This window comes from Aureimonas sp. Leaf427 (assembly GCF_001425485.1).
In the GTDB taxonomy this organism is placed as follows: domain Bacteria; phylum Pseudomonadota; class Alphaproteobacteria; order Rhizobiales; family Rhizobiaceae; genus Plantimonas.
Map to the genome: position 1 here is coordinate 223926 of NZ_LMQW01000012.1, position 111755 is coordinate 335680.

108 protein-coding genes and 2 pseudogenes (2 of these 110 cut by a window edge) are annotated in these 111755 nt (G+C 67.5%); 64 read left to right on the forward strand and 46 right to left on the reverse strand.

Features of this window, described 5'->3' with window-relative positions; translation table 11 throughout:
* A protein-coding gene (cobN, locus tag ASG62_RS09225) for a cobaltochelatase subunit CobN (protein ID WP_056688174.1) crosses the window boundary here: on the forward strand, positions 1–2963 show its 3' portion. Its footprint begins 955 nt before the window's first position; 2963 of the gene's 3918 nt are visible here — the last part of the coding sequence; the start codon falls outside the window, past its left edge; it ends in the stop codon at positions 2961–2963.
* 15 nt (positions 2964–2978) lie between these two features.
* Positions 2979–3617: a cob(I)yrinic acid a,c-diamide adenosyltransferase gene (gene cobO / locus ASG62_RS09230; protein ID WP_056688178.1), complete on the forward strand. Its 639-nt coding sequence runs from the start codon at positions 2979–2981 to the stop codon at positions 3615–3617.
* A 4-nt stretch (positions 3618–3621) separates the two neighbouring features.
* On the opposite strand, the gene ASG62_RS26345 is transcribed toward cobO, so the two are convergent.
* Positions 3622–4194: a hypothetical protein gene (locus tag ASG62_RS26345; RefSeq protein ID WP_156382034.1), complete on the reverse strand. Its 573-nt coding sequence runs from the start codon at positions 4192–4194 to the stop codon at positions 3622–3624.
* Between the two features lie 215 nt (positions 4195–4409).
* Here ASG62_RS26345 and ASG62_RS09240 point away from each other — a divergent pair, with 215 nt between their 5' ends.
* The 3 genes from ASG62_RS09240 to ASG62_RS09250 are packed head-to-tail and all read left to right on the forward strand — an operon-like array spanning position 4410 to position 8148.
* The gene (locus ASG62_RS09240; RefSeq protein ID WP_082536876.1) at positions 4410–4934 is read left to right on the forward strand and encodes a 2Fe-2S iron-sulfur cluster-binding protein; all 525 of its coding nucleotides are present in this window, start codon (positions 4410–4412) and stop codon (positions 4932–4934) included.
* Positions 4931–5914, forward strand: coding sequence for an FAD binding domain-containing protein (locus tag ASG62_RS09245; protein ID WP_056688184.1), 984 nt, complete (start codon positions 4931–4933; stop codon positions 5912–5914). Before ASG62_RS09240 ends, ASG62_RS09245 begins: the two co-directional genes overlap by 4 nt.
* Entirely contained in the window at positions 5911–8148 is a 2238-nt protein-coding gene (locus ASG62_RS09250; protein ID WP_156382035.1) for a xanthine dehydrogenase family protein molybdopterin-binding subunit, read from the forward strand. The genes ASG62_RS09245 and ASG62_RS09250 overlap by 4 nt, the downstream gene beginning before the upstream one ends.
* Before the next feature lie 206 nt (positions 8149–8354).
* Here the strand turns inward: ASG62_RS09250 and ASG62_RS09255 are convergent, their stop codons facing one another.
* From ASG62_RS09255 to ASG62_RS09265, 3 genes are all read right to left on the reverse strand, one after another.
* Positions 8355–9638, reverse strand: a complete 1284-nt coding sequence (locus tag ASG62_RS09255) for an NAD(P)/FAD-dependent oxidoreductase (protein WP_057180367.1) — start codon at positions 9636–9638, stop codon at positions 8355–8357.
* Between the two features lie 88 nt (positions 9639–9726).
* A complete protein-coding gene (locus tag ASG62_RS09260; RefSeq protein WP_056688190.1) occupies positions 9727–10506 on the reverse strand; it encodes a 3-hydroxybutyrate dehydrogenase in 780 nt (259 codons plus the stop codon).
* Between the two features lie 115 nt (positions 10507–10621).
* Positions 10622–12559, reverse strand: a complete 1938-nt coding sequence (locus tag ASG62_RS09265) for a HAMP domain-containing methyl-accepting chemotaxis protein (protein WP_056688193.1) — start codon at positions 12557–12559, stop codon at positions 10622–10624.
* Between the two features lie 360 nt (positions 12560–12919).
* Between ASG62_RS09265 and folD the strand changes: the two genes are divergently transcribed.
* The 3 genes from folD to ASG62_RS09280 all read left to right on the forward strand — a co-directional run bounded on the left by folD (position 12920) and on the right by ASG62_RS09280 (position 14604).
* Positions 12920–13819, forward strand: a complete 900-nt coding sequence (gene folD / locus ASG62_RS09270; protein ID WP_056688195.1) for a bifunctional methylenetetrahydrofolate dehydrogenase/methenyltetrahydrofolate cyclohydrolase FolD — start codon at positions 12920–12922, stop codon at positions 13817–13819.
* A 70-nt stretch (positions 13820–13889) separates the two neighbouring features.
* Positions 13890–14132, forward strand: a complete 243-nt coding sequence (locus ASG62_RS09275) for a type II toxin-antitoxin system Phd/YefM family antitoxin (RefSeq protein WP_056688198.1) — start codon at positions 13890–13892, stop codon at positions 14130–14132.
* Between the two features lie 10 nt (positions 14133–14142).
* A complete protein-coding gene (locus ASG62_RS09280; RefSeq protein ID WP_056688199.1) occupies positions 14143–14604 on the forward strand; it encodes a type II toxin-antitoxin system VapC family toxin in 462 nt (153 codons plus the stop codon).
* 85 nt (positions 14605–14689) lie between these two features.
* Here ASG62_RS09280 and grpE read toward each other — a convergent pair whose 3' ends face one another.
* Both grpE and hrcA read right to left on the reverse strand, forming a co-directional pair.
* Positions 14690–15364 carry a nucleotide exchange factor GrpE gene (gene grpE, locus ASG62_RS09285; protein WP_082536877.1) on the reverse strand — a complete coding sequence of 225 codons (675 nt, stop codon included), beginning with the start codon at positions 15362–15364 and terminating at the stop codon, positions 14690–14692.
* A gap of 209 nt (positions 15365–15573) precedes the next feature.
* The gene (gene hrcA, locus ASG62_RS09290; protein ID WP_056688200.1) at positions 15574–16674 is read right to left on the reverse strand and encodes a heat-inducible transcriptional repressor HrcA; all 1101 of its coding nucleotides are present in this window, start codon (positions 16672–16674) and stop codon (positions 15574–15576) included.
* A gap of 221 nt (positions 16675–16895) precedes the next feature.
* Between hrcA and rph the strand changes: the two genes are divergently transcribed.
* The 8 genes and pseudogenes from rph to ASG62_RS09330 form a co-directional block, all read left to right on the forward strand.
* A complete protein-coding gene (gene rph / locus ASG62_RS09295; RefSeq protein ID WP_056688203.1) occupies positions 16896–17618 on the forward strand; it encodes a ribonuclease PH in 723 nt (240 codons plus the stop codon).
* 103 nt (positions 17619–17721) lie between these two features.
* Positions 17722–18408, forward strand: coding sequence for a non-canonical purine NTP pyrophosphatase (locus ASG62_RS09300; protein ID WP_056689369.1), 687 nt, complete (start codon positions 17722–17724; stop codon positions 18406–18408).
* Positions 18398–19606, forward strand: a complete 1209-nt coding sequence (hemW, locus tag ASG62_RS09305; RefSeq protein WP_156382036.1) for a radical SAM family heme chaperone HemW — start codon at positions 18398–18400, stop codon at positions 19604–19606. The genes ASG62_RS09300 and hemW overlap by 11 nt, the downstream gene beginning before the upstream one ends.
* Before the next feature lie 8 nt (positions 19607–19614).
* Positions 19615–19959, forward strand: coding sequence for a YnfA family protein (locus ASG62_RS09310; protein ID WP_056689371.1), 345 nt, complete (start codon positions 19615–19617; stop codon positions 19957–19959).
* On the forward strand, positions 19956–20915 hold the full coding sequence (rsmI, locus tag ASG62_RS09315) for a 16S rRNA (cytidine(1402)-2'-O)-methyltransferase (protein ID WP_082536878.1): 960 nt from the start codon (positions 19956–19958) through the stop codon (positions 20913–20915). Before ASG62_RS09310 ends, rsmI begins: the two co-directional genes overlap by 4 nt.
* Positions 20912–21286 carry a YraN family protein gene (locus ASG62_RS09320; RefSeq protein WP_056688208.1) on the forward strand — a complete coding sequence of 125 codons (375 nt, stop codon included), beginning with the start codon at positions 20912–20914 and terminating at the stop codon, positions 21284–21286. Before rsmI ends, ASG62_RS09320 begins: the two co-directional genes overlap by 4 nt.
* Before the next feature lie 71 nt (positions 21287–21357).
* Complete coding sequence (gene gshB / locus ASG62_RS09325; protein ID WP_056688211.1) at positions 21358–22308, forward strand: glutathione synthase; 951 nt, start codon at positions 21358–21360, stop codon at positions 22306–22308.
* Positions 22309–22464: 156 nt separating this feature from the next.
* Positions 22465–23112 (forward strand): annotated as a pseudogene (locus tag ASG62_RS09330) (magnesium chelatase domain-containing protein); the annotation flags it as partial.
* 296 nt (positions 23113–23408) lie between these two features.
* Here ASG62_RS09330 and ASG62_RS09335 read toward each other — a convergent pair.
* Positions 23409–26756 (reverse strand): SIR2 family NAD-dependent protein deacylase, encoded by a 3348-nt coding sequence (locus ASG62_RS09335; protein WP_162245974.1) that lies wholly within the window; start codon positions 26754–26756, stop codon positions 23409–23411.
* Positions 26757–27138: 382 nt separating this feature from the next.
* On the opposite strand from ASG62_RS09335, the gene ASG62_RS09340 reads away from it, so the two are divergent.
* Positions 27139–28827: a recombinase family protein gene (locus tag ASG62_RS09340; RefSeq protein WP_156382037.1), complete on the forward strand. Its 1689-nt coding sequence runs from the start codon at positions 27139–27141 to the stop codon at positions 28825–28827.
* A gap of 98 nt (positions 28828–28925) precedes the next feature.
* On the opposite strand, the gene ASG62_RS09345 is transcribed toward ASG62_RS09340, so the two are convergent.
* Positions 28926–30329 carry a DNA cytosine methyltransferase gene (locus tag ASG62_RS09345; RefSeq protein WP_082536880.1) on the reverse strand — a complete coding sequence of 468 codons (1404 nt, stop codon included), beginning with the start codon at positions 30327–30329 and terminating at the stop codon, positions 28926–28928.
* A gap of 376 nt (positions 30330–30705) precedes the next feature.
* Between ASG62_RS09345 and ASG62_RS09350 the strand changes: the two genes are divergently transcribed.
* From ASG62_RS09350 to ASG62_RS09365, 4 genes are all read left to right on the forward strand, one after another.
* Positions 30706–31890, forward strand: a complete 1185-nt coding sequence (locus ASG62_RS09350) for a hypothetical protein (protein ID WP_156382038.1) — start codon at positions 30706–30708, stop codon at positions 31888–31890.
* Complete coding sequence (locus tag ASG62_RS09355; protein WP_056688224.1) at positions 31887–32285, forward strand: hypothetical protein; 399 nt, start codon at positions 31887–31889, stop codon at positions 32283–32285. Before ASG62_RS09350 ends, ASG62_RS09355 begins: the two co-directional genes overlap by 4 nt.
* A gap of 158 nt (positions 32286–32443) precedes the next feature.
* Positions 32444–33013: a recombinase family protein gene (locus ASG62_RS09360; RefSeq protein ID WP_056688227.1), complete on the forward strand. Its 570-nt coding sequence runs from the start codon at positions 32444–32446 to the stop codon at positions 33011–33013.
* A gap of 223 nt (positions 33014–33236) precedes the next feature.
* Positions 33237–35093, forward strand: coding sequence for an AAA family ATPase (locus ASG62_RS09365; protein WP_056688230.1), 1857 nt, complete (start codon positions 33237–33239; stop codon positions 35091–35093).
* A gap of 77 nt (positions 35094–35170) precedes the next feature.
* Here ASG62_RS09365 and ASG62_RS09370 read toward each other — a convergent pair whose 3' ends face one another.
* Positions 35171–36007 (reverse strand): hypothetical protein, encoded by an 837-nt coding sequence (locus tag ASG62_RS09370; protein ID WP_056688232.1) that lies wholly within the window; start codon positions 36005–36007, stop codon positions 35171–35173.
* Between the two features lie 629 nt (positions 36008–36636).
* Here ASG62_RS09370 and ASG62_RS09375 point away from each other — a divergent pair.
* From ASG62_RS09375 to ASG62_RS27825, 10 genes are all read left to right on the forward strand, one after another.
* Complete coding sequence (locus ASG62_RS09375; protein ID WP_056688236.1) at positions 36637–37965, forward strand: hypothetical protein; 1329 nt, start codon at positions 36637–36639, stop codon at positions 37963–37965.
* 434 nt (positions 37966–38399) lie between these two features.
* Positions 38400–38846, forward strand: a complete 447-nt coding sequence (locus tag ASG62_RS09380) for a hypothetical protein (protein WP_056688240.1) — start codon at positions 38400–38402, stop codon at positions 38844–38846.
* A 12-nt stretch (positions 38847–38858) separates the two neighbouring features.
* A complete protein-coding gene (locus ASG62_RS09385) occupies positions 38859–39167 on the forward strand; it encodes a hypothetical protein (protein ID WP_056688243.1) in 309 nt (102 codons plus the stop codon).
* Between the two features lie 31 nt (positions 39168–39198).
* Complete coding sequence (locus ASG62_RS09390; RefSeq protein WP_156382040.1) at positions 39199–39366, forward strand: hypothetical protein; 168 nt, start codon at positions 39199–39201, stop codon at positions 39364–39366.
* Between the two features lie 90 nt (positions 39367–39456).
* The gene (locus ASG62_RS09395; protein WP_056688249.1) at positions 39457–39858 is read left to right on the forward strand and encodes a hypothetical protein; all 402 of its coding nucleotides are present in this window, start codon (positions 39457–39459) and stop codon (positions 39856–39858) included.
* A 95-nt stretch (positions 39859–39953) separates the two neighbouring features.
* A complete protein-coding gene (locus ASG62_RS09400; RefSeq protein WP_056688252.1) occupies positions 39954–40382 on the forward strand; it encodes a hypothetical protein in 429 nt (142 codons plus the stop codon).
* A 90-nt stretch (positions 40383–40472) separates the two neighbouring features.
* Positions 40473–40727 (forward strand): hypothetical protein, encoded by a 255-nt coding sequence (locus ASG62_RS09405; RefSeq protein WP_056688255.1) that lies wholly within the window; start codon positions 40473–40475, stop codon positions 40725–40727.
* Positions 40728–40738: 11 nt separating this feature from the next.
* Positions 40739–41050, forward strand: a complete 312-nt coding sequence (locus ASG62_RS09410; protein WP_056688258.1) for a hypothetical protein — start codon at positions 40739–40741, stop codon at positions 41048–41050.
* A gap of 58 nt (positions 41051–41108) precedes the next feature.
* Complete coding sequence (locus ASG62_RS09415) at positions 41109–41363, forward strand: hypothetical protein (protein WP_056688261.1); 255 nt, start codon at positions 41109–41111, stop codon at positions 41361–41363.
* A 174-nt stretch (positions 41364–41537) separates the two neighbouring features.
* Positions 41538–41666, forward strand: coding sequence for a hypothetical protein (locus ASG62_RS27825; RefSeq protein WP_274532611.1), 129 nt, complete (start codon positions 41538–41540; stop codon positions 41664–41666).
* A 63-nt stretch (positions 41667–41729) separates the two neighbouring features.
* Here the strand turns inward: ASG62_RS27825 and ASG62_RS09420 are convergent, their stop codons facing one another.
* Both ASG62_RS09420 and ASG62_RS09425 read right to left on the reverse strand, forming a co-directional pair.
* Positions 41730–43859: a DotA/TraY family protein gene (locus ASG62_RS09420; protein WP_056688263.1), complete on the reverse strand. Its 2130-nt coding sequence runs from the start codon at positions 43857–43859 to the stop codon at positions 41730–41732.
* A gap of 6 nt (positions 43860–43865) precedes the next feature.
* A complete protein-coding gene (locus ASG62_RS09425) occupies positions 43866–44123 on the reverse strand; it encodes a hypothetical protein (RefSeq protein WP_056688266.1) in 258 nt (85 codons plus the stop codon).
* A gap of 305 nt (positions 44124–44428) precedes the next feature.
* On the opposite strand from ASG62_RS09425, the gene ASG62_RS09430 reads away from it, so the two are divergent.
* Genes ASG62_RS09430 through ASG62_RS09445 form a run of 4 tightly spaced genes read left to right on the forward strand, consistent with a single transcriptional unit; the run spans position 44429 to position 47607 of the window.
* The gene (locus tag ASG62_RS09430; RefSeq protein ID WP_056688270.1) at positions 44429–44692 is read left to right on the forward strand and encodes a hypothetical protein; all 264 of its coding nucleotides are present in this window, start codon (positions 44429–44431) and stop codon (positions 44690–44692) included.
* Positions 44689–46575: a MobA/MobL family protein gene (locus tag ASG62_RS09435; protein WP_056688274.1), complete on the forward strand. Its 1887-nt coding sequence runs from the start codon at positions 44689–44691 to the stop codon at positions 46573–46575. Before ASG62_RS09430 ends, ASG62_RS09435 begins: the two co-directional genes overlap by 4 nt.
* A gap of 10 nt (positions 46576–46585) precedes the next feature.
* On the forward strand, positions 46586–47140 hold the full coding sequence (locus tag ASG62_RS09440; protein WP_056688279.1) for a hypothetical protein: 555 nt from the start codon (positions 46586–46588) through the stop codon (positions 47138–47140).
* Positions 47137–47607, forward strand: a complete 471-nt coding sequence (locus ASG62_RS09445) for a hypothetical protein (RefSeq protein WP_056688282.1) — start codon at positions 47137–47139, stop codon at positions 47605–47607. Before ASG62_RS09440 ends, ASG62_RS09445 begins: the two co-directional genes overlap by 4 nt.
* 378 nt (positions 47608–47985) lie before the next feature.
* On the opposite strand, the gene ASG62_RS09450 is transcribed toward ASG62_RS09445, so the two are convergent.
* From ASG62_RS09450 to ASG62_RS09475, 6 genes are read right to left on the reverse strand one after another with little or no spacing between them, the layout of a single operon-like run.
* Positions 47986–49182 carry an MFS transporter gene (locus ASG62_RS09450; RefSeq protein ID WP_082536881.1) on the reverse strand — a complete coding sequence of 399 codons (1197 nt, stop codon included), beginning with the start codon at positions 49180–49182 and terminating at the stop codon, positions 47986–47988.
* Entirely contained in the window at positions 49155–50459 is a 1305-nt protein-coding gene (locus tag ASG62_RS09455) for an arsenic transporter (RefSeq protein WP_056688286.1), read from the reverse strand. Before ASG62_RS09455 ends, ASG62_RS09450 begins: the two co-directional genes overlap by 28 nt.
* 22 nt (positions 50460–50481) lie before the next feature.
* Positions 50482–51207: an arsenical resistance protein ArsH gene (arsH, locus tag ASG62_RS09460; RefSeq protein ID WP_056688289.1), complete on the reverse strand. Its 726-nt coding sequence runs from the start codon at positions 51205–51207 to the stop codon at positions 50482–50484.
* Positions 51204–51617, reverse strand: a complete 414-nt coding sequence (gene arsC / locus ASG62_RS09465; protein WP_056688292.1) for an arsenate reductase (glutaredoxin) — start codon at positions 51615–51617, stop codon at positions 51204–51206. The genes arsH and arsC overlap by 4 nt, the downstream gene beginning before the upstream one ends.
* Positions 51618–51624: 7 nt before the next feature.
* Positions 51625–52155: an arsenate reductase ArsC gene (locus ASG62_RS09470; RefSeq protein ID WP_056688294.1), complete on the reverse strand. Its 531-nt coding sequence runs from the start codon at positions 52153–52155 to the stop codon at positions 51625–51627.
* Positions 52152–52499, reverse strand: a complete 348-nt coding sequence (locus ASG62_RS09475) for an ArsR/SmtB family transcription factor (protein ID WP_056688297.1) — start codon at positions 52497–52499, stop codon at positions 52152–52154. The genes ASG62_RS09470 and ASG62_RS09475 overlap by 4 nt, the downstream gene beginning before the upstream one ends.
* Positions 52500–52588: 89 nt before the next feature.
* Here ASG62_RS09475 and ASG62_RS09480 point away from each other — a divergent pair.
* The 3 genes and pseudogenes from ASG62_RS09480 to ASG62_RS09490 form a co-directional block, all read left to right on the forward strand.
* Positions 52589–53491 (forward strand): annotated as a pseudogene (locus tag ASG62_RS09480) (YifB family Mg chelatase-like AAA ATPase); the annotation flags it as partial.
* Entirely contained in the window at positions 53488–54405 is a 918-nt protein-coding gene (locus ASG62_RS09485; protein WP_056688300.1) for an alpha/beta fold hydrolase, read from the forward strand. The pseudogene ASG62_RS09480 and the gene ASG62_RS09485, both read left to right, overlap by 4 nt.
* Positions 54402–55013 (forward strand): class I SAM-dependent methyltransferase, encoded by a 612-nt coding sequence (locus ASG62_RS09490; protein WP_056688303.1) that lies wholly within the window; start codon positions 54402–54404, stop codon positions 55011–55013. The genes ASG62_RS09485 and ASG62_RS09490 overlap by 4 nt, the downstream gene beginning before the upstream one ends.
* 109 nt (positions 55014–55122) lie before the next feature.
* Here the strand turns inward: ASG62_RS09490 and ASG62_RS09495 are convergent, their stop codons facing one another.
* The gene (locus tag ASG62_RS09495) at positions 55123–56268 is read right to left on the reverse strand and encodes a PQQ-dependent sugar dehydrogenase (RefSeq protein WP_056688308.1); all 1146 of its coding nucleotides are present in this window, start codon (positions 56266–56268) and stop codon (positions 55123–55125) included.
* Positions 56269–56471: 203 nt separating this feature from the next.
* Between ASG62_RS09495 and ASG62_RS09500 the strand changes: the two genes are divergently transcribed.
* The gene (locus ASG62_RS09500) at positions 56472–57221 is read left to right on the forward strand and encodes a sulfate transporter family protein (RefSeq protein WP_056688311.1); all 750 of its coding nucleotides are present in this window, start codon (positions 56472–56474) and stop codon (positions 57219–57221) included.
* On the opposite strand, the gene nth is transcribed toward ASG62_RS09500, so the two are convergent.
* On the reverse strand, positions 57218–58114 hold the full coding sequence (nth, locus tag ASG62_RS09505; protein WP_082536883.1) for an endonuclease III: 897 nt from the start codon (positions 58112–58114) through the stop codon (positions 57218–57220). The two genes, ASG62_RS09500 and nth, sit on opposite strands and share 4 nt — an antisense overlap.
* A 77-nt stretch (positions 58115–58191) precedes the next feature.
* On the opposite strand from nth, the gene ASG62_RS09510 reads away from it, so the two are divergent.
* The 7 genes from ASG62_RS09510 to ASG62_RS09540 all read left to right on the forward strand — a co-directional run bounded on the left by ASG62_RS09510 (position 58192) and on the right by ASG62_RS09540 (position 62632).
* Complete coding sequence (locus ASG62_RS09510) at positions 58192–58707, forward strand: DUF2244 domain-containing protein (protein ID WP_056689377.1); 516 nt, start codon at positions 58192–58194, stop codon at positions 58705–58707.
* A gap of 141 nt (positions 58708–58848) precedes the next feature.
* Positions 58849–59724, forward strand: a complete 876-nt coding sequence (locus tag ASG62_RS09515; RefSeq protein ID WP_056689379.1) for a bifunctional helix-turn-helix domain-containing protein/methylated-DNA--[protein]-cysteine S-methyltransferase — start codon at positions 58849–58851, stop codon at positions 59722–59724.
* Positions 59725–59737: 13 nt separating this feature from the next.
* Entirely contained in the window at positions 59738–60442 is a 705-nt protein-coding gene (locus ASG62_RS09520) for an endonuclease III domain-containing protein (RefSeq protein WP_244487431.1), read from the forward strand.
* A gap of 166 nt (positions 60443–60608) precedes the next feature.
* Complete coding sequence (locus ASG62_RS09525; RefSeq protein ID WP_056688314.1) at positions 60609–61079, forward strand: hypothetical protein; 471 nt, start codon at positions 60609–60611, stop codon at positions 61077–61079.
* A gap of 116 nt (positions 61080–61195) precedes the next feature.
* The gene (locus ASG62_RS09530; RefSeq protein ID WP_244487432.1) at positions 61196–61519 is read left to right on the forward strand and encodes a hypothetical protein; all 324 of its coding nucleotides are present in this window, start codon (positions 61196–61198) and stop codon (positions 61517–61519) included.
* On the forward strand, positions 61483–62100 hold the full coding sequence (locus ASG62_RS27175; protein WP_320409369.1) for a hypothetical protein: 618 nt from the start codon (positions 61483–61485) through the stop codon (positions 62098–62100). Before ASG62_RS09530 ends, ASG62_RS27175 begins: the two co-directional genes overlap by 37 nt.
* On the forward strand, positions 62087–62632 hold the full coding sequence (locus ASG62_RS09540; protein ID WP_156382041.1) for a hypothetical protein: 546 nt from the start codon (positions 62087–62089) through the stop codon (positions 62630–62632). Before ASG62_RS27175 ends, ASG62_RS09540 begins: the two co-directional genes overlap by 14 nt.
* A gap of 46 nt (positions 62633–62678) precedes the next feature.
* On the opposite strand, the gene ASG62_RS09545 is transcribed toward ASG62_RS09540, so the two are convergent.
* Together ASG62_RS09545 and ASG62_RS09550 are read right to left on the reverse strand one after the other, a co-directional pair.
* Positions 62679–62918: a response regulator transcription factor gene (locus ASG62_RS09545; protein WP_056688325.1), complete on the reverse strand. Its 240-nt coding sequence runs from the start codon at positions 62916–62918 to the stop codon at positions 62679–62681.
* 18 nt (positions 62919–62936) lie between these two features.
* Positions 62937–63131 carry a hypothetical protein gene (locus ASG62_RS09550; RefSeq protein ID WP_056688330.1) on the reverse strand — a complete coding sequence of 65 codons (195 nt, stop codon included), beginning with the start codon at positions 63129–63131 and terminating at the stop codon, positions 62937–62939.
* A 286-nt stretch (positions 63132–63417) separates the two neighbouring features.
* On the opposite strand from ASG62_RS09550, the gene ASG62_RS09555 reads away from it, so the two are divergent.
* On the forward strand, positions 63418–65730 hold the full coding sequence (locus ASG62_RS09555; RefSeq protein ID WP_056688334.1) for a Tex family protein: 2313 nt from the start codon (positions 63418–63420) through the stop codon (positions 65728–65730).
* Between the two features lie 44 nt (positions 65731–65774).
* On the opposite strand, the gene poxB is transcribed toward ASG62_RS09555, so the two are convergent.
* From poxB to ASG62_RS09575, 4 genes are all read right to left on the reverse strand, one after another.
* Complete coding sequence (gene poxB, locus ASG62_RS09560) at positions 65775–67499, reverse strand: ubiquinone-dependent pyruvate dehydrogenase (protein ID WP_056688337.1); 1725 nt, start codon at positions 67497–67499, stop codon at positions 65775–65777.
* Between the two features lie 179 nt (positions 67500–67678).
* A complete protein-coding gene (locus ASG62_RS09565; RefSeq protein WP_056688340.1) occupies positions 67679–68596 on the reverse strand; it encodes a cation diffusion facilitator family transporter in 918 nt (305 codons plus the stop codon).
* A gap of 5 nt (positions 68597–68601) precedes the next feature.
* A complete protein-coding gene (locus tag ASG62_RS09570; protein ID WP_056688343.1) occupies positions 68602–70791 on the reverse strand; it encodes an anthranilate synthase in 2190 nt (729 codons plus the stop codon).
* Positions 70792–71028: 237 nt separating this feature from the next.
* The gene (locus ASG62_RS09575; RefSeq protein WP_056688345.1) at positions 71029–71673 is read right to left on the reverse strand and encodes a glutathione S-transferase family protein; all 645 of its coding nucleotides are present in this window, start codon (positions 71671–71673) and stop codon (positions 71029–71031) included.
* 282 nt (positions 71674–71955) lie between these two features.
* Between ASG62_RS09575 and ASG62_RS09580 the strand changes: the two genes are divergently transcribed.
* The 3 genes from ASG62_RS09580 (at position 71956) to ASG62_RS09590 (ending at position 76956) form a co-directional block, all read left to right on the forward strand.
* The gene (locus ASG62_RS09580) at positions 71956–73524 is read left to right on the forward strand and encodes a glucan biosynthesis protein (protein WP_056689383.1); all 1569 of its coding nucleotides are present in this window, start codon (positions 71956–71958) and stop codon (positions 73522–73524) included.
* 232 nt (positions 73525–73756) lie between these two features.
* A complete protein-coding gene (locus ASG62_RS09585; protein WP_057180369.1) occupies positions 73757–74623 on the forward strand; it encodes an SDR family oxidoreductase in 867 nt (288 codons plus the stop codon).
* A 413-nt stretch (positions 74624–75036) separates the two neighbouring features.
* The gene (locus ASG62_RS09590) at positions 75037–76956 is read left to right on the forward strand and encodes a methyl-accepting chemotaxis protein (protein ID WP_056688352.1); all 1920 of its coding nucleotides are present in this window, start codon (positions 75037–75039) and stop codon (positions 76954–76956) included.
* 68 nt (positions 76957–77024) lie between these two features.
* Here ASG62_RS09590 and ASG62_RS09595 read toward each other — a convergent pair whose 3' ends face one another.
* Positions 77025–78716, reverse strand: coding sequence for a formate--tetrahydrofolate ligase (locus ASG62_RS09595; RefSeq protein WP_056688355.1), 1692 nt, complete (start codon positions 78714–78716; stop codon positions 77025–77027).
* Positions 78717–79202: 486 nt separating this feature from the next.
* On the reverse strand, positions 79203–79904 hold the full coding sequence (locus ASG62_RS09600) for a winged helix-turn-helix transcriptional regulator (RefSeq protein WP_056688360.1): 702 nt from the start codon (positions 79902–79904) through the stop codon (positions 79203–79205).
* An 89-nt stretch (positions 79905–79993) separates the two neighbouring features.
* Between ASG62_RS09600 and ASG62_RS09605 the strand changes: the two genes are divergently transcribed.
* Both ASG62_RS09605 and ASG62_RS09610 read left to right on the forward strand, forming a co-directional pair.
* Positions 79994–80425: a VOC family protein gene (locus tag ASG62_RS09605; protein WP_056688361.1), complete on the forward strand. Its 432-nt coding sequence runs from the start codon at positions 79994–79996 to the stop codon at positions 80423–80425.
* Between the two features lie 48 nt (positions 80426–80473).
* On the forward strand, positions 80474–80821 hold the full coding sequence (locus ASG62_RS09610) for a DUF1428 domain-containing protein (protein ID WP_056688364.1): 348 nt from the start codon (positions 80474–80476) through the stop codon (positions 80819–80821).
* Between the two features lie 332 nt (positions 80822–81153).
* On the opposite strand, the gene putA is transcribed toward ASG62_RS09610, so the two are convergent.
* Positions 81154–84261, reverse strand: coding sequence for a bifunctional proline dehydrogenase/L-glutamate gamma-semialdehyde dehydrogenase PutA (putA, locus tag ASG62_RS09615; protein ID WP_056688366.1), 3108 nt, complete (start codon positions 84259–84261; stop codon positions 81154–81156).
* A gap of 130 nt (positions 84262–84391) precedes the next feature.
* Between putA and ASG62_RS09620 the strand changes: the two genes are divergently transcribed.
* From ASG62_RS09620 to ASG62_RS09645, 6 genes are all read left to right on the forward strand, one after another.
* Positions 84392–84853 (forward strand): Lrp/AsnC ligand binding domain-containing protein, encoded by a 462-nt coding sequence (locus ASG62_RS09620; RefSeq protein WP_056688370.1) that lies wholly within the window; start codon positions 84392–84394, stop codon positions 84851–84853.
* Between the two features lie 147 nt (positions 84854–85000).
* On the forward strand, positions 85001–85942 hold the full coding sequence (locus ASG62_RS09625; protein WP_056688372.1) for a choline ABC transporter substrate-binding protein: 942 nt from the start codon (positions 85001–85003) through the stop codon (positions 85940–85942).
* A 110-nt stretch (positions 85943–86052) separates the two neighbouring features.
* On the forward strand, positions 86053–86895 hold the full coding sequence (gene choW / locus ASG62_RS09630) for a choline ABC transporter permease subunit (RefSeq protein WP_056688375.1): 843 nt from the start codon (positions 86053–86055) through the stop codon (positions 86893–86895).
* Positions 86892–87977: a choline ABC transporter ATP-binding protein gene (gene choV, locus ASG62_RS09635; RefSeq protein WP_056688377.1), complete on the forward strand. Its 1086-nt coding sequence runs from the start codon at positions 86892–86894 to the stop codon at positions 87975–87977. The genes choW and choV overlap by 4 nt, the downstream gene beginning before the upstream one ends.
* A 31-nt stretch (positions 87978–88008) precedes the next feature.
* Positions 88009–88641 carry an FMN-binding negative transcriptional regulator gene (locus ASG62_RS09640; RefSeq protein ID WP_056688381.1) on the forward strand — a complete coding sequence of 211 codons (633 nt, stop codon included), beginning with the start codon at positions 88009–88011 and terminating at the stop codon, positions 88639–88641.
* 125 nt (positions 88642–88766) lie between these two features.
* Positions 88767–89633 carry an AraC family transcriptional regulator gene (locus ASG62_RS09645; protein ID WP_056688384.1) on the forward strand — a complete coding sequence of 289 codons (867 nt, stop codon included), beginning with the start codon at positions 88767–88769 and terminating at the stop codon, positions 89631–89633.
* Here ASG62_RS09645 and ASG62_RS09650 read toward each other — a convergent pair.
* The 12 genes from ASG62_RS09650 to ASG62_RS09705 form a co-directional block, all read right to left on the reverse strand.
* Positions 89612–90460, reverse strand: a complete 849-nt coding sequence (locus tag ASG62_RS09650; protein ID WP_056688386.1) for a dipeptide ABC transporter ATP-binding protein — start codon at positions 90458–90460, stop codon at positions 89612–89614. The two genes, ASG62_RS09645 and ASG62_RS09650, sit on opposite strands and share 22 nt — an antisense overlap.
* Positions 90457–91305, reverse strand: a complete 849-nt coding sequence (locus ASG62_RS09655; protein WP_056688389.1) for an ABC transporter ATP-binding protein — start codon at positions 91303–91305, stop codon at positions 90457–90459. Before ASG62_RS09655 ends, ASG62_RS09650 begins: the two co-directional genes overlap by 4 nt.
* Before the next feature lie 3 nt (positions 91306–91308).
* Positions 91309–91908, reverse strand: a complete 600-nt coding sequence (locus ASG62_RS09660) for a hypothetical protein (protein WP_056688392.1) — start codon at positions 91906–91908, stop codon at positions 91309–91311.
* A 4-nt stretch (positions 91909–91912) separates the two neighbouring features.
* Positions 91913–92854, reverse strand: coding sequence for an ABC transporter permease subunit (locus ASG62_RS09665; RefSeq protein ID WP_056688395.1), 942 nt, complete (start codon positions 92852–92854; stop codon positions 91913–91915).
* On the reverse strand, positions 92851–93858 hold the full coding sequence (locus ASG62_RS09670) for an ABC transporter permease subunit (RefSeq protein WP_056688398.1): 1008 nt from the start codon (positions 93856–93858) through the stop codon (positions 92851–92853). Before ASG62_RS09670 ends, ASG62_RS09665 begins: the two co-directional genes overlap by 4 nt.
* Positions 93859–93949: 91 nt before the next feature.
* Positions 93950–95545: an ABC transporter substrate-binding protein gene (locus ASG62_RS09675; protein WP_056688401.1), complete on the reverse strand. Its 1596-nt coding sequence runs from the start codon at positions 95543–95545 to the stop codon at positions 93950–93952.
* 162 nt (positions 95546–95707) lie between these two features.
* Entirely contained in the window at positions 95708–96904 is a 1197-nt protein-coding gene (gene apbC / locus ASG62_RS09680; RefSeq protein ID WP_056688403.1) for an iron-sulfur cluster carrier protein ApbC, read from the reverse strand.
* Positions 96905–96999: 95 nt separating this feature from the next.
* A complete protein-coding gene (locus tag ASG62_RS09685) occupies positions 97000–97359 on the reverse strand; it encodes a hypothetical protein (RefSeq protein ID WP_056688406.1) in 360 nt (119 codons plus the stop codon).
* 78 nt (positions 97360–97437) lie between these two features.
* Positions 97438–97719, reverse strand: a complete 282-nt coding sequence (locus ASG62_RS09690; RefSeq protein ID WP_056688408.1) for a hypothetical protein — start codon at positions 97717–97719, stop codon at positions 97438–97440.
* Positions 97720–97885: 166 nt separating this feature from the next.
* Entirely contained in the window at positions 97886–98176 is a 291-nt protein-coding gene (locus ASG62_RS09695; RefSeq protein WP_056688411.1) for a hypothetical protein, read from the reverse strand.
* A gap of 187 nt (positions 98177–98363) precedes the next feature.
* Positions 98364–99335: a sensor histidine kinase gene (locus ASG62_RS09700; RefSeq protein ID WP_056688414.1), complete on the reverse strand. Its 972-nt coding sequence runs from the start codon at positions 99333–99335 to the stop codon at positions 98364–98366.
* A 326-nt stretch (positions 99336–99661) separates the two neighbouring features.
* On the reverse strand, positions 99662–100456 hold the full coding sequence (locus ASG62_RS09705) for a response regulator (protein ID WP_056688417.1): 795 nt from the start codon (positions 100454–100456) through the stop codon (positions 99662–99664).
* A gap of 357 nt (positions 100457–100813) precedes the next feature.
* Here ASG62_RS09705 and ASG62_RS09710 point away from each other — a divergent pair, with 357 nt between their 5' ends.
* The 6 genes from ASG62_RS09710 to ASG62_RS09735 all read left to right on the forward strand — a co-directional run bounded on the left by ASG62_RS09710 (position 100814) and on the right by ASG62_RS09735 (position 103298).
* The gene (locus ASG62_RS09710; protein WP_082536928.1) at positions 100814–100996 is read left to right on the forward strand and encodes a NepR family anti-sigma factor; all 183 of its coding nucleotides are present in this window, start codon (positions 100814–100816) and stop codon (positions 100994–100996) included.
* Positions 100997–101012: 16 nt separating this feature from the next.
* Entirely contained in the window at positions 101013–101564 is a 552-nt protein-coding gene (locus ASG62_RS09715) for a sigma-70 family RNA polymerase sigma factor (RefSeq protein ID WP_413814196.1), read from the forward strand.
* 169 nt (positions 101565–101733) lie between these two features.
* Entirely contained in the window at positions 101734–102081 is a 348-nt protein-coding gene (locus ASG62_RS09720) for a DUF883 family protein (protein ID WP_056688425.1), read from the forward strand.
* 19 nt (positions 102082–102100) lie between these two features.
* Complete coding sequence (locus ASG62_RS09725) at positions 102101–102520, forward strand: hypothetical protein (RefSeq protein ID WP_156382043.1); 420 nt, start codon at positions 102101–102103, stop codon at positions 102518–102520.
* Between the two features lie 151 nt (positions 102521–102671).
* Complete coding sequence (locus tag ASG62_RS09730; RefSeq protein ID WP_056688431.1) at positions 102672–102923, forward strand: hypothetical protein; 252 nt, start codon at positions 102672–102674, stop codon at positions 102921–102923.
* Between the two features lie 45 nt (positions 102924–102968).
* Entirely contained in the window at positions 102969–103298 is a 330-nt protein-coding gene (locus ASG62_RS09735; protein ID WP_056688434.1) for a hypothetical protein, read from the forward strand.
* Positions 103299–103389: 91 nt separating this feature from the next.
* On the opposite strand, the gene ASG62_RS09740 is transcribed toward ASG62_RS09735, so the two are convergent.
* The 6 genes from ASG62_RS09740 to pheT all read right to left on the reverse strand — a co-directional run.
* Positions 103390–104010 (reverse strand): 2,3-bisphosphoglycerate-dependent phosphoglycerate mutase, encoded by a 621-nt coding sequence (locus ASG62_RS09740; protein ID WP_056688436.1) that lies wholly within the window; start codon positions 104008–104010, stop codon positions 103390–103392.
* 192 nt (positions 104011–104202) lie between these two features.
* Positions 104203–105000 (reverse strand): 4-hydroxy-tetrahydrodipicolinate reductase, encoded by a 798-nt coding sequence (gene dapB, locus ASG62_RS09745; RefSeq protein WP_056688439.1) that lies wholly within the window; start codon positions 104998–105000, stop codon positions 104203–104205.
* Positions 105001–105035: 35 nt separating this feature from the next.
* Positions 105036–106841, reverse strand: a complete 1806-nt coding sequence (locus tag ASG62_RS09750; protein WP_056688442.1) for an ABC transporter ATP-binding protein — start codon at positions 106839–106841, stop codon at positions 105036–105038.
* A 126-nt stretch (positions 106842–106967) separates the two neighbouring features.
* Positions 106968–107993, reverse strand: a complete 1026-nt coding sequence (locus ASG62_RS09755) for a glucokinase (RefSeq protein ID WP_056688445.1) — start codon at positions 107991–107993, stop codon at positions 106968–106970.
* 105 nt (positions 107994–108098) lie between these two features.
* Positions 108099–109166, reverse strand: coding sequence for a penicillin-insensitive murein endopeptidase (gene mepA / locus ASG62_RS09760; RefSeq protein ID WP_056688448.1), 1068 nt, complete (start codon positions 109164–109166; stop codon positions 108099–108101).
* Positions 109167–109441: 275 nt separating this feature from the next.
* A protein-coding gene (pheT, locus tag ASG62_RS09765) for a phenylalanine--tRNA ligase subunit beta (RefSeq protein ID WP_056688451.1) crosses the window boundary here: on the reverse strand, positions 109442–111755 show its 3' portion. 110 nt of this gene lie beyond the right edge of the window; the window shows 2314 of its 2424 coding nt (coding positions 111–2424); the start codon falls outside the window, past its right edge; its stop codon occupies positions 109442–109444.

Genomic DNA, 111755 nt, shown 5'->3' on the forward strand with positions numbered 1-111755 from the left:
ATCTCGCCATGAGCGTCGCGCTGCCCGAAGTGGACGGGCGCGTGATGACGCGGGCGGTCGCCTTCAAGGCGGCGGCCGAATGGGACGAGGCGACGGAATGCGAGATCGTCGAGCATCGCGCGGTTCCGGACCGGCTCGCCTTCGTCGCCCGCCTCGCGCGCAACTGGGCGCGGCTGCGGCAGACGCCGGCAAACCAACGCCGCGTCGCGATCCTCCTCGCCAATTATCCGAACCGGGACGGGCGCATCGCCAACGGGGTCGGATTGGACACGCCGGCCGGCACGATCGAAGTGCTCCGGGCGATGACGGCGGCGGGCTACGAGACCGGCGCGATCCCGGCCGACGGCAACGCCCTCGTCGCGCATCTCCTGCAAGGCCCGACCAATGCCGGCTGGCGCGACCGCAAGGTGCGTGAATGGATGGCGCCGGACGCCTATGCGACGGCCTTCGCCGCGCTGCCGGAGAGCGTCCGGCTCGCGGTGACGGAGCGCTGGGGCGCGCCGGAGGCCGATCCGTTCTTCGAGCCGGCGCGCGGCTTCGCGCTGCCGCTCGCGCGGTTCGGCCATGTCATGGTCGGCATCCAGCCGGCGCGCGGCTACAACATCGATCCCAAGGAGACATACCACTCCCCCGACCTCGTGCCGCCGCATCATTACATCGCGACCTACGCCTTCCTGCGCGAGGTCTTCGGCCTCCATGCGATCGTGCACATGGGCAAGCACGGCAATCTCGAATGGCTGCCGGGCAAGGCGCTGGCGCTCAGCCAGGACTGCCTGCCGGAGGCGGTGCTGGGGCCGCTGCCCCATCTCTACCCGTTCATCGTCAACGATCCCGGCGAGGGCACGCAGGCCAAGCGACGCGCCTCCGCCGTCATCGTCGACCACCTGACCCCGCCCCTCACCCGCGCGGAAAGCTACGGCCCCTTGCGCGATCTCGAACGGCTGGTGGACGAGGTCTATGCGGCCGAGGGCGATGTCCGGCGCACCGCGCTTCTGAGGCGACAGATCTTCGATCTCCTCGGCGAAGCGGGAATTGGGGCGGATGCCGGCATCGCCAGAGGGGACACCGGAGACGAGGCGCTGGAGCGGCTCGACGCCTGGCTCTGCGATCTGAAGGAGATGCAGATCCGGGACGGGCTGCATGTCTTCGGCGTCTCGCCGGACGGGCGGCTGCTGACCGATCTCACGGTGGCGCTGGCGCGGCTGCCGCGCGGATACGAGGCGGGGGACGCCTCGCTGCACCGGGCGATCGCGGGGGATCTGGGGCTGGGCGACGCCCCCGCCCGCGACGCGGGCGTCCCCTCATCCGGCCCTTCGGGCCACCTTCTCCCCGCAGGGGAGAAGAAGGAGCCCCGTCCTGCAACGGTCGATGGGACGCGCCATTCTTCTCCCCTGCGGGGAGAAGGTGCCCGGAGGGCGGATGAGGGGCTCTTGCCGCCCCCCTTCGACCCCCTCGACTGCGATCTTTCCGCTCCCTGGGCCGGCCCCCGTCCCCAGCTTCTCCACAGCCTGTCCACCGATGCCTGGCGCACGACCGGCGACACGGTGGAGCGGATCGAACTCCTGGCGGCCGGCCTCGTCTCCGGCGACATCCGGCCGGATATCCACATGCCGTCCACAGCCCGCGTGCTGGAGGCGATCTCCTCCGGGCTCAAGCCGTCCGTGATCGCCTGCGGACCCGCCGAGATCGCAGGGCTTCTGGCCGGGCTCGACGGACGCTTCGTCGCGCCCGGCCCGTCCGGCGCGCCGTCGCGCGGGCGGCCGGACGTGCTGCCGACCGGGCGCAACTTCTTCTCGGTGGACACGAGAGCCGTTCCGACGCCGGCCGCCTGGACGCTGGGCGCGGCCTCGGCCGAGCTTCTCGTCACGCGCCATCTGCAGGACCATGGCGAGTGGCCGGCCGCCATCGGCCTCACCTGCTGGGGCACGGCGAACATGCGAACGGGCGGCGACGATCTGGCGCAAGCGCTGGCGCTGATCGGCGCCAAGCCGGTCTGGGACCTCGCCTCCGGCCGCGTCACCGGCTACGCGATCCGCACGCTCGCCGAACTCGGCCGCCCGCGCGTCGACGTGACCTTGCGCATTTCCGGCTTCTTCCGCGACGCCTTTCCCGACCAGATCGCGCTCTTCGACCGCGCCGCGCGCGCGGTCGGCGCGCTCGACGAGCCGGCGGAGGAGAACCCGATCGCGGCGCGGATGACGGCGGAGAAGACCGCGCTCGAAAGCTCCGGCCTCTCCCCCGCCGAGGCGGACCGGCGAGCCGGCTTTCGCGTCTTCGGCTCCAAGCCCGGCGCCTACGGGGCCGGCCTCCAGGCGCTGATCGACGAGGGCGGCTGGCGCGACGCGGGCGATCTGGCCGAGGGCTATCTCGTCTGGGGCTCCTATGCCTACGGGTTCGAGACGGAGGGCGACGGCGCGCGGGCCGAGTTCGAGGCGCGGCTGTCGCGGCTGGACGCGGTCGTGCAGAACCAGGACAATCGCGAGCACGATCTTCTCGATTCCGACGACTACTACCAGTTCGAGGGCGGCATGACGGCCGCCGCCGAGCATCTCTCCGGCGCGCGGCCCGCGATCTATCACAACGACCATTCGCGGCCCGAGCGGCCCGTGGTGCGCACGCTGGAGGAGGAGATCGCCCGCGTCGTGCGCGCCCGCGTGGTCAATCCCAAATGGATCGCGGGCGTCATGCGCCACGGCTACAAGGGCGCCTTCGAGATGGCGGCGACGGTGGACTATCTCGTCGCCTTCGCCGCGACGACCGGGGCGGTCGCCGATCATCATTTCGATGCGGTGCTTGTCGCCTATCTCCTCGACGAGACCTCGCGCGACTTTCTCATCGCCAACAATGAGCCGGCTTATCGCGAGATGAGCGCCAAGCTTCTGGACGCGATCGACCGCGGCCTCTGGTCGCCCCGGTCGAACTCGGCAAGAATGATGCTCGCCGCCGCAGCCGGCGCACACTGAACAGGACGAACCGACATGGCCGAGATTTCCCCTGCGATCGCCAACCTCACCGAGGAGGAGCTCGACGCGCGCCATGCCGAGAAGATGAAGAAAAAGAAGGCCGCGCGCGACAAGATCCTGGCGACCAAGACCGAGGAGAAGGGCCTCGTCATCGTCCACACCGGCAAGGGCAAGGGCAAGTCCACCGCCGCCTTCGGCCTCGTCTTCCGGGCGCTCGGCAACGGCATGAAGGTCGGCATCGTGCAGTTCGTGAAGGGCAAGTGGGAGACCGGCGAGCGCCAGGCGCTGGAGCGCTTTCCCGGCGAGGTGACGATCACCGCCATGGGCGACGGCTTCACCTGGGAGACGCAGGACCGCCGCCGCGACATCGAGGCGGCGAAGGCGGCCTGGGCGCGGGCGACCGAGCTGATCATGGACGAGGAGCACCAGCTCGTCCTTCTCGACGAGCTGAACATCGTCCTTCGCTACGACTATCTCGACCTCGCCGAGGTGCTGGCGGTGCTGGCGAAGAAGCCGCCCATGAAGCACGTCGTCATCACCGGGCGGAACGCCAAGGAGGAGCTGATCGAGTTTGCCGATCTCGTGACCGAGATGGAGGCGATCAAGCATCCCTTCCGCTCCGGCATCAAGGCGCAGCGCGGCATCGAATTCTAAGACCTTACCAGACGAGCGCTACGACATAGTAATGGCCGAACAGATGATCCGCATCATCCGGGATCGTCGTGTCCGCCGGATATCCGAATGCCGCAGTATAAGACTTTTGGGCGCGCGCCGACCATGCTGCCGAACGTAGCGCGTTGGGCTTGGCAAGCTCGTCACTCGAATCATAGACGATATAGAATAGGATCTGCCCAAACATCGGGGATGCGTCTCTCCAAAAGAACCACATCATCTGAGGTTTTTTGTCGGCATGAGATGCTGAAATCTCTTCTTCGTAGGTTGTTTTGCGAGTAAAGAAATAGATATATCGAGATATGTCAGCTGATCCAACGTGCGGATAAACGGCCTGCATGTAAAAAAACATCGGCAGGACTGCATATGAGAAGAATTTCTTCCATCTGAGATTGAATAAGAACCAGGCACATGCACCCAGCCCCACGATTGGCGACAAGGAATAAACCAGAAACAAGAAAAAACTGGCTGTCGATATCGGTGGGTAGAGATCCCACGAAAAATCCGCTGACAACGAAAAAATAAGAGGAGCGACGAAAATGAAGGCTGTGGGCCACACAACCCAGCCATCTTTCGTCGAAGGCAAAGACCCGTTTCCAGATGCGGAGCTAGAGACGCACTCTCTCTTTTCGAAAGGATAAGTCATCTTCCAACCACAGCTCAATGACACAGGAATACTAGCTTCCATCTAGCCCGTTGTCGATGTCGCAGCCCCTGCACCCATATCCGGTTTCATGCGTTTGTAGTTTGGAATCATGATAATCGGAGTATCGGATGCAACTGACGGTCAATGGAACGGAGCATGAGGTGGACCTCGACGTCCGCACCTCGCTGCTCGACGCGCTGCGCGAACATCTCGCGCTCACCGGCACCAAGAAGGGCTGTGACCACGGCCAGTGCGGCGCCTGCACGGTGCTCGTCAACGGCCGCCGCATCAATTCCTGCCTGACCCTCGCCGTGATGCACGAGGGCGACGAGATTACGACGGTCGAGGGCCTCGGCGCGCCCGGCGATCTCCACCCGATGCAGGAAAGCTTTCTCAAGCACGACGGCTATCAGTGCGGCTATTGCACGCCCGGCCAGATCGTCTCGGCCGTCGGCATGCTGGGCGAGGTCGAGAAGGGCTGGCCGAGCCATGTCACGTCCGATCTCGGCGGCGGCGCTTCGCTCTCCAACGAGGAGATCTCCGAGCGCATGAGCGGCAATCTCTGCCGCTGCTCGGCCTATCCGAACATCGTTGATGCCATTCGCGAGGTCGGCGCCCAGCCGGTCGCCGAGCAGCGTAAGGACGCCGCATGATCCCCTTCACTTACGTCCGCGCGACCGATTCCGCCGGTGCCGCGGCCGCCGCGACCGCGTCGAGCGCCCGCTTCATCGCGGGCGGCACGAACCTTCTCGACCTCATGAAGCTGCAGATCGAGACGCCGACGAAGCTCGTCGACATCACGCATCTGCCGCTGCGCGACATCGCGGCCGAGGGTGACGGCCTGAAGATCGGCGCGCTCGTGCCGAACTCCGATCTCGCCGCCGACGAGCGCATCCGGCAGGACTATCCGCTGCTCTCCCGCGCGCTTCTGGCGGGCGCCTCGGGGCAGCTCCGGAACAAGGCGACGACCGGCGGCAATCTCCTTCAGCGCACGCGCTGCAGCTATTTCTACGAGACGAACGCGGCCTGCAACAAGCGCGAGCCGGGCTCGGGCTGCGACGCGATCGGCGGCTTCAACCGCATTCATGCCATTCTGGGAGCCAGCGAACATTGCATCGCGACGCATCCCTCCGACATGGCGGTGGCCCTGCGCGCCCTCGATGCCAAGGTGGAGACGCTGACCGCCGAGGGCGAGACGCGCCTCCTGCCGCTCGAGGCCTTCTATCGCCTGCCCGGCACGACGCCCGAGATCGAGACCAACCTCCAGGCGGGCGAGCTGATCACCGCCGTGGTCCTGCCCGCCCCGCTCGGCGGCCGGCAGGTCTACCGCAAGGTCCGCGACCGCGCGTCCTATGCCTTCGCGCTGATCTCCGTCGCCGCCAATGTCGGCATCGAGGCCGGCGTCATGCGCAACGTGCGTCTCGCCTTCGGCGGGCTTGCGCACATGCCCTGGCGCGACGCCTCGGTCGAGGCGCTTCTCGAGGGACAGGCGCCCTCCGACGACCTCTTCGCCAAGGCCGCCGACCGGTTGCTCGCCGATGCCGTCGGCCAGGGCGAAAACGATTTCAAGATCGAGCTGGTGCGCCGGACGCTGCCGGCCGTTCTCTCCGAAGCCACGGGAGCTGCCGCATGAGCGGAACCACCAAGGTCATGCAGAACAACAAGCGCCTCGGCGAAACGCGGCTCGACCGCGGCTCGCTCGCCGTGCTCGGCAAGGGCGTCGACCGGTTCGAAGGCCCGCTCAAGGTCTCGGGCCGCGCGACCTATGCCTACGAGAACCTTCGCGGGCAGGACGTCGCCTATGGCTATATCGTCACCGCCGGCACGGGCTCGGGCACGATCAAGCGCATCGACACGCTGAAGGCGATGAGCCTTGCCGGCGTCCTTCACGTGGTCGTCGACGACACCGCGCCCCGCGCCTCCGCCGATCCGAACGACAACAAGCCCGCCTCCATCAAGGGCGCCGTCACGCATTTCGGCCAGCCCGTCTGCATGGTCGTCGCGACGAGCTTCGAGATCGCCCGCGAGGCGGCCTCGCTGGTCGAGATCGAGATCGAGCCCTCCGAAGGCAAGTACGATCTTACGGAAGAGAAGGACGAGGCCTACGATCCCGGCGACGGGACGATGCCCTCCACGGTCGAGAAAGGCTCGTTCGACAAGGCCTTCGCCTCTGCCGAAACGCAGCTCGACGTAACCTACACGACGCCGAGCCAGAGCCATTCGGCCATGGAGCCTCATGCCGCCGTCGCGGTCTGGGAGGGTAATGACCTCACGCTTTACGGCTGCTACCAGCTCGTCTCGACCAACGTGCCGCAGCTCGCCAAGGCGCTCGGCATCTCGGCAAGCCACGTCCATCTGGTGAACCCGTTCATCGGTGGCGGCTTCGGCGGCAAGCTCGGCATCGGGCCGGAATCGGTCTTCGCCGCCATGGCCGCGCGCGAGATCGGGCGACCCGTCAAGGTCGCGCTGACACGCCAGCAGGTCTACCAGGGCACCTCCCGGCGCTCCGACACGATCCAGCGCGTGCGCATCGGCGCGACGAAGGACGGCCGGATCACCGCCATCGCCCATGACACCATCACCGGCAACACGCGCGGCGACGACTTCTTCGAGCCCGCCGGCATTTCGACGCAGTTCCTCTATGCCGGCGACAACCGGCAGATCACCCATCGCAAGGCGGATGTGAACATCCTCCTCTCCTCCTCCATGCGCGCGCCCGGCGAGGCCGTCGGCATGCTGGCGACGGAAAACGCGATGGACGAAATGGCCGAGAAGCTCGGCCTCGACCCGATCGAGTTCCGCAAGCGCAACGAGCCGGAGGTGGACCCGCAGGAGGGCCTGCCCTTCTCCTCGCGCATGCTGATCGAGTGCATGGACGAGGGCGCGGAGCGCTTCGGCTGGGAGAAGCGCCCGAAGGCGCCGATGTCGCGCCGCGAGGGCGAATGGCTGATCGGCTACGGCATGGCCGCCGCCAGCCGCAAGAATCTCCTCCAGCCCTCGGAGGCCCGCGTGACGCTCCAGGCGGACGGGCACGCGCTGGTCGAAACCGACATGACCGATATCGGCACCGGCACCTACACGATCCTCCAGCAGATCACGGCGGAGATGCTGGGCCTGCCGCTCGGCCATGTCGCGGTCAAGCTCGGCGATTCCAAGCTGCCGCAGGGTCCGGGCTCCGGCGGTTCCTGGGGTGCCAACTCCTCCGGCTCCTCGGTCTACGCCGCCTGCGAGGGCATTGCGGGCGTCATCGCCAAGAAGCTCGGCGTCGAGGCCGGCGATCTCACCTTGAAGGACGGGATGGCGACGGCCGGCAACAAGCGGACGCCGATCGCCGAGGTTCTGGGCGGCGAGCCGATCGAAGTGACCGGCACGTTCAAGCCGGGCAAGGCCTTCCAGGAAACGCATCAGGCGAGCTACGGCGCGCATTTCTGCGAGGTCGCGGTGAATGCCGTGACGGGCGAGGCGCGCGTCCGCCGCCTGATGACGGTGGCCGCCGCCGGCCGCATCCTCAACGAGAAGACGGCGACTTCGCAGTGCTACGGCGGGCAGATCTTCGGCATCGGCAGCGCGCTGACCGAGGAGCTGATCATCGACCCGCGCACGGGCCTGATGGTGAACCACGATCTCGCCGAATACCACGTGCCGGTGAATGCGGACGTGCCGCAGCTCGAGGTCGTGCTTCTCCCCGAGCGCGACACGGCGGCGGGGCTTCTCGCCGGCAAGGGCATCGGCGAACTCGCCATCTGCGGCGTCGGCGCGGCGGTCACGAACGCCATCTACAACGCGACCGGCGTCCGCGTGCGCGACTATCCGATGACGCTGGACAAGGTTCTGGCCGGCTGGGCGCAGACGAAGCGGGCGGCGTAGGCGGAGAGGCAGAATTCGGCAGGCCRGAGGGAGGCACCCCCCTCTGGCCTGCCGGCCATCTCCCCCGCAAGGGGAGAGATCAGTCTCGTCAGGGGCATTTCAGAATGAACAACCGTCCTTGAAGCTGCCGATCTCCACCCTTGCGGGGGAGATGGCCGGCAGGCCAGAGGGGGGTGTCTCGCGTCAACGCAAGGCCACCCCTCACCTTATCCATGCAGCTTCAGCGCCGGCCCCTTGGTCGGCGAAATCACGTCGGCCAGAATGGCGACCGAGCCCCGCAGCGGTCCCAGCACCGCCCATTGGTGCCGGCGCTGGAGCGCGTGGTAGGCGGCCTTGGCGAACTGGCCGTCGATGAAGAAGTCGTCGCGCCGGCCGAGGCCGACGAGGCCGACCGTTCCGGCATTGCCGAGCGAGACGAGCTTTCCCTTGTCCTTGAAGCGGAACGGACGGATCGGCGAGCCGTCGATCGCCTTCGGCAGGGCATCGGCGAGATAGGCGGCCTCCTGGCTCGCGACCTGCGCCGTCGGCGGCAGCGGGCGCTCGGTGCCTTCCAGCACGAGGCTCGCGGCATCGCCGAGCGCGAAGATCCGATCGTCGACCGTCGTGCGCAGGCAGGCGTCGACCTTCAGGCGGCCCCGGTTGTCCAGCTCGAAATCGGCCAGTTTCGACAGGACGGGCAGGCCGATCGAGCCCGCGGCCCAGACCGTGATGTCGGCGGGCCAGTGGCCGCTGTCGCTGCGCACGACGTCGCGCTCGACGGCGGTGATCTTCGCGCCCGTCACGACGGCGACGTCGAGCGCGGCCAGACGCTTCAGGATGCCCTTGCGCAGATCCTCGTCGGAGCCCGGCATGATCTCGGGCGCGGCTTCGAGGATGGTGAGGTCGAGCAGTCTGTCCTGCACCTCGCCCTCGCGGTCGAAGAAGGCGCGCTCGGAGAGGCGCAGATGCGCGGCCAGCTCCGTGCCGGTCGCGCCGGAGCCGACGATCACGATGCGGGCAGGCTCTCCCGTCTCCCGCGCATGGATCATCAGCGAGACGAAGCGCTCGCGAAAGGCGTCCGCATCGACCTTGGCATCGAGCCGGATGGCGTTTTCCGCGACGCCCTTCGTGCCGAAATCGGCGGTGAGACCGCCGAGCGCGACGACGCAGGTGTCGTAGGGAACATTGCGGGCATCGGCGAAGTCCTCGCCGTTCGGTCCGGGCATGGCGGCCAGACGCACGGTCCGCCCGGCGCGGTCGATCGTCTCGACGCTGCCCTGCTCGAAGCGGAAGCCGCGCATCTTGGCCAGCATGTAGAAGCTGATCTCGGAGAGGGTCGAGTTCACCGTGCCCGCCGCGAACTCGTGCAGGCGGGGCTTCCAGAGATGCGAGCCGACGCGATCGACGAGCGTCACGGCGATCCCGCCGCGCGAGGCCAGAGCCGAGGCAAGCTCCAGCCCGCCCGAACCGCCACCGAGAATCACGATCCGATGCCGGGTCGCCTGCGTCATGCACCGTCTCCTATCGTCTGCTTCGAACATGGGGGGCCGACCGGGCTGCGCGGATCGCTTCGCCGGCCGGAAAGGGGTTGGTTTCGTGTCAGCCCATGTGCCAGCCGTGGCTGACGGTGATCGACTGGCCGGTCAGAGCGTTGGAGCGGAAACCGGCCAGGAAGATCGCGAGGTCGGCGACGTCCTCGGTCGTCGTGAACTCGCCATCGACGGTCGAGCCGAGCATGACGCGCTTCACGACCTCCTCCTCGGAAATGCCGAGCGTCCTCGCCTGTTCGGGAATCTGCTTCTCGACGAGGGGCGTCTTCACGAAGCCGGGGCAGATGACGTTGGAGCGCACGCCATGCTTGGCGCCTTCCTTGGCCATGACGCGGGAAAAGCCGAGAATGCCATGCTTGGCGGCCACATAGGCGCTCTTCAGCGGCGAGGCTTCGTGGCTATGGGCCGACCCCATATAGATCAGCGAGCCCGAGCCCTTGGGATACATGTGCTTGATGCAGGCCTTGGTCAGGAGGAAGGCACCGCCGACATGGATGTCCAGCATCCGGCGGAAATCGGCATAGGGAAAATCCTCGACCGCGTGGACGATCTGAATGCCGGCATTCGACATCATGACGTCGATGCCGCCGAAGACCTTGGCCGCTTCGTCGACGCCTCTCGCGACCGCAGCCTCGTCGGTGACGTCCATCTCGATCGCCAGCGCCCGGCCGCCGGCCGCTTCGATCCGTCCGGCCGTCTCGTCGGCGCCGGCCTTGACGATATCGCAGATCGCGACGCTCGCGCCCTCCCGCGCGAAGGCGAGGGCGATATCCCGGCCGATGCCCGAGCCGGCGCCCGTGACGACGGCCACCTTGTCCTTCAGCTGCATGCGTCTCTCCCCGTCCTCTGCCAGCGCACCCGCGACTTGGCCTGGAGATTGACCAAAAAGGAAGGGCCGGCAAGAGCGCCGGCCCCGATCGCAGCGATCCTCGCGCCTCGAACGATCAGAACTCCTCCCACTCGTCCGCGACGGGCTTGGCGGCCGCGCCGCCGCGCCCCGTGGAGCGCATCTGCGGAACGGCAGCCGGCCGGGCGGCCCGGGGCTGGGCGGCACGAGGCTGGGCGGCCGGGCGCGCGATGGTGCGGGCCGCAGCCGGCATCGCCGTCGTGGTGCGGAAGGCCTCGGTCAGACGGGCGAGTTCCTCGGTGTCGACGGAGAGGTTCTGCGCGGCGGCGGTGGTCTCCTCCACCATGGCCGCGTTCTGCTGCGTGACCTTGTCCATCTGGTCGGCGGCCGCGGAGACCTCCTTCAGGCTGACGGCCTGATCCTTGGCGCTGCCGGCGATCTCGGCGACGACGCGATTCATCTCGGAGACGCCGGCGAGAATGCCCTCCAGCGACCGGCCCGTGGCGGAGACGAGGGCGACACCCTCCTCGACCTGGCTGGAGGAAGCCGAGATCAGCGACTTGATCTCCTTGGCGGCTTCCGCCGAGCGCTGGGCGAGACCGCGCACCTCCTGCGCGACCACCGCGAAGCCTCGGCCCGCCTCACCCGCGCGCGCCGCCTCGACGCCCGCGTTCAAGGCCAGAAGATTGGTCTGGAAGGCGATCTCGTCGATCACGCCGATGATGCGGCCGATCTGCGCGGAAGATTCCTCGATCGCACTCATGGCAGCCACCGCCCGGCCGACGATCTCGCCGCCCTTTTCCGCGTTCTTCTGCGCGTCGGCTGCCGTGCCCTGCGCCTCCGCCGCGTTGGCGGCGGTTTCCTGGATGCCGCGCGTCACCTGCGCCAGAGCGGCCACCGTCTCTTCCAGGCTCGCAGCCTGCTGCTCGGTGCGCTGGGAAAGATCGCTGGAGGCGGTGGAAATCTCGCTGAGACCGACCCGGATCGAGCCGATGGAACCCACGACGGCGCCGATGGCCGATTCCAGCGAGGACAGGCTGTCGTTGAACTTCACCCGGATCGGCTCGAATTCGGGCGCCACGGACTGCGTCATGCGCACCGTCAGATCGCCCCGCGAGAGCGCATCGAAGCCGATCTCGACCGCATGAACGAAGGCTTTCAGGTCCTGCGACCGCGCGCCGTCGATGGCGGACTGGCGCTCGCGAAGCTCGGCCTGGGCGCTCGTCGCCTTGCCGGCCTCCACTTCCAGGCTGCGGTTGCGCAGCGCGGCGTCCTTGAAGACCTCGACCGCGCGGGCCATGGCGCCGATCTCGTCGCCCCGCGTCTGCCCGTCGATCTCGATATCGAGGCGTCCGCCGGCCAGTTCCGCCATGCGCTCGCCGAGCCGACCGAGCGGCCGGGTGATGCCGCGGCTGGCGATCAGGGACGAGATCGCGACGCCGAAGACGGTGCCGAGAACCGTGCCGATCAGGGACAGCACGATGGTGGACATCGTGTTGTCCGAGAGGCTCTGGGCCGTCTCGGCATTCTGCTTCAGCAGCCGGTCGCGCAATGGCCGATAGGTGTTCGTCAGATCGGTGGAGATCCGGTCCAATTCCGGCAGGATCGCCTCGGCTTCGGCATTGCGGTCCTGCAGGCCGAGATCGGCCGCCTTGCGGCTCAGCGTCGTGAAGTCCTCGCTCAGCGTGCGAAGCTTGCCGATGACGGAGGCCTCGTCCGGAAAGGCCGTCACGATCTGCGTCAGAAGGGTCGGAAGCCGCGGAAGTGCTTCTTCCAGGTTCTTCTTGGCGATTTCCGCCCGCTCGGACGTTCCGTCGTAAACGACGATCTTATAGTTGGAATAGGAGGCGAGATTGATGTTGGAGGCCACGCGCACGAGAGCGACAAGGGCGGCATCCTGCGACGTCACGAGGCCGTTATAGGTCGCATCGATCCGTTTCATCTGAAAGGCGGCATAGGCCGTGAGAAGCAAGCCGATCAGGCTCATCAAAAGAACGCAAGACAGTATCTTGGTCGAAATCTTCATGTTGTTCATCGGTCTCGGCGCCTTTCAAGCTTCGCGTCCCATCTCCCCAGATGCGCTCCCTCGCAGCGCAATCCTATGATCGAAGTTTTTTAAATTCAGATTAACACTATAGCGTTCGACATAATCGTATATTTTACTTATGTTACTTGGATCGGACAATTTCTTGCCGTGCTGGAAGGAGCCGGCGCCCTTCGGCTCGCGTGGCTCTCCTGCAGCGGAATCGCTTCCGAATGCCGTCAGGCTGGGTTAGAGCCATCGCGGGCGCCGGGCCAAGTGCGGGCGGCATCCGGCCGGGCGCTCGATCGTCCGTGGAACGTCCGGTCCACGGCAAAGCTTCTCTCCCGCCGGACTTGGAACGAGGTCTGACCCATGAGCTTGCGGATCGACGGCAAGGCCGCTGCGGCGGCGATCATCCAGACGGTGAAGGCCGAGAGCGCCAAGCTTCTGGCCGAGAGCGGCACCCGCCCGGGGCTTGCCGTCGTGATCGTCGGCGAAGATCCGGCCAGCCAGGTCTATGTCGCGTCCAAGGCGAAGATGGCGGAGGAATGCGGGTTCAAGTCGGTGAAGCACGTTCTGCCCGCGACCGCCGCCGAGGACGAGGTTCTCGACCTCGTGCGCGATCTCAACGCCGATCCCTCGATCCACGGCATTCTCGTCCAGCTGCCGCTGCCGGCCTCGATCGATTCCACCCGCATCGTCCAATCGATCGCGGCGGACAAGGACGTCGACGGGTTCCATCTCGTCAATGTCGGCCGGCTCGGCTCGGGCGATCTCGCCTCCGCCTTCGTGCCCTGCACGCCGGCGGGCTCGATGATCCTCATCCGCCAGGTGCTGGGCGACAATCTCGCGGGCAAGACGGCCGTGGTGCTCGGCCGCTCCAACATCGTCGGCAAGCCCATGGCGCAGCTCCTGCTCGCCGCCGACGCCACCGTCACCATCGCCCATTCGCGCACCAAGGATCTGCCCGCCCTCTGCCGCACGGCCGATATTCTGGTGGCCGCCGTCGGACGGCCCGAAATGGTGCGGGGCGACTGGGTGAAGCCCGGCGCGGTCGTGATCGACGTCGGCATCAACCGCATCGCGGCGCCGGAGCGCGGCGAGGGCAAGACACGGCTCGTCGGCGACGTCGCCTACGAGGAGGCCGCCGCCGTCGCCGAAGCGATCACGCCGGTTCCCGGCGGCGTCGGACCGATGACGATCGCGCTCCTGATGGCGAACACGGTCGTCTCCGCCTGCCGGACGGCCGGGCGCGACGTGCCGGCGTTCTGAGGGTCAGGCGAACTTGCAGGCCTGATGGCGAAGGCCTATCGTGACCACATAGGTCACGAGGATACGGAACTTGAAAACGCTTCAGCTTCGCGAGGCAAAATCCGCCTTCTCGTCCGTCGTGGAAGCGGCCGAGCGGGGAGAGCCCACGATCGTGACGAAGCATGGCCGTGCGGCAGCCATGATCGTTCCGGTCGAGGAAGGCCGGAAGCTGTTTCCCGACAAGAGCCCGAGCTTCGCCGATCTCCTGCTCGCCATTCCATCCGCCATTCCGATCGAGCGCGACGAGAGCCCGATGCGGAACGTCGATCTCTGACGGATCGGCCGTGAAGGGCTGGCTCCTCGACACAAACATTCTCAGCCAATTCGCGCCCGACAAGAGCGGACGGGTTCGCGTCGATCCTCGGCTCGCCGAATGGCTGCGCGCCCGGAGCGACAGCCTGTATATCTCGGCGGTCTCGGTTGCGGAGGTCACGCGCGGCATTGCCGGTCTCAGACGGTCCGGCGCCAGCGAGCGGGCGGACGGTCTCCAGGTCTGGATCGATCGTATTCTCGCCCTCTACGAGGATCGCGCGCTGCCCGTCGATGTCTCGATCGGACGAACCGCCGGCCGCATCGACGATCGCGCGCGCTCGATCGGTCGCCATCCCGGATTTGCCGATACGCTCATCGCCGCGACGGCGGAGACGCATCGGCTGACGCTCCTCACCCAGAACCTGCGCCACTTCGCGCCTCTCGGCCTCAGTATCGCCGTCGTCGATCCGCTGGTGTCCGATCTGCAGGCTTGAGCCGCCAGCGCTTGCGTCGGTCCGTGTCGAGCCGGCGCGGAAAAACCGCCGGCCCGTTCATTCGATCAGCGTGCGCCGGCAGAGATCAGGCCGCGCTGCCCTCCGCGGGCTTCGGCTCCACGACGGTCTTCGGGCCGCCCTTGGAGACGCCGACGAGGGCGGGGCGCAGGACGCGGTCGCCGATGGCGTAGCCGTCCTGGACGACCTGGAGCACCGTGTTGTTGGCGACCTCGGCGTTGGGGATCTCGAACATGGCCTGATGGAAGTTCGGGTCGAAGCGCTGGCCTTCCGGCTCCAGCTTCTTCACGCCGAACTTGTCCAGCGTCGCCAGCATGGCGCGCTCTGTCAGTTCCACCCCGTCGATCAGCGTGGTCAGGCCCGTCTCGGCGCCGGCCTCCCGAGCATCCGCGGGCACGGCCTGGATGGCGCGGCGCAGATTGTCGAGAACGGCGAGCATCTCGCGGGCAAAGACCGTGACGCCGTAGACGCGCGCGTCCTTCAGCTCGCGCTCGGTGCGGCGGCGAAGGTTCTCCATGTCCGCGTTGAGGCGCAGCATGCGGTCCTTGAGATCGGCGGTCTCGCCCTCCAGCTCGGCGATCCGGTCGGCCGCGACGCTCTGGATGAAGGCTTCCGCATCGTCCTCGGAATAGCCGCCGCGCTCGAAGGGGCCGGCGGACCGGGTCTCGCCTGCGGCATCGTCCGGCACGGAGGTCTCGGCCGTCGTCTCGGCTTCGCTGCGGTTGTCCGTATCGCTCGTCATGTCGTCCCCGCGAATGTGCCGACCGGAGCCGCGCGCCCGGATGGCGGGCGCGTGCCGTCGTGGCCGGTGCTGATGGCGTTTCCAACGCCGCATATCGAATGGGCACGCGCGAAAATCAAGGCCGGCCAGGGTCGAGGAGCGGCCTCGGTCGAGCCCTAGCCAAGGGTTTTCCGAGCGCGTGCCGTTGCTAGCCGGCGACGCGCCCAGCCTCACGGCCGCCGGGCGGCCGCCCCTTGCGCGAGGAGGCGCGACACGAGACGCGCGGTGTAGTCGACCATCGGCACGATGCGGCGATAGTTCAGCCGCGTCGGCCCGATCACGCCGACCGCTCCGATCACCCGCTCGTCGCCGTCATTGTAGGGCGCGATCACAAGCGAGGAGCCCGAGAGCGAGAAGAGCTTGTTCTCCGAGCCGATGAAGATGCGCACGCCGTTGCCGGTCTCGGCGAGGTCCAGAAGCTCGATGAGCGAACTCTTGGTCTCCAGGTCGTCGAAGAGGAGGCGCAGGCGCTCCAGGTCGTCGGCGGCCGTGACGTTTTCCAAGAGATTGGCCCGGCCGCGCACGATGAGACGCGAGGGCTGGTCCGCGGAGGCGCCCGACCAGACCGCGAGCCCCTTTTCCACCAGCGCCTGCCCGAGAAGATCGAGCGCGTTCGCGGTCTCCTCCTTCAGAAGGCGGACGCGCTCGCGCGCCTCCGCGATCGTGCGCCCGACGACATGGGCATTGAGGAAGTTCGAAGCCTCCACGAGCTGCGAGGCCGTGACACCGGCCGGCAGATCGACGATGCGGTTCTCCACCTCGCCGTTCTCGCCGACGAGCACGGCGAGCGCTCTCGTCGCCTCGAGACGGATGAACTCGATGTGCTTCAGGCGAAGGTCCGCCTTCTGCGTGAGAACGAGCCCCGCGCCGCGCGAGAGGCCGGAAAGAAGCTGGCTCGCCTCGGTGAGGAGCGAGGCGAAGGAGCGCTGGTCGCCGCTGGCGCGGACCTTCTCCTCGATGTTCTCGCGCTCGGCCTGCGGCAGGTCGCCGACCTCGAGGAACGCATCGACGAAGAAGCGAAGGCCGAGCTCGGTCGGCATGCGACCGGCGCTGACATGAGGCGAGTAGATGAGGCCGAGCGCCTCGAGATCGCTCATCACGTTGCGCACGGAGGCGGGCGACAGCGAGGTCGAGAGCAGCCGCGACAGAACGCGCGAGCCGACCGGCTCGCCGATGTCGAGATAGGTTTCGACGAGAATGCGGAAAATGTCGCGCGAGCGCGGGTCGAGCGGCATCGGAATGTCCGCCACGGGAAGCCTGAAATCGTTCATGGTTCGGGCCGCTCAAGCATGGGCTAGACTATAGGCATGCGCGAGGCCGCCGCCAAGCGGGTGCGCCGCACTCCACAGGCGGTTCGGGCGCCGAGCGGCAAATTGCTTTGCGCCTGCGAAAGGGCCATGGTTAAAGGCGCTTTCCGGCATCGAGCCGATCCGCCCACTGCGCGGAGATCGCTCGCGGCCGACCCGAACTCGGAAGCGGACTTCGAAATATCATGCGGCCATCCAAGCGCGCCAGCGACGAACTCCGGGCGGTTTCGCTCGAACGCGGCTTTTCCCGCCATGCGGAAGGCTCCTGCCTCGTCAAGTTCGGCGACACGCACGTTCTCTGCACGGCGAGCCTGGAAGAGCGCGTGCCGCCCTTCCTGAAGAATTCCGGCAAGGGCTGGGTGACGGCCGAATACGGCATGCTGCCGCGCGCCACCGGCGAGCGCATGCGCCGCGAGGCCGCGACCGGCAAGCAGTCCGGCCGCACGCAGGAAATCCAGCGCCTGATCGGCCGCAGCTTGCGCACCATCGTCGATCTCGGCGCCCTCGGCGAGCGGCAGATCTCGATCGACTGCGACGTGATCCAGGCCGATGGCGGCACGCGCACGGCCTCCATCACCGGCGCCTTCGTCGCCCTGTCCGACTGTCTCGCCTGGATGGAGACGCGCGGCATGGTGACCCGCGACAAGGTCATCAAGGACCATGTCGCCGCCATTTCCTGCGGCATCTACAAGGGCGAGCCCGTGCTCGACTTGGACTATCTGGAAGATTCGGCGGCCGACACGGACGCCAACTTCGTGATGACGGGACGCGGCGGCATCGTGGAAATCCAGGGCACGGCGGAGAAGGAGCCCTTCTCGGAAGCCGAGCTGCAGAGCCTTCTGAACCTCGCCAAGGGCGGCATCGCGCGTCTCGTGGCGCTCCAGGCCGAGGCCATCGGCGCGGCGTAAGGCAGGCTCGCGGACAGGCGGCCCCCGAAGGGGCCGTCCAGATCCCGCAACGCCCCGGCGAGAGATCGACGGCGCGGCGCGGGCACAGGAGATGGAGAGCGCCATGACGGCACGACGGATCGACGGCAAGCGCCTTCTCGTGGCGAGCCACAACCAAGGCAAGATCCGCGAGCTGCATTTCCTGCTCGGCGGCCTCGCCATCGAGCTCGTCACCGCCGGCTCGCTCGGCCTTCCCGAGCCGGTCGAGGACGGAACGACCTTCGTGGAGAACGCGCGGATCAAGGCCCTGGCGGCCGCCACCGCCGCGGGCGAGGTCGCTCTGTCCGACGATTCCGGGCTCTGCGTCGAGGCGCTGGACGGCGCGCCCGGCGTCTACACGGCCGACTGGTCGGGGCCGAACCGCGACTGGGATCTGGCCATGCGCACCGTCGAGGAGAAGCTGCAGGCCGCCGGCGCGACCGAGCCGGCGCAGCGCCGCGCGCGCTTCGTCTCGCTTCTCTGCCTCGCCTGGCCGGACGGGCACACCCAGGAATATCTCGGCGAGCGCGACGGCACCCTCGTCTGGCCCGGCCGGCGCGGGCCGATCGCCTATGGCTACGACCCCGTCTTCATGCCGGACGGCGAGACGCGCACCTTCGGCGAGATGACGGCCGAGGAGAAGCACGGCTCGATCTGGCATGCGCCCGGTCCGCTCTCGCATCGTGCGCGCTCGGTCCAGCTTCTGGTCGAGCAGGCCTTCCCCGAAGGCGCCCGGCCTGCCGGACCGGCGGCCTATCCCGATGGGGTATGAGATGATGGAGTTCGACCGCTCGTCGGCTTCGGTCACGCGCTTTCCGCCCCTCTCGCGCGAGCCGGGCTTCGCGGTCTACGTGCACTGGCCCTTCTGCGCGGCCAAGTGCCCCTATTGCGACTTCAACAGCCATGTCCGCCATCAGGCGATCGACCAGGAGCGCTATGCGCGCGCCTTCGCCCGCGAGATCGCCGAGATGGCGAAGCGCTCGGCCGGCGAGCGCGTCACCTCCATCTTCCTCGGCGGCGGCACGCCCTCGCTGATGAAGCCCGAGACGGTCGGCGCCGTGCTCGACGCCATCGCAAAGGCCTGGGACGTCGCGCCCGATGCCGAGATCACGCTGGAGGCGAACCCGTCCAGCGTCGAGGCCTCGCGCTTTCGCGGCTACCGCGCGGCGGGCGTCAACCGCGTCTCGCTCGGCGTCCAGGCGCTGAACGACCGAGACCTGAAGGCGCTCGGCCGGCTCCACGACGTCGCCCAGGCCCGCGAGGCGATCGGGCTCGCCCGCGCGATCTTCCCGCGCCTCTCCTTCGACCTCATCTATGCGCGCTCCGGCCAGACGGTCGCGGCCTGGGAGGCCGAGCTGACGGAGGCGATGGATCTGGCCGCCGACCATCTGTCGCTCTACCAGCTGACCATCGAGGAGGACACGCCCTTCCACGCCCTGCACAAGGCCGGCAAGCTGAAGGTGCCGGACGGCGAATTGTCCGCCGAGCTCTACGAGGCGACGCAGCGACTGACCGAGGCGCGCGGCATGCCGGCCTACGAGATCTCGAACCATGCCGTGCCCGGCGCCGAGTCCCGCCACAACCTGACCTATTGGCGCTACGGCCTCTATGCCGGCGTCGGGCCGGGCGCGCACGGGCGGCTGATGGGGCCGGGCGGACGCCACGCGGTCGCGACCGAGCGCCATCCGGAGACCTGGCTGAAGATGGTCGAGGACTGGGAGAGCGGCATCGTCGTCGACGACCGGCTGACCCCGGGAGAACAGGCCGACGAGCTTCTGCTCATGGGCCTGCGCCTTGCCGAGGGCATCGATCTCAAGCGCTGGCGGCGTCTCGCCGGCCGCGACATCGACCCGATCAGCGAGGCGGACCTCAGCGCCCACGGCATGGTCGAGCGTCTCGGGCCCGACCGCATCCGCGCGACGCCGGCCGGCATGCTCGTGCTCGACGCCGTCGTCGCCGATCTCGCGTGAGCGGCGCCGTGTCAGCGCTCCCGGGCACGACCGTCCTTCTCTACGCGCTGGCGGCGCTGGCGGAAATCGCCGGCTGCTTCTCGGTTTTCGCGGTCCTGCGCCTCGACCGCTCGCCGCTCTGGCTCGCGCCGGGTTGTCTGGCTCTGGCGCTCTTCGCCTATCTTCTGGCGCTGGTTCCGAGCGAGGCGGCGGGCCGGACCTATGCCGCCTATGGCGGGGTCTACATCCTCGCCTCCCTCCTCTGGATGCAGCTCGCCGAGGGCGTTCGGCCCGACCGCTACGATCTCCTCGGCGCCGCCGTCTGCCTCGCCGGCGCCGGCATCATCCTCTTCGCGCCGCGGGCCCACGCATGAGCGAGGAGGACGCGCGCTCGGGCTTCACCATCCGCGCAGCCCCCTTCGCCGCGCCGCGCCCCGAGCCCGCGCTCTATCTCGTCGCGACGCCCATCGGCAATCTCGGCGACATCACGCTGCGCGCCCTGGAGATCATCGCGGGCGCCGATCGTCTCGCCTGCGAGGACACGCGCGTCACCGCGACGCTCCTTCAGCGCTACGGCATCAAGCGCCGCATGACGGTCTATCACGAGCATAGCGGCGAGGAGGCCGGCGCGAGCCTTCTGGCCGATCTCCAGGCCGGCCTCTCCGTCGCGCTCGTCTCCGATGCCGGCACGCCGCTCGTCTCCGATCCGGGCTTTCGGCTGAGCGAGCAGGCGATCGGGCTCGGCATTCCCGTCGTGCCCATTCCCGGCCCCTCCGCCGCGCTCGCCGCCCTCACGGCCTCCGGCCTTCCCTCCGACGCCTTCTTCTTCGCCGGCTTCCTGCCGCAGAAGACCGGGGCGCGGCGCGAGCGGCTGGCCGAGCTGTCACGCATTCCGGGCACGCTCCTTCTCTTCGAGGCGCCCCACCGCATTCGCGAAAGCCTGATCGACATGGCCGAGGTGCTCGGGCCGGCGCGCCCGGCGGCGGTGTGCCGGGAGCTGACCAAGGCCTTCGAGACGATCTACCGGGGCACGCTGCCCGAGCTGGCGGAGACTTTCGAGGCGATGGAGCGCGTGCGCGGCGAGATCGTCGTCTGCATCGGCCCGCCGGAGGCCGAGGCGCCGCCGAGCGAGGCGGATGCGGACGCGATCCTCCTCGGCCTTCTCGCGGAGATGAAGCCGGCGAAAGCCGCGCAAGAGGCCGCGCGCCTGACCGGGCTGGCGCGGCGCGACCTCTATGCCCGCGCACTGGTCTTGAAGGATGCGGCGCCCGAGCCGGCATCGACCAAGGACGCCGCCTTCAAGACCGGACCCTCGCGGGACGAGCGGTGAACGAGGGGCAGCGCGACGAGCGCCGCCGGCGCTTCGCCAAGGGCCATCGCGGCGAGTGGCTGGCCGCCTGGGCGCTTCGCCTGAAGGGTTACCGCATCCTCGCCATCCGACACCGCACGAAGCTCGGCGAGATCGACCTCATCGCCCGGCGTGGCGACACGATCGCCATCGTCGAGGTGAAGGCGCGGGCCACGCTCGAAGCCGCCATGGAGGCCGTCGGCCCCGCCGCCCAACGCCGCATCGAACACGCCGCCGACCTCTGGCTCGCCCGCCAGCGCGACCACGCCCGCCTCTCCCTGCGCTTCGACATCGTCGCCGTCCTGCCGCGCCGCTGGCCGGTCCATGTGCAGGATGCGTGGCGCGGGCGTTGACGCGAAGGCGCATTGCCAGGACCCGCCTTCCCCGCTACCTCCGCAGTCGATCCCTTCCGCAGGAGCGCCTCATGGCCCTTTCCGTCGCCGTCCAGATGGACCACGTTTCCTCGATCTCGATCAAGGGCGACTCCACCTTCGCGCTCTGCCTGGAAGCGCAGCGGCGGGGGCATAGCCTGTTTCACTACACGCCGGATCGGCTGTCGCTGCGCGACGGGCGCGCGACCGCGCGGGCCGAGACGCTGGAGCTTCGCGAAGAGCAGGGGAACCACTTCACGCTGGGCGAGCCGACCAAGATCGATCTGGCCGAGACGGATGTGGTGCTCCTGCGCCAGGACCCGCCCTTCGACATGGCCTACATCACCTCGACGCACATCCTGGAGCGCGTCCATCCCAAGACGCTCGTCGTCAACGATCCGGCTTCCGTGCGCAACGCGCCGGAGAAGATCTTCGTCACCGAGTTTCCCGATCTCATGCCGGAGACGCTGATCACCAAGGACCCCGTCGAGGTCGCCGCCTTCCGCGCCGAGTTCGGTGAGATCGTGATGAAGCCGCTCTACGGAAACGGCGGCGCCGGCGTCTTCCACATCACGAAGGAGGACCGCAACCTCACCTCCTTCATGGAGACCTTCGCGCTCCTCTTCCGCGAGCCCTTCATCGTGCAGCGCTACCTGAAGGATGTGCGAAAGGGGGACAAGCGCATCATCCTCGTCGATGGCGACTATGCCGGGGCGATCAACCGCGTGCCCTCCGAGACGGATGCGCGCTCCAACATGCATGTCGGCGGGCGCGCCGAGGCGACGGAGCTGACGGCGCGCGAGCGCGAGATCTGCGAGCGCATCGGCCCCGCCCTTCGCGAACGCGGCCTCCTCTTCGTCGGCATCGACGTGATCGGCGACTATCTGACCGAGATCAACGTGACCTCGCCGACCGGCATCCGGGAGGTGAAGCGCTTCGGCGGCGCCGATATCGCGAGCCTTCTCTGGGATAAGATCGAGGAGAAGGTCGGCGCTTCCCGCTGATCCTGCGCTCTCCGGCACCTGGATAACACGCGCGCTGCAGCAAAGAGATGTTCCCGTCTTGTTCTTGCATCGCCCGTGACGCTGCGTTAGGCTCGGCTCGTTCCAGCGTCGCTCTTCGGTTGTCGGGCGGCGCTGCCCTCTGTCCGGAGCGCGTCCATGGTCTCCCGCGTCAAGACGATCGCCTTTCAGGGCGTCGAGGCCGTTCCGATCGACGTCCAGGTGATGATCGCGCCGGGCAAGATGGGCATTCAGATCGTCGGCCTCGCCGACAAGGCGGTGGCCGAGAGCCGGGAGCGGGTACAGGCCGCGCTCCACGCCTCCGGTCTCTCCATGCCGCCGAAGAAGGTGACGGTGAATCTCGCCCCGGCGGACCTGCCGAAGGAGGGGTCGCATTACGATCTGCCGATCGCGCTCGGCCTCATGGCCGCGCTCGGCGCGATTCCCGGCGATGCGCTCGCCGCCTATGTCGTGCTCGGCGAACTCTCGCTCGACGGGATGATCGCCTCCGTCGCGGGCGTGCTGCCCGCCGCGATGGGCGCGAACGCGCAGGGGCTCGGGCTGATCTGCCCCGCGGACTGCGGTTCGGAAGCGGCCTGGGCGAGCGCCGAGATGCCGATCCTCGCGCCCCGAAGCCTGATCCAGCTCGCCAACCACTTCCGCGGCACGCAGCTCATGTCGCGGCCGGAACCCGCGATCCGGGCCGCACCCGACGATCTCGCCGATCTCGCCGAGATCAAGGGCCAGACCATCGCCAAGCGCGCGCTGGAGATCGCGGCGGCCGGCGGGCACAATCTTTTGAGAGTGTGCTACATAAATCGAGCTGCGAGATCGCGGGTCTCGACCCTCTGCCGTCATTGCGGCTGATCCGGGCGAACTTCAGCGTCGGGCCGAAAGCGGACTGGCAGTTTGGGGGCGCCTCGGTCAAGAAGCTGCCGGTCTTCTCTCGACCCATCACCGTCGATCAGGCCGACCTTATCAGTGCTGTCAAGCGGACGTGCCTGCCTGTAGCAGAATACTGGCTACGTGTTTTGAAAACGATTGACGCAACTCCCGAAAATTCTCCAGCCGAGCGGACAAAAACGGGGAGTCCTTCAACTCAGTCATTCTTCTAGGGCATAGCGGACTTCTGGCAGGCGGTCGGTGCCGATTAGGTTCCGCCATGCCTCGACGGCCTGATCGCTCGAACCCTTCGCGGCGAGAGCCAGTGCTAGTCGCACGGCTGTCGCCCGGACGTAGGTTGCGGAAACCAGCATTCGATCCGCAGTATCCGGCTGCGCCAAGGCGCCATAGTCGAAGCGGTCCCATAGATCGGAAAGGGCCTCTACGAGGATTTCGGTTGTTTCGGTACCGACGAGGTCTGCGGCTACCAATTCCTCCGCGCAGCGTAGAAGGACGTGGAGCGCTTCGGCCGGCTGTAGTGCGATAGCCGTGCAAGTGGCCTCAACCAAATTCTCCGGCACGCCGCTTCCCGTGCGAACCGCGATATGCAGCGCGCGTGTGAAGCTATTCACCTCCGCGTACGCCGTCCGCGAGACGAGCTTGCGGAGCGCCCTGAGCAGCTCGTCTTGATTTTCAAAGACGAGCGTCCCGACGAGGGCCGCGTGACCGCCCGTCTCTTGGACGAACGCTAGTAAGGCGGTAGCGCGAGCGTCGGTGCGATCGGACGGTTTGAGGTGCCAGCAGGCGTGGCCAAGCGCACCAGCAACGTCGTCGAGAAGGCGTTTCGCAAGCGCCTCCTGCGACGGCCCTAGGAAGCTCCGCGCGATCGGATTCGCCTCGATTTCCGTAGGCGTGGGGCGCCACGCCGCGAGGGCGTCGAAAAGACCAGCCGCCTCTGCTTCCGTCGGGACCATCTCGAGCGTCGTGAGCGGGTCGATCCCGTACCGGACCGCCTCAGCCTTCTCCGTCGGATTGCCATCGAAGAGCACCCTGCGGACGCGGTCAACAACCTCAACCTCCGGCGGCGCGGGGAGCTTCAGGAACCCATGCGGAAGCAACCATGTGTGATCGGGCAGTTGCCTTTCGTCGACATTGATCCAGAGCGCTCGTGCCGCGGCGTCGATCTCCTCAGGGGTCAAGATATCCAGTCCGTGCAACTGGTAAAGTAGATCGACCGCCCCACCTCTCTGCGCGTTCTGCCCTCCCAACAGGGCAATGACCTCGGCGATGCGGCCTCCGATATCGTCGGGACGAGCCATCGGACCCTTAAGCGCCTCGTAAGCGCCCGACGGGTTGCTATCGAACGCGTCCCTTTCTCCTCGCACCGGATAGCGGATGACAGTGTTAAGGCAGCGCCATCGCTGGTTCGGAGGCATGGCGGTCACGGCGTTCGTCAGCAGGTGGTCCGCCGCCTCTGACGTCGAGAACCAGCCATTGGCGCGTGCGATGCGCAGAGCAAGCGCCGCGTGGCGCTCGGCCGCCTCAGGATCATCCCGCACGGCGAGGCGGGCGAGCGCCTCGACGAAGATGGCGATCCTGTCGATGGCCACTCCGCGTTCGTCCTCTGGACCCTCTATCTGGCCTAACCAGTGCTCGATGACAGCCTCGCAACGAGTGGCGAGGGTCTGGACCTCTTCCGCGTCAAGGGCCGCGACGGCGACGCGCTTCAGCCAAGTCGTCATCAGCGCGCCCTGCGTGTCGGGCCCGACCGCGAGGATTCGGGAGATCGAGGCGGCCGACGGGTCTTCCGACACGGTCACGGCCCGCTCTACGCGTGTGCGCAGCATGTTCGTGTGCCGCATGCCGAAGGGCAGCCCAATCCGCTCGCGTAGCCAAGACGCAAGCTCAGCAGGGGTCGCAGCCGCCGCACGCGATACGAAACGCACGCCACCGTTCCGCTGGCGGTAGGAGCCGGGACGGAACTTGACGTCGATGCCGGTCGCCTTCCGCCGCGACTCCTCGGCCTGGCGGATCTTCGCGTCGAGGTGGCTGATCTCGTTCCATGGGTCGTATCCGTCCAGGCGGAAGCGCTCCGGCACCTCTACGGTGACCTCCTCCTCCATGTGGTCACGCATCGTGCCGACCACGAAGCCTGCCCAGATCAGCCGCGACCGTAGCGCAATGCTCGATGGCGCCCGGCGGCAACGTTCGAGCAAGTCGCTCCACGTCATCCGCATCAGGGACCGCGCTGCGTCCTCATTGCCTAGCCACGCTAGCAGTTCCGCCCGGCGGAGGCCCCACACTGGGTCCGCGCCACGCACGTTCTCGGCATGGCGCGCTACCTCCGCGTGGTCAAGCCGGTCCAGCGCCGTTTGAGCCCATGCCTGCGCAATAGTTGCGGCAACGTCCGGGTCGGTCGCGAGATGCGCCCACTTGAGGACGACCTCCTCAAGGTCGCCCACCACCCGCGCGGCCCGCAGCCGGGACGCGATAGCGGCCTTCAGGAGGACTGGGTTGAAGTCTCGCACCATCCGCTTAGCGACGGCATCGTCGAGCCGCGTGGCGAGGTAGGGCGGCAGCGGATCGGCCGCGACATCGTGCCTCCAGGCCATCTCTAGCACGACGTCTCGCGCCTCGATTGGCGGGATCGCATCGAGCGCCTCTATGAGGCGGAGCGGCGCGTCCGTTCCGAAGCGAATGTGATGGCGCTTCTCCCAAGGGCAGACGAGCCAACCGGGATAGGTTTCGCGGTCACGCTTCCATCCCCGGACAGCCGCTCGCAGGTTCTCGACCTTAAGGTCCAGATCCCCCGAGATCCGGTCGTGCTCCGTGCTCAGCGACGGATGACCGAGCTCTGTCGTCGAGAGCGGGGTCCAGTCGCCCGGTCGCGCGGGGCGCTGATCCTCTAGGTAGTCGAGTAGCCAAGCGATCGCTGCCCGATGCCGATCGGGCGCCTCGTCGGGCACCACCGGCGAAAGGTCGATCGGCACGACCCCTAGTCCTTCCAGTACCCGCCGCGCGATCGGATCGAGGTCGAGCGGCCCGATGAGGTAGACCTTCCGCTCAAGCCCCTTGAGACGGTCGCGTACCCAGCCGATCCAAGCCCGGAAGTTCGGATCTTCGCCCGAGAAACCGAGCAGGCAGAGGTCGGTCTCGATTAGCGCTTGCCGGGCCGTGTTGACCATGGCAGCCCGCTCCTCGGGGAAACGGCGATAATCCTCCTCAGTGACGACTAGGCCGGCCTCGTCCTCGATCGTGCCGTGCAGTTTTACGATCCGGGGCGAGCACTGGCCGGCAAGGTCGGCTTCGTTCCGCACGACCCCGTAGCCGCGGACGGATCGGAGCGCCCCACGCTCCAGCAGCGTGTCGTAGTTCGTCGTCAGTACATCCGCCCATGGCAAGTCGAGCAACCGGACATGCGCCTCTCCCGGCAGCCACGCGGCATCGTCGACCTGCAACCGTACCAGCGCGGTCAGCGCGCTGCGTCCGAAGGCTATCTCATAGGTCTGAGCAAGACGCAGCGGCGCACCCGTAATAAGGTCATCGAACCCGCCAAGGCCTTCGACCATCGCCCGTGCCAAGTCTGACCAAAGCGGCGGTCGCGCCCCGTCCGCCTCCGGCCGTTCGGCCTGGAGGGACACGCCTGCGCCAGCCAGCAGTGTCGCGGCGCCCCCCGACGGGTGCCAAAGAGCTTGCGCAAGGCGGCGAAGACTAGGTGCGTCCATTAGGTCGCTCATACAATTCTCACTCATATCTGGATCGGAATCGGAGCTCTTGAGCGTGCTACTCATGACTTAGGTGTTCGGCTATTCAACAGAATGACCCATTCTTTGAGTCTTACCATCACCCAAAAACGTCACGGAAGAATACGTTACGCAGAGTGAAATCCGGCGTCCGCGTCATGCTGAGAGTGTGCTACATAAACGCCATCGACTCGATGGAGTACGTCCGGTGCCCAAAGCCTTCTCCTACATCCGTTTCAGCACCCCGGATCAGGCCCGAGGGGACTCGCTCCGTCGCCAGCTTACCGCCGCTCGTGCGTGGTGCGAGGCTCGTGGCCTAGACCTCGACGACAGCCTCCGCGACCTCGGCATCTCCGCCTATAAGGGTGCCCACCGGGACATCGGAGCGCTCCGCTCGTTCCTATCGTTGGTCGAAGCCGGGAAGGTTCCGCGAGGCTCCTACCTCGTCGTTGAATCCTTGGATCGCCTGTCCCGCGAGGCCGTGCTCGATGCCGCGGCGAGGCTCTTCGACCTCATCCGCGCAGGCGTCATCGTCGTCACTCTCTCCGATGGGCAGGTCTACTCGGAAGAGCGCCTGCGCACCGATTGGACGCCCCTTATCGTGAGTATCGCGGTCATGGCCCGCGCCCACGAGGAGTCCCGGATCAAGGGCGAGCGCGTCGGCGCTGCATGGGCGCGGAAGAAGGATGCCGCGCGCGAGGAAGGCCGTCCTCTGACCTCGCGGTGCCCCGAGTGGATCGCGATCGAAGGCAGTCGGTTCGTCGTTCGCGAGGATCGCGCGGAGATCGTGCGGACGATCTTCCAATGGGCGATCGAGGGCTACGGACGAAGGCAGGTCGTCGCCAAGCTTAACGAAGCGGGCACGCCTACATGGCGAGGCGGCATCGGCTGGCAGACATCGACGGTCGGGAAGATTCTGACCGGCCGACTCGTTCTCGGCGAGTACCAGCCGCACTCCGGCAGCAGCCGGGCCGGGACTCGTCAGCCAGCCGGAGACCCCATCGTCGGCTACTACCCGTCGATCGTCGACGAGGAGACCTACTGGCGCGCCCAACAGGCGTCGCAGGGACGCCGCGTCGCGGCCGGTCGACGCGGAAGGGGCGTTGCCCACCTTCTCCTCGGCCTCGGCCGTTGCACGCGCTGCGGCGCGGCTATGCACCTCGTCAACAAGGGCACCACGCCGAAAGGCGGAAGCTACTTCGTTTGCTCGGTGGCCGCTCGGAAGGCTGGCTGTGAGAACGATGGCCGCTGGCGGGTTGACCATATCGAGTCCCGCCTCCTCCGAGGACTCGCTTACCTTGACGCCGGCACCGTCCTGCACGGCGCGCAGCCGACCGTCGAGGCGGATCGCGTGTCGCTCCTTGCCGCCCGGCTAGCCAAAGTCGAAGTAGCCCGCGGACGCCTCTTCGTGCTGGTGGAAGAGGACGGCGACGAGAGGGCAGTCGGCCGCTATCGTACGCTCGGCGACGAAGCCAAGACGATCAAACGTGACCTCGCCGAGGCCGAGAAAGTCGCCGCGACAGCCGCAGCCGACCCTGGCCTCAAGGCTCGCCTTGGCGAAGCCGTGGACCTGTCGCGGGCGATGAACGAGGCGGAAGGCAACGACCGTCATGCGATCAGGACGAGGCTCGCCGAGCAACTTCGCCAACTGGTCGCCGAGGTCCGTTACGATCCCGACCTTGGCGTGCTCGCACTCCTTACGCCGCGACCAGGCCTTCCCGCCGATCAGGTCCCGTCGATCGTAGGAGCGTCGAAGATGGCGGCATGGCGCCTGTGGCTCAACGACGACTCCGACCCGTCTGGCCTCGCCGGGATCGAGGACATGCCGCGCCCGGACGAGGAGGCGCAGTCCCGTCGTATTCTTGCCAAGATGCGCGTGCGGCGAACGTCGGCGTAGCCGGCGCGAGCCGGGCGTATCGACGTCGCCTCCGCGAGGGGCGTGAGACCATCCCCCCCGGGGGAGGGTCGGAGCCGAACGCTAGTTCGGGTGGGGGATCAGGATACCCCAACCGTACTGGACACCTCCCGCATGTTCTGGCGCGTAGCCTGGAGGGACGCGGCCACTCGCGGGTTGAAGGGAACGTGGTCCGCCTCGCGGGCCTCGTCCTCGCGGGCGCCCGCGTTGAACTCGGCCTTGGTCATTCCGTCGTACTGCTTACGCTCGGCCTTCAGCGCTTTCACTGCGGCGACTTCTGTTCGCCATTTCGCATGAGACCGCAACGCCCCACGTAGTTCGGACCTCGACCGAACGGAAAGCTCGGCGAATCCCTCCGCCTTCTCCAGCAGCGCGATTTCGGCGTCGATGTCGGCAAGGACTCGGCCGCACAACAGACGGCGCGCCTTCTTGAGGTTCAAGCGGCGGTTCCGGAGCGCTTGGTCCTTGAGACCCTTGCGGCCCTTCTGGAGCCATTTGTCGAACGCCTTCTCGGTCGTCGGGATCGTCTCCCCGCGCGCCCGGGCAAGAATTGCGCGCCCGACCGCTTCGGCGAGCGACGGCGGAACCGCGTTCGCGATCATCAACATCCGTTTCCGGCTCGCCGGGATGTCGAGCCAGTTCCAATCCGCTGGGAAACCTTGGATGCGCGAGAGGACATCCATCGGCAGCGGGGGAATGTCTGCCGATGGCCCCATGTCCCGTTCGTGGTCCTTGTACCAGTTCTGCGGCCCTTCGTGGGCGCTGCGCAGCAGCGTCGGGCATGGGAGGTCGATCGATCGAACCCCCGAATGTCCGGTGTACGGACGCATGAAGAAGGCGCGGGCTTCAAGCGGGTGGTTCCCGCCGGGGTGGATACCCACATCGTCGCCCAGCGCATCCCGGACTGACATCCGTCGAGGAGCAGCGGCATCGGCTAGGGCGGACTCGAGGAACCCGTCAGCCTCGCCAAGGCGACCGATCGAGAAGAATCGTTTGCGCATCTGAGGTGTGCCATAGCGACTGCCGTCGAGGACTACCTCCGTGAGGCCATAGCCGGCCTTCACGAAGAGAGCGCGGGCACGCGAATAGGTTTGGGTCTTCCGGGCGCGCGGGACGTTTTCCATGACGAACCACGTCGGCCTAGCCGTCACGATCGCGATCGCGATCGCGAAGCCGAGCGTCAGGCTGGCGTTTCGGCCTTCGGTTCGCTTCCCCGCCGAGGAGAAATCTTGACAAGGAGGCCCGCCGACGATGATGTCGGGCTGGAGCTGCGCGATCGTCGGCGCCATCTCCAGAAGGTTCGCCAGATCAGCCTTGCGGTGTCGATCAACCCGAAAGACGCGCTCGACCGACGTCCCCAAGTTCGCCCTGTGCACGCGAAGGGCTTCGTCGTTCGCGTCGTAGGCACGAACGATGTCGAACCCGGCACGCTTCAAACCAAGCGACATCCCGCCGGCACCGCAGAAAAGATCGACCGCGCGCATGGCACCCCCGTCATGGATTCATTCCTGACGCTGGCCTACTCGGGAAGCGGTTCGATTCCGGTCAATGGAAAGGGTGAATCGTTGGTGGCTACCGACCCGGCCCGCCCCAGTTTACTACAGGCTCCGGCGCACCTTCGGCGCTGTGGAGGGCGCGGCGCGCCTCCGCCTGCTCCGCCTTCGGCTCCGGCCCGACAAGGCTGGAAAACGGGGATGGCCCTGCCGCAGCGTCCAGTTTTGAGACGCCGCTGCGCGCAGCGAACGACATCCGGGAAAGCGAGCCAACCAATCCCATTTGCGCACGCCAGCGAACTGCCAGGGTAGCAACGAACGACGGGTAGGCATGACCTGCCGATCTCGTTGGACGGGACGCGCGCTCATGCTACTTGAGGTTCGACTCGGAGGCGAAATGGAAACAAAGGAAGGGCGCGAGTTCAGGCTACGCTATGTCGGACAACGGTTCGAGGGAGCGAGGCTTCCGCTCGATGTCATTTCCGATCTGCCAGCGTTCCGAAACCTCGTCGTCGCGTTCGCAAAGGATATCTGGCGCGCCGAGAACCATGGCCGAGTTCGGCTGCCGAAGGGGTTCGACCAAGCGCTGGGGTTTGATCTCGTTGCGCTGGAGGACGGAAGCGCCGTTCCTTGCCTCGCATGGAGCCGTGAGTCCGCCCAGGTGCCGCTGCCGACGATGTCCGACTACATCGATACGGTCGTCGACGCCGCTTATGAACAAGCTGTTGACCTGATGGATCGCGCTGCCCGGGGCGACTATCCCGCCGGGGCGCTCAGCGTAGCCGCCGTTCGGGCGCTGGACCGTTTCGGCTCGTCCCTTCGAGAAGACGAGCGGATCGAATTTCTCGGGAGCGCCGGCCGTAACGGCAACGTCGTCTCGATCACTCCGGAGCTACGACGGCAGTTCCTGAAGAAGGTTAAAGACACCTACACCCTCCGTGTCGAGGGAATCGGCATTCTGACCGCTTTGAGCACTGAAGTGGGCTGGGTCGAGATTCAGACTGACCACTACGGAACCCTGCATGTTCCCTTGGATGGCGACGAGGTCCACCAGTCCTTCGATGGCAACACGCGCCAGCGAGTGCGGTTCGACCTATCCGTGATTTTCGATCGTGAGGATGCGGTACGCTCGGTTGCCGAAGCCCACGACGTCGCGATGATCGACGAGGAAGTCGACCGGGCAATTGAGAAGGCGGAAACCCGCCTGTCGCACCTCAAGACCTTGGTAGATGGCTGGAAGGATGGAGAGGGCGTCGCGGTCACTGATCGAGCTGTCAAGAATGCTCAACACCTTCTCGCGCGACGCTCGACGCTGGCCACATCGTTCCGGATCTACCCGACCCTTGAGGGTGGCGTGCAGATCGAGTTCGAAGCCGGAGGCTGGGAGTTATCGGTCGAAATGTCGGCAAACGGCGAGGTCGAGTTCTACGGGTCACGTCTCGATGGAACCGCAGATTTCGACCCGAACACCTACGAGGGGATCGACGAGGAGTTCCTCAAGGAGCTTGACGACCGCGTCGGCGCATACCCGACGACGGGGGTCTTCTCTTGAGCGAGGACATGAACGGCGACGAGGTTCTCTTCCGTCAGATCCATCCCGAATGGGTCCAGGACGGTCTTCCGACCAGTCAGGGCTTCCGGCCTACACCGAAGGACGGCGGCAGCCTGTCAGTCGACCGCTCAACCCTGTGTACCGCACATGACAGCTACGCTCTCCATGCCGAAGTGAAGCAGTTGGCGACCGCGGGAACCTGGGGCCTGAGCGTGGAAGAGTTCGCCGAGGTCCTGGTCGAATGCCGCCCCGACCCAATCGAGGCGACGCTGACGGAGCCTGCAAACGCCGCCCATGCGGTCGCCGACTTCACGCCGCTCCCCGCCAATCGTTGGAAGCCCGTTTCGCAAAAGCTGAAGACCGTAGCCGCTCGACGGGGCCGACAGCACCCGTAAGCTCGGGTGACCAACTGGTCGGGACATCGCGGAACCGTTCCGGAAACCGCTTGCGGCTTGCCAAGCCAGCGCAAGAGGATTGTGAAAGGCCGAAACCGTTGCGCCACCGGCGCCCGTCCGAGCCTTCCCGAAACGGCCGTTTGCGAAAGGCTCCTCCCATGCTCCTCGGCTACGCCCGCGTCTCGACCAGTGACGATCAATCCACTACCGCCCAGTCACGCGCGCTGCGCGACGCCGGATGCGAGAGGATCTTCGAGGAGGTCGCGTCCGGCGGGCGCTGGGATCGCCCGGAGCTTCATCGGCTGCTCGACCACCTTCGGCCCGGCGATACGTTGGTGACTTGGAAACTCGATCGCCTGTCGAGGTCCCTTCGCGACGCCCTGACGATCATGGAGCGCGTCGAGAAGGCGGGGGCGGGATTCCGATCACTGACCGAGGCCATCGACACGACAACGGCCCCAGGGCGGATGCTTATGCACATGGTCGCAGCCTTCGCCGAGTTCGAGCGATCGATGATCCGAGAGCGCACCAGTGCCGGTCTCCGACAGGCCCGGCTCGAAGGCCGCGTCGGCGGTCGTCGGTCGAAGCTCACCACACGGCAGCGCCAAGAGATTGCCGAGAGCGTCCTGTCCGGACGCAGAACCGCAGCCGACATGGCCCGCCTTTACAGCGTGAGCCAGCCGACGGTAAGCCGGATTGTGGCGGATGCCCGATCAGGACCCGGCTGAAGCTGTCACGGACGACTTCGGTACGATCGCGATCGACGGGTTAGCTCCAATCAGACAAGGAAGTTGAGAACACAAGCTGCGCGTTCTGCTTGTGGGAATCAGTGATGCAAACTGTCAAAGGAGTGCTAGAACAGCTTGAAAGGCCTCGCGACATCGCAATGCGACTGCGTGATTTCATCTATCAGATACAACCTCACCTAATGGCTAACGGGAAAGAGAAACGATGCGAGTTCGCCTTGATCGTATCGTCATCGAGGACTTCAAGAGAATCGAGAAGCTCGACGTTGACCTGAAGCCAATCACGGCCCTTGTCGGCGGCAACACCAGCGGCAAGAGCAGCGCGCTACAAGCGGCCCAACTTGGAGTCTCCATCCTCCAAGCCGCATTTCGCGGTCGACGCGGCAACGGCTCCCCTATTTTCGCCGGCACCGTATCGAACGATGCAGTGTTGTTTCGGCCGACCGAGCAGCTCCTCGACCTCAGGCGTGGCGAGGCGGCGACACAAAACCTCGGCTACTCCATCACTTATGTTGGCTTCGATCTCGACACGGACGTAGCCAAAGAGACGACGGTTGAAGTCCGGAGGGGCAAGAACGCGAATATTGCCATTATCCGCTCGGGCGACGACGAACTCGCCGCAGTGCTCGCCGATGGTGACCGCCCGTTTTCTATCTTAACCCCGGGCCTCTCTGGTATCCCGATGCGTGAGGAATGGCGCACGAAGGGCGCCATGGACGCTGCCGTCATGCACGGTGATGCCAACCTCTACCTGCGCACGGTGCTCGATCACCTTTTCAAACGGGACCTCGACGAGATGGCTCGAACGGCTTGGCGAGCCAGCCGCGACATCGGCACTCTTCCAGTCAGCGGTTGGAAAACCTTCTCAACGCTCCTAGACCGCTGCTACTCCGGCGTACGCATTATCGTAGCCCATGATCCAATGCATGACCGCTACGTCAAGATAGACGTGGAGGCGCCAGACTCATGGGTCACGCTCGACATGGCATCGACCGGAATGCTTCAGGTCATTCAGATCATCGCCTACGCTTGCTTCTACGCGCCGCCGCTCATCCTACTCGATGAACCCGATGCCCACCTGCATGCCGATAGCCAGTCCCGCCTTTACGAAGCCTTGCGTGGTGTCGCTGCCGAGACGAATACTCGAATTCTTTTCGCCAGCCACTCTCCGCAGCTTATTCAGCGACTGATGTATGACTCCGAGGCGGCGGTCGTTTGGATGGCGCAAGGTGCCAAAGTTCCGGTCGACGAGGCCCAGCGGCCGACAATCCCGCTCCTCATGACACTCGGCGCGCTGTCTGCCGGCGCGGACGCATTCGATCCCGCGCGACCGGTGATCCTTATGACGGAGGACAAGCTCACCAAACCAGTCACGGCACTTGCCAAAGCGAACGGTGCGCCTGACAACCTTGCCGTCATCTCCTATAACGGCTGCGGGAACCTACCTGCGGCCCGTCTGCTTGCCAATATGATCACCGATGTGCGCCCAGACGCACGCATCATATTGCATCGCGACCGCGACTTTAGAACCGAGGCGGAAATGCTGTTCGAGTTGTCGACCGCCGATGCGGAGCGGCAGCGCAATGGTATTACCCGTGTCACCGAAGTGTTTACGCCGTTGAATGATGTGGAGCACTCCTTCGCCCAATCTGCGCACCTCAAGCACGTGTTCGGAGAGCTTGGTCCGGAACTGGTGGACGCTGCTATCTCCGACGTGACGGCAATTAAGCGAGATGATTTAGTGCAGGCTGCGCGTGTCGCGCGTGACCAGGTCCATTCGTCCCTTTACGACAGCCCGCGGAAGCGTGGGAAGCAAGAATGGGGTGCATCGGGTATGCCTGATGTCGCTCCCCCGCTCGGCGGTTTCCTGCCGGCCAACGGGTTAGCTGCGGTTCCGTTCGAACATACGCACGGCAAGATGCTGATGGATGGCCTGAAACCGAAGATCCATCACCACGTTGGCGGTGCCTCCCAAGCGTCGAACGACCGGATTTACACGCCGACCCCAGAACTCGAAACACCGACTTGGCAAGCGGTCTTTCAACCACCGCCCAATCCATAGGGACTCAGCGTTGCCGGACCACCGTCGCTAGCCTTGCTCTTGGCACTAGCTCGTTATCGACCTTCTGGCATCGAGATTCATTCGTCCATGTACGTGCTCTCGAACGCGAGCCTGGCGTTCCCCGACGACGTGCTGACGCCGGTGATGTCGCACGATGTCTTCGACCGAACGGGGGCGGCTCCGGACAGGCTGAACGCTTGGCCGCGGTACTCCCCCCGGACTTCGTATGGCGCAGGCGCGCAGCCCTTCTTGTAGACGAAGGCGGTCCCGCGGATCGGCACCGACCTCGGGTCCAGGCTCCACGGCCGACCGCGGTAGAGCACCGTCCCCGGCTTCACGGTCCCGGCGATCGAGGCCTTGGGCCTGGCGTAGACGATCACGCCCTTCGCGGCGTCGACGACCATCTCGGAGCCGTTGTGGTCGAAGGGAAGTCCGGCAAGTGAGTTCAAGGGAACCACCTCGGCCTTGGTCGAAGCAGGCCTCGTCGTCTCCTCTGCCCCACCACCCAGCGCCGCCATAATCGCGCGATCGAATGCAGCGCGCTCGGCCTTGGTCAGGCCCGCAGCCTTCATCCCGGCGGCAACGCGCCGTTCGAGCTTCGGCCCGGAGAAGAAGGCGTATCTGGGCACGCCCAGGCTCGCCAAGGCCTGCGCATCGACGTTGGCGGCGGTGATGTCGAGCGCGGCGCATTCCGCCAACTTCTCGACGGATGCCTCCTTTTTCAGGGAGCCGTAGCACGCCTCGACCGCCTCGGCGGCGCCGCTGATCCCGCCCTCGCCGTAGATGCCGCGGAAGGCGGCTGCGCCCCGCTCCGCCCCCGCCGAGACCGACCGCGACAGATCGGGACCGGCCATCGCGGCGGGCGACAGGGTGAGCATGGCGGCAATGGTCAGGATGCTGGCGGCTAGACGCATGAGGACTCCGTCGATCGTGGAGCCGTCACCTTGCCACGATCGAGGAAACCTTCGGTTGCCGAAGCCACTCGCATTCTCACGGATCGACGCCGAAACGCGGAGCTTCGACAGTTCGGGAATCCCGAACTAGATGCTTCGAGTTTCGAAACGTTCGTGACCGAAGCCGGATCGACGACCGAGCGGGTAGTTCGAACATCCCGAACTATCGAGCGACGACACGAAGCCGGATGGTTCGACGGTTCGGGATTCTCGAACAATGGAGATGGTCGAGCGTTCGGGAGTTTCGAACCGAATGTTTCGACTTTCGAAGCGTTTTGCGCCTTCGACGTCTAGCCATGTGACGAGCCGATTTCCGAAAATCGCGATAAGCTACAGGCTCTTACCCGGCGTGACAGCCGTCTTCGCCGAAATGCCTTTATTAGTTAGGGAGGGTCTTTGGGTAGGGCCGTTAGGAGCGGAGCGACGGTCGGCCCGTCCTCGGCCGACGCAGTCGGGCGCTTGACGAAGGCCCGTCCGGGCCTGACCCTGAAACGCAAATGACCCGGCCATATGGGATTGCCGTCCCGGCCGGGTCTTTGATGCGGTTCTGTGGAGGTGACGATGCGCGATCGAGCCGCACCCGTCAAGGCATGAGCATAGCGCCGGAGGCCTTCGAGTGGCTTCGCGCGCAGGCATACGAGCGCTGGGGCAGGATGCCGAAGGCCGAGCGCCAAGCGGGTGAGATCGCCGCGTGGGGCGCATCGGCCCTCACTCGCTGGCGCGAAGGGCGACCAGACGGCGGCGACCTCTCCGACGCGCAGCTCGGGCGGACGGCGAACGATGTCGCGCGCTACATGGTCGAGCGGTACGGCCAGAAGCGTTCTCGGCCGGCGCCCCGCACGACAGCCGAGGGACGCGCCGTGGAGAAGAGGATCATCAGCGCCGTCGTCCCCGACTACCTTGAGGAAATTGGACGACCGGTGACTGCCAAGGCCGTCGCGCAGCACCTCGACGTGAGCGAGCGCAAGGCATCGCGCGCGCTGGCGACGGGCCGGGGCGCTCCGAAGCGCGACGCCCGCGTGGCCGCGTTGGACGGGCACGGACGCATCCTTCACGAGATCGCGGAGGCGCTCCTCCCCGTCGATGGCTTCTGCGTCCTTCGCGCGAGCGACATCGCGGCTCGGCTGTGGTCGGACCCGGCGGAGACGGATGCCGCCCGTCGCAAGCGGCGAGAGAGGCTCCTGAAGGCGTTCGCGCCGCTTGCGCTGCTGTCGTTCCATGTCGTTGCCAAGGGCGACCTCTTGGCCCTCCGCCGCGGCCGAAAATGGAAGCCCGAGGATGCCGCCGCTCGCCTGGCAGCCGCGGCCGAGAAGCCCGGCCGCGTCGCGCCTCTCCCCGTCCCACGGGACAAGGGCTTGTTCTGGGAGTCCGCCGAGGTCAGGGGCCTGATAGCTACCCTCCGCGTCTCCCTCAGGGGTGGCGACCGTCCAGACGTGTTCGAGGACTTCCTCGCCATCCAGCGCCTCGTGCATGACGGACGCGCGGGCATGGGCATCTACCACTTCGCTCATCGGATCAGCGGCAGCATCAACCACTGGTGCAATGACCTTCCGTCCTTCTTCGCCCTGGCGGCCGTCGGGAAATGGGGCATCCGGACGGAGCCGACCGTCAGCCATGCACTCAGCGAGATCGGCTGCCGCATTACGATGCTGGAGGAGGATGGATGCTGGGGCCGCTCCGCCTTTGACACGGTGCAGACCCTGCTCTCGTTCGAGTCGCGCGGCGTGGCTTTCATCGAATGCTTCGATGACGATGCGCGCGCCCGGATCGAGGCGTTCCAAGCGATCGTCGACGTATCCGATGCCGACGGCTGGATCGACGGCAGCACCGCGCTCAAACTGTGCGACCGCCTCGCCCGCGAGGAGCGGGATGGAACTTGGTCCGCAGACTCTTGGATCAAGTACGGCGCGCCGTTCTAGGCCATCGGCACCGTCCGGTCGGCATGGCCGGAAAGGACTGACACGGCCGCGAATCCTTGCCGTCGCGCCGCGAATCCTTGTCAACGCGCAGGTGCAATCAAAGCGCGATCCCTCGAAAATTCGAGTTCTTGTCAATGATTACCCCTGATTGCAATCTGAATCCTTACTGAGAATTTCTTACCGGAATCCGGTCCTTTCGAGGATTTTTCCTCCAATCGAATCCTTGTATGCGTCCTTCCAGATGCCCTCCGTATCCTCGTTTCGAGCACGATATTTCAAGTAATCAAATTGGTACAAGTGTCTGTATCTGCTGAATCTTATAAAATAAATCAATTGCACGGCGGGTCGGACTTGGGGCACGTTAGGAGGTGACGGAGCCGCCTGGTCGCAGGCAAGTCCGTTGATCGACAGATGCAACCTGATAGGAGAATGCGATGTCCGACGTGGACGACATGCAGGCCGCGGGCGACGCGGCGCAGACGACCCGGGGCGAGGTGATCGCCTTGGACGGCGGGGCGCTCGAAAACCCCGCGTTCGTGAGCCACAAGCGCGGCCGGAACTGGGGTGCCGTCCTCAGCGGCCCGAACGCCGCCCGCATGCAACGCACGTTCCTCGCCGCCCGCGAGGCGACGGTGGACGTGTCCGACGTGCAGCCGGGGCAGGTCATCGAGCTCGGCGGCGACTACGTCACGAGCGGCGGGAACCGCCACTACGATCGCCGCTACTTCCTCGTCCTCGACACGGACGGCGAGGAGCGAATGACCGCCGAGCAGCACGACACCGCCGCCAAGGCGCTGCGCGCCGCCCGTGAGCTTGCGAAGGGCACCAGCCTCCCCATCCCCTCTGCCGCGTCGATCATCGACGCCGCACCTGTTCTCTAAGGAGGAGCGACCATGCACATCACCAAGGTCGTCGGCGGACTGCGCTACGACACCGCCAAGGCCGAGGAAATCTGCCGTCTCTCGAAGGGGCGTCCGGGCGACTGGAACACCGAGGAGACCGCCCTGTACCGCACGTCCAAAGGTGCGTTCTTTCTCGCCGGAGAGGGCGGCGCCCGCTCGCGCTGGGGAAAGCGCGTCAGCGATGGGCTGACCGGCGGCGAAGGGCTGATCCCCGTCACCGTCGAGGAGGCCCGCACCTTCGCCGAGGAGAACGCCGACGCGGAGACCGTCGTGGCCTTCTTCGAAGTCGAGGAGGCCTGACATGCAGCGGATGAGAGCCGGAAAGAGCGACGTGCGGAAGGCGAAGATCGACGCGCTCATCGCAGACATGACGCGGAGGGAAATGGATGTCGCGGCGCGTGTCGCGGAGTGCATCAAGAGCGGCAAGTTTTTCGATCGTGATTCGCTTCCGTCGAAAGCCTTGAAACTGGCCTACCTGCATTTCGGCGACGACAAGTAGGCACCCCCGGCGGGCTACGGTCCGCCGCCTTCCACCAAACCGCCGGACTGACCGGCGCCGCAGCGGGACGCGGAGTCCCGGAGAGACAACATGGACATCGAGAAAGATTTGACGCCCTCGCGCGAGGGCGATCGGCCGCCCTATGCCGACAGGTGGCACACCCTGTCCGACTGGATGCGTGTGAACATGCGCTCCAAGGACCCGCGCTACTGGACCGCCGAATTTCCCCACGAGGTCACCGGGACCGAGATCGAAGGTGTCGCAGGCGTGCCGAGGGGGTGGACGGTCCAGCTCTTCGTGATCGACAGCGACGATGAGGTCCGCGCCGAGGTCCGCGCGTTCTTCTTCGCGCCCGATCGCTCTGTCACGGTCTCGGTCGTGCAGATGCCCGACGACATCGCGGCGCGCAAGGACTTCTACCGTCGATACATATGGGAGCCACACGACCTCGCCGCAGAGATGTGGGAGCGGCGCGAAGCCAGGGCTGCCTGACAGCGACCTCGGCGGGCCACGGCCCGCCGCCCTTCACCAAGTCGCCGGGGATCACCGGCGCCGCAGCGGGACGCGGAGTTCCGGAGAGACACCCCATGGACATCGATGACATGACGACGCGCCCCCGCGACAGCGAGGGCGTGCCCGGCGAAGCTTCGGCCGTCGCGACCGTAGGCCACAAGTCCGGTACGGTCGCGGACAGCATCCTCGCCTTCGCCACGGGCGGAACGGCGGGCTGCACGAGCGGGCGGGCTATGGCTCGCCTTTACCTCCTTCTCACCGACGGTGCCGCGTTGCCCATCCGGGAGACCGATTGGGGCCTCGACGGCACCCGCCGTGCCTGGTGGGAAGCCGCGATGATGGCATTCAGCAGAGGGGCATGGGACGGCACGCGGGACGGCGTCGACCGCGTCCGCGCCAAGCATCCCTACCTCGCGCGGCAGATCGATGCCGCGTCGGCCGCCTACGAGGCGGAGAACCGAGCGATCCACAGGGAGAACATGAAAGCCGAAGACGACGACTGACGAGGCGGCGGGCACCCTGCCCGCCCTTCTTCCAGCCGTCGCGTTGCGTGCCGGCTGGGCGAAGGGCTTATCCTTCTGGAGACAGCGACCATGAGAAGCGAATCCGCCGCGATCGCGGCCATCAAGTCCGGCGAGCGGACGCTCGACGACTACGGCGCGGCGTCGACAAGCGAGTGGCTGACGTTGTGCCTCGCGTTGGCGCGGTACGACGGACTCGAGGGCACCGGATACGAGGCCCACGAAGCAGCCTGGGACCGCCTGAACGACCGCCAGCGCGCCATCGTGCGCGCCGAGAACCCGACCTTCCGCGCGGCCGAGTTCGACGGCCCGTCGCGGTACTTGTAGGAGCGGCGCGCATGAGGCTCCCCGCCACGCTCCGCGCGATCGAAGCGGGCAAACGCTTGCCCGTCATCTGGGATGTGAATCTCCCTGGGAAGACCGACCGCCACGCCGTTGTCGGTGCCGCCTGGGCCGAGATCGAGGTCGGCGGATTCGTTGTCGCGGCCGAGATCGAGCCGTCGCGCAGCGCGGACGGATATGAGTGGGCCATCGTCAGCGTATCGGACGAAGTTTTGCTCCACGGCGTCGCGGCGACGATGGACGACGCGCAGGCCTGCGCTGCCGTTGCCGCGGTTGCCGTCCTCGCCGACATCGCCGCCACTTCCTGACCTGGACGCCGCCGCCGCCCGCACGCACGCTGGTCTTCTGACCCACGGGAGACCCCTCATGTTGCCGACGACCGTCCTCCTCGCCCTCCGCCGCCGAACGGCGTTGCGCCGCCTCCTCAGCCTCGCCGGGTATCTCGGCGGGGCTGCCGCCATTGTCTACGGCATCGTGCTCTTCAATGCCGGGGCTGCCTTGAGCGACGACACGCTCGCGTCTGGCTACTGGCTGACCGGCGGCATCATCGCAATGTTCGGGACCCATGAGGTCCGCCAAGCGATCCGAACCGCCCGCACGCCCGATCCGATCGAATCTTGACCTTCCTGGACGCCGTTCCTCCACACCTCTACGGCATACCTGTCCAGGGGCGCTCATGCCCAAGCGCGTGGCGTCGCCTGCTGCGCAGGCGAGGCAGCTACCGCCGGCCAAGATGCCGCGTCGAGAGGTCGGAACGGCCACAGGGCGGCCACGAAAACGAACAGGAGATCGGACATGCTGCACCAGATCGAGAACCGCTGGACCCGCGCCGCCGTCGCCGTCCTCCTCTACTCCGCTCCGGTCATCTGGTGGCTCCTCGTCCCGTTGGCCTTCTTCCTCGTCAACGAGGCGATGGGCGGCTGATCCACCCGCCACGAACGACACAAAGCGAAAGGGGCGCACCTTAAGGAGCGCCCCTTCGTCGTTTCAGGCTTCCCGGGAACCACCTGGACGCGCCCGCAGGCCGTTCCCGGCCTTCGCGCCGACATCGCCGCCACCGTCGTCCTCGCCGCCCTTCGCCTTGCCCGCAGAAGGCTTCATCCCCCCTGCCAGCGCCTCGGCACGGCGCCCGCCGCCGGCTGCACCCATGACGACGGTGTTCCCGGCCTCGCCTTCGCCCCAGCCCGACCCCTGCACCCCGAGCCACTGGCCCAGCCGTTCCGGGATCGAGAGCGTCGCCTTGAACACGAACAGGAACACGGAGAAGGCGACGAACACGTTCAGGAGGGCGTAGACCACGATGCCCGTGATCCCCATGCCGAAGCCGACGACGGCGCCGGTCGACGCGAAGGCGAACGAGTACGACACGAAGTTCAGGAGGACCGCCGTCAGGCTCGATGCCGCGACGTAGGCCGCGACGGTCGCGATCGGCCTCATCAGGATCGAGACGAGAAGGCTACCGTAGCCGAACGTCTGCGCCCGATCGACGAACGACCCGCCGTCGAGCCGCAGGTGCCCGAACGCCCAGATCAGGACCGCGATGGCCGCGACCATGACCTCGACGCACCAGGCGGCAAAGGCATACGTCACGAAAATCCACGGCACCAACGGCAGCACGTAGACGAGCAACGCGCCCGCCGCCCATGCCGCGACGATCAAGGGGAAGCCCGCCTGCATGAGATAGGACAGCGTCTCGCCCGCCGCGCTCGAAAAGAAGTTCGCCGCCCCCGTCGCCGCAGCGCCGACCCCGAACGAAATCTGGGCACCGACGAGCAGCCGATTGCCGACCGACATCAGGTCCGTCACCGGGTCCGGACGGTAGCCGTCGTACCCCGAGAGGTACTGGTGCATCGGCTCCGTCGCCGCCCGGCCGATTTTTACGAACGTGCTCTCGGCATCCTTCTCGGCCTCAGTCGCGAGGTCCGACGACGTGAGCGAGACAAGCGTCGTCTCCACGAGAAGCTGGCTCCGGAGGAGCGCCAGCGCCGACCGCACCGGCGCCGCGAGCGTGCCCCACGCGGATTCGTCGGGCCGGGTCCGGACGATCCGCTCCGATGCCGCGTCCTGCGCAGCCGCGTTGATCCTGCCGAGGATGCGGTACTGCTCCCCGATGCACGGCCACCCGCATGCGGTGACACGATCGAGGAGCTGCTGGCGCAGCGTCGTGTCGTCCGTCCGCACCTCCTCTTCGGCCGCCGACATCATCGCCCGGTCGAACCCGTCGCCGACCGAGTGGATGCGTTGGACGACGTCGGCGAGGACGACGCCCTGCGCCTTCCAATGCGCGACGAGTTCCTGCCCGACCGTCGCGGGATCGAAACCCGAGGGAAGGTTCACGACCGCCCCGAAGTGCCGTGCGAGGGCATCGGCGACACCGAACCCGCGCACGGTCCCGACGAGTCCTTCGACCGCGGCGCGCCTCGTCTCCCCGAAGGATTCGAAGCCTGCCGGATTCGTCAGCGTGAACGCGCCGCATGCCGGGCCGTAGTCCCAGCTCCATCCCGTCGTCCGTGCCGGCGCCGTGACCTCGCCCGTCCACCACGAGGTCTCCTCGTCGGAGCGGATTGGGATGCCCGCAGGCGTCGTCTGCCGTGCTGCCGAGCCATCTGCCATCGACCGCTCCGCCGCGGCGGCATGGGTGAGCGCACAGACCTCGGACTCGAGGACGGCCGACACGAGCGACCGCCCACCGCCCGAGACGGGCAACGGCGACTTGCCCTCGATCGCCGCGAGGCCGACCGCCCGGACGGCGGCAGCGTTCCCGAGGTTCGTCCCCGCGATGCTGACTTCCTTGAGCAGCACGTGGACTACGGCGAGACCCCCGAGGCCGGCGATGGGGATCAGCACGCCCATCCCGACGACCGGCCGCAGGATCGCCCACGCGCCGGACGTTCCCTCTGCGAGCGTCTTGCCCTCGCGCGCGGCGCGCACGATCTCGCTGAGGAGCATGTACCCGAGCCACAGCGACCCGATGAACACGAGGCCCGCCGCGGCGACGTGGAGGACCGCCGAGAATGCCGTCGTCGTCCCGTCTGTCGGCAGCAGGGTTTCCAGGACCCGGCTCGACCAGTCGTCGGCCGGGAGGCGCGCGAGCACGTCGAAGGGAGTGAGGTCCATCGCCGATCACTCCCAGTCGCGCTGCGTGACCGGCGCCACGTCGGCGAAGAGCGCGGCATCCCGCGGCTGCATCTTCGCGACGAGAGTCGCCAGCACGTCGGCCGAGATCGCTCCATCCCGGATCGCATTCAGAAGCGACGCGCCTGCGACGACCTTCCTGCGGGTGTCGTCGCGCCGCTGGGCATCGCGCAACGTCGTCGTCGCCGCGGCGAGGCTCGCTTCCAGTCGTGCCCGCCGCTGCAACAGTTTCGACAAGTCAACCATCTGAACCGTCCCCCCATGCCGCGCCGGTCGACCATCGCCGCCGGCGGATTCCTGTCGCGCGGAACGGCGAACCCTTCCGCGTCGAATGAGCCACCGCCCCGTTTTTTGAGGTTTCATGCGGCCCGGAGGCGCCCCAAGCGAAGCGCCAGACATCAAGAGTGAGGGTGGAGGTTGCACCGAGCAAATCGGCGCCAGACCTTTGGTGAAGGGGAAACCGAAATCCTGGAAGGCGCGATATAGCGTTCTGCGAACGCTGCGGCCTGCGGCGCTTGGAGACCTCCCGCCGGCGACGAGGAGGACGACGCATGGACGTACATCGCGAGATCGCCGCGGCAACGCGCATTGCCTGGGACCATGCTGCCGCGATCCACCTAGCCGCGAGGCTGAAGGGCGTGGCCGACCACGATATCGAGGCGCTCTCGGACTTTGCTTTCGCGCAACGTATCAGGTGGATGCGGGCGGAGCATCGCTCCGACGCGAAGCATGGACTCCGTGTATCGGCAGTCCTCGCCGCGCTCGACCATGGCGCCGAGGACGAGTTCGAGCCGAGCGCTGACGATCGCGCATGACCTCGCTCCCCGCCCACGAGGCTCACCTCGCCACGCGCTTCACGGTCGTCCAACGGAGCCGTGGACGCTCCGCCGTTGCCGCGGCTGCCTACCGCGCGGCGACCCGGCTTGCCGACGCGCGGACGGGGTCCGTTTGGGATTATTCGCGGAAGCGAGGCGTCCTGGATTCCTTCGTTATGGTCCCGCCCGGCTCTCCGGCCTGGACGCACGACCGCGAGGCCCTTTGGAGCCGCGCGGAACTCGCCGAGAAGCGCAAGGATGCCCAGACCGCGAGGGAGACCCAGGTCGCGATCCCCCGGGACCTTCAGCCGAGCCAGTACCGCGCCTTCCTCGCGGACGTCGCGGCCCCCTACGTCGCGGCCGGCGCGATCGTCGACGTTGCCGTTCACGTCCCGCTCGCGAGCGACGGCGACCTCCAGCCCCACGCCCATCTCCTCCTCACGACGCGGGCGCTGGACCCGGCAACCGAGACCGGCTTCGCGTCGAGGCGGAACGCGGACCTCGCCGCGTTCTTCGACTCGGGCGGACGCAAGGGCGGCGGAGGACGCGGCGATGCCATGACGGCCGAGCGCGCCCGCATCGCCGATGTCGTGAACGCGCACCTCCGCTCCGCTGGTTCCAGGCGCCGGGCCGATCCACGCTCCTATGCGGAGCGTGGCGATGCCCGCCAGCCCGAACCGAAACTCGGCGAGCAGCGCGTCGCGGCGATCCGGAAGCGACGATTTCACGATCGCCGATCGGCCCTCGTCACTGGACTTCGCCAGACGCGAATCCTCGAAAACGAAATCACGAAACTGGAGATGGAAATGGCACTCTCAGCACGCGGATTCGCCCGCGCCCCCGCCCGCCAGACCAAGGGGCCACATCAACAGGACTATAAGGCATCCTTGCTCCGCGACAGGTTCCCGGACGCGATCTTGCCGCCCGGTGCCGCTGAATCCCTGTACCTCGTGGACGCCAAGAACCCGCGGCGCACGCGCGTCATGCTCCGCGACGGCGCGTGGGTCGAGGCCGACGACGACAGCGGCACCGTGAGCATGTGGGGACCGCGCAGCGCTTCCGCCGCCGACCTTGCGGAAGCGATCAGCGCGAGCACCGGCTACGGCGTCGACAGGATCGAACGCACCGCCGCCGCCGCGAAGCCGGGAAAAAGCCGCCGGAAATCAGCGGTTTCCGAAGACGAGGCGACCTCGACTGCCGACCGCTGGCGCCGCCGCGGCTTCTCGGATGTCACCGAAAGTCCCGCCGGGGTCCGCGTCGGCCTCGGCGGCCGTTCCCGCCTCCTCGACAGCGGCGATCACGTGGACCTCTTCGGTCCCGTCAGCGACGAATCCTTGCGCGCCCTCGCCGCGAAAGCCGCCGAAGACTGGGGCGGCAGCCTGACGCTTGACGGCCCGTGGCCGGCCGATGCGCAGGCCCGGCTCTGGCTCGAATGCCAGCGCCACGGTGTGACCCTCGCCGACTACACCCCGCCGCCCGCCGTTGCGGCAGCCTGGGCGGCCGAGTCGGGTTCCGTTGCCGACACGGAAACGAAACTGCGGGCAGTCCGCAGCGAGACCGCCGAGGCCGATCTCCTCCTCGGCGCCGCGGCCGGCGACGTCGCGTCGCTCAAGAAACTGGAGCCGTCGCTCCGGGCTTTCGTCGTCGGACACCTCGACGACGATCAGCGCCGCGACCTCGTCCGCGCCGACCGCGAGGACATCGTCACGGCCCTCGGCGAGTTCCGGAAGCTCGGGACGGCCGAACTGGAACGCCAGAAAGCCGATCGCCTGGCCGGACGCTCCTGGCTCACGGAGGGCCCGGCGAAGCCAGGCACCGCCACCCCGCCGCCGGCGCAGGATGCCGCGCCCGTATTCGGGCGACGCTCGACTATCGCCGACTGAGGAGACCAGGATGCCCGCCCACGACCTCGCCCCCGATTACAGGTCTCGCATCCTCGTGCGCGATCTCCAAGCCTTCGCGGCCGACCCCCGCGACGGCTACGGTCTCGCGCTGCGCGACGACACAGACCTCCGCCGCTTCGCGGCCGACCTCCGCGCGGGCGACTGGCACCGCCTCGCGGATGCCGATCCCGACGACCTCGCCGCCCGGCTGCCCGACTGGCGCGAGCGGGGCCGCGCGCTCCTCGCCCGCGACACCGCGCTCGTGTCGGACTACGCCGCCGCGCAGGCAGGCGACGACGCGGCGCGCGATCGCCTGCGGGCACCGCTCGACGAGGGCGGCTACGGCGAACCCGACCTTGCCGGAGCATCGGCATGGGATACAACCGACCGGAGCGGCATGTCCGTCGCGGAGGCCGCGGCCGATCTTGCGTCCTATGCCGAAGCCCTCGCGAAGGACAGCGTGGAGTACGTCGGCGACGACGAGGACTGCGACGACTACCCTGACGATGCCGACTGTATCCGCGACTACGAGGAGGGGGACGCACCCGGCAGGTACTACCGATGATCGCGGTCGCCGCCGTCCTCGAATCCCGGCGGGACGCGATCGCGCTTCGGCGGTACGTCCGCGAGCGCGCCGCCGGACGCCGCGCGACCGAGTGGGTGGCCTACGACGACAGCCTCGGAGCGTGGCTCGCCGCCGACGAAGTGACCGCGACGACATCCGGCCGGGACTGGCGCCGCGTCCGCCAGCCCGGCGAGCCGTGGTGCGCCGTCCTGGGTCGCGACCTCAGCATCGCGGCCGACGACGAACTTCAGGCGACGTTCGCGACGATCGAGCCGGGCGACCTCAGTGCGTGGCGATGCCTGCACATCGCCGCCGACCGCTCCCCGTCCGGATGCCTGGCCGAATGGCGGGCACGCGGCCGGCGCCTCCTCGCCGCCGTGTCGAGCGAACCCGTCGAGGCGGGCGGAACCTTGGCCGGGCGGTTCGCCGCGAGAGGGACGGGCAAGCGATCTCTCGCGGCCGTCTGACGCGGCGGGCGTGCGTGCCACGTCGCAAGGATTCGTCGGGGTAGGAAAGTGCCACCCCGTCCGCTCGATGCGACGAGATGGCTCGCAGGAAGGCCGTTTTAAGCGCTTCGACCCCTTGGGTGGGCTTGGACACCACCCGAACCGTCTTCGCCGCTCCTGTCGAACGCCGACGCGTAGGAGGAGGCCCGCAAGGACGGAATACCCCTGCCGGGGCCATGGAGTGCGGCGTCGGGGGTGGTCGGTCCCGCGCCCGCCTTCGGCTTTCGCTCCTGCGGCTACCCCGGGAACCGCTCGCCGCACGCGAGACTCCCGCGCCGTCCGCTAAGGGGCGGTCGCCATGCTCGGCGCTCCGGTACTCTGACTCTCAGTCGGCATCCTTCAGCGTGACGGTGTCCGCGATGGGGCGATCGTCAGCGAGGCTGCGAGGACGACCCCGGCGCATGCGAGGACTGCCAAGAGACCGAGGGTCGCCGACGGACCCGCGTAGGAGATCATGGCAGCACCGGCCGTCGGCGCGACTGCCTGCGCCATCTGCGCCGGCCGTGCGAGCCGTCCCATCATCGTCGGGTACGCCTCCGGACCGAACAGCGCCAAGGGGACGGTACCGCGGGCGATCGAGAGGATGCCGTTCCCGGCGCCGTAGAGCACGACGGCCACCGCTACGGCCGATGTCTCGAATGCGAGGAGGCACAGTCCGACGGCGATGAGGACGACAGCCCAGCGCAGCGTCCAGAGCGGGTGGTGCCGCTCGCGGCCGGCCATCTCCAGAAGACGCGCTCCGACCTGCGCCGGCCCGACCATCGCGCCGAGCGTGACGGCCGCCGCCAACGTCTCGCCGCGCGCTTGCAAGAGCGTCAGGAGATGGACCGAGACGAGGCCCATGATCGCGCCCGAGACGACGAGCAGCGCGGCCAGCACGAGGAACGTGCGATCCCCGGTCGGGACACCAAGTCCATCGCTGCCAGGTCCGCTCCTCGTGACCGTCGATGGCGGCACCCGCGGGATGAACCGCAATGCCAGTGGCAGGGACACGAGGAGATGGAGGGCGGCATACACCAGGCATGTCGCCCGCCATCCGAGATGGTCGACGAGGAGCGCCGACAAGGGCCAGCAGACCGTGCTGGCGAACCCGCCCCAGAGAGTCAGGGTGGTGATGGCGGAACGGGCGTCGGAACCGTAGAGGCGGCCGAGCGTCGCGAAGGCCGGATCGTAGAGGCCCATGCCCATGCCCAGCCCCATCGCCAGCCAACCCGCGAGGAACGTCGGCAGGTTCGCGGCCGACCCGAGGACGGCGAGGCCGGACGCGAGTAGTACCGCCCCGCTCGCGAGGACCGCCCGCCCGCCGGCCCGCCCGATCGTCGCGCCGATCCGCGGCGAGGCTACCGCGGAGACGAGCAGGCCGACCGTCAGACCCCCGATGATCCACGGCAAGGGCCATCCGGTGTCCGTGGCGATCGGAAGGGCGAGGACGGCCGGCAGGTAGTACGAGGACCCCCACGCGAGGATCTCGAAGACGCCGAGTGCCGGGATGACCTGCCACCGTGGTCTCACGACACGACCGGAAGCCAGACCCATAGCGCCACGAGCGCCGCGAGCAGGACCGGCGGTGTCAGCACGAGGCCGACCTTCATGTACTGGCCCCAGGTGATCGTCTGCCCCTTGCCCGCGAGGACGTGGAGCCAGAGAAGCGTCGCGAGCGAGCCGATCGGCGTGAACTTCGGCCCGAGGTCGTTGCCGACGACGTTGGCGTAGACCATCAGTTCCTGGGTCAGCGGGTCGAGGGTCGCGCGATCGATGGCGAGCGCCCCGACGAGGGTGGCTGGCATGTTGTTCATGACGGAGGCGAGCGCCGCGACGACGAAGCCCGTGCCGATCGTGGCGACGAACGTTCCCTGCTGCCCGAGCCAGACGAGGACCCCGGCGGCGATGTCGGTCAGCCCAGCGTTCCCGAGGCCGTAGACGACGAGATACATGCCGATTGAGAACAGGACGATCTGCCAGGGCGCTTCCCGCAGCACCTTGGCGAGCGGCACGACGGCACCATGACCGCCCGCGAACCATCGCCCGGCGACCGCCATCAGGATGACGGCAGCCGCGCCGGTCACGAACGAGATCGGCACGCCGAGCGGTCCGGTGACGAAGTAGGCGACGAGCAGGAGGCCAAGCAGCGGGAAGGCGGCGCGGAACACCTGGCGGTCCTTGATGGCGTGTCCTGGGTCCTCCAGCGCCGACGTGTCGTAGCGCTCGGGAATGTCCCGTCGGAAGTAGGTCCAGAGGACGAGCAGGGTCGCCCCGAGCGACACGAGGTTCACCGGGACCATGACCGCGGCGTAGCGTCCGAAGGAAACGTCGAAGAAGTTCGCCGTCACGATGTTCACGAGGTTCGACACGACGAGGGGAAGCGACGTCGCGTCGGCGACGAAGCCGCAGGCAACGACGAAGGCAAGCGCCCCGGCCGTAGGGAAGTTCAGGCGCAGGAGGATCGCGAGGACGATCGGTGTCAGGAGCAACGCGGCGCCGTCGTTCGCGAAGACCGCAGCGATGGCCGCGCCAAGGACGACGACGAGGGGGAACAGCCGTCGCCCGTCGCCGCCGCCCCACCGTGCGACGTGAAGAGCGGCCCAGGCGAAGAACCCGGCCTCGTCGAGGACGAGCGAGATGACGATCAGCGCGACGAAGGTGAATGTCGCGTCCCAGACGATGTCCCAGACCGTGGCGATGTCCGCCCAGCCGACGACGCCGGTCGCGAGTGCGACGACGGCGCCGCCGAGCGCCGACCAGCCGATGCCAAGTCCGCGCGGCTGCCAGATGACGAGGACGAGGGTGGCGACGAAGATCGCGAGGGCGAGCATGGGATGTCCGGATGCGGGAGGGTCAGATGGCGCGCAGGTTCACGCGCTTCGAAAGCTCCTCGGCGCTCTCGACGCGTTCGGAGTAGCGGTCCGTCAGATAGGACGACCGGCCGCGTACGAGGTGGGTGAACTTCGCCAGTTCCTCGCAGACGTCGACGACCCGGCCGTATAGCGCCGACGGCTTCATGCGCCCGGCCTCGTCGAACTCGAGGAAGGCCTTCGGGACCGACGACTGGTTCGGGATCGTCACCATACGCATCCAGCGTCCGAGGATTCGCATCTGGTTCACGGCGTTGAACGACTGCGAGCCTCCCGACACCTCCATGACGGCGAGCGTCTTGCCCTGCGTCGGCCGAACGCTTCCGACCGCCAGCGGAATCCAGTCGATCTGCGCCTTCATGATCCCGGTCATCGCACCGTGGCGCTCCGGACTGACCCAGACCATGCCCTCCGACCATTCCGCGAGGTCGCGCAGCTCCTTGACCTTCGGATGGTCCGGCTCGGCCCCGTCGGGTAGCGGCAGTCCCCGCGGGTCGAAGGTGCGCACCTCGCAGCCGAACCAGCGAAGCAGGCGCCCGGCCTCCTCGGACAGGAGCCGGGAGAAGGACCGTTCCCGGATCGAGCCGTAGAGGACGAGGATGCGCGGCGGATGCGTCGGCCCGTCAGGCAGGCCGAGCGCCTCGACGTCGATCGGGAGAAGCGCGGACGGATCGACGCTCGGCAGGTCGGTGGAGACGGGATCGGTCATTCGGACGCGGCCGGCGCCGCGACCGTCTCGCCGTCCTCCTTGGTGAAGGTGTGGACTGGACGATCGAGGAGCGGGAGCACAGCCTCGGACGGGCGGCAGAGCCTCACGCCCTTCTCCGTCACGACGATCGGCCGATTGATGAGAATCGGGTGCGCCATCATCGCGTCGAGCAGTTCCTCGTTCGAGAGGGCTGGATCGCCCAGCCCGAGTTCGGCATAGGGCGTGCCCTTCTCCCGCAGGAGTTCGCGGGGCTTCATGCCCATCGCGTCGAGAAGTTCGGCCAAGGTCTCCCGGCTCGGCGGGGTCTTCAGGTACTCGATGACCACTGGCTCCTCGCCGCACTGGTGGATCATCTCCAGCGTGTTGCGCGACGTCCCGCAGGCGGGGTTGTGGTAGATCGTGACGGGCATGGAGACCTCAGGCGACGTCGGGACGCGGGAAGGACGCGCCTTCGAGCTGGCCGATCTCGCGCACCTTGGCCGTCAGGCTCGACCTCTCCAGGGAGACGAGCGGCAGCGCGGTAAAGGCGGAGACCCGGTTCTTCATGAAGCGGAACGCCTGGGTGAAGGCGGCGCGCTTCCAGATGTCGCCGCGCGTCTCGTGGCTCGGGTCCTCGATGCCCCAGTGCCCGGTGACAGGTTGGCCCGGCCAGACCGGGCACGACTCGCCCGCGGCCTGGTCGCAGACAGTGAAGACGAAGTCCATGACGGGAGCGCCGGGCACGGCGTACTCGTCCCACGACTTCGACCGCATGTCGTCGGTCGGGTAACCGAGTTCCTGAAGGACCTCCAGCGCCATCGGGTTGACCTCCCCCTTCGGCTGGCTTCCTGCGGAAAAGGCGTTGAACATCCCGCCGCCATCCTTACGCAGGATGCTCTCGGCGAGGATCGAGCGGGCGGAGTTGCCCGTGCAGAGGAAGAGGACGTTGAAGGGACGGGCGGCGCTCATGAGCAGGTCTCCGACGTGCAGGCGGGAAAGAGGTTGGCGAGGTCGCCGCAGATCTCGGTATTCCCCGAACAGCAGTCCTCGGTCAGGAAGGCGAGTAGCTGGCGCATGTCGTCGTAGCTCGCCGCATAGAGGATGCGGCGCCCGTCGCGCCATGACCGCAAGAGCTTCGAGCGCTCCAGGGTCGCGAGGTGGAAGCTCATCCGCGTCGGCGGGATGCAAAGGGCATCGGCGATCTCACCCGACGGCATGCCGTTCGGACCAGCGCGGACCAGCATCCGGAACGCCGCGAGTCGATCGGCATGGGCAAGGGCGGCGAGCGCGACAACGGCAGAATCATCGTTCATGCCTGCTACTATGCAAACATCCTTGTAGTATTCAAGTGCCGTCCGCTAGACCTGACAAAACTAAACGGAAGCGCAGTCTTTTTATGTATCACACAATGCTGATGGTCGGCCCGCCCGGCTCGGGCAAGTCCATGCTGGCGGCGCGCCTTCCCGGCATCATGCCAGCGCTGCAGGCGCGCGAGCTTCTGGAAGTCTCGATGATTGCCTCGATCGCGGGGGAGCTGGCCGGCGGCAAGCTCTCGGACCGCCGGCCCTTCCGCGCGCCGCATCACTCGGCCTCGATGGCGGCCATGGTCGGCGGGGGCCTGCGGGCGCGGCCGGGCGAGGTCTCGCTCGCCCATCGCGGCGTCCTCTTCCTCGACGAGTTCCCCGAATTCTCGCCGGCGGTCCTCGATTCGCTGCGCCAGCCGCTGGAGAACGGCGAGAGCGTCATCGCGCGGGCCAACCATCGCGTCACCTATCCCGCGCGCTTCCAGCTGGTCGCCGCCATGAATCCCTGCCGCTGCGGGATGGCGGGCGAGCCCGGCCACACCTGCGCGCGCGGGCCGCGCTGCGTCTCCGACTATCAGGCCCGCATTTCCGGCCCGCTGATGGACCGGATCGACCTGCGCGTGGACGTTCCGGCCGTCACCGCCTTCGACATGATCCGGCCGGCCGCGGCCGAAAGCTCGGCGGTCGTCAAGGCGCGGGTGGAGCGCGCCCGCGCCGTCCAGGCCGAGCGCTATAAGGGGCTCGGCGGCGACGCCGCCATTCTCAACGCCACCTGCCCCGCTTCGATCATCGAGACGGCGGCCGCGCCCGACGCGGCGGGTGCCCGGCTTCTCGGCGACGCGGCCGAGCAGATGAAGTTCTCGGCACGGGCCTATCACCGCATCCTCAAGGTCGCGCGCACCCTCGCCGATCTCGACGGCGACGACACGGTCCGCCGCATCCATCTCGCCGAGGCGATCTCCTACCGGATCGCGGGCGAACGGCTGAGGAGCGCGGCATGACGGCGAGCATCGGCGGCAGCCGCGCGAGGCGACGGACGGTCGAGGCCGGCGTTCTCAGCGTCGCCTACGAGGAGAGCGGCCCGGAGACGGGCGAACCCGTGATCCTGCTGCACGGTTTTCCCTACGACATGCACGCCTATGACGCGGTCGCGGCAAGGCTGTCGGCCGAGGGGCGGCTGTGCATCGTGCCCTCCCTGCGCGGCTATGGCGACACGCGGTTTCTGTCGGCAGAGACGCCGCGCTCCGGTGAGCAGGCCGCGCTCGGGGCCGATCTCCTGGCGCTGCTCGACGCGCTCGGCATCGAGAGCGCGCATCTCGGCGGCTACGATTGGGGCGGTCGGGCCGCCTGCATCGTCGCGGCCCTCTGGCCGGGCCGCGTCCGGGGCCTCGTCAGCTGCGGCATCGGCTACAACATCCAGAAGATCGCGGCGTCCGGCCAGCCCGCCGATCCGGCGACCGAGCACCGCCTCTGGTATCAGTATTATTTCCACTCCGAACGGGGGCGGGCGGGTCTTGCGGCGCATCGCGGGGATCTCTGCCGCCTGCTCTGGCAGCTCTGGTCTCCGAGCTGGGCCTTCGACGAGAAGATCTTCGCCGACAGTGCCGCCGCCTTCGACAATCCCGATTTCGTGGAGGTCGTCATCCACTCCTATCGCCATCGGTTCGGGCTCGTCGCCGGCGACCCGGATCTCCTCGCGATCGAGAGCCTTCTGTCCGCCCAGCCCGACATATCCGTGCCGACCATCGTCATGGAAGGCGCGATGGACGGGGTGGAGGGTCCGATCAAGGTCGTCGATCCGGCCAAGCGGCACTTCACCGGCCCCTATGAGCGCCGGATCGTCGAGGGCGTCGGCCACAACATGCCGCAGGAGGCGCCGCAGGCCTTTGCGGAGGCCATTCTCTCGCTGCCATGACGCGCTCGGCCGCCGTCCCGCCCGCCAGCGCCGGATATGACCGCATCGCGGACAGGTTCGACGCGGAGCGCGGCCCCAAGCGCTGGGAATGGCCCTTCTTCGAGACATTGGCGGAGGAACTCGGCGCCGGCGCCCGCATTCTCGATTGCGGCTGCGGCAGCGGGCATCTCGGGATCGCCCGGCTGATCGAGGCGGGACACGCGGTCAGCGGTCTCGACGGCTCGGCGGCGATGCTGTCCCTTTTCCGAAAGCGCTACCCGGACGTTCCGGTGGTTCTCGCCGACATGCGGAGCTTCGACCCGGCCTCCGCGCAGGACGCCGTCATCGCCTGGGACAGTCTTTTTCACCTCTCCCAGCCCGATCAGGCGGCGATGATCGAGCGTTTCGGCCGCTGGCTCGCTCCCGGCGGCCGGCTCCTCTTCACCTCGGGCCCGGACGACGGCTCCGTCACGGGCGAGATGTTCGGGGTCGCCTTCTCCTATTCGAGCTTCGACGAGGCCGGCTATCGCGACCACCTCGCGCAGGCCGGCTTCGTCTCCATCCAGTCGCAGTTCGACGAGCCCAAAGGGGCCGTTCACAAGGTCTGGACCGCCCGGAAGGGGCGGTGACACCGGCACCCTTCCAAGAGGCGTGCCGGCCACGTGGCGAAGACCATGGAAGCCCTCCGCCACCAGCCCGGTGGACGGCAATATCCTCGGGAAGACCGTCGGCTGACGCTCAGCCGGAGGTCGCCGCTCCCGCAGGCGCGATGCGGATGATCTCGCCGATGTCTTCGGCTAGGACATAAAGGGCGCCGTCCGGGCCTTGCTTCACGTCGCGGATGCGCTGGCCGAGATCGAAGCGTTCCTCGCCGGCGACCGCATTGCCCTTCATCTCGAGGCGGACGAGATTTTCGGTGGCGAGGCCGCCGTGGAAGGTCGAGCCTTTCCAGGAGGGAACGAGGTCGGCGTCGTAGAAGGCCATGCCGGAGGCGCCGATGACGGGCGTCCAGTGGTGAACGGGGTCGGTCACGCCCTCGGCGGTTTCCTTGCCCGTCCCGACCGGCGTGCCGTCGTAGTTCACGCCGTAGGAGACCTCGGCCCAGCCGTAGTTCGCGCCCTTCTCGATGCGGTTCACCTCGTCGCCGCCCTTCGGCCCGTGCTCGCTGAACCAGATCTCGCCGCTCGCCGGATCGCGCGCGCCGCCCTGGATGTTGCGGTGGCCGTAGGACCAGATCTCCGGCATGGCGCCCGCCTGGTTCACGAAGGGATTGTCGGAGGGCACGGAGCCGTCGAGGTTCAGGCGCACGACCTTGCCGAGGTGATTGTCGAGGTCTTTGGCGCGGTTGCGGATCGGCTGGTCCGAGCGCTCGCCGAGGCCGATGAAGATGTGGCCTTCGCCGTCGAAGACGATGCGCGAGCCGAAATGCTTGTTGCCGTCGTATTTCGGCATTTGGGTGAAGATCTTCGTGACGCCTTCGAGCGAGGTGCCGTCGACCGAGAGTTTCGCCGAGGCGGCGGCCGTCGAATTGCCGCCTTCGCCGGGCTCCGACCAGGTGAAGAAAAGACGCCGGTTCTCGGCGAAGCCCGGATCGAGCGCGACGTCGAGAAGGCCGCCCTGTCCGCCGGAAGCGACCTCGGGAACGCCCGCGATCGGCTCGCCCACCTCGCCCGAGGCGGAGACGAGGCGCATCGTCCCGCCCTTTTCGGTGACGATCACCGAGCCGTCCGGCAGGAACTCCATCGCCCAGGGCTTGTCGAGATCGTCGGCGAAGGTCTTGGCCTGCAGGGGACCGGACTTGGACTCCAGCGTCTCGTCATAGGCGAAGGCGCTGGTCGATACGGAAGCGAGGCCGAGGGCGACGGCGAGGATGGTCTTCGTCATGGGCGTCTCCTGTGATCGGCGCGCGCCGAAGCACCCGCCATTGAATGAAGCGTCGCCTCTGAGGTTTGGTCTCGGGTCCGCGATCGAAAGGGGAGCTGGCGGGATCGTGATCGGCGCTTCAACATGCAAGGTCCCCTGGAAGGAGCCATTGCCGGACGCCGTCCGCGGCTTATCTGCGATGCAGCATTTCGGAGACCGAACCCATGATCTTCGCCGCCGCCGGCCTTGCCTTCCGCGACATCTTCTCGGCCCCGTTCCGGGCTGCTCTCTGGAAATCGCTGGGCCTGTCGCTCGTCGTGCTCATCGTCCTGTGGTTCGCGGTGACGGCGCTCTTCGAGAACGTCGTCGTCCCCTATCTCGGCGAATGGGCGCCGGACATGCCGAGCTGGGCGGACGGCACGGCCGGGTTCGCGGCGGGTCTGGCGCTCGCGGTGCTCCTCGCCTTCCTGATCGCGCCGATCTCGGCCATCATCGCCGGGCTTTTCCTCGACGACGTCGCGGAAGTGGTGGAGCGCGACAGCTATCCGGGCACGCCGCCCGGCCGCCCGCTGCCCTTCGTCACCGGGCTCGTCATGTCGGTGAAGTTCCTCGGCATCGTGATCCTCGGCAATCTGCTCGCCTTCACGCTGCTCATCCTGCCCGGAATCAACGTCGTCGCCTTCCTGCTCGTCAACGGCTACCTCCTGGGTCGGGAGTACTTCGACTTCGCGGCCCTTCGCTACCGGACGGAGCCGGACGCCAAGGCATTCCGGGGCCGCCATTCGGTCATGGTGTTCTTCGCCGGCATCGTCATCGCCGGCTTCCTGGCCGTGCCGATCCTGAACCTTCTGACGCCGCTCTTCGCGGCGGCGCTGATGGTGCATCTCCATCAACGCGTCTCGGCCGCCGATGGCGGCCTGCCGCTTCAACCCGTTGCGCCCCCAACGACCCTGCCACCGGCAGCAGGCGTTTAACCCGCGACGCGGACCTCCGGCGCGCCTTGGAGGCCGGAGGGCATGAGCGGCAGGGGGATCAGGGGAGCGGGAACCGCGTTCCACCGCTCGTCGGCCTTGCAGAGATCGGCGATGACGCAGATCCCGCAATCGGGCTTGCGCGCCTTGCAGACGTAGCGGCCGTGAAGCAGAATCCAGTGGTGGGCGTTGCGCAGGTAGGCTGGCGGAATGATGGCGAGGAAGGCCCGCTCCACCGCCTCCGGCGTCTGGCCGGGCGCGATCTTCAGCCGGTTGCCGATGCGGAAAATGTGCGTGTCGACCGCCAGCGTCTCCTCGCCGAAGGCCGCGTTCAGCACGACATTCGCGGTCTTGCGGCCGACGCCGGGCAGCGCCTCCAGCGCCTCGCGCGACGACGGCACCTCGCCGCCATGCTCTTCGACGATGGTCCTGGCGAGGGCGGCGACGTGCTTGGCCTTGTTGCGATAGAGGCCGAGCGAGCGGATGGCGTCCTCGATGCGTTCCACGCCGAGCTCCGCCATAGCCTGGGGCGTCGAGGCCTGCGCAAAGAGGATGCGCGTCGCGCGGTTCACCCCGGTATCCGTCGCCTGAGCGGAGAGGACGACGGCGACGAGAAGCGTGAAGGCGTCGCCATGCTCGAGTTCGGGCTTGGGGTCCGGCCGCTGCACGGCGAGGCGGCGGAATATCTCCGCGATCTCGTCGGCCGTGTAGGGCAGCTTCGGCGCGATCTTCGCGGCGCGCGACGCGACCGCCTTCGCGACGGTGGCGGCCTTCGTCGTCCCCGTCTTTACAGCGCTAAGTTTTCCCGCCTTCGGCTCGGCGGCGGCCTTGCGGCCCGGCCCTGCGCTTCGCTTTGCCGCGGCCGGGCCCTTCGCCGTCTCAGCCTTTTCTGCCATCTTATCGTCCTCGACGCCTGGAATCTCTCGATCCCTGGCGACACAGGTCTCCGCGGATCGGCATGGAGGGCGAGCATATGGATCAGCAGGTCCGGCTTCAAACGGCGGGGGCCCCGGAACAGGGCGCGGAGACGCCGATCTTCCGCGCGCTCCTCGTGCCCTACCGCTCGCTCGGCAAGCGCGGCTTCCAGGTGCTGATGCTTTTTCTCGGCGTGGTCAGTCTGGCGACGGGCCTCGGCTTCGTGGCGAAAGGCGCCTGGCCGGTCTTCGGCTTCTTCGGTCTCGACGTCGCGCTCGTCTACATCGCCTTTCGCGCCAGCTACCGCTCGGCGCGGGCGCGCGAGGAGGTGGAGATCTCGCGCCTCGATCTCTCCATCCGCAAGATCGCGCCGGACGGAGCGGTGCGCGAGGTGCATTACAATCCATTCTGGGCGCGCTTCCAGGTGCAGCGGCACGAGGAGATCGGGATCACGCGCATGGCGGTGGCCGGCGAGGGCCGCGCGACGGAGATCGGCACGTTCCTCAATCCCGACGATCGCGAGAGCTTCGCACTCGCCTTCAACCGCGCGCTTTTGACGGCGAAGGGCCGCTGATCCGCAGCGGCGCGGAAAACCGGGTGGCGGCGGTCGAGGAGACCGTGCTCTCCTCGTCCCCGAAGGAGATCCACGATGCTCGACGAAGCCTCCACCGCCCATGCCTCCGCCACGACCGCAGCCGTCCCGGAGGCACGATCCATGAACCTCGTTCCTCTCGCGCCGCTGGCGCCCTCCTCGGACTACGAGACCGTGCGCCGGGCGATCGAGTTTATCTCCATGGAGTACCAGCGCCAGCCCTCGCTCGGCGAGGTCGCCGACGCCGCGGGCCTGCCGCCGGCCGAGCTGGACTCGCTGTTTCGTCGCTGGGCGGGCCTGACGCCGAAGGCCTTTCTCCAGGCGGTCACGCTCGACCGGGCGCGCACGCTTCTGGCGGAAGGCGCCTCGCTGCTCGATGCGAGCCTCGATGTCGGCCTGTCCGGCCCCTCGCGGCTGCACGATCTCTTCGTCAAGCACGAGGCGATGTCGCCCGGCCTCTACAAGGCCAAGGGCGAGGGCATCGATCTCGCCTACGGCTTCACCCCCTCGCCCTTCGGCCGGGCGATCATCGTGGCGACCGAACGCGGGCTCGCCGGCGTCGGCTTTTCCGACGGCACGGAGGCGGGCGACCGGGCGGCGCTCGACGACATGATCCGCCGCTGGCCGAAGGCGCGCTTCCGGCGGGACGAGGCAATGGTCGCGCCCTATGCCGCGCGGGCCTTCGATCCCGCGCAATGGGCGGCGGACCGGCCCCTGCGCGTGGTCTTCATCGGCTCGGATTTCGAGATCCGCGTCTGGCAGACGCTGCTGCGCATTCCGGTCGGCTGCGCGGCGACCTATTCGCAGGTCGCCGAGACGATCGGCGTGCCGAAGGCGGCGCGGGCGGTCGGCGCCGCCGTCGGGCGCAATCCGATCTCCTTCGTCGTGCCCTGCCATCGCGTGCTCGGAAAGTCCGGCGCCCTCACCGGCTATCACTGGGGCCTGTCGCGCAAGCGCGCCATGCTCGGCTGGGAGGCAGGCGTGCTCGCGCGGTCATGAGACGAGGCGACCTTTGAGCAAAGCGCGCGGCCGGCTGACGGCGGACGAGGCGGCGGAGGTGTTCCGGCGCCTGTCGCGGCACATGCCCGGACGCACGGCGACCGCCAAGGGGCCGAAGGACCAGCCGGACGCCTTCCGCTCCGTCGTCTCCTGCATGCTTTCGGCGCAGAGCCGGGATGCGAACACGGCGCTGGCGACCACGCGCCTCTTCGCCCTCGCCGAGACGCCCGACGACATGCTGGCCCTGCCGGAGGCGGAGATCGCGGCGGCGATCAAGCCGTGCGGGCTCTACAACATGAAGGCCCGCAACATCCGCCGCCTCTGCGAGACGCTGATCGCGGAGCACGCGCGGATCGTGCCGCAGACGCGCGAGGAGCTGATGTCGCTGCCGGGCGTCGGGCGCAAGTGCGCCGACATCGTCATGAGCTTCACCTTCGACGCCGACGTGATCGCCGTCGACACCCATGTCTTCCGCGTTTCCAACCGCACCGGGCTGACGGAGGCGAAGACCGCGGACGAGACCGCGCGCCAGCTGGAGGCGGAGGCCCCCGACTTCGCGCGCCGCGACGGGCATTTCTGGCTGATCCAGTTCGGCAAGGCCATCTGCGTCGCCCGCCGCCCGCATTGCGAGCAATGCTTCCTCACCGACCTCTGCCGCTGGTTCGCGCAGGAACGGGACGCAGGCGATGGCGGAGCACCGGCGAAGGGCGGAGCGTAACCCACGCGAATCGGCCCTCCCGGCCGATATGTCTATCGGCTTACGATCGGCAAGGCCTGATTTCTTCCACACCCATTCGAATGCGGCCAAGTGTCTGATTTCACAAGGTTCGTTCCATCTTGATGGGTGAATCTTTCCTGGCAAAACACAACCAGGACCCCCCGGAATGAACACGAGACTCTTCGGCGCCCTTGCGGCGTCCACGATGCTTTGCGGCGTGGCGCAGGCCGCGATAGGGAGCGTCACCTTCACCGGCAGCGTCACCTCCGTCTGCTCTTTGAGCGTTCAGAACGGCGCGGGGACGCTGGCGCCCTCCTCCAATCTCAGCAACCTCAGCTCGAAGAACAGCGGCGGCGTCGCCGGCATCGTGAACCTCAACACGACCGGCAACGTCACCTTGACCGTCGATCCCGCGACCTCGCCCATCCAGCCGCCGACGGACGTGGCGACCACGCTCTGGGCGCCGTCCTACAGCCTTGCCGGCGTCCAGACCGTCGCGGACACCAATGGTCTCACCAGCATCGCCAATCCCGGCACGGGAGCCATCACCGTGAACCTGACCGCGACGAAGGCGGGCGGCACCGCCTTCCACACGGGCACCTACGGCGCGACGGTCACCGTGCGCTGCGAGCCCTGACGATGGGCGTTCGTCGCGTCCTTCCTCTCGTGCGGCCTCCGTTCGGGCCTCGTCTGGGGGCGACCCTCGGCCTCCTTCTGGCCGCCGCCATCGCAGGCGATGCGAGGGCGCAGTCCATGACGCCCATGCGCGGCGAGGTCCGCAGCGTTTCCGACAGCTTCGCCGTCCGGGTCTTTCCGAGCAATCCCTATTCCGAGCGGATCAAGATCGAGGTCCGCGTCTACGACCAGGACTTCTACGAGGTTCCGGCGGAGATCAGCCCGCAGAGCTTCTCGCTGGCGGGAGGCGCATCCCGCCGTGTGACGGTCATGGTGCCCTTCGACGGTCGAACCGACCGGAAGGTGCGAATCTGCACCGAGAGCATCCCCTTTCCCAACCAGCAGACGAACATCAGGACCCAGATATGCGGCAAATTTCTTGGAAGGAAGCTGGCCTTCTAACGGGCCTGCTCGTCGTCTCGCTTTCGGCCCCCGCGCGCGCGGACGACCTCGTCTATCTCGACCGCAGCGACCGCGGCTTCAACCTGCCGGGCGTGACGCTGCCCCAGGGCCAGGACGAGGTCCATGCGGCGGACGGAACGACCTGCCGGTCGGCCGTCGGCGGCTCCGGCACCTATCTCGACGTCGGCGCGATCAAGGACAGTCTCGGCCAGCGGGGCAGCGACGACGTCGCCACCTATGCCCGCGTGGTCATCCCGCTGGGCGCCCGCTCCTCGCGGCTCGACTGCGCCAAGCTCTATGCGCTGGAAGTGGAGCGCCTGCAGCTGGAGCTGAAGCTTCTGAAGATGGGCCTTTCGGCGGAAACCGGCGGCGGGGCCGGCGCATCCTCGCCGCCGAGCGCAGCCGGCCGCTGGGCGGCCGACGGATGGTCGAGCGAGGGCATCGCGTCGCCCGGTGCGCAAAGCCGGCCCCAGCCGGAGGCCACAGCCAGGCCGACGGCTCCCAAGGCGCCCGGAGCCGCACGGCAGGTCGCCGCGCGCGAGGCTCCCGTGCCGGAGGAGGCTCCGCTTGGGCTCTACTGATCGCGCCCGACGGGCGGCGCCCGGACAGGCACCGGGAGCGCTCGGGGCGGCAGGCCTCCGGCGGGCAGCCTTGGTCCTGGCGCTTCTGGCCGCGGCCCATCCGCAGGGCGCGCTCGCGGCGACGACGGGCAGTTGCACGATCAACGTGACGGCAGGCGGCGTCCTGAAGCCGAACGCGACGCTGACGACACTCAGCACGAAGAATCCGGGCGGGTCGGCGGGCCGGGCCTCCATCACGGCGGCGGCGGGCGGCATGCTTCCGAGCGCGCTCTGCCTGATCGGCTTGCCGCTCAACTGCATGCAGGTGTCGATCAGCACCCCTTCGAGCTTCAGCTCCGCGCCCGCCGGCAACACCAATGTCACGCTGGTCGGCACGTTCAGCCAAGTGGGAAGCTCCAGCTTCCTGAACCTTCTCTCGCTGGTGATCCTGAACGGCACCTACAGTTTCGACTTCGACCTGACGGCGACGAAACTATCGGGCAGTTTCGGCGCAGGCACCTATCAGGCCACGCAGACCATCCGCTGCGAATAGGCGCGGGAGACGCCGTCCCGTCTCCGTGAAGCGGCTCCCCTCTCCGTCAGACCTCGTCGTCCTTGAAGACGATCAGACCTTCGCGGATCGCGACCGCGACGGCATGCGTGCGGCTCTGCGTTCCGAGCTTGCGGTAGACCGATTTCAGATAGGACGCGACCGTTGCCGGGCTGAGATCCAGCACCCGGGCGATTTCCTTATTGGTCTTTCCCGCCATCAGAAGTTCGAGGCAAGCCAGTTCCTGCGATGAGAGGCTGCGCCGCGTCCCGTCCCGTTCTCCGCCCATTCACCCTTCCCAAGGCATTCACGTCAAACGTGTTTCCCTCAGAAGACTTAGAATGTCCGTCAAGGCTTCAATGGCAGACTGATCATTTAGTTCGGTAGCATGACGGATTGCAGCCTCCGCCTCGGCGATCGCGTTCTCGCCGTGCTGCTCGATCAGGTAGCGGGCTGCCTGTTCCGTGCGGTCCCGGTCGTCTTGCGTGTGAAGAGGGCTCATATCGTTCTTCTGGACACTCGCGCCGGCGGCACGTTCGAGACATCCGCGGCATCTACCGACAACCCATTGAGCATTTAACGTTTCGCCCCGATGGATCAAGAGCAACGCGCCGGCTTCTTGGCGAGAACGCGGCGGATCGTCTCGCGTCGATGATCGGACGCGGCACGGCTTTCGCCCGCGATGCCGCAGATCGCGCCCGAAAATCCGCGCGCGGAGCCAAGCGCGCCACTTTTCTCCCGAATATGCGAAGGAGAGACGACAGATCCGAATCGACGAGGACAGATTCATGAGCACCCCGCGCCCGACGATCGAGACGACGATCGCCCGCGAAATCGGCGCGCGCGCCGAGCAGGTCTCGGCCGCCGTCGCGCTGCTCGACGGGGGCGCGACCGTTCCCTTCGTCGCGCGCTACCGCAAGGAGGCCACCGGCGGGCTCGACGATGTGCAGTTGCGCGCGCTGGAGACGCGGCTCGTCTATCTGCGCGAGCTGGAGGCGCGGCGCGAGGCGATCCTGAAATCGGTGCGCGAACAGGGCAAGCTGACTGACCAGCTGGCGAACGCCTTCCTGAGCGCGGCGACGCGGGTGGAGCTGGAGGACGCCTATCTGCCCTATCGGCCGAAGCGCCGGAATCGGGCGGACGCGGCCCGCGAGCGCGGCCTCGGCCCCCTGGCCGAGCGCATCCTCTCCGACCGGACGGTCGATCCGGCCGCGCTCGCCAAGGATTTCGTCACGCCGGACGTGCCGGACGCGAAGGCCGCGCTCGAGGGCGCGCGCGACATCGTCGCCGAGACCATGGCCGACAACCCCGCGCTGGTCGGCGAGATCAGGCGGCACCTCGTCGCCAAGGCGCAGCTTCGCGCGCGCGTCGTCGCCGGAAAGGAGACGGAGGGCGCGAAGTTCTCCGACTATTTCGACCACACGGAATCCTTCGCGAAGGCGCCGAGCCACCGGGTCCTGGCGCTTCTGCGGGCCCAGAACGAGGGCGTCGTCTCCGTCGAGATCGAGGTGGATGCCGAGGACACGTCCGCCGTGAAGCCGGTGGAGGCCATGGTCGCGCGCCATTCGCGCGTGCGCACGGCCGGCGGCTCGGCGGCCGACGAGTGGCTCGTCGGCGTCGCGCGCTGGGCCTGGCGCCAGAAGATCCGGCCTCACATCACTTCCGAGATGATGGGGACGCTGAAGGAGGGCGCGGACACGGAGGCGATCCGCGTCTTCTCGCGCAACCTGAAGGACCTGCTCCTGGCCGCGCCCGCCGGCGCCAAGGCGACGATGGGCCTCGATCCCGGCATCCGCACGGGCGTGAAGGTCGCCGTCATCGACGCGACCGGGCGCCATGTCGACAGCGCCACGGTCTATCCCTTCCAGCCGCGCAACGACGTGAAGGGCGCCTCCGCGACGCTGGCCGGCCTGATGGCGAAGCACGGCATCGAGCTTGTCGCCATCGGCAACGGCACGGCGAGCCGCGAGACCGAGCAGCTGGCGGCCGAGGTCATCGCCGCCCTGCCCGGCAAGAAGCCCGTGAAGGCGATCGTCAGCGAGGCCGGGGCCTCCGTCTACTCGGCCTCCGAGATCGCCTCGCGCGAGATGCCGGATGTCGACGTGTCGATTCGCGGCGCGGTGTCGATCGCGCGGCGGCTTCAGGACCCTCTCTCGGAGCTGATCAAGGTCGATCCCAAGGCGATCGGCGTCGGCCAGTATCAGCACGACGTCGACCAGGGCCAGCTCTCGCGGGCGCTCGACGCGGTGGTGGAGGATGCGGTGAACGCGGTCGGCGTCGATCTCAACACCGCCTCCTCCGCGCTCCTCTCGCGCGTCGCGGGTCTCGGACCGTCGCTCGCCGGCGCCATCGTCGCGCATCGCGACGCGCAAGGCCCGTTCAAGACGCGGCGCAAGCTGCTCGACGTTCCGCGGCTCGGGCCGAAAGCCTTCGAGCAATGCGCCGGCTTCCTGCGCATCACCGGCGGGACGGAGCCGCTCGACGCCTCCGCCGTCCACCCGGAAGCCTATCCGGTCGCGCGCAAGATCGTCGCCGCGCTCGGCAAGGATGTGGCGAGTGTCATGCGCGAGCCGTCCGCGCTGAGAACCGTCTCGCCCGAGCGCTTCGTCGGCGACGGGTTCGGCTTGCCCACCGTCGTCGACATCATCGCCGAGCTGGAGAAGCCCGGCCGCGACCCGCGCCCGGCCTTCCGCACCGCGGCCTTCGCGGAGGGCGTGAACGCGATCTCGGACCTTCGACCGGGCATGCAGCTGGAGGGCACGGTGACGAACGTCGCGGCCTTCGGCGCCTTCGTCGATATCGGCGTCCATCAGGACGGGCTCGTCCACGTCTCGCAGCTCTCGGACACGTTCGTGAAGGACCCGAACGAGAAGGTGCGCGTCGGTCAGGTCGTCAGCGTGCGCGTCGTGGAGGTGGACATTCCCCGCAAGCGGATCTCGCTCTCCATGAAGTCGCGCACCGAGCCCGGCGAGACCCGCTCCGCGCCGCCGCGCGACAGGCCGGATGCACGCCGTCCTGCGCCCGCCTCGCCCAAGCCGGCGCCTGCCGCATCGACCGGCAGCTTCGGCGCAGCCCTCGCCGATGCGTTCAAGCGGAAATAGGCGGGGGAGCGCCGGCAGTCGGTCGGCGTCCCGCCATCGCTCCGTCAGCGGAAGAGATTGGTCGCGGCGAGTTCCACCACCTCGTCGCCGCGCCCGCTCATGATGGCGCGCAGCATGTAGAGGCTGAAGCCCTTGGCCTGCTCGGCCTTGATCTTGGGCGGCAACGACAGCTCCTGCCGCGCCGTCTTGACCGAGACGAGAGCAGGCCCGTCATGGGCGAAGGCCTCCCGCAGTGCCGGCTCCAGCTCCTCCGAGGAGGTGACGGAGATGCCCTTGAAGCCGGCCGATGTCGCGATGGCGGCGAAATCGGGATTGGTCAGCGCCACGTTCGTGTCGAGATAGCCGGCAGCCTTCATCTCCATTTCCACGAAGCCGAGCGAGCCGTTGTCGAAGACGACGATCTTCACCGGCAGCTTCATCTGAACCGCCGTCAGCATGTCGCCCATCAGCATGGTGAACCCGCCGTCGCCCGAGAGCGAGACCACCTGCCGGTCCGGGAAGGCGGCCTTGGCGCCGAGCGCCTGCGGCATCGCGTTGGCCATGGAGCCATGGTTGAACGACCCGATCAGGCGGCGCTTGCCGTTCATGGTCAGATAGCGCGCGGCCCAGACGGAGGGCGTGCCGACATCGGCGGTGAAGATCGCGTCCTCGTCGGCCAGCCGGTCGATCGTCTTCGCCACGAATTGCGGATGGAGCGGCTGGCCTTCGCCGCGGGCGGTGGCGAGATCGTCGAGGCTCTTGCGCGCCTGCGCATAGTGGCGGCGGGCCGTGTCGAGGAAGCGCGTGTCGCGGCCGGGCCCGATCTTGGGCAGGAGCGCGGCCGCCGTTTCCTTCACGCCGCCGAGGACGGCGAGGTCCAGCTGCGTCCGGCGGCCGAGGGCGGAGGGGTCGATGTCGACCTGCACGATCCGCGCCTTCTCGGGATAGAAGTTGCGATAGGGGAAGTCGGTGCCGAGCATCAGGAGCGTGTCGCACTCCATCATGGCGTGATAGCCGGAGGAAAAGCCGATGAGGCCGGTCATGCCGACATCGTAGGGATTGTCCCACTCCACCCATTCCTTGCCGCGATAGGCATGGACGATCGGCGCGCCGAGCGCGCCGGCCAGCTTCACCACCTCGTCATGCGCGCCCGCGCAGCCGGCGCCACAGAGCAGCGTCACGGCCTCCGACGCGTTGAGGATCGCCGCGAGCCGACCGATCTCGGTCTCGTCGGGGACGATGCGCGGAGCGACGAGACGCGGCCAGTCGGTCCGGGCGCCGGCGGGCGCCGGCTTCAACGCGACGTCGCCGGGAATGACAAGCACGGCGACACCGCGTCGGCCGATTGCCGTGCGCATGGCACGATGGAGGATTTCGGGCATCTGCCGAGGATCGGAAACCATCTCGCAGAAGTCGGAGCACTCGCGGAACAGCTCGGTCGGATGCGTTTCCTGGAAATAGGAGAGGCCGATCTCTGATGACGGAATGTGCGCGGCGATGGCGAGAACCGGCACATGGTTGCGCTGGCAATCGAAGAGGCCGTTGATGAGGTGGAGATTTCCGGGTCCGCAGGACCCCGCGCAGACTGCGAGCTCGCCGGTGACGGCGGCCTCGGCACCGGCGGCGAAGGCGGCGACCTCCTCATGGCGGACATGCATCCATTCGATCGAGCCAATCCGGCGCAGGCTGTCGTTCATCGCATTCAGGCTGTCGCCCGTGACGCCCCAGATGCGCTTCACGCCGGCAGAGCCCAGCGTTTCCACGAGAAGATCGGCGATGGATTGCGTCATGGCGGCGGGTTCCCGAACCTGAAGCGCCAGTCCGGCAGGAAAGGCGCAAACGGCTCGCGAGGGCGACAACGCCCGCGAGCGCAAGCTCAACGCGGACCCCTGCCCGACCGTTCGCCCTCGAGCCCCGACAAACCGGCGACGCAGCCATGCCGAAACCGGGTGGCTTTCCTCGCGGGTCCTCAGACGATCGGCACGCCCGTCTGTTTGATCTCGCTGTCCGGCTCGACATGGATCTGCACGGTGGCGTTCTCGATCTCGGCCTTCAGCGCGTCCTCGATGCGGTCGCAGATGTCGTGGGCGGCGCCGACCGTCATGAGTTCGGGCACGACCATGTGGAACTCGATGAAGGTCGCGCGTCCCGCGATGCGCGTCTTGACGTCGTGGACTTCCAGCGCGCCGCTCGCGTTCTGCGAGATCAGGGCCCGCGCGCGCTCCTCGGCGGCGGGGTCCATCGCCTGATCCATGAGGCCGGAAAGCGAGGCGGTGACGACGTGCCAGCCTTCGCGCAGGATGTTGACGGCGACGAGCGCGGCCATGATCGGGTCGAGCAGCGTCCAGCCGGTGACGCTGGCGAGCGCGAGGCCGGCGAGCACGCCGACGGAGGTGACGACGTCGGCCATGATGTGGCGCCCGTCGGCGCTCAGCGCGGGCGAACGGCGCTCGCGGCCCTGGCGGATCAGGAACTGCGCCCAGAGGAGGTTGATGACGGTCGCCACGCCGTTGATCGCGATGCCGAGCATCGGAGCATCGAGGGCGCGCGGCTCCAGATAGGCGAACCAGGCCTCGCGCAGGATGAGGAGCGCGGCGACGATGATCAGCGCGCCCTCGACCACGGCGGAGAAGTACTCCGCCTTGGTGTGGCCGAACGGGTGGTCGTCGTCGGCGGGGGTGAAGGAGACCGTCACCGCCCAGAGCGCGACGAGGCCGGCGACCACGTTGACGATCGATTCCAGCGCGTCCGAATAGAGCGCGACGGAGCCCGTGACCCACCAGGCGGCAGACTTGATGGCGAGCACGACGAGGCCGACGCCCACCGATGCCATGGCGATGCGCGTGACCAGCGCCGCGTCGGGGTGGCGGGCGTCCGTCCTCTTCATGGCGCTCAGGCCGCCTTGACGCGGGCGCGGCGCGGCAGATGGGCGACGATGTTCTCGATCATGCGCATGCCGGCGCCGCCTCCCAGGCTCATGATGCTTTCGGGGTGGAACTGCACGGCCGCGACCGGCTCCGTCTTGTGCTCGAAGGCCATGACGACGCCGTCCTCGGTCTCCGCCGTCACCTCGAAATCGCGCGACAGGCGCACCGGATCGGCGAAGATCGAGTGATAGCGCCCGACCGTCACCTCGCTCGGCAGGCCGGAGAAGATGATGCCCGGCTTCGACACGCGGATGCGCGAGGGCTTGCCGTGCACCGGCACATGCAGCGTGCGCAGCGTTCCGCCATAGGCTTCCGCCAGCGCCTGGAGGCCGAGGCAGACGCCGAAAATCGGGATGGCGCGGGCCCTGGCGGAGGCGATCGTGCCCTTGCAGTCGAAATCGGTCGGATTGCCCGGTCCCGGCGACAGGACGACGAGATCGGGCGCGACGCGATCGAAGATCTCCTGCGGCACGGGCGTGCGCACCGTCGTCACCGCCGCGCCGGTCTGGCGGAAGTAGTTGGCGAGCGTGTGGACGAAACTGTCCTCGTGATCGACGAGAAGGATCTTCAAGCCCTCGCCGACGCGCGCGCCGGCCCGCTCCCCGGCCACCGTGTTGGAAGCGCCGGCCTCGCGGATCGCCGAGATCAGGGCGGAGGCCTTCAGCTCGGTCTCGGCCTCCTCCTCCTCGGGGTTGGAATCGTAGAGGAGCGTCGCGCCGGCGCGCACCTCAGCGATGCCGTCCTTGAGGCGAATCGTGCGCAGCGTCAGGCCCGTGTTCATGTCGCCGTTGAAGTGGATCATGCCGACCGCCCCGCCATACCAGGCGCGCGGGCTCTTCTCGTGTCTCTCGATGAAGCGCATGGCCCAGAGCTTCGGCGCCCCGGTCACGGTCACGGCCCAGGCATGCGACAGGAAGGCGTCGAACGCGTCCATGCCCTCGCGCAGACGGCCCTCGATATGATCGACCGTGTGGATGAGGCGCGAATACATCTCGATCTGGCGCCGACCGATGACGCGCACCGAGCCCGGCTCGCAGACGCGGCTCTTGTCGTTGCGATCGACATCCGAGCACATGGTCAGCTCGGACTCGTCCTTCTTTGAGTTCAGAAGTTTCAGGATCTGCTCGGAATCGGAAATGGCGTCGTCGCCGCGCTTGATGGTGCCGGAGATCGGGCAGGTCTCGACGCGCCGTCCGTTGACGCGCACGAACATTTCCGGCGAGGCGCCGATCAGGAACTCGTTCTGTCCCAGATTGATGAAGAAGGAATAGGGCGAGGGGTTGAGGCTCTTCAGCTTGCGCGAGACGGCCGAAGGCGGGTTCTCGCAGCGCTCGAAGAAGGTCTGGCCGGGCACGACCTCGAAGAGGTCGCCGCGCATGAACTTCTCCTTGGCGGCCTTCACGAGCTTGGCGTACTCGCCGGGCTTGTGGTCGCCGCGCGGCGGAATGCGGTCCGAGGCCGAGAAGGGCGCCTCCGGCCCGCCGCCTTCGAGACCTTCCGTGGTGAGACCGCCCTTCTCGAACTCGTAGCGGTCGAGATAGGCCTTGGCCGAATAGTGATCCACCATCAGGATCTCGTCGGGGAGGTAAAGCACGATGTCGCGCTGGTCCGCGCCGCGCGTCAGGGTCTCCTCCACCCGGTCGAACTGGAAGGCCAGATCGTAGCCGAAGGCGCCGTAGAGGCCGAGATCGCTGTCCTCGTCCGACTTGAACAGGGAGACCACCGTGCGCAGGACCGAGAAGACGGTCGGCATGCGCGAGCGCTCCTCCTCGGTGAAGGCGCGGTCGGGCAGCTTCACCTCGATATCGATGCGCGCCTCGGCCACGGTCTTCGAGGCGATGTCCTCGTGGCCCTCCAGCGCCGCGGCGACGAAGCCGAGCAGCACGCGCCCGCGCGGGTTCAGCGCCTCGATCGCCATGGAGCGGCCGACCGAGGTGATCATCAGCGGGGGGTCGACGATCGCCGTGTCCCAGCGCGTGTAGCGGCCGGGATATTCGTAGTTGGACGAGAAGACCGCGCCGCGGCGCGTGTCCAGCCTGTCGACGAAGGGCTCGATCGCGCCGGCATAGGGCACGCTCTCGCGCCTGCGCGTGATCGTGACGCCGCCTTCGGTCACGTAAAGATCGGCCCCGCCGGGGGCAGTCGCATGGGTCATCGCCTGTCTCTCCTCAGCCCCTGCCCGGCCGGTCGCGCCCAATAAAAAAGGCCGCCGGATGAACCCAGGGCGACCTCTCTTCGAACACGTGCAAATACGCTCAAAGGCCGCTTGTCAGCGAGCCTGCCACCAAAGACCGTTGAGCGTGATCGTTCTCATGGCGAGAACCGTTAGCGCGAGACGCCGCGAAGGGCAATGGGGCCTTCGGCGCAAGCCGCGCGGGAGTGTTCGCTGCCCTCAGCGGGCTCGGGCCTTCATCTCGGCGATCAGCCCGTCGTCGACCGCGCGGGCCCGGACCGCCGCCGGCCGGTCCTTGATGCGCTCCCAGTAGGCGGCGAACGCGGGACGGCGAGGGAAGATGTCGAACTGCATCATCCAGCCGAGGCTCGCCCCGACATAGACGTCGGCCGCGCTGAACCGCTCGCCCGCGAGATAGCCGCCCTCCGACGCAGCCTCGGCGACGGCGGCCTCCAGCGTGTCGACCACCGCGTCCATCGAGCCGTAGCCGACCATCTGCCGCTTCTCCGCCGGCACGTCGACGCCGAGTGCCCGGTTGACGGCGGCCGCCTCGATCGGGCCGGCCGCGAAGAAGAGCCAGCGATAATAGGCACCCCGCGCCGCCGGGTCCGGGGCAAGGCCGGCCTCCGGAAAGGCATCGGCGAGATAGGCGCAGATCGCCGCGGCCTCCGTCACCACCGTCTCCCCGTGACGGATCGCGGGCACCTTGCCCATCGGATTGACGGCCAGATAGTCCGGCGAGCGGATGGTCCGGCCGAACTCCAGGATCACAGTCTCGTAGGGCGCGCCGACCTCCTCCAGCATCCAGCGCACGGTGCGCCCGCGCGACATGGGGTGGGTATAGAGGGTGAGGGTCTCGGCCATGGCTCGTCTCCCGTTGAAGAGGCGCCTTTCTTAGCCGAGCCCCTCCCCGGCGTCTGCGGCGGGTCGCCGTCGAAAGGGCTGCCTTAGCTTTCGGGGCTTGCAATTTGCGTTGCCGCCTGTCTGAAATCCGCCCGCTTTCGTGATGAGAGGATCGCCCGTCGAAACGGACATGTGATGAAGGCTCCGCGGCGGGAATCACCCGCGATGCGCCGCCTCCCAGCCCGTCCGTCTTCGGCCAAGGCCGCTCCCGAAGGCCAGAAGCCTCGAAAGGACAAGGTGTTCATGATCGATCGCCGCCAGCTCATCCTCGCCTTCGCCGCCCTCGGGCTCGGCCCAGCCGCCGCCCATGCCGCGGCCGACGCCGCCGAGCCGGGCGCGACGCTCTCCTTCAAGCCGGCCAAGCCCTTCTCCTTCGACGCGCTCGTCGAAGAGGCGCGCGCGCTCGCCGCCAAGCCCTACGTGCCGGAGGTCTCCGTCAATCCGGCCGTGCTCGACCGCATCGACTTCGACGCGCATTGGAAGATCAAGTACCGGCCGGACCAGACGCTGGACGTGCCGGGCGGACAGGCGCCGGTGCGCATGTTCCATCTCGGCCGCTACTTCCAGCTGCCCGTCACGATCTCGGTCGTCGAGGGCGGCCAGTCGCGCGAGGTCGTCTACGATCCCGGCCTCTTCGAGATGCCCTCCGACAGTCCCGCGCGCGAACTGCCGAAGGATGTCGGCTTTGCGGGCTTTCGCGTGCTGGAGCCCGGCTCGGAGCGCGACTGGATCGCCTTTCTCGGCGGCGCCTATTTCCGCACCTCGGGCGAATCCAACCAGTTCGGCATGTCGGCGCGGGCGGTGGCGATCGACGTCGCGCTGCCCCGGCCGGAGGAGTTTCCGCGCTTCACCGCCTTCTATCTCGAACATTCCGCATCGGGCACGCTCGTCGTCAACGCGCTGATGAACGGGCCGCGCATTGCCGGCGCCATCCGCATGGACATCGCGCGCAACGGGCCGATCGTCATGGACGTGACGAACCGCTTCTTCGTGCGCGAGGATATCGAGCGGCTCGGCATCGCGGCGCTGACCTCGATGTTCTGGTTCTCGGAGACCGACAAGATCCGGCGCTTCGACTGGCGCCCGGAGGTGCACGATTCCGACGGCCTGTCGATCTGGTCGGGCTCGGGCGAGCGTATCTGGCGCCCGTTGAACAATCCCGACGCGGTGATGACCTCGACCTTTTCCGGCGCCGACCCGAAGGGCTACGGCCTTCTGCAGCGCGACCGCAACTTCGACCACTACCAGGACGACGGCGTCTTCTACGACCGGCGCGCCAGCGTCTGGGTCCAGCCGAAGAACGCCTGGGGGCCGGGCGGCGTGCAGTTGGTCGAGATCCCGACCGACGACGAGATCCACGACAATATCGCGGCCTACTGGGTCTCCACGAACCCGACGAAGAAGGGCGATGCCCTCGCCTACGACTACGTCATGACCTGGGCCAACGAGGCGCCGCGGGACGTCGCGCTGGGCCGCGTCGTCGCCACGCGCCTCGGGCGCGGCGGCATTCCGGGCCAGCCCCGCCCGAAGGGCACGACGAAGCTCGCGATCGACTTCGACGACGGCGCCATCGCCGCGCTCTCGCGCGAGGCCAAGGACGTGAAGGCCATCGCCACGGCCTCGCGCGGCGAGATCTCCAAGCTCGACTGCTATTCGCTGAAGGTCGGCACGGCCTGGCGCGCCACGTTCGACATCACCGCGGAAGGCACCGATCCGGTGGAGCTGCGCGTCTACATCGCGCAGGGCGACAAGACGCTGACGGAGACCTGCGCCTACCAGTTCCTGCCGATGAAGCCGGGACAGGCGACCTAGAGCCCGTCAGGTTCATGCCGAACCAGACAGACTCTAGCTTCCTTTGTTGTCGTTTATCTTTTCGGGATAACCGGTTCCCACTGATCCCTGACAAACTCTAAGCCGAGCGGGGACGGTCACCCCCCTTGCGCGTCGGGGCGGCCGGGTCTGCGCGGGATCGTCGATGCGGGGTGGACCGCCCGCGAGCCGGCGGCGGGTCCGCCCCATGCCGCCTTGCGGGAAAGGAATGCGCATGAGGGTCCTCGTGGCCGGCGGCAAGGGTCGCCTCGGGCGGGCCCTGTCGCTTGCCGGCGGCCCGGCCGTGCAGGGGCTTTCGAGATCGGATCTCGACATCACGGAGGCATCCGCCTTTCAAGCCGCCCTCGAGCGCCTGCGGCCCGATGCCGTGATCAACGCGGCGATCGTCGGCGTCGACGCCTCGGACGCGGACCCGGAGCGGGCGCGGCTCGTCAACGCGATCGCGCCCGGCCATCTGGCGCAGGCCTGCCGCCGCGCCGGCGTCCCCTTCATCCACATCTCGACGGACTACGTCTTCGGCGGCGAGCCCGACCGCTTGCGGCGCGAGAGCGATCCCGTGTCGCCCGTCAACGCCTATGGCCGCGTCAAGGCCGACGGCGAGGCCCATGTTCTGGACGCGGGCCCCGGCACCTGCATCGCCCGCGTCGCCTGGCTGTTCGGAGACCGCCAGGACTTCATCGCGCGGCTCCTGCAGGGTGGAAGCGACACCGTCCGCGTCACGCACGACCAGGTGGGATCGCCGACGCCGATCCTCGCCGTCGCGGAAAGGCTTCTCGACCTCGCCGCGCGGATGGCCGCGGGCGACGCGATTCCGCCGATCCTGCACCTGGCGGGTTCGCCGGCCGTCTCGCGCGCCGACTGGGTCGCGACGGCGTTTGCCGCGATCGAGGCCGCCGGACGGCGCGCCCCGACGCTTCGGCGCGTTTCCATGGCGGAGTTCGGCGACGCGGTGGCCCGCCCCCGCTACACCGCGCTCGACGGCACGCTGGCCGGCGCGCTCTTCGGCGGGCCGCTCGACTGGCGCCCGCTCACCCTGCGGGCCGATACGTTCTGCGACGAGGCCCTGCCCGGCCGATCGTAGGGCGCGGACGAAACGCTCGGACGACGGCAGGGGCCTTCTCGATTCGAGCGACCAAGCCGGTCGGCCATTCGACCGTCTCGGGTGTCGCCATATCGGAGCGGGCCCCGGGCCATCGATGTCGAGCGATCCCGACCAACGAGACTTCCTGCGCAGTTCCGGTCCGCGCAGTTCCGGTTCCAGATCAGGCAGATCGAGACGAGCCCTTGCTGCCGTTCGCATTCCATATAGTACTTGAGAATTATATAATAACGACGATTTCGAAGACTAAAAACGAACGGAATAGTTTCAGATTAACGCATGCGAAACCCTTTTTGCTCAGTCTTTGCATGTGTGACCCGATCCGGATGCCGAATTGGTGAAGAGATCACGTATCACCACCGCATCTGCTCCCTTGCAAACCCCAGGACACTTCCATGCTGTCGAAGATCACGATCCGGTCGAAGATCCTTTGCGCGCTGTTTGCGGTATCGATCACGTTTACCATCGGCATTTTCTACATGACGATGCGCTTCAACGAGACGAACAACCAGTATTACGACTTCATCACGCATGAAAGCCAAGCGGCACTGCTCGGAGCTCGCGCGTCTGCCGGCATCTGGACAGCCGTCGCGCGAGTCGGCCGCATGACCACCCTCGACAGCGACAGTGCCGAGTATCGCGATCTCGACGAAAAATTCCGGAACGACTTCAAGATCGCGACAGGCCGTTTTCAGCAGGTCGAAGACATGGTCGCGTACCGCAAGCCGGCCCTGGACAACATTCTCGGCAAGATCGCGACCATCCAGTCGAACTACATTCAGATGCTCGATCTTCTGAAGACGGGCAGGAAGGCCGAGGCCGACCAGATCAACGCGGCGACCGACGCGATCAATCAGCAGATATCGAAGGACACGAAAGATCATAACGACTTCATGGCGCAGCTCATGATCTCGGAAACGGACCGGCTGAGCCAGAGCGTCACGTTCACGATCATCGTCAGCGCCGTGGGAATCCTGCTCGGCATGGTCGCCAGCCTAATCTTGTCCATCTACATCACCCAGGCCGGCATCACGGCACCCATGGGACGGCTGCGCATGAGAATGAAGGCGCTGGCCGAAGGCGACATCCAGTCGCCGATCGAAGGCCTCGATCGCGGCGACGAGGTCGGCGCGATGGGACGCGCGGTGCAGGTGTTCAAGGACGCCGCCGTCCAGAAGCAGAAGCTGGAGGAGGACGCCGTCGCCGCACAGACCGCGCAGGCGGCCAGCCGGCAGCGCCAGTCCGCGATCGACACGGCGAAGGCGGAAGACCTCCGGATCTTCGTCCATCACGTCGAGGCCGGATTCGACGCCCTTTCCGCCGGCGATCTGACCGTTCGGATGAATGGCGCCGTCGCCGCCGACTTCGAGCCGATCCGCGTCAAGTTCAACACCTCGATCGCGCAGCTCGAGGATACGATCGGCTCCGTCGTCTCCGCGGTCGGCACGATGCGCACGGGCCTTGCGGAGATCACGATCGCCGCCGGCGATCTGTCGCAGCGCACGGAGCAGCAGGCGGCGAGCCTGGAGGAGACCGTGGCCGCCCTGTCGCAGGTCACGGCGGGCGTCGGGCGGACCGCGCAAAGTGCCGACGATGCGAGGACCGCGTCCCTGTCGGCGCAAACGGAAGCCAAGAAGGGCGGCGACGTCGTTGCCCGTGCCGTTGCGGCCATGGCGGAGATCGAGACCTCCTCCAACAAGATCAGCCAGATCATCGGCGTCATCGACGAGATCGCCTTCCAGACCAATCTTCTCGCGCTCAACGCGGGCGTCGAGGCGGCGCGCGCCGGCGAGGCGGGACGGGGTTTTGCTGTCGTCGCCCAGGAGGTGCGTGGCCTCGCCCAGCGTTCGGCGGAAGCCGCCAAGGAGATCAAGGGCCTGATCGCCGCCTCGACGGCTCAGGTCGGCCAGGGCGTCGAACTCGTCTCCGCCTCCGGCCAGAGCCTCGAGCAGATCGTCAGCCAGATCGGAGACGTGACGAACGTCATCACGCAGATGGCCCGGTCCGCCCGCGAACAGGCGCTCGGGCTGAAGGAGGTCTCGATGGCCGCCGACAACATGGACAAGGTCACGCAGCAGAACGCCGCCATGGTCGAAGAGACGACGGCCGCCGCCCAGACGCTCTCGACCGAGACCAACGAACTCGCCACCATCGTCGGGCGCTTCCGCACCACCCATGCTCAAAAGGCCCCGTCGGCACGGGACGCGAAGTCCGCACCGCGCCGGGCGGCCCCCGTCGCCCAGATGCGGACGGTCGGCACGACGGGCGCGGCCCGCAAGGCGGAGACGGCCAGCGAGGAATGGGCCGACTTCTGAACGGATCGCAGAGGTTCGACGCGGAAGGCCCATCCCGGCTTCCGGGATGGGCCTTTTTCATTCCGGCATCAGAACAGGCCCTCGATCGCGCCGTCCTCGTTCAGATGGATGCGATTGGCGGAGGGCTCGCGGGGCAGGCCCGGCATGGTCATGATCTCCCCGCAGATGGCGACGACGAAGCCGGCGCCGGCGGAGAGGCGGACCTCGCGGACATGGACGACATGGCCGTCCGGGGCGCCGCGAAGAGTCGGGTCGGTCGAGAAGGAATATTGCGTCTTCGCCATGCAGACGGGCAGATCGCCATAGCCGAGCGCCTCGAAATCGGCGAGCTGCTGCAGCGTGCCGCGCTCCATCGTGACGGCGGAGCCGCGATAGATGCGCTTCACCACCGTCTCGATCTTGTGGAAGAGGCTCATCTTCGACGGGTAGATCGGCTCGAAGCGCGCGGTGCCGCCATCGGCGAGCGCGGCGACCTTGTGGGCGAGTTCCTCGATGCCGGCGGAGCCCTCGGCCCAGTGGCGGCAGAGGACGGCCTCCGCGCCATGGCCGGCGACATAGGCCTTCACCGCCTCGATCTCGGCCGGCGTGTCGGAGGAGAAGTGGTTGACGGCGACGATGACGGGCACGCCGAAGAGCCGGATGTTCTCGATGTGCCGGCCGAGATTGGCGCAGCCGCGCGTCACCGCCGCGACATCCTCCGCGCCGAGCGCCTCCTTCGCGACGCCGCCGTTCATCTTCATCGAGCGCACCGTCGCGACGACGACGCAGGCGGCCGGCGACAAATCCGCGACGCGGCACTTGATGTCGAAGAACTTTTCCGCCCCGAGATCGGCCCCGAAGCCGGCTTCGGTGACGACGTAGTCGGCGAGCTTCAGCGCCGTTTTCGTGGAGACCACCGAGTTGCAGCCATGGGCGATGTTGGCGAAGGGCCCGCCATGCACGAAGGCGGGGTTGTTCTCCAGCGTCTGCACGAGGTTCGGCTGCATCGCGTCCTTCAGGAGCACGGCCATCGCGCCGTCCGCCTGGATGTCGCGAGCGAAGACCGGGCTCTTGTCGACGCGCGTCGCCACCACGATGGCGCCCAGGCGCCGCTCGAGGTCTTCCAGGTCGGTCGCGAGGCAGAGGATCGCCATGACCTCGGAGGCGACCGTGATGTCGAAACCGGTCTCGCGCGGATAGCCGTTGGCGACGCCGCCGAGCGAGGAGACGATCTGGCGCAGCGAGCGGTCGTTCATGTCCATGACGCGGCGCCAGACGACGCGGCGCGTGTCGATCCTCTGCTCGTTGCCCCAGTAGACGTGATTGTCGAGAAGGGCGGAGAGAAGGTTGTGAGCGCTCGTGATGGCGTGGAAATCGCCGGTGAAGTGGAGGTTCATGTCCTCCATCGGGATCACCTGCGCATAGCCGCCGCCGGCCGCGCCGCCCTTGACGCCGAAGCAGGGGCCGAGGGAGGCCTCGCGGATGCAGATCGCGGCGCGCTTGCCGATGCGGTTCAGCCCGTCGCCGAGACCGACCGTGGTCGTCGTCTTGCCCTCCCCCGCCGGCGTCGGATTGACGGCGGTGACGAGGATCAGCTTGCCGTCGGGGCGTTCGGCCAGACCTTCGATGAAGGCGGCGGAGACCTTGGCCTTGTCGTGGCCGTAGGGGACGAGATGCTCCTCGGGGATGCCGAGCCGCGCGCCGATCTCGCGGATCGGCCGCTTTTTCGCCGCTCGCGCGATCTCGATATCCGACTTGAACCCCGTCGCGCCGCCATCCATCGCCCGCTCCCGCCTTGTCCGGCCGAAGCGGCCCGTTGTCACCGGCCGCACCATAGAGAGGCCGGGGCCCCGCGCCAATCGAGCGCAGGATCAAAAGGCCGGCAAAAAGGTCGGGCGGGGAGACGGCGAAAAGCCCGGACGGGGAGGACGTCCGGGCTTTCCATCCTGTTTCATGCCCGACGACCAAGGCAGGTCCGGAAGGGGGAGCCACCTGGTCTCTGCCGTCTGGCCTTCGCCGAACGCCCGATCGGAGCGGGAGGATCTCCTCGGCGTCGCTGGCGTCGGCCCGACACGAGGATCATCGCAGCGAAGGCTGGCCCGAAGCTGGAAAGGAAGGGAGGCGAAGCTTTGACGGGACCGAACCCGGGCGCATAGGCTGGAGCGATGCCCGCTTTTAGAGCGCTCGACGGACGGTGTGGCGCCGGCGGACAATGTCCGTGGATGAAGGGCGCGGACCCTTTCCGCTCCCCTGAAACAGACATCGCGTCACGCCGGCCGCTCCGCCTTCGCCGGCAGGGGAAAGAGCGTGACGAACCAGTTGGCGAGCATGCGGTCGCCGCCGAGCATCAGCACGCCAGCCGCCTCCAGCGTCGCGAGCGGCTGGCCGCCATAGAGCGCGGCGGCCACGACCGGCGGGGCGGCTTCGAGGATCGCATCGGCACCGTCGAGCAGGCCGGGGGTGAACGCGATCGAGCCTTCGGCAAGATGGCCGAGGAAGCTCTCGCGGCCGAGGGCAAAACCGATGCGCGCGTCGATGCCCCGGGCCCGATCGGTGTCCAGCATGGTGCGCATGGAGAGGATCAGCCCGGCGGCGCTGAAGGACAGCGTCGGGTCGTGGGCCGGCGAGCGCGTGGCCCAGCGGCCGAGCGCCTGGACGATCGGCTCGGCCTCGTAGCCCCAGGGCGTCAGTTCGTAGACCCCGACATCGGCCGGCGGGGCGAGCCGACGACGCCGGAGGATGCCGGCCTCCTCCAGCCCTTCCAGGCGTTGCGTCAGCACATTGGCGCTAATGCCGGAGAGGTCGCGGCGCAGATCTCCGAAGCGCTTCGGGCCCGTCAGGAGTTCACGCACGACGAGGAGCGCCCAGCGCTCGCCGAGAAGATCCATCGCATGCGCCGCGGCGCAGGCGTCGTCGTACCGTTTCCGGCGAAGAAGATGGGCCGGCTCTGTTATTTTTTGTAACCCCATGGTTGTCAGTTCTAACCGCGTGCGGCAGCATGGGTCAACGATGGCGGCCGGGCCGGCTCGGCGCCGCAGACGGCCGGGAGGATGCCGACATGCCCAAGATGATCTTCGTCAACCTGCCGGTCTTGGACCTGCCGCGCTTCATCGCCTTCTACGAGAGCGTCGGCGCCGTTCGAAACCCGCAATTCTCCGACGACACGGCGGCCTGCATGGTGCTCTCCGACACCATCTTCGCCATGCTTCTGACCCATGCGAAATTCGCCGAGTTCACGTCGAAGCGCATTTCCGACGCGCGCGAGACGGCGCAGGTCCTCGTCTGCGTCTCGGAGGAGAGCCGCGCGGAGGTGGACCGGACGGTCGAGCGCGCGGTCGCCGCCGGCGGCACGCCGGACCCGACGCCGACGCAGGATTTCGGCTTCATGTACGGCCGGTCCTACGAGGACCCGGACGGCCATATCTGGGAGGTCATGTGGATGGACCCGGCCGCCGCCTCGGGCGGCTCGGCTCCGACGGAAGCGGCCTGAACGGGGACGCCGAATCCCACGAGGCCGCTCGAAACAGGGAGAGAGACGATGACCTATGTCGATGGATTCGTGGTCGCCGTGCCGAGCGACAAGAAGGAGGCCTATATCGAGCAGGCCCGAAAGGCGCTGCCCGTCTTCAAGGAATACGGCGCGCTGCGCATGGTCGAGACCTGGGGCGACGACGTGCCGGAGGGCAAGCTGACCGACTTCAGGATGGCGGTGAAGGCCGAACCCGGCGAGACCGTCGTCTTCTCCTGGATCGAATGGCCGGACAAGGCGACGCGCGATGCCGGCATGCAGAAGATGATGACCGACGATCGCATGTCGATGGAGGGCATGGTCTTCGACGGCAAGCGCATGATCTTCGGCGGCTTCGCGGTGATCCTCGACGCGTGAGGCGGTTGCGCGGAGGTGAGTTTGCCGGCCGCGCCCTATGCGGCGGGTCAGAGCATGGTTCTTCTCCCCTGCGGGGAGAAGTGGCCGGCAGGCCGATGAGGGGCGTGCCGGTGCGGGACGGATTTGCGGGGAGTTTTGTCGAAGGGCGCGGGTCCGAAGGCCCCTCATCCGGCTGCCGCCACCTTCTCCCCGGAGGGGAGAAGAACGCCATTCTCGACCGTCTGCGATCAGCCTGATCTCCACCCATGAGGGGGAGATGCCGGCAGGCAGAGGGGGGCTCCGTCGAGCGCCCGGCCCTTCAGTCTTTCCAGCTCTCCGGCAGGACCAACCCCTTATGCGCCCGAGTCCATCGCGATGAGGCTGGCATTGCCGCCGGCCGCGGCGGTGTTGGTCGAGACGACCTGCTCGCGGGCGAAGCGGGCGACGTAGTTCGGGCCGCCAGCCTTGGGGCCCGTGCCGGAGAGGCCGGAGCCGCCGAAGGGCTGGGAGCCGACGACGGCGCCGATCATGTTGCGGTTCACGTAGATGTTGCCGACCGTCATGCGCTCGGTCACTTCGCGGATCGTCTCGTCGATGCGGCTGTGGACGCCGAGCGTCAGACCGAAGCCGGTGCGCTCGATCGCCTCGCAGACCTTCGACAGCTCGCCCGCCTTCCAGGTCACGACGTGGAGGATCGGGCCGAAGACCTCCCGGTCCAGCGCTTCCGGCCGGTCGATCATGACGATGTGCGGCGCGACCCAGTGGCCGCCCTTCGGAAGATCAGCCGGCAAAGCGCCGGTGAAGCGGATCGCCTGCTCGCGCTTCATGCGGGCGACATGCTCGTCCAGCATGGCCTTCTGCTCGGCGTCGATGACCGGGCCGATATCGGTCGCGATGTCGAGAGGATCGCCGAGGGTCAGTTCGGCGGCGGCGCCAGCGATCATCTGCACCATGCGCTCGGCCACGTCCTCCTGCACGAAGAGAAGCCGCAGCGCCGAACAGCGCTGGCCGGCCGAGCGGAAGGCGGAGGCGACGACGTCGTCGGCGACCTGTTCGGGCAGCGCGGTCGCATCGACGATCAGCGCGTTGATGCCGCCGGTCTCGGCGACGAGCGGGACGATCGGCGCATTGCGGGCGGCAAGCGCGCGGTTGATGGCGAAGGCCGTGTCGGTGGAGCCGGTGAAGGCGACGCCGGCGGTGGCATCGTGGCCGACGAGCGCCGCGCCCGTCGCGCCGTCGCCGGGGGCAAGGATCAGGGCATTTTGCGAGAACCCGGCCTCGTGCAGGATCGCGACGGCGGCGCTCGCGATCAGCGGCGTCTGCTCGGCGGGCTTGGCGACGACGACATTGCCGGCCGCCAACGCGGCGGCGACCTGACCCGCGAAGATCGCGAGCGGGAAGTTCCAGGGCGAAATCGCGACGATGACGCCGCGCGAGCGATAGCGCAGTCTGTTCTCCTCCCCGGTCGGACCGGGCAGAGCGACGGGCGCGGCGAAGAGGCGCTCGGCCTCGCCTGCATAGAAGCGCAGGAAATCCACGGCCTCGCGGATTTCGGCGATGCCGTCCTCGACGGTCTTGCCGGCCTCGGCGGCGAGCAGCGCCATGAGAGGCCCCTGCCGCGCTTCCATGAGATCGGCGGCCTTGCGCAGCGCGCCCGCCCGCACGGCCGCCGGCACGCGCTCGGCGGCCTGAACCTCGGCCTTCGCCGCCTCGATCACCCGGCGGGCGGACTCGGCGGAGAGGTGATGGCTGATGCCGACGAGCCGGCCGTCGGCGGGCGAGCGGATTTCGACCTTCGCCGCGTCGGAGCCGGCCGCCTTGGAGCCGCAGCGCGCCTCCGGCATGCCGAGATCGGCGGTGTCGCGGGCCTTCAGGAACTTCGCCAGCGCCTTGCGGTCGCCCAGCTCGACGCCGGTGGAGTTGAGACGCGCGCCGAAGATCGCGGCGGGGCGCGCGATGCGGCCATGGCGCACCGGGCCGTTCGCCAGGAGATCGCGCGGACGCTCCAGAAGCTCCTCGACCGGCACGTCCTCGTCGCCGACCTTGGCGACGAAGGAGGAATTGGCGCCGTTTTCCAGGAGCCGGCGCACGAGATAGGCGAGGAGATCGCGATAGCCGCCGACGGGCGCATAGATGCGGCAGGAGAGCTGGCCGCCGCGCTCGGCGCGCACGGCCTCGTAGAGCGCCTCGCCCATCCCGTGCAGGCGCTGGAACTCGAAGCCGGAGGCGTCGGGACCGGCCATTTCGAGAATGGTTGCGACGGTCAGCGCATTGTGCGTGGCGAACTGGGGATAGAGCCGCGCGCGCCGGCCGAGCAGCGCCTCCGCGGCGACGAGATAGGACAGATCCGTTGCCGGCTTCAGCGTGTAGACCGGGAAGCCCTCGACGCCGCGCTCCTGCGCATGCTTGATCTCGGAGTCCCAATAGGCGCCCTTGACGAGGCGCACCATCATGCGGATGCCGGTCTCCTCCGCCAGCGCGTCCATGTGCTCGATCACGGCGAGAACGCGCTTCTGATAGGCCTGGACGGCGAGACCGAAGCCGTCCCAGCCGCTGAAGTCGGAGGAGCGCACGACCGCGTCGATGACGTCGAGCGAAAGTTCCAGCCGGTCGGCCTCCTCGGCGTCGACCGTGAAGTTCAGCTGGTAGCTCTTGGCGCGCATCGCGAGGTCGCGCACCTTCGGCACGAGTTCCTCCATCACCCGGCCCTGCTTCACGGCCGAGTAGCGCGGGTGGAGCGCCGAGAGCTTGACCGAGATGCCGGGGCGGTCGGGCAGCGCCTTGTTGCCGGCCTTGCGCCCGATCGCCTCGATCGCGTCGGCATAGGACTTGAAGTAGCGGTCGGCGTCGCCTTGCGTGCGCGCGCCCTCGCCCAGCATGTCGTAGGAGTGGCGATAGCCCTTCTTCTCCAGGCCCCGCGCGCGCTCCAGCGCATCGGAGATCGTCTCGCCCAGCACGAACTGGCGGCCGAGGAAGCGCATGGCCTGGCGCGTCGCGGTGCGAACGGCGGGGGCGCCCATGCGCTTGACCAGCGAGCCGATGACGCCCTTCGGCGTCTCGCCGGGGCGGATGATGCGGGCGGAGACGCCGAGCGCCCAGGCGGAGGCCGCCGTCAGCATGCGGTCCTCGCCGCCCTCGTGGTTCGTCCAGTCGCCCGCGCCGATCTTGTCCTCGATCAGCTTGTCCTGCGTCGCCGGATCGGGCACGCGGAGCAGCGCTTCGGCCAGAACCATCAGGGCGAGGCCCTCGCGCGTGGAAAGCCCGAACTCGCGCAGGAAGTCCTCGACGCCGCCGATGCCGCCGCTCTGGCCGCGGATCGCGGAGATCAGGCGGCGGGCCGTCGCGTCCACCGCCTCTTCGTCATGGGAAAAAGTGCCGGCGCGGCGCAGAAGCGCGGAAACGGCCGCCTCGTCCTCGGGCGCGAAGGGAGCGGAAAAGGCGGGCAAGGCGCTCTGCGACATCGACGAATCCTCGGGGGCTGGGACCGGCTTCGGGCTGCGGGACATCTAGCATTTCGCGGACCGGCGATCTCACCAATCTGCGGCGTCTCTGCCGTGACAATCCCGCCGAAAGAGCGGTATGACGACAGGTATGAGCGAGATCGACGATAAGGACCGACAGATCCTCCGGCAGCTGCAGACGGACGGGCGGCTCAGCAATCTGGACCTTGCGACCCGCGTCCACCTCTCGCCCACGGCAACGGCCGAACGGGTGAAGCGGCTCCAGCGGGACGGCTATATTCTCGGCTTCTCCGCGCGCCTCTCGCCCGAAAAGCTCGGGCGCGGGCTGATCGTCTTCGTCGAGGTCAAACTCGAGCGCACCAGTGAGGACGTGTTCGGCGCCTTCGCGAAGGCCGCCAAGGCCAATCCCGACATCATGGAATGCCACATGGTCGCCGGGGGCTTCGACTATCTTCTGAAGGCGCGTGTCGCCGACATGAACGCCTATCGCGCCTTTCTCTCCGACGCGCTCCTCAATCTGCCCGGCATTCGCGAGACGCACACCTATGCCGTCATGGAGGAGATCAAGAACACGGCGGCGATCTCTCTCTGACGGATTTTGCGCCAGACTCCGTCGTTTTCGAACGTTCCGCCTTGACGGATTCGAGGTCGTATCCCGGGGGACGGCGCCGTCTTCGCCTTGCGCGGGCTGCGCCCCTTCGCGATAGTCGTTCCAAGTTCATCATCGGAGGATACACCCATGCGCACGACGCTCTGTCTCGCCACCGCCCTCGCGCTGGCCGGGGCCGCGCCGGCCCTCGCCGCAGACCCCGCAAGCTGCGCGACCGTCCGTCTCTCCGACGTCGGCTGGACCGACATCACCGCCACCACGGCGGTCGCCTCCGAGATCCTGACCGGCCTCGGCTATACGCCCGACGTAAAGATCCTCTCGGTTCCCGTCACCTTCGCCTCGCTCAAGAACAACGATCTCGACGCCTTCCTCGGCAATTGGATGCCGGCGCAGACGGGCGACATCACCAAATATATCGACGAGGGCTCGATCGAGCGGGTCCACACCAATCTCGAAGGCGCCAAATACACGCTGGCCGTGCCGAAATATCTCTTCGACAAGGGCCTCAAGAGCTTCGCCGATCTCGCCAAGTTCCACGACGATCTCGGCGGCAAGATCTACGGCATCGAGCCCGGCAACGACGGCAACAGCCTCGTCGTCAAGATGATCGAGGCGAACGACTTCGGCACCAAGGATTTCGAGCTCGTCGCCTCCTCCGAGCAGGGCATGCTCTCGCAGGTCGCGCGCGCCACGAAATCGGAAAAGCCGATCGTCTTCCTCGGCTGGGCGCCCCATCCGATGAACACCAACTTCCAGATGGAGTATCTGGCGGGCGGCGACGCCTATTTCGGGCCGAACTTCGGCGGAGCCACCGTGCACACGGTCACGCGCAAGGGCTACTCGACCGAGTGCCCGAACATCGGCAAGCTCCTGACCAACCTCACCTTCCAGCTCGACGCGGAAAACGCGATGATGAGCGCGATCACCGACAAGAAGGAGGAGCCGGCCAAGGTCGCGAAGGAATGGCTGAAGGCGAACCCCGCCGTGCTCGACGCCTGGCTCGCCGGCGTGACGACGCTCGACGGCAAGGACGCCCTGCCCGCCGTGAAGACCGCGCTCGGCATGTCCTGATCCCGCCCCGGGGCCGGTGCCGCACGGCGCCGGCCCCGTCTGGCCGCGTGGGTCGTGCTGAGCGCCGCCCGCCCGCCCATCCGCAACCGATCGAGAGAGCGCCCCGCCCCGTGGAATGGCTTGAAGCCCACCGTCTGCCCATCGGCGACTATGCCGTGGCCGTCGTCGACTGGCTGACGACGAACGCATCGGGCGTCTTCGACGCCATCCAGGCCGGGCTCGAAGCCTTCATCGACGCGATTCTCTACTGTCTCCAGACGCCCCATCCCTTTGTGGTCATCGGCGCCTTCGGGCTGGTGGCGCTGCTGATGCGCCGCTCCATTCCCGCCTTTCTCTTCACGGTTCTCGGCTTCCTCCTCATCGTCAATCTCGGCTACTGGAAGGAGACGACGGACACGCTCGCCCTCGTTCTCGCCTCGACGGCCGTCTGCATGATCGTCGGCGTGCCCATCGGAATCGCGGCGGCCCGGCGGCCCTGGCTCTATGCAGCCCTCCGGCCGGTTCTCGACCTGATGCAGACGATCCCGACCTTCGTCTATCTGATCCCCGCGCTGATCCTCTTCGGCCTCGGCATGGTGCCCGGCCTCGTCGCGACCGTCATCTTCGCGCTGCCCTCTCCGATCCGCCTGACGCGGCTCGGCATCGCCTCGACCCCGCTCCAGCTTCTGGAGGCCGGCGACGCCTTCGGCGCGACGCCGTTGCAGCGGCTCCTGAAGGTCGAGATCCCCTACGCGCTGCCGCAGATCATGGCAGGCCTGACGCAGACGATCATGCTCTCGCTCTCCATGGTGGTCATCGCCGCGCTCGTCGGCGCGCCCGGCCTCGGCGTTCCCGTCCTGCGCGCGCTGAACTCGATCAATGTCGGGATGGGCTTCGAATCCGGCCTCGCCATCGTCCTTCTCGCGATCATCCTCGATCGCTTCTTCCGCATCGAGGAGGGTGGCCGCCGATGAGCGCGTCCCGAACATCGACGGACTGCCCGGCCGAGGCGCCGATCGTCGTCTTCGACAATGTCTCGATCATCTTCGGCAAGAAGCCGGAGCGCGCGCTGGCGCTGATCGACCAGGGGGCGACGCGCTCCGAGATCCGCAAGGCCACCGACACGATGCTCGGCGTCGCCGATGCGAGTCTGGAAATTCGGCGCGGCGAGATCGCGGTGCTGATGGGCCTGTCGGGCTCGGGCAAGTCGACGCTGATCCGGGCGGTGAACGGCCTCGCCCCGATCACGCGCGGCCGCGTTCTCATCGACACCGGCAAAGGCCCCGTCGATCCCGCGTCCTGCGGGCCGAAGCGCCTGCGGGAGCTGCGCCGCCACGAGGTGGCGATGGTGTTCCAGCAGTTCGCGCTCCTGCCCTGGCGCACGGTGGCCGAGAATGTCGGCCTCGGGCTGGAGCTCGCCGGCCGCTCGCGCAAGGAGCGGCGCGACGCGGTGCTGGCGCAGCTCGACCTCGTCGGGCTGTCCGAGCGGGCGAACTCGCTCGTCGGCGAGCTGTCCGGCGGCATGCAGCAGCGCGTCGGCCTGGCGCGCGCCTTCGCCACGGATGCGCCGATCCTCCTCATGGACGAGCCCTTCTCCGCGCTCGACCCGCTCATCCGCTCGCGCCTGCAGGACGAGCTTCTGGAATTCCAGCAGCGGCTGAAGAAGACCATCATCTTCGTCAGCCACGATCTCGACGAAGCCTTCAAGATCGGCAACCGCATCGCCATCATGGAGGGCGGGCGGATCGTCCAGGTCGGCACCGCGCAGGACATCGTGCTGCGTCCGGCCGACGACTATGTCGAGGCCTTCGTCGCGCATATGAATCCGTTGAACGTGCTCACCGCCGGCGACGTGATGACGCCGCTCGTCCCCGGCGAGAACCCGCAGCGCGTCGCCGCGATGGCGCAGCCCGACACGCCGCTTCGCCGCGTCATGATGGCCGTCTCCGGCGACAAGGGCGAGGTCGTCGTCTCTGACCAGGGCCGCATCCTCGGCCGCATCGGCGCGCGCGAGATCGTGGACGCGCTGGGACGCCATCAGGCCAAGGGCGGCTGAGGCCGACAGACTTTCAGAGGAGCCTGACGACATGTACACGCCGCCGGCCTTTCGCGACGACGAGCCCACATCGATCAGCGCGCTGATCGCGCAGACGCGGCTGGCGACCCTCGTCACGGCGACGGCGGAGGGGCTGATGGGCACCCCGCTGCCTCTCTTTCTCGACGAAGCCGAAGGTCCGCACGGGACGCTCTACGGCCATCTCGCCCGCGCCAACCGCCAGGCGAGCGTGCCAGCGATCGGCGAGGCGCTCGCGATCTTCCAGGGACCGGACGCCTATGTGACGCCCTCCTGGTATCGGACGAAGCAGGAGACGGGAAAGGTCGTGCCGACCTGGAACTACGCGGCCGTCCATGCCTATGGCGAGATCGAGTTCTTCGACGACGAAACGCGGCTCCACGCGGTGGTCAGCAGGCTCACCGATCTCCATGAAAGCGCGCGCGAGACGCCCTGGGCCGTGACGGATGCGCCGCCGGCCTTCGTGCGCTCGCAGCTGAAGGGCATTAGCGGGTTCCGCCTGCCCATCGGCCGCATCGACGCCAAGCGCAAGATGAGCCAGAACCGCTCGCCTGAAGATCGGGCGGGGGTCGCAGAGGGGCTCGGCGCGAGCGATCTGATATCCGACCGGATCGTCGCCGGACTGATTCCGACCGATCCGGGCTGATCCCGGCTGATCCCGGCGGCGAGATACCCGCCATCCCCGGCGATCCGGAAGAGGCATCGCGGACCGGCAGCGGACAGAGCAAGCGCGATCAAGACGCGCGGTCGCAAATCCTGCACCTTTCACCCATGGACAAGCCCCCGCCGAGTGTCGTTGCGCTGATGGTCGCATGGATCGAGGATCACCTCGACGACCCCCTGACCCTCGACAGGATCGCGGCCAAATCCGGCTACTCACCGTTCCACTTCTCGCGCCTATTCCTGGTCGAGATGCGGCGAAGCGTGATGAGCCATGTGCGGGGACGGCGCCTCCTGCGCGCCGCCCGGCGCTTGTCCGAAGCAGACCTTTCGCTGATCGATGTCGCATTGGAATGCGGCTTCGGTTCGCAGGAGGCTTTCACTCGCGCCTTCAAGCGTCTGTTCGGCGTAACTCCGGCACGCTTTCGGGCCGGCTTCTCCCTTGACCCTTTCGAAGGACAATTTCCGATGTCGACAGATCCGATCACCACGATGACGGTTGAACGCCTGCCCGATCTCACCGACCTTTCCGGTTTCGTCGTCGCCGGTCCGGCGCGAGACTTCGACCACGACACGAAGTCGGACATTCCCCAGCTCTGGTCGCAACTGATCGGCACTGTGCCGTTCGAGGGTCAAGTCGAAGGCTCCGCAAGCTACGGCGTCATGACGTCCCTCAATCGCGACGAGGGGAATTTCCGCTATCTCGCCGGCGTCGAGGTCCGCCCCGGCGCAAGCCTGCCGCGAGGCTTCGGATCGGTCGCGGTACCCAGCGCCACCTATGCCGTGTTTCGGATCACGCTCGACGGAGGCCCCATCCACCTCCAGATGAAGGCGGCCATGAAGGACATATGGTGCCGATCCCTGCCGGAATCAGGCCTGGAGATCGCCGAAACACCCGATTTCGAGCGCTATGACGGCAATCGTCCGCTCACGGTGCCGGGCGCGACGATCGACTATTACGTGCCCGTGCGGACCTGACCTGCCGCCTTCGCCGCCACCCGCGCCCGGATCGTTTTCGGGTCGGCCTTCGGCGTCGCGGCGAAGAGGGTGCGGGTGTAGGGGTGCCGGGGATCGGCGAAGATCGCGTCCTTGGAGCGGTGCTCGACGGCCTCGCCGAGATACATGACCATCACGTCGTCCGCGATGAAGCGCACGACCGAGAGGTCGTGGCTGATGAAGACATAGGTGAGGCCGAGTTCGTCCTGGAGATCGGCGAGGAGGTTCAGGATCTGCGCCTGGACCGAGAGATCGAGCGCCGAGACGGGCTCGTCGAGGACGAGGATCGAGGGGTTCAGCATCAGCGCGCGGGCGATCGCGATGCGCTGGCGCTGTCCGCCGGAGAACATATGCGGATAGCGGTTGTAGTGCTCGGGCTGGAGCCCGACCTTCACCAGCATGGCCATGGCGAGCTCCCGCCGCTCGTCGGCCGACTTGTCGGTGTTCAGCATCAACGGCTCGGTGAGGACGCTGCCGATCTTCTGGCGCGGGTTCAGCGAGCCGTAGGGGTTCTGGAAGACGATCTGCACCTTGCGGCGGAGTTCCCGCGAGGTGCCGGTCTTGCCGATATCGACGGACTTGCCCTCGATCAGAAGTTCGCCGCTCGTCTGGGGATCGATCAGCGTCAGGATGCGCGCGAGCGTCGACTTTCCGCAGCCGCTCTCGCCGACGATGGCGAGCGTCTGGCCCTTCTCGACGGAGAAGCTGACGCCCTTCACCGCATGGACGATCTTCGACCTGGAGAAGAGGCCGCGGCCGACGACGTAGTCCTGCCGGATGTTGCGGACCTCGAGGATCGGCGCGCTCATAGGGCGGCTCCCGCGGCGGCCGCTGCCATGACGTCGGAGACGGTCGGCAGGCGCGTGCCCGTCGCATTCTCCGGCAGGGCGGAGAGAAGAGCCTTCGTGTAGGGGCTGGTCGGCGCCGTGAAGAGGGTCAGCACGTCCGACTCCTCCATCTTGCGGCCCTTGTACTGGACGATGACGCGGTCGGCGGTCTCGGCGACGACGCCCATGTCGTGGGTGATCATGATGAGCGCCATGCCCTTGTCCGCCTGCAGCTTCATCAGGAGATCGAGGATCTGCTTCTGGATCGTCACGTCGAGCGCCGTCGTCGGCTCGTCCGCGATGAGGAGCTTGGGATTGCAGGCGATGGCGATGGCGATCATCACGCGCTGGCACTGGCCGCCCGACATCTGGTGCGGATAGCTCGACAGGCGCTCGGCGGGATCGGGAATGCCGACCGCCGTCATCAGCTCGACCGCCCGCGCGCGACGCTCGCGCCGGCCAAGATTCAGATGCTCCTTCAGCACCTCTTCCAGCTGGTAGCCGACGGTGAAGCAGGGATTGAGGCTCGCCGTCGGCTCCTGGAAGATCATGGAAATGTCCCGCCCGATCAGCGCCCGGCGCTCGGTGGGCGAGAGCTTCTGCATGTCCTGCCCGTCGAAGAGCATGGCGTCGGCTGAAACGGTCGCCGTCGCCGGCAGAAGGCCCATCACGGCCAGCATGCCGACGGATTTGCCCGAGCCGGATTCGCCGACGATCGACAGGACCTCGCCGACATCGACGGAATAGTCGATCCCGTCCACGGCCTTGAAGGAGCCGGTGGAGGTAGCGAAGGAAACGGAGAGATTGCGGACAGCGAGGAGGGGCATCGTCTAGAAAATCTCCCGATCTTGGCGTATGTTTGAGGTCGAAATTTCAGGAGACGATCCATGAACGGCCCGATCAAGCCCCTCGTCTGAAGGACCTCTCCCGCGTTCGGGAACCGTCAGACCCCAGCCCGAGATGCAGTGTTCGAGAGCAGCGAGCGCCGCCTCTCCGGACCGTCGTTGCGTGTTGAGAAGCGCGATAAGGTTCTGCGCGTAGCGCTTTCGAGCATCGGGCGGCTGCCTTGAATAACCTTCGTGCTCGATATGATCGATCATGAGGTTCGACTGCTCGGCTAAGCGATAGTATCGCACCACGGGATGGATAGCCTCCTGGGGCAAGACCGTCAGATCGGACTTCAGTGCCGCGAAGACGAAGTCCGTCCGATCGGACGGGCCGAACGGCCATTCGTCCGCCACGAGGTAGGACGCCTGATGAGGTTCCGTCTGTTCTTCGACGGCGCCGAGGCCCGCCGAAATCTCTGCATGCAAAGCGAAGACCATATCCACCTGCCGGTCCTGTCGGCGTTTGAGATCGAGAATCCGCTCGAGGCCCTTGCCGAGCAGGATACCGATCACGACGCCGACGAGACCGATCAAGGCCTGCATCGTCTCAGCTCCGCTTCAGCTTCGGATCGAGCGCGTCGCGCAGGCCGTCGCCGACGAGGTTGATGGCCAGAACCGTGATGAGGATGGCAAGGCCGGGAAAGGTCACGACCCACCAGGCGCGCAGCACGAACTCGCGGGCCTCGGCCAGCATCGTGCCCCATTCGGCCGTCGGCGGCTGGGCGCCCATGCCGAGGAAGCCGAGGGCGGCGGCCTCCAGGATGGCGTTGGAGAAGGAGAGCGTGCCCTGGACGATTAGCGGTCCGAGGCAGTTCGGCACGATGGTCGAGACCATCAGCCGGATCGGTCCGGCGCCGACGACGCGGGCGGCGACGACATATTCCCGGTTCTTCTCCGCCAGAACCGCCGCGCGCGTCAGGCGCACGAAATGGGGCTGGAGCACGAGGGCGATGGCGATCATCGCATTGCCGAGACCGGGGCCGAGGATCGCGACGAGGACGAGCGCCAGGAGCAGCGAGGGGAAGGCGAGGATCACGTCCATGACGCGCATGATCAGCGTATCCAGCCAGCCGCCGACATAGCCGGCGAGGAGGCCGAGCACGATGCCGGTGGAGACCGCGATCGAGACGACGATCACGCCGACGAAGAGCGAGAAGCGCGAGCCGTAGATGAGGCGCGAGAGAAGATCGCGCCCGACGGCGTCGGTGCCGAGGATATAGGTCCAGTTGCCGCCGGCCTGCCAGACGGGCGGCACGAGCAGCGCGGAGCGATCCTGGATCGCGGGATCGTGGGGCGCCAGGACCGGGGCGAAGATCGCGATGAGGACGATCGCCGCGAAGACGACGAGGCCGATCACCGCGCCCTTGTTGACCGAGAAGTAGAACCAGAACTCCTTCAGCTGGCGGCGGCGGATGTTCGGCTCGGGAATGCGGGAGGGAATGTCGGTGCCGATGCCCTCGGCGGCCTTGCCGGCGTCGATCTGGCTCATTTGACGCGCACCCGCGGATTGATGGCGCCGTACATGAGATCGACGGCAAGGTTCACGGCCATGACGATGACCGCGATCATGAGAAGCCCGCCCTGGACGACCGGATAGTCGCGCTTGAAGACGGATTCGACCATCCACTTGCCGATGCCCGGCCAGGAGAAGATCGTCTCGGTGAGGATGGCGCCGGCCAGCAGCGTGCCGATCTGGAGACCGATCGTGGTGACGACCGGGATCAGCGCGTTGCGCAACGCATGGACGGCGACGACGCGGAAGCGCGACAGGCCCTTGGCCCGGGCGGTGCGCACGTAGTCTTCGCCGAGCACTTCCAGCATGGCCGAGCGCGTCTGGCGCGCGATGACGGCGAGCGGGATCGTGCCGAGCACGATGGCGGGCAGGATGAGGTGGCTCAGCGCGGAGGAGAAGGCGCCCTTCGCACCCGACAGGAGGCTGTCGATCAGCATGAAGCCCGTGACGGGCGGGAAGAAGTAGAGGAGCGAGATGCGCCCCGAGACCGGTGTCCAGCCGAGATAGCCGGAGAAGAAGATGATGAGGAGAAGGCCCCACCAGAAGATCGGCATGGAATAGCCGACGAGCGCGGTGCCCATGATGGTCTGGTCGAGCCAGGTGCCGCGCTTCACCGCGGCGAAGACGCCGGCGGGAATGCCGATGACGACGGCGAGGATGATGGCGACGAGCGAGAGCTCGAGCGTGGCCGGGAAGAGCACCCCGAACTCCGAGAGAACCGGCTGCTTGGTCACGATCGACTGGCCGAGATCGCCCTGGAGAAGATGCGTCAGGAAGATCCAGTACTGCTCGTACAGAGGCTTGTCGAAGCCGAAGGAGACGCGCAGCGCCTCGTAGCGCTCCGGGCTGAGGCCGCGCTCGCCGGCGAGCGCGATGATCGGATCGCCCGGCAGCATGCGGATGAAGAAGAACGAGATGAGCGTGACGCCGAAGAAGGTCGGTATCAGGAGCCCGATCCGTTTCAGGATAAAACTGAGCATAAGGGGCCCTTACAGGATGGGGCAGCCGAAACGCAACGGGCGCCGCGGGACGTTTCGACACGTCCCGCGGCGCCCGTTGCTCAAAGGCGGATCACTCGGAGATGTCGACGCCGTCGAAGCGGTGCGAGCCGAGCGGGTCCATCTCGTAGCCGGAGATCTTCTTCGACATGGGCAGAACGACCAGGGAATGGGCGATGGTCGCCCAGGGCGCGTCCTTCTTGAAGACGAGCTGCGCCTGTTCGTAGAGCTTGGCGCGCTCGCCCTGGTCGGGCGTCGCGGACGCCTTCTTGATCAGGTCGTCGAACTCCTTGTTGCACCAGGCGGCCTTGTTGCCGGAGCCGACGCCGTTGCAGCCGAGAAGCGGCGTGACGAAGTTGTCGGGATCGCCGTTGTCGCCGGTCCAGCCGGCCATGACCGCGCCGTCGTGCTTGGGATCGCCGGCGAGCTTCAGGTACTGGGTCCAGTCGTAGCTCACCACCTCGGCGGTGACGCCGACCTTGGCGAGATCGGCCTGGATCAGCTCGGCCATGCGGCGGCCGTTCGGGTTGTAGGGACGGGCCACGGGCATGGCCCAGAGCTTCATCGAGAGATCCTTGACGCCGGCCGCTTCCAGCGCGGCCTTCGCGGCGTCGGGATCGTACTTGTCGTCCTCGACGGCGTCGTTGTAGCCCCAGAGCGTCGGCGGGATCGGGTTCTTGGCGATCTGCCCGATGCCGGGATAGACGGCGTCGATGATCGCCTGCTTGTTGATCGCCATGTTCATGGCGCGGCGAACCTCGGGCTTGTCGAAGGGCGCCTGCGTGGAGTTCCAGGCGATGTAGCCGATGTTGAGGCCCGGCTGCTCCATCACGTTGAGCGTCGCGTCCTCCTTGAGGGCCGGCACGTCGGCGGGGTTCGGATAGGCGGCCATCTGGCACTCGCCCGCCTTCAGGCGCTGGATGCGCACGGAAGCGTCCGGCGTGATGGCGAAGACGAGATCGTCGATCGACTGCTTGCCGCCCCAGTAGTCGGGATGCGCCTTGTAGCGGATGACGGCATCCTGCTGATAGGCGACGAAGGAGAAGGGACCGGTGCCGAGGGGGACCTGGTTCAGCTTCTCGGGCGTGCCGTCCGCGATCAGCTTGTCGGCATATTCCTTCGACATGACCGAGGCGAAGTCCATGGCGAGCGTCGCCAGCATCGGCGCGTTCGGCTGGTTCAGCGTCAGCTTCACCGTCAGATCGTCGACCTTCTCGAAGGACTTGACGAGCTTGGGCATGTCCATGTCGCTGTAGTAGCCGTAGGTGTTGTCACCGGCATAGGCAGCGAACGGGTTCTCCTTGTTCGACTGGCGGTCGAAGGTGAAGATCACGTCGTCGGCGTTGAAGTCGCGGGTCGGCGTGAAGAAGTCGGTCGTCTGGAACTTGACGCCCGGACGCAGCTTGAACGTGTAGACGAGGCCGTCGTCCGAGACGGTCCAGCTCTCGGCAAGACCGGGAACGACTTCCGTCGTGCCCTTCTTGAACTCGGTCAGGCGGTTGTAGGTCGTCTTCGAGGAGGCGTCGAAGGTCGTGCCGGCCGTGTAGAGGCCGGGATCGAAGCCTTCCGGCGAACCTTCGGAGCAATAGACCAGCGTCTTGGCGGATGCCGCACTGCCAAGGGTCAGGGCCAGGGCCGTCGCCGCCAGAAACGTCGAAACTCGCATCATTCCAGTTCTCTCCGAGAGACGGGACCCTCCCGCCGAAGGCCGCATCCGATAACGTTCTGGAATGCCATGCAAGCTATTTTTTGATCAATTCACCGACCTGCCCTTTCGCACTGCAACCGATCATCCGGCCAAAGCGCGTCCTGACGCTAAGTCAGAATTACATTAGCTCTCGAACACGATCTTCGGCCCCTCGCCTCGAGCGGTCGCCGCATCGGCGATGCTCTCCAGCGCCCGTTCGGCGATGCGCCGAAAGATGCCGGCATGGACGCCGTCCGGCTCTGCCGCGACGACGGGACGGCCGGCATCGGACGTCTCGCGGATCGTCATGTGAAGCGGCACCTCGCCGAGGAAGGGCACGCCCAGCCTCTCGGCCTCCGCCCGCGCGCCGCCATGGCCGAAGATGTCGGACCGCGTCCCGCATTCGGGGCAGAGGAAGTAGCTCATGTTCTCGACGATGCCGAGCACGGGGACCTCGACCTTGCGGAACATGGCGAGCCCCTTGCGCGCGTCGAGCAGCGCCAGATCCTGCGGCGTCGAGACGATGACGGCGCCGGCGAGCGGCACCTGCTGGGCCATGGTCAGCTGCGCGTCGCCCGTGCCGGGCGGCATGTCGACGACGAGGACGTCGAGCTTGCCCCACTCGACCTCGCGCAGCATCTGCGTCAGCGCCGACATGACCATCGGCCCGCGCCAGATCATCGGCGTCTCCTCCTCCACGAGAAAGCCCATGGACATGGCCTTCAGGCCGAAGGCCTCCAGCGGCACCATGGTGCGGCCGTTCACCGTTTCGGGCCGGCCCTTCAGGCCGAGGAGGCGGGGCACGGAGGGACCGTAGATATCGGCATCGAGCAGCCCGACCTTCAGGCCGAGCGCCTGGAGACCGAGCGCGAAGTTCACCGCCGTCGTCGACTTGCCGACGCCGCCCTTGCCGGAGGCGACCGCGACGATCTTGTCGATGCCGGGCACGCCGGGCCTGCCGCTGCCGGCGCGGGGCCCCGGCGCTGCCGGCGCGGCCGGGCGGGCGGGATGATGATGCGGATGGGGATGGGCGTGCGAATGCGCAGCGGGGGCCGGCCGCGGGGCGGGACGCTGGGGAGCCGACCCCGCCGCGCGCTCCGCCGTCAGCGCCACCATGGCGGCGGTGATGCCGGGCACGCCCGCCACGCGGCGCTCGACCTCCTTGCGGAACGGTTCGAAGCGCTCGGCCGCCTCGGCCGGCACGGTCAGCGAGAAGAAGGCCTTCCCGTCCGCGATGAAGATGTCCGAGACCAGCCCGCGCGCGACCACGTCGCCCGCGCCATCCGGCGCCGGCATTTCGCGCAGCAGGGCCAGGATCGCGTTTTTCGCAGCGTCGCTCATGTCGGTCTCTCCTGCCGGCCGGTGGATCGGGTGCCGCCCGGCGCGAGGGATAGCCCCGTCGCGACCCTCGCGCAAATCGGCGGCAGCCTTGCCCGTCAGAGCTTGGGTTTCAATCCGTCGGAGCCCTCGGGGCAAGTCGCGCGAAACCGGCGGCCCGACGCGTCCTGCCAGATGCAGGAGCCGGGATTGGCAGCGGCCGCGCCGACGAGACGGGAGTCCGGGCCGACGGCGGGATCGGCAAGGCGCCCTTCCGTGAAGGGGCGCACCGGCGCGCCGGTGATGCCGAAGACCGCGCCGAAGACCGGCGGAAGATTGTCCCGGCTGGCGCAGCCCGCCATCGCGACCATCGCCAAGCCCGCGAGGCCCAGGCCGAGGGCCCGCCCCGGTCCACCCGTCCGCTCGCAGCTTTCGCGCCTCCCGAGGAGGACGATCTCGGAACGGCTTTTCTCGGGCATGTCGTTTTTCCCTCGGCCACAAAAAAGGCACCGCCCTTCGGCGATGCCTCTTTCGTCATAAGATTGGAAGCAAGAAGCTTACGGGCAAGCCGCCACGTACCGCTCGCCGGTGCGCTGATCGCGATAGATGCAGTCGCCGCTCTGCGAACGGCCGATCACATTGCCCGCGATCGCGCCGGCACCTGCGCCGAGCGCGCCGCCGATCAGAGCACCCTTGGCATTGCCGGAGACGCCCGCACCGATCGCCGCGCCGCCGAGACCGCCGATCAGCGCTCCCGTGCCCGTCGAACGATCCGTCTGCGTGCAACCCGCCGAAACCAGCGTCAGGCCGATCAGGCCCCCCATCATCAATTTTCTCATCGACCATACGCCTTTAAATTCGTTCGTCCCGCCACCCAACTCTCCGGAAGGGGGAAGGTTCCACGATGCGCGACCATTTCTTGCGGAATTATGTCTGCGGACGATTATCGGAAGGGAGGCCGGCACGAGGCGGCCAGCCGTGAAGAGGCGATGCGGCGTGCATCCTTTAGCGGGCGGCGACGACCTGCGGCTCGGCTTCGAAGGTGACGATGAGCTTGCCGGAACGGCTGATGGACCAGTCGATCGTCGCGGACTGCTCGAAGGCCTCCTCGTCGATCTCCTTGCAGGCGCCGTAGACACGCTCCTGGCCGGCGCCGCCGAGGCGGATCTGGATCGCGAGTTCACGATCGCACTCGGCCACGTTTTCGTAGGCTGCGACGGGGACCGGAATTTCCTGGCAGGTGGTGGCGTCGGCATTGCATCCGACCAGCAACATGAACGCAGCGATGTGTTCCATGGAAGCCTCTCCTTTGGAAACACAATGGCCTGCTGCCCTCAAAGTTCCCTTAAGACAACACCGCCAAATCACACCTGCGTGACATCGAGCGTTTTACACCGTTCTTAAAGAGAGCTTATCGATGCGCTCCGCCACCGGTTTCAGCGGCCGAAGCGACCCATCCGGGCCAGCGGAAGACCGCGCGGTCTCAGACGCGCGCGGCGGTCGTCTCGAACTGCGAGTCGGGGATGAGCAGGCGGTAACGGATACCCTCCGGCCGGTACTCCAGCGACGCCTCGCCGCCGACCGAATTCGGCACGATCCGCTCCAGCGTGGACGTGCCGAAGCGCGCATCGTTCTCGCCCCGCACGCGGGGACCGTCGCGCTCCTGCCAGACCAGTTGAAGAAACCGGTCCTCGCCCTTCGTGACGAAGCGGGAGTCGATCGTCACCTGTCCGCCCGGCACGGACAGCGACCCATAGGACGCGGCGTTGACCGCGAGTTCGTGAAGGGCAAGGCCGACATGGAGCGAGGCGGTCGGCGACAGATAGACGTCCGGCCCGTCGAACCGCACCTGACCCATTCCGTCCGGCGCATAGCGCTCGACCTGCATGACGATGAGGCTGCCGAGATCGGCGCCCCGCCAGTCGGCATCGGTGACGATGTCCTGCGAGAAGGAGAGCGACTGGATGCGGCCGCGAAAGCGGACGAGGAATTCCGGGACCGTCACCGAATGGCGCGCGGTCTGGCTGGCAAGACTCTGGATGATGGCGAGGAGATTCTTCGAGCGGTGCGACAGTTCGCGAAGAAGCGTCTTCAGCGTCTCCTCTCGGCGCTTCTGCTCGGTAATCTCGAAGGAGGAGCCGATGATACCGACGATCTCTTTCGCTTCGTTGCGGTCGACATCGACCCTGACGTCGAACCAGCGCGTCGCGGAGCCCGACGTCATGGTCAGCTCGAAGCGCGCGGGCTGGCCCGTCTCCAGAACCTCCTGCTTCACCGCCATGGAACGTTCGACGACCGCGCCCGACAGGACGTCGGACTCCGTCTTGCCGGTGGCGGATTCGCTGAGCCAGGAATCGCCGGGATTGAACACCCAGAGATAACGGAGACTTCGATCCTGCGCGAAGATCGTCATCTCGGTATTGGCAAGCGCCTTGAGAGCCTTGAACGCGACCATGTGCAGACGCTCGAACCGTTAATTGACGACCACCGTTGGTCCAGCCTACGTCCGCCGAGCCGGCGGCTCGCTTGATTCCGGAACTCCCTCGCCGAGCTTATGAGGGTCTTCGAAGGCCGCCCGCGATCCCCTCATGGTCCAGCGGATCGGATCGGGCCTTCTCGGCCCCATCGGCCTTCGGCATCGCGACGAATTGTGCGATGCCGAAGACTGCGACCGCCAGCAAAACGGCGGCTTGAGGGAGAAGTTCCAGCCGGACCCGGCAGGAAGGTCGAGGGATCGGACGCTCGGCCGATACCCCCTGCCCGCCCGCTGGAAACGGCCGATCAGGCCGCGACCTTGTTGTCGGACTCGAAGAACAGCGCCTGACTGATCAGAGCCTTCACCATGTCGGGGTTGAACGGCTTGGTGACGAGGAAGGTCGGCTCCGGCCGCTCGCCCGTCAGAAGCCGCTCGGGGAAGGCGGTGATGAAGATCACCGGCACCGAGACCTTGGCCAGGATGTCGTTGACGGCATCGATGCCGGACGAGCCGTCGGCAAGCTGGATGTCGGCAAGGACCATGCCCGGCTTCTGCTGCTCGAACAGCGCCATGGCCTCCTTGTGGGTGCGGGCGATACCGGTGACGCTGTGGCCGAGGCTCTCGACCATCTGCTCGATATCCATCGCGATCAGCGGCTCGTCCTCGATGATCATGATCTGGGTCGAGACCTGACGGCCGATGTCGACGCTGGCCTGATCGATCAGCGAGGAGAACTCGGCCTCCGAGACCGAAAGGATCGAGGCGGCCTCGTTGGTCGTGAAACCTTCGACGGCGACGAGAAGGAAGGCCTGACGCGGCAGGGGAGAAATGCCGCGGAGATTGCGCGAGGTCCGCTCCTCCCAGGCCGAGACCGGCGCATCCTCGCGGATGTTCACCTCGACGGACTGCCAGAGCGAGGAGAAGAGCCGGTAGAGCGACAGGCGCGGGCTCTCGTCGGGATCGAAGAGCGAGGGATCGGCGATCAGCGTCTCGAGCACGGCTGCGACATAAGCGTCGCCGCTGGCTTGGGAACCGCTGAGAGCGCGAGCATAGCGTCTGAGATAGGGAATATGGGGCGCTATGCGCGACGACATCGACATGAATTCTCCCCTCGTGTCGAACTGGAACTGATGCGAGACGAACGACCCGGCAACGCATGTCATACCCGAAAGTTCCCGGCACGGGAACCTTTCCCGGCGTGATGGGTTCTCGTCATTCTAGATAAGGCGCGCGTGCGGCAGGCCTAGGGCGCGCCGGAACCATTCCGGACCGAATAGATTCGGGCCGAATCGACGGCGCTCGACGAACAGCGTCACGCGTCGGCCTTGTTGAATTGCTTCCGCCTCACATGTTGAGATGAACGGGACGGATGGCGGCTTAGAGCCGCGACCCATCCCTGGGGCGGATCGAGAGTGGCGTGAGGGTTGATGGCAGACCGCAAGAACGAGGACGTTCCCTTGGACCACGCACATGGCACCACGGCCGGCCCGACGGCCGATCTCGGCGCGAACACGGCCATCGGCAAGAAGCTGAAGGCCTATTACGACGATTTTGCGAGCGAGCCGGTGCCCGACCGCTTTCTCTCGCTTCTGGACGCTCTCGATGCCGCGGAGTCCGCCAAGCGGACCGAGCGGTCCTGAGGAGGCGATGACGCCCATGAACCAGGACCCCGACTTCCGTCGCGAACTCATCTCCATCATTCCCAATCTGCGCGCCTTCGCGGCCTCGCTCTCGGGCTCGTTCGACCGCGCGGACGATCTCGTCCAGGAAACGCTGGTCAAGGCCTGGGACAAGCAGCACACGTTCCAGCCGGGCACCAATCTGAAGGCCTGGCTCTTCACGATCCTGCGCAACGAGTTCTACACGCAGATGCGCAAGAAGGGCCGCGAGGTCCAGGATGTCGACGGCATCCACGCCATGCAGCTGGCCGGCCATCCCGAGCAGCACGGGCATCTCGACCTTCAGGACTTCCGCCGGGCGCTCGACCAGCTGCCGGACGACCAGCGCGAGGCGCTGATCTTGATCGGGGCCTCGGGGTTTTCCTACGAGGAGGCCGCCGAGATCTGCAAATGCGCGGTCGGCACGATCAAGAGCCGCGTCTCGCGTGCCCGCTCGCGCATCGCGGACGTACTCGGCATCGAGGGCGACGGCGAATACGGACCCGACTCGATCTCCTCGCAGATCATCGGGCTGACGCCCGCGGCCTGACGGCCCAACGCCTCCGGGCGAAACGCTCCTGCGTGATGGTTCTGCCGTTTGCGACGAATCACCGGACACGGTGGAACCTCGGCTCCGCCGGTTCATTTGAGAAGCGCGTCGGGAAGGGCCGGACAAATGGCCCTTTCCCTTGTTCCATACCCACTCGCGAGGTCGAGCCATGTCCGAATCCACGTCGAACGACTACACGTCGAACTCCGATCCGCTCGGGTCCGGCCGCTCGACCGATAAGGATCTCGAAGTCCAGGTTTCGCGTCTTCGCGAAGACGTCGCCGGTGTCGCGGAAGCTTTGAAGGCGCTCGCGACCGATCGCGCCGACGGCGCCAAGCGTCAGGCCTACGCGCTGCGCGACGACGTTCGCGACCGCGGCGAGCGCTACCTGCAGCAGGCGCAGGAAGCGGCTTCCGAGTTCGAGTCGGAAGTGTCGGAGCGCGTTCGCGCCGAGCCGATCAAGGCGGTGCTGATCGCGGCCGCCGCCGGATATCTCTACGCTCGCCTCTTCCGCTAAGATGGTGCTGGCGCTGATCATGCGCCTCTTCACGGGCGAGGCGGGCATCATGCTCGCCCGCCTGAAGAGGCTCGCCGGCCTCTATGCCCTCATGGCCATTCTTATTCTGGTCATGCTGGCATTTCTTCTGATCGCCCTCTTCGCCTGGGTGGCGTCCCACCTCGGCGTCATCGAGGCGGCCCTCATCTTCGCGGGCGTGACGTTCCTCTTCGTCGTCGTGACCTTCGTTCTCGCGAAACTCGCGGGACGAAAGCCGGCGAACCGTGCGGACGACCGCCTGCAGCGCGACATCGCCTCGATCGCCGGCGTCACCGCGCTGACCAACGCGCCGCAGATCTACCGTGTCCTGAAGCAGCGCCGCGGCCTTCTGGTCGTTCCGGCTGCCGCCGCCGGCCTTGCCAGCCTCTACGCCATTCTGACGATGCTCCGGCGCCGCTGAACGGCACCTCCCCTGCCGCCGTTTTCAGGCCCAACCGCTCCTCGTCCTCGTGGGCGCGGCGGATCGCCCGGCAGCGGGAACCTTCCCGCCTATTTCTTGTTGCCTCTTCAATTCAAGCGCTCCGGCGCCGTTCTCCTTCAGGAGTTTTCTCATGGCCCCCCGTCTCGACGCCCAGGACGCCCGGCAGGGCAAGAAGGGCACGCCGGTTCTGCGCGTTCTCATCATCGCGCTCGTCCTCGCCGTCATCGCCTTCATCGGCATGCAGATCTACGGCGGCATGCAGCCGAACGAGAACATTCCGGGCGCGCAGGTCGGCGGCGACACGTCTCCCGCAACGGCGCCTGCGACGACCGGCACCACGGGCACGACCGTCACACCGGGCGCGGCCACCACGAATCCCTGATCGAGGCTTCGATCGACCGGTTCAACATCCACGGGAGGCATCGACATGAGCCAGCTTCACGGACGAGGTCTGGAACATGAGGACGTTTCCGCGACGGGCGGGGCGTCCTGGCAGAAACCGGCAGCGGCCGACGACATCGTCGATCCGATCGACGTCGGCTCGGGAACGATCGGCGATAGCGATCTGGACCGTGAGCAGACGGAAGAGGAAGCCGAGGACGTGCCGCTCGACGTGAAGATCACTGACGCCTTGTCGATGCTGGCCGATGGCGGGCACGATTACGGGGCGAGGCCGATCGTCGAGGAGGAGCCCGACAACGATCTCGACGCGGGCGACGACGTCATCGAAATCGACGAGAGCAGCAAGGACGCCTAAGTCTCGGCTTTTCGGATCGATCATGAAAAACGCCCGGGCCTTGCGGTCCGGGCGTTTTCGTATGCGGACTTCGAGTACGGTCCGGGCGGGATCAGCCGTGCAGGATTTCCTTCTCGTGGACGGTCGAGTCGCTGTTGAGGCGGTAGACGAGAGGCACGCCCGTATCGATCTCGCGCGCCACGATATCCTCGGGCGAGAGGCCCTCCAGCGCCATGACGAGCGCGCGCAGCGAATTGCCGTGGGCCGCGACGATGACGTTGTCGCCGGACAGGACCTTCGGCAGGATGCGGTGGATGAAATAGGGCCAGACGCGCGCGCCCGTGTCCTTCAGGCTCTCGCCGCCGGGAGGGGCGATATCGTAGGAGCGGCGCCAGATATGGACCTGATCCTCGCCCCACTTGGCGCGGGCATCGTCCTTGTTGAGGCCGGACAGTTCGCCATAGTCGCGCTCGTTCAGCGCCTTGTCGCGGATCGTGTGGATTCCGACCTGGCCCTGCTCGTTGAGAAGGAGCTGAAGCGTGCGCTGGGCGCGGAAGAGCTCGCTCGTGAAGGCGGTGCCGAAGTGGAGACCCGAGGCCTTGATCAGGCGTCCGGCGCGGCGCGCCTCTTCGACGCCCTTCTCCGTGAGGTCGGGGTCCTTCCATCCCGTGAAGAGGTTCTGAAGGTTCCATTCGCTCTGTCCATGACGGACGAGGACGAGGGTGCGGGTCATGTGCTCTTCTCCGAGGCGCCGACGAACGATCGCGCCGGTGTGAACCAAGTCGATCGGATTGAAAAGCCGTTATACCGATAAGCCCTTGCATCGACCTGTCCCGCTGAGGACCCGGCTCGGCATGCGCGCATCGGGGCGATCGGGCGCCGATCCTCCTCTCCCGCTGCGCCGGAAGCGTTTCGGCGCGGCGGCCTACGACAGGCCGAGCACGTCCTGCATCGAGTAGAGGCCGGGCTCGCGGCCTCGCGCCCAGAGCGCCGCCCGCAGCGCGCCGCGCGCGAAGATCGAGCGGTCCTCGGCGCGGTGCGACAGCTCGATGCGCTCGCCGTCGCCGGCGAGGATCACCTGATGGTCGCCGACGACGGAGCCGCCGCGCAGCGTCGCGAAGCCGATCGTGTTCTCCGGCCGCGCGCCCGTATGCCCGTCGCGCACGCGCACGGACGCGTTCTCCAGCGAGACGCCCCGGCCTTCGGCCGCCGCCTTGCCGAGCAGGAGCGCGGTGCCGGAGGGCGCATCGACCTTGTGGCGGTGGTGCATTTCCAAGACCTCGATATCGAAGGCCTCGCCCGGCAGGGCGCGGGCGGCGAGCTTGACGAGGCCGGCGAGAAGATTGACGCCGAGGCTCATATTGCCGGACTTCACGATGCAGGCTCCGCCGGCGGCCGCGGCCGCGATGGCGGCGTCGTCCTCGGGCGTGCAGCCGGTCGTGCCGATGACGTGGACGAGGCCGAGCCGCGCTACGCGCTCGGCCAGGGCGACGGTCGCGGCGGGGGCCGTGAAGTCGATCACGCCGTCCGCGCCCTCGAGCGCGGCCTCGATGTCGTCGGTGATCGCGATCGAGCCGTCCGCGACGCGCGTGCCGAGCGCGGCCGATCCGGCGCGCTCGACCGCCGCCTTCAGCCGCAAGCCCGGCGTCTCGGCGATCGCGGCGATGAGCGTGCGGCCCATCCGGCCGCCCGCGCCCATGACGACCAAGCCCATCTCGTCCATCGTTTCCGTCCTTCGTCTGGAAACGGCGCCGCCGGTCAGGCGGGCGTCGTCGTTGCGTCCGCCGCCGCGGCGAATTCGTTGAGCCCGTGGAAGCGCGCGTAGAGACCGCCGGTGCGCGCGATGAGGTCGCGATGCGTGCCGGTCTCCGCGATCCGCCCGCCCTCCATGACGAGGATCTGGTCGGCATTGACCACGGTCGAGAGGCGATGCGCGACGACGATGACGGTGCGGTCCTTCATCACCTCGTCGAGAGCGGCCTGGACCAGCGTCTCCGACCGCGTATCCAGCGCCGAGGTCGCCTCGTCGAGAAGGAGGATCGGGGCATCGCGAACGAGCGCGCGGGCGATGGACAGGCGCTGGCGCTGACCGCCGGACAGGCTGGCGCCGTTCTCGCCCAGCGGCGTGTCGAAGCCCTGCGGCTGGGCGAGGATGAACTCGGACGCCTGCGCCAGACGCGCGGCCTCCTCGACCTCGGCGTCGCTCGCGTCCGGCCGACCGAAGCGGATGTTGTCGCGGATCGTGCCCTCGAAGAGATAGGGCTGCTGCGAAACATAGGCGATCTGCGAGCGCAGCGAGCGCTTGGTGACGCGGGTGATGTCCTGCCCGTCGACGAGGATGCGCCCGGCACCGACGTCGTAGAAGCGCTGGATCAGCGAGATGATCGTGGACTTGCCGCCGCCGGAGCCGCCGACCAGCGCGGTCGTCCGCCCCGCCGGGGCGCGGAAGGAGACGCTCCTGAGAACGGGCTCGCCCGCGTGATAGGAAAAATCGACGGCGTCGAAGACGATCTCGCCACCCGCCACCTTCAGAGCGCGCCCCTCCGCGTCGTCGGCCTGGCGGGGCGCCAGATCCAGCACCTCGTAGATCATCTGCGCGTTGACCAGCGCGCGCTCGAGCTGCACCTGCAGCTTGGCGAGGCGCCGGGCGGGATCGTAAGCGAGAAGCAGTGCGGTGATGAAAGCGAACATCGAGCCCGGCGAATAGCCGTACATGATGGCGCGATAGCCGGAATAGCCGATGACGGCGGCGACGGCGAGGCCGGCGACGGCCTCCATCACGGGCCCCGAGCGCTCGGTGATGATGGCGATCCGGTTCGAACGCTCCTCGGCCGCGAGAATCAGCGTCTCCAGACGCTGGCGCAGCACCTCCTCCATGGTGAAGGCCTTCACCACGGTGATGCCCTGCGCCGTCTCCTGCATGGCGCCGAGGACGCGGGCGTTGAGATCGATCGACTGCCGGGTGGCCACGCGCAGCTTGCGGGCGAGGCTGGAGATCATCAGGGCGACGGGCGGGCCGGCGAGAAGCGCGATCGCCGAGAGGACGGGGTCCTGCCAGATCATGACGCCGACGAGGAAGATCAGGGTCAGGAGGTCCCGCGCGATCGAGGTGATCGTGAGGTTCAGCGTGTCGCGGATGCCGGAGACGTTCTGGTTGATGCGGGCGGCCAGATGCGCGGAGCGGTTCTCGGCGAAGAAGTCGACGGAGAGCTCCGTCAGATGCGCGAAGAGGCGGCGCTGGTAACGCGCCACGATGTTGTTGCCGATGCGCGACAGGATGACGCCCTGCCCGTAGGTGGTGAAGCCGCGCAGGAGGAAGGCGCCGAACACGGCCAGCGGCAGCGTCACCAGAAGCGCGCGGTTCTGCTGGACGAAGATCTCGTCGATCACGTCGCGCATGATCCAGGCGAGGAAGGCCGTGGCGGCCGAGCCGAGCACGAGGCAGACGACCGCCGCCGCATAGGCGCCGAAATAGTCGCGCCCGTTCTCGGCGAAGACCCGGCGGAGCAGGCCGACGACGAGCCCGCGCTCGCGCGGCAGAGGCGGGGTCGGAAATTTCTTCAAAGGGTCCTGCGCCCGGTTGGTCGATCGAGAGGGGCTTTCACCCGCGCCCTATAGACCGCCCGGACCCGCCTGCCTATGGCGCGAAAGCCTCGCATGCCGGCAAGAAGCTTCGGCGGGAAGGACCGATCAGACCGTCCAGCGGCGGCCGGTCGTCTCGATGCCGAAGAAGCGGGGCGTGCGGGCGAAGGTGGCGAGCCCCGCCAGCGCCGCCAGCGGCTCGGTGATGACGTAGAGCGGCATGTCTCTCAGAAGCGCGCGATGGGGCGCCTTGTCTTCGAATGCCTCCCGCATCTCCGCCTGCCGGAGAATCGGGATGATGCGCTGGAAGATGCCGCCCGCGATGTAGACGCCGCCGCGCGCCATGAAGATCAGGCCGAGATCGCCGGCGACGCGCCCGAGATAGGTGGCGAAGAGGTCGACCGCCTCGCCGGCATGGACGTCCTTCTTGCCGATCGCGGCATCCGTCACCTCGGCGGGCGTCGTGAAGACCGGCTCTGCGCCCTCGGCACGGCAGACCGCGTCGTAGACGTTGACGAGACCGCGGCCGCTGAGGACCTCCTCGGCCGAAACGCGGCCCTCGATCGTGCGAAGATGGGGCCAGATCGCGCGGTCGCGATCCGTGCGGGGTCCGAGATCGATATGGCCGCCCTCACCCGCCACGGGAATCCACATCTTGCGGGCGCGCACGAGGCCGGCGACGCCGAGGCCCGTTCCGGGGCCGACCACGACGCGGCTCGCGCCCTCGACCGCCGTGCCGCCGCCGATCTTCTGGCGGGAGGCGTTCGGCAGGGAGGAGACGGCGAGCGCCTGCGCCTCGAAGTCGTTGAGGACGATGATCTCGCCGAGACCCAGCGTCTCCAGCATCTTCATCGGGCGCAGGACCCAGGGGCAGTTGGTCAGGTGGATTTCGTTGCCGTCGACCGGGCCGGCGACGGCGAGCACCGCCGATTTCGGCTGGACGGAGGTCTTGTCGAGGACGGAGAACTGGATCGCCTCGTCGATCGTGGCGAAATCCGCCGTCTGCACGATCGGAAAGCTCTTGGGGTCGGCGAAGGCGTCGATCAGGATCGCGAAGCGGGCATTGGTGCCCCCGATATCGCCGATGAGAATCGGGAACTTCAGCGCCTGCGTGCTGTCGAGCGTCTGGGACATGGCCTCACCCGCCGTTTCAATCGATTTGGACGGCTCTCGTTAGAGCATCGCACCCGGCAAAGTAAAGGCGATGCCGGGCGTTTGAAGGGCGGTTCCCGCGTGAATTTACTGTAACGGCCGAGAGCCCGGGATCGGCACGGCCGCGGGCGGCACGGGTGCGAAGCTGGAGCGCAGGGGCGAGGGTGTCTGCGCCATGGCGGGCATCGCCTGCGGAGCCTCGGGCGGGACCTCGGAGTCGGAGGGGGCCATCTCCTGCGGCGGCGACGCGCGACGCGCGGCGACGGCCGTGCCGCCGTCCCTGGCGGGCGCGGCGAGAACGCTCCGGCAGGCGTTGGGCAGCGCGGCCATGGTCATGGGCGGGCGGGGCTTCGGCGGCTTGGCGCCGGGCTTCGGCGGCTTCAGCGCGACGTTGAACCACCAGTCGAGATCGCAGCCCTCCGCGCCGCCGGTCGATTCCTGCGGCTCGCAGCCGCTTTCGCCGGGCTGGCAATACATGCGGACGTGGAAGTGGTAGTCGTGCCCGTACATCGGGCGCACCTTGTTCAGCCACTTGCGGTCGCCCGTGGCGGTCTTGCAGAGCTTCTCCTTGATGCCGGGATTGACGAAGATGCGCTGCACCTCCGGCGAACGGGCGGCGGTGCGGATGAGCTTCAGCATTTCCGGCCGCCAGCGGCGCTCGTCCACATGCTTGGTGCGCGGGTCGATGACCGAGGGCAGGTCCATGTTGTCGCGCTCGTCGTCGGTGAGACGGCGGTTCGGCATTTCGGTGAGGTAGATATCGGCGTCGAGGCCGATCTGGTGGGAGGCGTGGCCGTTCTTCATCGGCCCGCCGCGCGGCTGCGCCATGTCGCCGAAGAGAAGCCCGCGCCAATTGTCCTCGGCGGCCGCCTCCCGCGACAGACGCTGGAGGAAGGCGATGAGGGCGGGATGGCCCCAGGCGCGGTTGCGCGAGGGCTTCATGACCTGCCAGGTCTCGCCGTTCTTCGGCATGCCGACGCCGCCGGCAAGGCACCCGTGCGAATAGAAGCCGTAGGCCTCCGAGCCTTGCGCGGAGGGCTGCGTCTTGGCGCCGAAGAGATCGCGCGCCGCCGTCTCGGCCTTCACGGGCAGGGTCGCGGCAAGCGCTAGGAAGGCGGCAAGCGCCGCGATGCGGCTCGGTCTGTCGAACATCATGGGCAGGCGACCCCTCCGGCGAAATGCCGGGGTGTGAAACCCGGCACTTCCGACCGTTTCATGGCGAAAGCCGCAAGAGACGCCTTCGGGCCTGCGCGAAGCTGGCGCCCCGGCCGGGCCTGCCCTCACGAAGCGGAGAGGCCGGCCCGCGCGGGGCCTCATACGCGTGGCCCCGACCTTCGACATGACGAAAGTCAGGGCGTTACGGCGGCATCAGCCGCCGCCGCGCCATTCGGCGCGGGATACCGGCGCTCCTTTTGCAAGGGCCGCCGGTATCAGGCGCGCAGCGTGCCGCCCGTCGCCTTGGAGACGGCGGCCACGATCTTCGACGACACGGCCTCCAGGTCCTCGTCGGTCAGGGTGCGCTCCAGCGGCCGGAGCGTCACCTCGATGGCGACCGACTTCCTGCCCTCGCCGATGGCGGCGCCGGTGAAGATGTCGAAGACGCGGACCTCGCTGATCAGCTTGCGATCGGCCCCTTCCGCCGCGCGCAGGATCTTCTGCGCCTCGACCGACCCTTCGACCACGAAGGCATAGTCGCGCCGAACGGGCTGATAGGGCGAGAGGACGAGACGCGGCTTGGTGCGCGTCGCCTTGCGCTTGGCCTCCGGGATCTCGCCGAGGAAGACCTCGAAGCCGGCGAAGGCGCCGGACGCGTCCATCGCCTTCAAGGCCTTCGGGTGAAACTCGCCGAACTCGGCCAGAACGGTCTTCGGGCCGAGCTTGATGCGGCCGGAGCGGCCGGGATGATACCAGTCGCTGGCGCCCGCCTCGATCTGGAGATTGGCGACGGGCGCGCCCGCCGCCTCCAGAGCCGCGATCGCATCGGCCTTGGCGTCGTAGACCGAGACGGCCTCCGCCGAGCCGTTCCAGAAGCGGCCGCTTCCGGCCGGACCCGCCGTGCCGCGCCGGATACCGCCGGCGACGCGCTTCTGCCCCTCCGGCTGGTCGGACAGATAGACATGGGCGACTTCGAAGATCGCGACGTCGGGAAAGCCCTTGGCGGCGTTGCGCGTCGCCGCCGCGATGAGGCCCGGCAGGAGCGAGGGGCGCATGTCGGAGAGATCGGCCGCGATGGGGTTGGCGAGGCGCAGCGCTTCCGCCCCGCCGCCGAAGGCTTTCGCCTGTGCGCCCGAGACGAAGGAATAGGTGACGGCCTCGACCATGCCCCGGGCCGCCAGGGACCGGCGCGCGGCGCGCTCGCGGATCTGAGAGGTCGTGAGGATGCGCTGGCCGAGACCCGCCAGCGCGGGCAGCGGGCGCGGCTCGATCGAATCGACGCCGGAAAGGCGCATGATTTCCTCGACGAGATCGGCCTTGCCCTCGATATCGGGCCGCCAGGACGGCGCGACGACATCGGCCTCCGCCTCGCCAGCCGAGACGCGGAAGCCGAGACGCTCCAGGAACTCGATCTGGCGCTCGCGCGGCACGTCGAGCCCCGTGAGGCGGCGGGTCTCGGCGAAGGGCAGGCGGATCGAGGCCGGCTCGACCGCAGCGACCTCGATCACGCGCTTCTCGGACGGCGTGCCGCCGCAAAGCTCCAGGACGAGGCGTGTCGCGAGATCGAGGCCGGGGACCATGAAGTCGGGATCGACGCCGCGCTCGAAGCGATAGCGCGCGTCGGTGATGATGCCGAGGGCCCGCCCCGTGCGGGCGATGTTCAGAGGCTCCCAGAGCGCCGACTCGATGATGACGTCGGTCGTGCCCTCGTCGCAGCCGGACGCCTCGCCGCCCATGATGCCGGCAAGCGATTCCACGCCCTTGTCGTCGGCGATGACGCACATGGCCGAGGTCAGCGTATAGGTGCGCCCGTCCAGCGCCTCGATCGTCTCCCCGTCCCGCGCCGCCCGCACGACGAGATCGCCTGAAACCTTGGCGGCATCGAAGACGTGGAGCGGACGGCCACGGTCGAAGGTCAGGTAGTTGGTGACGTCCACCAGCGCGTTGATCGGGCGAAGGCCGATGGCGCGAAGGCGGGCCTGCATCCAGGCCGGCGACGGACCGTTCTTCACGCCGCGCACCAGCCGCAGCGCGAAGCCGCGGCAGAGCGAGGGGCCGCCGTCGAAAGCGAGGCGCACGACCGGGCTCGGGCCCTCCCCGGCGATCTCGTCCGGCGTCGCGTCCTTCAAGGTGCCGAGGCCGGAGGCCGCCAGATCGCGCGCGATGCCGCGGATCGAGGTCGCGTCCGGGCGGTTCGGCGTCAGGCCGATCTCGATGACGGGATCGGCCAGGCCGGCATAGTCGGCAAAGGCGGTGCCGACCGGCGCATCCGCCGGCAGGTCGATGATGCCGTTATGCTCGTCGGAGAGCTCCAGCTCGCGCTCGGAGCACATCATGCCGTGGCTCTCGACGCCGCGGATCTTGCCGATGCCGAGCGTCACGTCGAGGCCGGGCACGTAGGTGCCGGGCAGGCCGAGCACGCCGACGAGGCCCTCGCGCGCGTTCGGCGCGCCGCAGACGACCTGCAGCGGCTTGCCCCCGTTGACGCCGGGCCCGGCATCGACCGAAAGCACCTGCAGCTTGTCGGCATCGGGATGCCGGCTGGCGGAGAGGACGCGGGCGATGGTGAAGGGGCGCATGGCCGCCTTG

Excerpts from the sequence above, each read along its gene's own strand:
- cobO (WP_056688178.1), top strand. The coding sequence starts at position 2,979 with ATGGCCGAGATTTCCCCTGCGATCGCCAACCTCACCGAGGAGGAGCTC.
- ASG62_RS09240 (WP_082536876.1), top strand. The coding sequence starts at position 4,410 with ATGCAACTGACGGTCAATGGAACGGAGCATGAGGTGGACCTCGACGTC.
- ASG62_RS09245 (WP_056688184.1), top strand. The coding sequence starts at position 4,931 with ATGATCCCCTTCACTTACGTCCGCGCGACCGATTCCGCCGGTGCCGCG.
- ASG62_RS09250 (WP_156382035.1), top strand. The coding sequence starts at position 5,911 with ATGAGCGGAACCACCAAGGTCATGCAGAACAACAAGCGCCTCGGCGAA.
- ASG62_RS09255 (WP_057180367.1), bottom strand. The coding sequence starts at position 9,638 with ATGACGCAGGCGACCCGGCATCGGATCGTGATTCTCGGTGGCGGTTCG.
- ASG62_RS09260 (WP_056688190.1), bottom strand. The coding sequence starts at position 10,506 with ATGCAGCTGAAGGACAAGGTGGCCGTCGTCACGGGCGCCGGCTCGGGC.
- ASG62_RS09265 (WP_056688193.1), bottom strand. The coding sequence starts at position 12,559 with ATGAACAACATGAAGATTTCGACCAAGATACTGTCTTGCGTTCTTTTG.
- folD (WP_056688195.1), top strand. The coding sequence starts at position 12,920 with ATGAGCTTGCGGATCGACGGCAAGGCCGCTGCGGCGGCGATCATCCAG.
- grpE (WP_082536877.1), bottom strand. The coding sequence starts at position 15,364 with ATGACGAGCGATACGGACAACCGCAGCGAAGCCGAGACGACGGCCGAG.
- hrcA (WP_056688200.1), bottom strand. The coding sequence starts at position 16,674 with ATGAACGATTTCAGGCTTCCCGTGGCGGACATTCCGATGCCGCTCGAC.
- rph (WP_056688203.1), top strand. The coding sequence starts at position 16,896 with ATGCGGCCATCCAAGCGCGCCAGCGACGAACTCCGGGCGGTTTCGCTC.
- ASG62_RS09300 (WP_056689369.1), top strand. The coding sequence starts at position 17,722 with ATGACGGCACGACGGATCGACGGCAAGCGCCTTCTCGTGGCGAGCCAC.
- hemW (WP_156382036.1), top strand. The coding sequence starts at position 18,398 with ATGGGGTATGAGATGATGGAGTTCGACCGCTCGTCGGCTTCGGTCACG.
- rsmI (WP_082536878.1), top strand. The coding sequence starts at position 19,956 with ATGAGCGAGGAGGACGCGCGCTCGGGCTTCACCATCCGCGCAGCCCCC.
- gshB (WP_056688211.1), top strand. The coding sequence starts at position 21,358 with ATGGCCCTTTCCGTCGCCGTCCAGATGGACCACGTTTCCTCGATCTCG.
- ASG62_RS09335 (WP_162245974.1), bottom strand. The coding sequence starts at position 26,756 with ATGGTCGAAGGCCTTGGCGGGTTCGATGACCTTATTACGGGTGCGCCG.
- ASG62_RS09345 (WP_082536880.1), bottom strand. The coding sequence starts at position 30,329 with ATGCGCGCGGTCGATCTTTTCTGCGGTGCCGGCGGGATGTCGCTTGGT.
- ASG62_RS09350 (WP_156382038.1), top strand. The coding sequence starts at position 30,706 with ATGCTACTTGAGGTTCGACTCGGAGGCGAAATGGAAACAAAGGAAGGG.
- ASG62_RS09360 (WP_056688227.1), top strand. The coding sequence starts at position 32,444 with ATGCTCCTCGGCTACGCCCGCGTCTCGACCAGTGACGATCAATCCACT.
- ASG62_RS09365 (WP_056688230.1), top strand. The coding sequence starts at position 33,237 with ATGCGAGTTCGCCTTGATCGTATCGTCATCGAGGACTTCAAGAGAATC.
- ASG62_RS09370 (WP_056688232.1), bottom strand. The coding sequence starts at position 36,007 with ATGCGTCTAGCCGCCAGCATCCTGACCATTGCCGCCATGCTCACCCTG.
- ASG62_RS09375 (WP_056688236.1), top strand. The coding sequence starts at position 36,637 with ATGAGCATAGCGCCGGAGGCCTTCGAGTGGCTTCGCGCGCAGGCATAC.
- ASG62_RS09380 (WP_056688240.1), top strand. The coding sequence starts at position 38,400 with ATGTCCGACGTGGACGACATGCAGGCCGCGGGCGACGCGGCGCAGACG.
- ASG62_RS09385 (WP_056688243.1), top strand. The coding sequence starts at position 38,859 with ATGCACATCACCAAGGTCGTCGGCGGACTGCGCTACGACACCGCCAAG.
- ASG62_RS09395 (WP_056688249.1), top strand. The coding sequence starts at position 39,457 with ATGGACATCGAGAAAGATTTGACGCCCTCGCGCGAGGGCGATCGGCCG.
- ASG62_RS09400 (WP_056688252.1), top strand. The coding sequence starts at position 39,954 with ATGGACATCGATGACATGACGACGCGCCCCCGCGACAGCGAGGGCGTG.
- ASG62_RS09405 (WP_056688255.1), top strand. The coding sequence starts at position 40,473 with ATGAGAAGCGAATCCGCCGCGATCGCGGCCATCAAGTCCGGCGAGCGG.
- ASG62_RS09410 (WP_056688258.1), top strand. The coding sequence starts at position 40,739 with ATGAGGCTCCCCGCCACGCTCCGCGCGATCGAAGCGGGCAAACGCTTG.
- ASG62_RS09415 (WP_056688261.1), top strand. The coding sequence starts at position 41,109 with ATGTTGCCGACGACCGTCCTCCTCGCCCTCCGCCGCCGAACGGCGTTG.
- ASG62_RS27825 (WP_274532611.1), top strand. The coding sequence starts at position 41,538 with ATGCTGCACCAGATCGAGAACCGCTGGACCCGCGCCGCCGTCGCCGTC.
- ASG62_RS09420 (WP_056688263.1), bottom strand. The coding sequence starts at position 43,859 with ATGGACCTCACTCCCTTCGACGTGCTCGCGCGCCTCCCGGCCGACGAC.
- ASG62_RS09425 (WP_056688266.1), bottom strand. The coding sequence starts at position 44,123 with ATGGTTGACTTGTCGAAACTGTTGCAGCGGCGGGCACGACTGGAAGCG.
- ASG62_RS09430 (WP_056688270.1), top strand. The coding sequence starts at position 44,429 with ATGGACGTACATCGCGAGATCGCCGCGGCAACGCGCATTGCCTGGGAC.
- ASG62_RS09435 (WP_056688274.1), top strand. The coding sequence starts at position 44,689 with ATGACCTCGCTCCCCGCCCACGAGGCTCACCTCGCCACGCGCTTCACG.
- ASG62_RS09440 (WP_056688279.1), top strand. The coding sequence starts at position 46,586 with ATGCCCGCCCACGACCTCGCCCCCGATTACAGGTCTCGCATCCTCGTG.
- ASG62_RS09445 (WP_056688282.1), top strand. The coding sequence starts at position 47,137 with ATGATCGCGGTCGCCGCCGTCCTCGAATCCCGGCGGGACGCGATCGCG.
- ASG62_RS09450 (WP_082536881.1), bottom strand. The coding sequence starts at position 49,182 with ATGGGTCTGGCTTCCGGTCGTGTCGTGAGACCACGGTGGCAGGTCATC.
- ASG62_RS09455 (WP_056688286.1), bottom strand. The coding sequence starts at position 50,459 with ATGCTCGCCCTCGCGATCTTCGTCGCCACCCTCGTCCTCGTCATCTGG.
- arsH (WP_056688289.1), bottom strand. The coding sequence starts at position 51,207 with ATGACCGATCCCGTCTCCACCGACCTGCCGAGCGTCGATCCGTCCGCG.
- arsC (WP_056688292.1), bottom strand. The coding sequence starts at position 51,617 with ATGCCCGTCACGATCTACCACAACCCCGCCTGCGGGACGTCGCGCAAC.
- ASG62_RS09470 (WP_056688294.1), bottom strand. The coding sequence starts at position 52,155 with ATGAGCGCCGCCCGTCCCTTCAACGTCCTCTTCCTCTGCACGGGCAAC.
- ASG62_RS09475 (WP_056688297.1), bottom strand. The coding sequence starts at position 52,499 with ATGAACGATGATTCTGCCGTTGTCGCGCTCGCCGCCCTTGCCCATGCC.
- ASG62_RS09485 (WP_056688300.1), top strand. The coding sequence starts at position 53,488 with ATGACGGCGAGCATCGGCGGCAGCCGCGCGAGGCGACGGACGGTCGAG.
- ASG62_RS09490 (WP_056688303.1), top strand. The coding sequence starts at position 54,402 with ATGACGCGCTCGGCCGCCGTCCCGCCCGCCAGCGCCGGATATGACCGC.
- ASG62_RS09495 (WP_056688308.1), bottom strand. The coding sequence starts at position 56,268 with ATGACGAAGACCATCCTCGCCGTCGCCCTCGGCCTCGCTTCCGTATCG.
- ASG62_RS09500 (WP_056688311.1), top strand. The coding sequence starts at position 56,472 with ATGATCTTCGCCGCCGCCGGCCTTGCCTTCCGCGACATCTTCTCGGCC.
- nth (WP_082536883.1), bottom strand. The coding sequence starts at position 58,114 with ATGGCAGAAAAGGCTGAGACGGCGAAGGGCCCGGCCGCGGCAAAGCGA.
- ASG62_RS09510 (WP_056689377.1), top strand. The coding sequence starts at position 58,192 with ATGGATCAGCAGGTCCGGCTTCAAACGGCGGGGGCCCCGGAACAGGGC.
- ASG62_RS09515 (WP_056689379.1), top strand. The coding sequence starts at position 58,849 with ATGAACCTCGTTCCTCTCGCGCCGCTGGCGCCCTCCTCGGACTACGAG.
- ASG62_RS09525 (WP_056688314.1), top strand. The coding sequence starts at position 60,609 with ATGAACACGAGACTCTTCGGCGCCCTTGCGGCGTCCACGATGCTTTGC.
- ASG62_RS09530 (WP_244487432.1), top strand. The coding sequence starts at position 61,196 with ATGACGCCCATGCGCGGCGAGGTCCGCAGCGTTTCCGACAGCTTCGCC.
- ASG62_RS27175 (WP_320409369.1), top strand. The coding sequence starts at position 61,483 with ATGCGGCAAATTTCTTGGAAGGAAGCTGGCCTTCTAACGGGCCTGCTC.
- ASG62_RS09545 (WP_056688325.1), bottom strand. The coding sequence starts at position 62,918 with ATGGGCGGAGAACGGGACGGGACGCGGCGCAGCCTCTCATCGCAGGAA.
- ASG62_RS09550 (WP_056688330.1), bottom strand. The coding sequence starts at position 63,131 with ATGAGCCCTCTTCACACGCAAGACGACCGGGACCGCACGGAACAGGCA.
- ASG62_RS09555 (WP_056688334.1), top strand. The coding sequence starts at position 63,418 with ATGAGCACCCCGCGCCCGACGATCGAGACGACGATCGCCCGCGAAATC.
- poxB (WP_056688337.1), bottom strand. The coding sequence starts at position 67,499 with ATGACGCAATCCATCGCCGATCTTCTCGTGGAAACGCTGGGCTCTGCC.
- ASG62_RS09565 (WP_056688340.1), bottom strand. The coding sequence starts at position 68,596 with ATGAAGAGGACGGACGCCCGCCACCCCGACGCGGCGCTGGTCACGCGC.
- ASG62_RS09570 (WP_056688343.1), bottom strand. The coding sequence starts at position 70,791 with ATGACCCATGCGACTGCCCCCGGCGGGGCCGATCTTTACGTGACCGAA.
- ASG62_RS09575 (WP_056688345.1), bottom strand. The coding sequence starts at position 71,673 with ATGGCCGAGACCCTCACCCTCTATACCCACCCCATGTCGCGCGGGCGC.
- ASG62_RS09580 (WP_056689383.1), top strand. The coding sequence starts at position 71,956 with ATGATCGATCGCCGCCAGCTCATCCTCGCCTTCGCCGCCCTCGGGCTC.
- ASG62_RS09585 (WP_057180369.1), top strand. The coding sequence starts at position 73,757 with ATGAGGGTCCTCGTGGCCGGCGGCAAGGGTCGCCTCGGGCGGGCCCTG.
- ASG62_RS09590 (WP_056688352.1), top strand. The coding sequence starts at position 75,037 with ATGCTGTCGAAGATCACGATCCGGTCGAAGATCCTTTGCGCGCTGTTT.
- ASG62_RS09595 (WP_056688355.1), bottom strand. The coding sequence starts at position 78,716 with ATGGATGGCGGCGCGACGGGGTTCAAGTCGGATATCGAGATCGCGCGA.
- ASG62_RS09600 (WP_056688360.1), bottom strand. The coding sequence starts at position 79,904 with ATGGGGTTACAAAAAATAACAGAGCCGGCCCATCTTCTTCGCCGGAAA.
- ASG62_RS09605 (WP_056688361.1), top strand. The coding sequence starts at position 79,994 with ATGCCCAAGATGATCTTCGTCAACCTGCCGGTCTTGGACCTGCCGCGC.
- ASG62_RS09610 (WP_056688364.1), top strand. The coding sequence starts at position 80,474 with ATGACCTATGTCGATGGATTCGTGGTCGCCGTGCCGAGCGACAAGAAG.
- putA (WP_056688366.1), bottom strand. The coding sequence starts at position 84,261 with ATGTCGCAGAGCGCCTTGCCCGCCTTTTCCGCTCCCTTCGCGCCCGAG.
- ASG62_RS09620 (WP_056688370.1), top strand. The coding sequence starts at position 84,392 with ATGAGCGAGATCGACGATAAGGACCGACAGATCCTCCGGCAGCTGCAG.
- ASG62_RS09625 (WP_056688372.1), top strand. The coding sequence starts at position 85,001 with ATGCGCACGACGCTCTGTCTCGCCACCGCCCTCGCGCTGGCCGGGGCC.
- choV (WP_056688377.1), top strand. The coding sequence starts at position 86,892 with ATGAGCGCGTCCCGAACATCGACGGACTGCCCGGCCGAGGCGCCGATC.
- ASG62_RS09640 (WP_056688381.1), top strand. The coding sequence starts at position 88,009 with ATGTACACGCCGCCGGCCTTTCGCGACGACGAGCCCACATCGATCAGC.
- ASG62_RS09645 (WP_056688384.1), top strand. The coding sequence starts at position 88,767 with ATGGACAAGCCCCCGCCGAGTGTCGTTGCGCTGATGGTCGCATGGATC.
- ASG62_RS09650 (WP_056688386.1), bottom strand. The coding sequence starts at position 90,460 with ATGAGCGCGCCGATCCTCGAGGTCCGCAACATCCGGCAGGACTACGTC.
- ASG62_RS09655 (WP_056688389.1), bottom strand. The coding sequence starts at position 91,305 with ATGCCCCTCCTCGCTGTCCGCAATCTCTCCGTTTCCTTCGCTACCTCC.
- ASG62_RS09660 (WP_056688392.1), bottom strand. The coding sequence starts at position 91,908 with ATGCAGGCCTTGATCGGTCTCGTCGGCGTCGTGATCGGTATCCTGCTC.
- ASG62_RS09665 (WP_056688395.1), bottom strand. The coding sequence starts at position 92,854 with ATGAGCCAGATCGACGCCGGCAAGGCCGCCGAGGGCATCGGCACCGAC.
- ASG62_RS09670 (WP_056688398.1), bottom strand. The coding sequence starts at position 93,858 with ATGCTCAGTTTTATCCTGAAACGGATCGGGCTCCTGATACCGACCTTC.
- ASG62_RS09675 (WP_056688401.1), bottom strand. The coding sequence starts at position 95,545 with ATGATGCGAGTTTCGACGTTTCTGGCGGCGACGGCCCTGGCCCTGACC.
- apbC (WP_056688403.1), bottom strand. The coding sequence starts at position 96,904 with ATGAGCGACGCTGCGAAAAACGCGATCCTGGCCCTGCTGCGCGAAATG.
- ASG62_RS09685 (WP_056688406.1), bottom strand. The coding sequence starts at position 97,359 with ATGCCCGAGAAAAGCCGTTCCGAGATCGTCCTCCTCGGGAGGCGCGAA.
- ASG62_RS09690 (WP_056688408.1), bottom strand. The coding sequence starts at position 97,719 with ATGAGAAAATTGATGATGGGGGGCCTGATCGGCCTGACGCTGGTTTCG.
- ASG62_RS09695 (WP_056688411.1), bottom strand. The coding sequence starts at position 98,176 with ATGGAACACATCGCTGCGTTCATGTTGCTGGTCGGATGCAATGCCGAC.
- ASG62_RS09700 (WP_056688414.1), bottom strand. The coding sequence starts at position 99,335 with ATGGTCGCGTTCAAGGCTCTCAAGGCGCTTGCCAATACCGAGATGACG.
- ASG62_RS09705 (WP_056688417.1), bottom strand. The coding sequence starts at position 100,456 with ATGTCGATGTCGTCGCGCATAGCGCCCCATATTCCCTATCTCAGACGC.
- ASG62_RS09715 (WP_413814196.1), top strand. The coding sequence starts at position 101,013 with ATGAACCAGGACCCCGACTTCCGTCGCGAACTCATCTCCATCATTCCC.
- ASG62_RS09720 (WP_056688425.1), top strand. The coding sequence starts at position 101,734 with ATGTCCGAATCCACGTCGAACGACTACACGTCGAACTCCGATCCGCTC.
- ASG62_RS09725 (WP_156382043.1), top strand. The coding sequence starts at position 102,101 with ATGCGCCTCTTCACGGGCGAGGCGGGCATCATGCTCGCCCGCCTGAAG.
- ASG62_RS09730 (WP_056688431.1), top strand. The coding sequence starts at position 102,672 with ATGGCCCCCCGTCTCGACGCCCAGGACGCCCGGCAGGGCAAGAAGGGC.
- ASG62_RS09735 (WP_056688434.1), top strand. The coding sequence starts at position 102,969 with ATGAGCCAGCTTCACGGACGAGGTCTGGAACATGAGGACGTTTCCGCG.
- ASG62_RS09740 (WP_056688436.1), bottom strand. The coding sequence starts at position 104,010 with ATGACCCGCACCCTCGTCCTCGTCCGTCATGGACAGAGCGAATGGAAC.
- dapB (WP_056688439.1), bottom strand. The coding sequence starts at position 105,000 with ATGGACGAGATGGGCTTGGTCGTCATGGGCGCGGGCGGCCGGATGGGC.
- ASG62_RS09755 (WP_056688445.1), bottom strand. The coding sequence starts at position 107,993 with ATGTCCCAGACGCTCGACAGCACGCAGGCGCTGAAGTTCCCGATTCTC.
- mepA (WP_056688448.1), bottom strand. The coding sequence starts at position 109,166 with ATGATGTTCGACAGACCGAGCCGCATCGCGGCGCTTGCCGCCTTCCTA.